The 115343-nt window shown below is 34.8% G+C and carries 98 protein-coding genes and 3 tRNA genes (1 of these 101 running past the window's edge); 52 read left to right on the top strand and 49 right to left on the bottom strand.

What is annotated here, in order from left to right; genetic code table 11:
- Together AC07N0_RS16815 and AC07N0_RS16810 are read left to right on the top strand one after the other, a co-directional pair.
- Nucleotides 1–100 carry the final stretch of a phosphatase PAP2 family protein gene (locus tag AC07N0_RS16815; protein ID WP_494590091.1) on the top strand. It extends 461 nt beyond the left edge of the window, so only the last 100 of its 561 coding nucleotides appear in the window; its start codon lies off the left edge, out of view; the stop codon is at nucleotides 98–100.
- Nucleotides 87–527 carry a DUF2147 domain-containing protein gene (locus AC07N0_RS16810; protein WP_494590090.1) on the top strand — a complete coding sequence of 147 codons (441 nt, stop codon included), beginning with the start codon at nucleotides 87–89 and terminating at the stop codon, nucleotides 525–527. Before AC07N0_RS16815 ends, AC07N0_RS16810 begins: the two co-directional genes overlap by 14 nt.
- A 137-nt stretch (nucleotides 528–664) precedes the next feature.
- On the opposite strand, the gene AC07N0_RS16805 is transcribed toward AC07N0_RS16810, so the two are convergent.
- Complete coding sequence (locus tag AC07N0_RS16805; protein ID WP_494590089.1) at nucleotides 665–1687, bottom strand: aldehyde dehydrogenase family protein; 1023 nt, start codon at nucleotides 1685–1687, stop codon at nucleotides 665–667.
- 189 nt (nucleotides 1688–1876) lie between these two features.
- Here AC07N0_RS16805 and AC07N0_RS16800 point away from each other — a divergent pair, with 189 nt between their 5' ends.
- The 3 genes from AC07N0_RS16800 (at nucleotide 1877) to AC07N0_RS16790 (ending at nucleotide 5104) form a co-directional block, all read left to right on the top strand.
- A complete protein-coding gene (locus tag AC07N0_RS16800; RefSeq protein WP_309916782.1) occupies nucleotides 1877–2224 on the top strand; it encodes a 4Fe-4S dicluster domain-containing protein in 348 nt (115 codons plus the stop codon).
- 329 nt (nucleotides 2225–2553) lie between these two features.
- Nucleotides 2554–3669 carry an outer membrane beta-barrel protein gene (locus AC07N0_RS16795; RefSeq protein WP_494590088.1) on the top strand — a complete coding sequence of 372 codons (1116 nt, stop codon included), beginning with the start codon at nucleotides 2554–2556 and terminating at the stop codon, nucleotides 3667–3669.
- Nucleotides 3670–3766: 97 nt separating this feature from the next.
- Entirely contained in the window at nucleotides 3767–5104 is a 1338-nt protein-coding gene (locus tag AC07N0_RS16790) for an ammonium transporter (protein WP_494590087.1), read from the top strand.
- 167 nt (nucleotides 5105–5271) lie between these two features.
- On the opposite strand, the gene AC07N0_RS16785 is transcribed toward AC07N0_RS16790, so the two are convergent.
- The 10 genes from AC07N0_RS16785 to AC07N0_RS16740 all read right to left on the bottom strand — a co-directional run bounded on the left by AC07N0_RS16785 (nucleotide 5272) and on the right by AC07N0_RS16740 (nucleotide 10953).
- Nucleotides 5272–5718, bottom strand: coding sequence for a hypothetical protein (locus AC07N0_RS16785; protein WP_494590086.1), 447 nt, complete (start codon nucleotides 5716–5718; stop codon nucleotides 5272–5274).
- 125 nt (nucleotides 5719–5843) lie between these two features.
- A complete protein-coding gene (locus AC07N0_RS16780) occupies nucleotides 5844–6884 on the bottom strand; it encodes a DUF4062 domain-containing protein (RefSeq protein WP_494590084.1) in 1041 nt (346 codons plus the stop codon).
- A 21-nt stretch (nucleotides 6885–6905) separates the two neighbouring features.
- Nucleotides 6906–7532, bottom strand: a complete 627-nt coding sequence (locus AC07N0_RS16775; RefSeq protein ID WP_494590083.1) for a GREB1-related protein — start codon at nucleotides 7530–7532, stop codon at nucleotides 6906–6908.
- A gap of 95 nt (nucleotides 7533–7627) precedes the next feature.
- Complete coding sequence (locus AC07N0_RS16770; protein ID WP_494590082.1) at nucleotides 7628–7945, bottom strand: hypothetical protein; 318 nt, start codon at nucleotides 7943–7945, stop codon at nucleotides 7628–7630.
- A 33-nt stretch (nucleotides 7946–7978) separates the two neighbouring features.
- Nucleotides 7979–8242, bottom strand: a complete 264-nt coding sequence (locus AC07N0_RS16765; RefSeq protein WP_494590081.1) for a ParB N-terminal domain-containing protein — start codon at nucleotides 8240–8242, stop codon at nucleotides 7979–7981.
- 35 nt (nucleotides 8243–8277) lie between these two features.
- The gene (locus tag AC07N0_RS16760) at nucleotides 8278–9174 is read right to left on the bottom strand and encodes a hypothetical protein (RefSeq protein ID WP_494590080.1); all 897 of its coding nucleotides are present in this window, start codon (nucleotides 9172–9174) and stop codon (nucleotides 8278–8280) included.
- A 73-nt stretch (nucleotides 9175–9247) separates the two neighbouring features.
- Nucleotides 9248–9673 (bottom strand): hypothetical protein, encoded by a 426-nt coding sequence (locus AC07N0_RS16755; protein WP_494590079.1) that lies wholly within the window; start codon nucleotides 9671–9673, stop codon nucleotides 9248–9250.
- Nucleotides 9674–9889: 216 nt separating this feature from the next.
- On the bottom strand, nucleotides 9890–10204 hold the full coding sequence (locus AC07N0_RS16750) for an FRG domain-containing protein (protein WP_494590078.1): 315 nt from the start codon (nucleotides 10202–10204) through the stop codon (nucleotides 9890–9892).
- Between the two features lie 31 nt (nucleotides 10205–10235).
- Complete coding sequence (locus AC07N0_RS16745; RefSeq protein WP_494590077.1) at nucleotides 10236–10565, bottom strand: hypothetical protein; 330 nt, start codon at nucleotides 10563–10565, stop codon at nucleotides 10236–10238.
- A gap of 199 nt (nucleotides 10566–10764) precedes the next feature.
- A complete protein-coding gene (locus AC07N0_RS16740) occupies nucleotides 10765–10953 on the bottom strand; it encodes a hypothetical protein (protein WP_494590076.1) in 189 nt (62 codons plus the stop codon).
- Nucleotides 10954–11228: 275 nt separating this feature from the next.
- Here AC07N0_RS16740 and AC07N0_RS16735 point away from each other — a divergent pair, with 275 nt between their 5' ends.
- Nucleotides 11229–11861, top strand: a complete 633-nt coding sequence (locus tag AC07N0_RS16735; RefSeq protein WP_494590075.1) for a hypothetical protein — start codon at nucleotides 11229–11231, stop codon at nucleotides 11859–11861.
- Between the two features lie 53 nt (nucleotides 11862–11914).
- Here the strand turns inward: AC07N0_RS16735 and AC07N0_RS16730 are convergent, their stop codons facing one another.
- On the bottom strand, nucleotides 11915–12133 hold the full coding sequence (locus tag AC07N0_RS16730) for a hypothetical protein (RefSeq protein ID WP_494590074.1): 219 nt from the start codon (nucleotides 12131–12133) through the stop codon (nucleotides 11915–11917).
- Between the two features lie 443 nt (nucleotides 12134–12576).
- Nucleotides 12577–12873 (bottom strand): hypothetical protein, encoded by a 297-nt coding sequence (locus AC07N0_RS16725; protein ID WP_494590073.1) that lies wholly within the window; start codon nucleotides 12871–12873, stop codon nucleotides 12577–12579.
- 27 nt (nucleotides 12874–12900) lie between these two features.
- Between AC07N0_RS16725 and AC07N0_RS16720 the strand changes: the two genes are divergently transcribed.
- On the top strand, nucleotides 12901–13071 hold the full coding sequence (locus tag AC07N0_RS16720; protein WP_494590072.1) for a hypothetical protein: 171 nt from the start codon (nucleotides 12901–12903) through the stop codon (nucleotides 13069–13071).
- 92 nt (nucleotides 13072–13163) lie between these two features.
- Nucleotides 13164–14054, top strand: coding sequence for an exonuclease domain-containing protein (locus AC07N0_RS16715; RefSeq protein ID WP_494590071.1), 891 nt, complete (start codon nucleotides 13164–13166; stop codon nucleotides 14052–14054).
- Nucleotides 14055–14149: 95 nt separating this feature from the next.
- Here the strand turns inward: AC07N0_RS16715 and AC07N0_RS16710 are convergent, their stop codons facing one another.
- Nucleotides 14150–16417: an aconitate hydratase gene (locus AC07N0_RS16710; RefSeq protein ID WP_494590070.1), complete on the bottom strand. Its 2268-nt coding sequence runs from the start codon at nucleotides 16415–16417 to the stop codon at nucleotides 14150–14152.
- A 444-nt stretch (nucleotides 16418–16861) separates the two neighbouring features.
- Here AC07N0_RS16710 and AC07N0_RS16705 point away from each other — a divergent pair, with 444 nt between their 5' ends.
- The 6 genes from AC07N0_RS16705 to AC07N0_RS16680 all read left to right on the top strand — a co-directional run bounded on the left by AC07N0_RS16705 (nucleotide 16862) and on the right by AC07N0_RS16680 (nucleotide 26177).
- The gene (locus AC07N0_RS16705) at nucleotides 16862–19633 is read left to right on the top strand and encodes a bifunctional aconitate hydratase 2/2-methylisocitrate dehydratase (RefSeq protein ID WP_494590069.1); all 2772 of its coding nucleotides are present in this window, start codon (nucleotides 16862–16864) and stop codon (nucleotides 19631–19633) included.
- A 359-nt stretch (nucleotides 19634–19992) separates the two neighbouring features.
- Nucleotides 19993–22488 carry a type I DNA topoisomerase gene (gene topA, locus AC07N0_RS16700; RefSeq protein WP_494590068.1) on the top strand — a complete coding sequence of 832 codons (2496 nt, stop codon included), beginning with the start codon at nucleotides 19993–19995 and terminating at the stop codon, nucleotides 22486–22488.
- A 267-nt stretch (nucleotides 22489–22755) separates the two neighbouring features.
- Nucleotides 22756–23454 carry an SIR2 family NAD-dependent protein deacylase gene (locus AC07N0_RS16695; protein WP_494590067.1) on the top strand — a complete coding sequence of 233 codons (699 nt, stop codon included), beginning with the start codon at nucleotides 22756–22758 and terminating at the stop codon, nucleotides 23452–23454.
- A gap of 85 nt (nucleotides 23455–23539) precedes the next feature.
- Complete coding sequence (locus tag AC07N0_RS16690; protein WP_492799289.1) at nucleotides 23540–24421, top strand: bifunctional 5,10-methylenetetrahydrofolate dehydrogenase/5,10-methenyltetrahydrofolate cyclohydrolase; 882 nt, start codon at nucleotides 23540–23542, stop codon at nucleotides 24419–24421.
- 168 nt (nucleotides 24422–24589) lie between these two features.
- Nucleotides 24590–25531: a ribose-phosphate pyrophosphokinase gene (locus AC07N0_RS16685; RefSeq protein WP_492799290.1), complete on the top strand. Its 942-nt coding sequence runs from the start codon at nucleotides 24590–24592 to the stop codon at nucleotides 25529–25531.
- Between the two features lie 79 nt (nucleotides 25532–25610).
- Nucleotides 25611–26177 carry a 50S ribosomal protein L25/general stress protein Ctc gene (locus AC07N0_RS16680; protein WP_492799291.1) on the top strand — a complete coding sequence of 189 codons (567 nt, stop codon included), beginning with the start codon at nucleotides 25611–25613 and terminating at the stop codon, nucleotides 26175–26177.
- Between the two features lie 85 nt (nucleotides 26178–26262).
- Here the strand turns inward: AC07N0_RS16680 and AC07N0_RS16675 are convergent, their stop codons facing one another.
- The 4 genes from AC07N0_RS16675 to AC07N0_RS16660 all read right to left on the bottom strand — a co-directional run bounded on the left by AC07N0_RS16675 (nucleotide 26263) and on the right by AC07N0_RS16660 (nucleotide 31159).
- The gene (locus tag AC07N0_RS16675; protein WP_494590066.1) at nucleotides 26263–27123 is read right to left on the bottom strand and encodes a nucleoside phosphorylase; all 861 of its coding nucleotides are present in this window, start codon (nucleotides 27121–27123) and stop codon (nucleotides 26263–26265) included.
- Nucleotides 27124–27209: 86 nt separating this feature from the next.
- The gene (trhO, locus tag AC07N0_RS16670) at nucleotides 27210–28190 is read right to left on the bottom strand and encodes an oxygen-dependent tRNA uridine(34) hydroxylase TrhO (RefSeq protein WP_494590169.1); all 981 of its coding nucleotides are present in this window, start codon (nucleotides 28188–28190) and stop codon (nucleotides 27210–27212) included.
- A 467-nt stretch (nucleotides 28191–28657) separates the two neighbouring features.
- Nucleotides 28658–29983: a tRNA (N(6)-L-threonylcarbamoyladenosine(37)-C(2))-methylthiotransferase MtaB gene (gene mtaB, locus AC07N0_RS16665; protein WP_494590065.1), complete on the bottom strand. Its 1326-nt coding sequence runs from the start codon at nucleotides 29981–29983 to the stop codon at nucleotides 28658–28660.
- 150 nt (nucleotides 29984–30133) lie between these two features.
- Nucleotides 30134–31159, bottom strand: coding sequence for a glutamine synthetase beta-grasp domain-containing protein (locus tag AC07N0_RS16660; RefSeq protein ID WP_492799294.1), 1026 nt, complete (start codon nucleotides 31157–31159; stop codon nucleotides 30134–30136).
- Nucleotides 31160–31704: 545 nt separating this feature from the next.
- Here AC07N0_RS16660 and AC07N0_RS16655 point away from each other — a divergent pair.
- From AC07N0_RS16655 to AC07N0_RS16625, 7 genes are all read left to right on the top strand, one after another.
- A complete protein-coding gene (locus tag AC07N0_RS16655) occupies nucleotides 31705–33909 on the top strand; it encodes a glutamine synthetase III family protein (protein ID WP_323247474.1) in 2205 nt (734 codons plus the stop codon).
- A gap of 88 nt (nucleotides 33910–33997) precedes the next feature.
- Nucleotides 33998–34561, top strand: coding sequence for a hypothetical protein (locus AC07N0_RS16650; RefSeq protein WP_309916729.1), 564 nt, complete (start codon nucleotides 33998–34000; stop codon nucleotides 34559–34561).
- Between the two features lie 104 nt (nucleotides 34562–34665).
- Nucleotides 34666–35577: a CPBP family intramembrane glutamic endopeptidase gene (locus tag AC07N0_RS16645; RefSeq protein ID WP_494590064.1), complete on the top strand. Its 912-nt coding sequence runs from the start codon at nucleotides 34666–34668 to the stop codon at nucleotides 35575–35577.
- A 4-nt stretch (nucleotides 35578–35581) separates the two neighbouring features.
- The gene (locus tag AC07N0_RS16640; protein ID WP_494590063.1) at nucleotides 35582–36283 is read left to right on the top strand and encodes a 16S rRNA (uracil(1498)-N(3))-methyltransferase; all 702 of its coding nucleotides are present in this window, start codon (nucleotides 35582–35584) and stop codon (nucleotides 36281–36283) included.
- Between the two features lie 18 nt (nucleotides 36284–36301).
- Entirely contained in the window at nucleotides 36302–36979 is a 678-nt protein-coding gene (locus AC07N0_RS16635; RefSeq protein ID WP_309916720.1) for a DUF4159 domain-containing protein, read from the top strand.
- Nucleotides 36980–37136: 157 nt separating this feature from the next.
- A complete protein-coding gene (locus AC07N0_RS16630; protein WP_323247482.1) occupies nucleotides 37137–37901 on the top strand; it encodes an acyl-CoA desaturase in 765 nt (254 codons plus the stop codon).
- A 432-nt stretch (nucleotides 37902–38333) separates the two neighbouring features.
- Nucleotides 38334–38936 (top strand): hypothetical protein, encoded by a 603-nt coding sequence (locus AC07N0_RS16625; RefSeq protein ID WP_494590062.1) that lies wholly within the window; start codon nucleotides 38334–38336, stop codon nucleotides 38934–38936.
- 78 nt (nucleotides 38937–39014) lie between these two features.
- On the opposite strand, the gene AC07N0_RS16620 is transcribed toward AC07N0_RS16625, so the two are convergent.
- Together AC07N0_RS16620 and AC07N0_RS16615 are read right to left on the bottom strand one after the other, a co-directional pair.
- Nucleotides 39015–40316 (bottom strand): dihydrolipoamide acetyltransferase family protein, encoded by a 1302-nt coding sequence (locus AC07N0_RS16620; protein ID WP_494590061.1) that lies wholly within the window; start codon nucleotides 40314–40316, stop codon nucleotides 39015–39017.
- Nucleotides 40307–41545 (bottom strand): competence/damage-inducible protein A, encoded by a 1239-nt coding sequence (locus AC07N0_RS16615; RefSeq protein ID WP_494590060.1) that lies wholly within the window; start codon nucleotides 41543–41545, stop codon nucleotides 40307–40309. Before AC07N0_RS16615 ends, AC07N0_RS16620 begins: the two co-directional genes overlap by 10 nt.
- Nucleotides 41546–41697: 152 nt before the next feature.
- Here AC07N0_RS16615 and AC07N0_RS16610 point away from each other — a divergent pair, with 152 nt between their 5' ends.
- The 3 genes from AC07N0_RS16610 (at nucleotide 41698) to AC07N0_RS16600 (ending at nucleotide 44131) form a co-directional block, all read left to right on the top strand.
- A complete protein-coding gene (locus AC07N0_RS16610; RefSeq protein ID WP_492799302.1) occupies nucleotides 41698–42420 on the top strand; it encodes a DUF4197 domain-containing protein in 723 nt (240 codons plus the stop codon).
- A 91-nt stretch (nucleotides 42421–42511) separates the two neighbouring features.
- On the top strand, nucleotides 42512–42862 hold the full coding sequence (gldC, locus tag AC07N0_RS16605; RefSeq protein ID WP_309916701.1) for a gliding motility protein GldC: 351 nt from the start codon (nucleotides 42512–42514) through the stop codon (nucleotides 42860–42862).
- 240 nt (nucleotides 42863–43102) lie between these two features.
- Nucleotides 43103–44131 carry a DUF255 domain-containing protein gene (locus AC07N0_RS16600; protein ID WP_492799303.1) on the top strand — a complete coding sequence of 343 codons (1029 nt, stop codon included), beginning with the start codon at nucleotides 43103–43105 and terminating at the stop codon, nucleotides 44129–44131.
- A gap of 78 nt (nucleotides 44132–44209) precedes the next feature.
- On the opposite strand, the gene AC07N0_RS16595 is transcribed toward AC07N0_RS16600, so the two are convergent.
- Entirely contained in the window at nucleotides 44210–44920 is a 711-nt protein-coding gene (locus tag AC07N0_RS16595) for a hypothetical protein (protein ID WP_492799304.1), read from the bottom strand.
- A 366-nt stretch (nucleotides 44921–45286) separates the two neighbouring features.
- Between AC07N0_RS16595 and AC07N0_RS16590 the strand changes: the two genes are divergently transcribed.
- Nucleotides 45287–45940, top strand: a complete 654-nt coding sequence (locus tag AC07N0_RS16590) for a PAS domain-containing protein (protein ID WP_494590059.1) — start codon at nucleotides 45287–45289, stop codon at nucleotides 45938–45940.
- Nucleotides 45941–46019: 79 nt separating this feature from the next.
- Here AC07N0_RS16590 and AC07N0_RS16585 read toward each other — a convergent pair whose 3' ends face one another.
- From AC07N0_RS16585 to AC07N0_RS16575, 3 genes are all read right to left on the bottom strand, one after another.
- On the bottom strand, nucleotides 46020–48647 hold the full coding sequence (locus AC07N0_RS16585) for a glycoside hydrolase family 2 protein (RefSeq protein WP_494590058.1): 2628 nt from the start codon (nucleotides 48645–48647) through the stop codon (nucleotides 46020–46022).
- Nucleotides 48648–49028: 381 nt separating this feature from the next.
- Nucleotides 49029–50150: an FAD-dependent oxidoreductase gene (locus AC07N0_RS16580; RefSeq protein ID WP_494590057.1), complete on the bottom strand. Its 1122-nt coding sequence runs from the start codon at nucleotides 50148–50150 to the stop codon at nucleotides 49029–49031.
- A 51-nt stretch (nucleotides 50151–50201) separates the two neighbouring features.
- Nucleotides 50202–51029, bottom strand: coding sequence for a helix-turn-helix domain-containing protein (locus tag AC07N0_RS16575; RefSeq protein WP_494590056.1), 828 nt, complete (start codon nucleotides 51027–51029; stop codon nucleotides 50202–50204).
- A gap of 275 nt (nucleotides 51030–51304) precedes the next feature.
- Here AC07N0_RS16575 and AC07N0_RS16570 point away from each other — a divergent pair, with 275 nt between their 5' ends.
- The gene (locus tag AC07N0_RS16570; RefSeq protein ID WP_494590055.1) at nucleotides 51305–53806 is read left to right on the top strand and encodes a PIG-L family deacetylase; all 2502 of its coding nucleotides are present in this window, start codon (nucleotides 51305–51307) and stop codon (nucleotides 53804–53806) included.
- Nucleotides 53807–53889: 83 nt separating this feature from the next.
- Nucleotides 53890–54321 (top strand): CHRD domain-containing protein, encoded by a 432-nt coding sequence (locus AC07N0_RS16565; protein WP_492799310.1) that lies wholly within the window; start codon nucleotides 53890–53892, stop codon nucleotides 54319–54321.
- Between the two features lie 280 nt (nucleotides 54322–54601).
- On the opposite strand, the gene AC07N0_RS16560 is transcribed toward AC07N0_RS16565, so the two are convergent.
- Complete coding sequence (locus AC07N0_RS16560) at nucleotides 54602–57232, bottom strand: DUF5686 and carboxypeptidase regulatory-like domain-containing protein (protein ID WP_494590054.1); 2631 nt, start codon at nucleotides 57230–57232, stop codon at nucleotides 54602–54604.
- Nucleotides 57233–57406: 174 nt separating this feature from the next.
- Complete coding sequence (locus AC07N0_RS16555) at nucleotides 57407–58213, bottom strand: alpha/beta hydrolase (RefSeq protein ID WP_494590053.1); 807 nt, start codon at nucleotides 58211–58213, stop codon at nucleotides 57407–57409.
- 261 nt (nucleotides 58214–58474) lie between these two features.
- On the opposite strand from AC07N0_RS16555, the gene AC07N0_RS16550 reads away from it, so the two are divergent.
- The 6 genes from AC07N0_RS16550 (at nucleotide 58475) to AC07N0_RS16525 (ending at nucleotide 64928) form a co-directional block, all read left to right on the top strand.
- The gene (locus AC07N0_RS16550; RefSeq protein WP_309916669.1) at nucleotides 58475–59179 is read left to right on the top strand and encodes an esterase family protein; all 705 of its coding nucleotides are present in this window, start codon (nucleotides 58475–58477) and stop codon (nucleotides 59177–59179) included.
- Nucleotides 59180–59242: 63 nt separating this feature from the next.
- Nucleotides 59243–60226, top strand: coding sequence for an ATP-grasp domain-containing protein (locus AC07N0_RS16545; RefSeq protein WP_323247513.1), 984 nt, complete (start codon nucleotides 59243–59245; stop codon nucleotides 60224–60226).
- Nucleotides 60227–60299: 73 nt separating this feature from the next.
- Complete coding sequence (locus tag AC07N0_RS16540; protein WP_492799314.1) at nucleotides 60300–61397, top strand: carboxylate-amine ligase; 1098 nt, start codon at nucleotides 60300–60302, stop codon at nucleotides 61395–61397.
- A 152-nt stretch (nucleotides 61398–61549) separates the two neighbouring features.
- A complete protein-coding gene (locus AC07N0_RS16535) occupies nucleotides 61550–62422 on the top strand; it encodes a type 1 glutamine amidotransferase (RefSeq protein WP_494590052.1) in 873 nt (290 codons plus the stop codon).
- Nucleotides 62423–62445: 23 nt separating this feature from the next.
- The gene (locus AC07N0_RS16530) at nucleotides 62446–63642 is read left to right on the top strand and encodes a hypothetical protein (protein WP_494590051.1); all 1197 of its coding nucleotides are present in this window, start codon (nucleotides 62446–62448) and stop codon (nucleotides 63640–63642) included.
- A 53-nt stretch (nucleotides 63643–63695) separates the two neighbouring features.
- Nucleotides 63696–64928, top strand: a complete 1233-nt coding sequence (locus AC07N0_RS16525) for an exo-beta-N-acetylmuramidase NamZ family protein (protein ID WP_492799317.1) — start codon at nucleotides 63696–63698, stop codon at nucleotides 64926–64928.
- Between the two features lie 68 nt (nucleotides 64929–64996).
- Here AC07N0_RS16525 and AC07N0_RS16520 read toward each other — a convergent pair whose 3' ends face one another.
- From AC07N0_RS16520 to ispG, 4 genes are all read right to left on the bottom strand, one after another.
- Nucleotides 64997–65548: a tetratricopeptide repeat protein gene (locus AC07N0_RS16520; RefSeq protein WP_494590050.1), complete on the bottom strand. Its 552-nt coding sequence runs from the start codon at nucleotides 65546–65548 to the stop codon at nucleotides 64997–64999.
- 4 nt (nucleotides 65549–65552) lie between these two features.
- Entirely contained in the window at nucleotides 65553–65906 is a 354-nt protein-coding gene (locus AC07N0_RS16515) for an MmcQ/YjbR family DNA-binding protein (protein WP_494590049.1), read from the bottom strand.
- A 7-nt stretch (nucleotides 65907–65913) separates the two neighbouring features.
- Nucleotides 65914–66102: a DUF6728 family protein gene (locus AC07N0_RS16510; RefSeq protein ID WP_492799320.1), complete on the bottom strand. Its 189-nt coding sequence runs from the start codon at nucleotides 66100–66102 to the stop codon at nucleotides 65914–65916.
- Between the two features lie 176 nt (nucleotides 66103–66278).
- The gene (gene ispG, locus AC07N0_RS16505) at nucleotides 66279–68324 is read right to left on the bottom strand and encodes a (E)-4-hydroxy-3-methylbut-2-enyl-diphosphate synthase (RefSeq protein WP_494590048.1); all 2046 of its coding nucleotides are present in this window, start codon (nucleotides 68322–68324) and stop codon (nucleotides 66279–66281) included.
- A 260-nt stretch (nucleotides 68325–68584) separates the two neighbouring features.
- Between ispG and AC07N0_RS16500 the strand changes: the two genes are divergently transcribed.
- Nucleotides 68585–71521, top strand: a complete 2937-nt coding sequence (locus AC07N0_RS16500; protein WP_494590047.1) for a hypothetical protein — start codon at nucleotides 68585–68587, stop codon at nucleotides 71519–71521.
- A 64-nt stretch (nucleotides 71522–71585) separates the two neighbouring features.
- Here AC07N0_RS16500 and AC07N0_RS16495 read toward each other — a convergent pair whose 3' ends face one another.
- The 3 genes from AC07N0_RS16495 to AC07N0_RS16485 form a co-directional block, all read right to left on the bottom strand.
- The gene (locus tag AC07N0_RS16495; protein ID WP_494590046.1) at nucleotides 71586–72446 is read right to left on the bottom strand and encodes a sugar phosphate nucleotidyltransferase; all 861 of its coding nucleotides are present in this window, start codon (nucleotides 72444–72446) and stop codon (nucleotides 71586–71588) included.
- A 28-nt stretch (nucleotides 72447–72474) separates the two neighbouring features.
- Entirely contained in the window at nucleotides 72475–73551 is a 1077-nt protein-coding gene (locus AC07N0_RS16490; protein WP_494590045.1) for a GHMP family kinase ATP-binding protein, read from the bottom strand.
- Nucleotides 73552–73743: 192 nt separating this feature from the next.
- Nucleotides 73744–75096: a Gfo/Idh/MocA family protein gene (locus tag AC07N0_RS16485; protein ID WP_494590044.1), complete on the bottom strand. Its 1353-nt coding sequence runs from the start codon at nucleotides 75094–75096 to the stop codon at nucleotides 73744–73746.
- 464 nt (nucleotides 75097–75560) lie between these two features.
- On the opposite strand from AC07N0_RS16485, the gene AC07N0_RS16480 reads away from it, so the two are divergent.
- From AC07N0_RS16480 to AC07N0_RS16460, 5 genes are all read left to right on the top strand, one after another.
- A complete protein-coding gene (locus AC07N0_RS16480; protein ID WP_492799325.1) occupies nucleotides 75561–75980 on the top strand; it encodes a 6-pyruvoyl trahydropterin synthase family protein in 420 nt (139 codons plus the stop codon).
- Complete coding sequence (folE, locus tag AC07N0_RS16475; RefSeq protein ID WP_494590043.1) at nucleotides 75940–76641, top strand: GTP cyclohydrolase I FolE; 702 nt, start codon at nucleotides 75940–75942, stop codon at nucleotides 76639–76641. The genes AC07N0_RS16480 and folE overlap by 41 nt, the downstream gene beginning before the upstream one ends.
- Nucleotides 76642–76918: 277 nt before the next feature.
- A complete protein-coding gene (locus tag AC07N0_RS16470; protein ID WP_494590042.1) occupies nucleotides 76919–79906 on the top strand; it encodes a DEAD/DEAH box helicase in 2988 nt (995 codons plus the stop codon).
- A 128-nt stretch (nucleotides 79907–80034) separates the two neighbouring features.
- Entirely contained in the window at nucleotides 80035–80613 is a 579-nt protein-coding gene (locus AC07N0_RS16465) for a Crp/Fnr family transcriptional regulator (protein WP_494590041.1), read from the top strand.
- A gap of 104 nt (nucleotides 80614–80717) precedes the next feature.
- Nucleotides 80718–81575: an SDR family oxidoreductase gene (locus tag AC07N0_RS16460; protein ID WP_494590040.1), complete on the top strand. Its 858-nt coding sequence runs from the start codon at nucleotides 80718–80720 to the stop codon at nucleotides 81573–81575.
- 68 nt (nucleotides 81576–81643) lie between these two features.
- Here AC07N0_RS16460 and AC07N0_RS16455 read toward each other — a convergent pair whose 3' ends face one another.
- A complete protein-coding gene (locus AC07N0_RS16455; protein ID WP_494590039.1) occupies nucleotides 81644–83167 on the bottom strand; it encodes a S10 family peptidase in 1524 nt (507 codons plus the stop codon).
- Between the two features lie 118 nt (nucleotides 83168–83285).
- Here AC07N0_RS16455 and AC07N0_RS16450 point away from each other — a divergent pair, with 118 nt between their 5' ends.
- Complete coding sequence (locus AC07N0_RS16450; protein ID WP_494590168.1) at nucleotides 83286–84476, top strand: aspartate aminotransferase family protein; 1191 nt, start codon at nucleotides 83286–83288, stop codon at nucleotides 84474–84476.
- Between the two features lie 337 nt (nucleotides 84477–84813).
- Here AC07N0_RS16450 and trxA read toward each other — a convergent pair whose 3' ends face one another.
- From trxA to scpC, 7 genes are all read right to left on the bottom strand, one after another.
- Complete coding sequence (gene trxA / locus AC07N0_RS16445) at nucleotides 84814–85137, bottom strand: thioredoxin (protein WP_309916624.1); 324 nt, start codon at nucleotides 85135–85137, stop codon at nucleotides 84814–84816.
- 135 nt (nucleotides 85138–85272) lie between these two features.
- Nucleotides 85273–86421 (bottom strand): hypothetical protein, encoded by a 1149-nt coding sequence (locus tag AC07N0_RS16440; protein ID WP_494590038.1) that lies wholly within the window; start codon nucleotides 86419–86421, stop codon nucleotides 85273–85275.
- A gap of 91 nt (nucleotides 86422–86512) precedes the next feature.
- Nucleotides 86513–87418, bottom strand: a complete 906-nt coding sequence (locus AC07N0_RS16435) for an IS3 family transposase (protein WP_494590037.1) — start codon at nucleotides 87416–87418, stop codon at nucleotides 86513–86515.
- A gap of 11 nt (nucleotides 87419–87429) precedes the next feature.
- Complete coding sequence (locus tag AC07N0_RS16430) at nucleotides 87430–87822, bottom strand: transposase (RefSeq protein WP_494590036.1); 393 nt, start codon at nucleotides 87820–87822, stop codon at nucleotides 87430–87432.
- A gap of 133 nt (nucleotides 87823–87955) precedes the next feature.
- Nucleotides 87956–91528, bottom strand: coding sequence for a DNA polymerase III subunit alpha (gene dnaE / locus AC07N0_RS16425; protein ID WP_494590035.1), 3573 nt, complete (start codon nucleotides 91526–91528; stop codon nucleotides 87956–87958).
- Nucleotides 91529–91612: 84 nt separating this feature from the next.
- Nucleotides 91613–92569, bottom strand: coding sequence for an SPFH domain-containing protein (locus AC07N0_RS16420; RefSeq protein ID WP_492799332.1), 957 nt, complete (start codon nucleotides 92567–92569; stop codon nucleotides 91613–91615).
- A gap of 399 nt (nucleotides 92570–92968) precedes the next feature.
- Entirely contained in the window at nucleotides 92969–94477 is a 1509-nt protein-coding gene (gene scpC / locus AC07N0_RS16415) for a succinyl-CoA:acetate CoA-transferase ScpC (RefSeq protein WP_494590034.1), read from the bottom strand.
- A 201-nt stretch (nucleotides 94478–94678) separates the two neighbouring features.
- On the opposite strand from scpC, the gene AC07N0_RS16410 reads away from it, so the two are divergent.
- Both AC07N0_RS16410 and AC07N0_RS16405 read left to right on the top strand, forming a co-directional pair.
- A complete protein-coding gene (locus AC07N0_RS16410; RefSeq protein WP_494590033.1) occupies nucleotides 94679–95464 on the top strand; it encodes a LuxR C-terminal-related transcriptional regulator in 786 nt (261 codons plus the stop codon).
- Between the two features lie 90 nt (nucleotides 95465–95554).
- The gene (locus tag AC07N0_RS16405; RefSeq protein WP_494590032.1) at nucleotides 95555–97882 is read left to right on the top strand and encodes a TonB-dependent receptor; all 2328 of its coding nucleotides are present in this window, start codon (nucleotides 95555–95557) and stop codon (nucleotides 97880–97882) included.
- A gap of 144 nt (nucleotides 97883–98026) precedes the next feature.
- Here the strand turns inward: AC07N0_RS16405 and AC07N0_RS16400 are convergent, their stop codons facing one another.
- Nucleotides 98027–98998 carry a glycoside hydrolase family 43 protein gene (locus AC07N0_RS16400; protein WP_494590031.1) on the bottom strand — a complete coding sequence of 324 codons (972 nt, stop codon included), beginning with the start codon at nucleotides 98996–98998 and terminating at the stop codon, nucleotides 98027–98029.
- A gap of 581 nt (nucleotides 98999–99579) precedes the next feature.
- On the opposite strand from AC07N0_RS16400, the gene AC07N0_RS16395 reads away from it, so the two are divergent.
- The 5 genes from AC07N0_RS16395 (at nucleotide 99580) to AC07N0_RS16375 (ending at nucleotide 104631) form a co-directional block, all read left to right on the top strand.
- The gene (locus AC07N0_RS16395) at nucleotides 99580–100515 is read left to right on the top strand and encodes a glycosyltransferase (protein WP_494590030.1); all 936 of its coding nucleotides are present in this window, start codon (nucleotides 99580–99582) and stop codon (nucleotides 100513–100515) included.
- 103 nt (nucleotides 100516–100618) lie between these two features.
- Complete coding sequence (locus tag AC07N0_RS16390; RefSeq protein WP_494590029.1) at nucleotides 100619–101389, top strand: SGNH/GDSL hydrolase family protein; 771 nt, start codon at nucleotides 100619–100621, stop codon at nucleotides 101387–101389.
- Nucleotides 101390–101603: 214 nt separating this feature from the next.
- Entirely contained in the window at nucleotides 101604–102269 is a 666-nt protein-coding gene (locus AC07N0_RS16385; RefSeq protein ID WP_494590028.1) for a deoxynucleoside kinase, read from the top strand.
- Nucleotides 102270–102422: 153 nt separating this feature from the next.
- Nucleotides 102423–102791, top strand: coding sequence for a BlaI/MecI/CopY family transcriptional regulator (locus tag AC07N0_RS16380; RefSeq protein ID WP_309916896.1), 369 nt, complete (start codon nucleotides 102423–102425; stop codon nucleotides 102789–102791).
- Between the two features lie 49 nt (nucleotides 102792–102840).
- Entirely contained in the window at nucleotides 102841–104631 is a 1791-nt protein-coding gene (locus tag AC07N0_RS16375) for a M56 family metallopeptidase (protein WP_494590027.1), read from the top strand.
- A gap of 52 nt (nucleotides 104632–104683) precedes the next feature.
- On the opposite strand, the gene AC07N0_RS16370 is transcribed toward AC07N0_RS16375, so the two are convergent.
- A tRNA-Leu gene (locus tag AC07N0_RS16370) sits at nucleotides 104684–104767 on the bottom strand.
- Between the two features lie 140 nt (nucleotides 104768–104907).
- On the opposite strand from AC07N0_RS16370, the gene AC07N0_RS16365 reads away from it, so the two are divergent.
- On the top strand, nucleotides 104908–105312 hold the full coding sequence (locus tag AC07N0_RS16365; protein WP_492799341.1) for a DUF3127 domain-containing protein: 405 nt from the start codon (nucleotides 104908–104910) through the stop codon (nucleotides 105310–105312).
- 61 nt (nucleotides 105313–105373) lie between these two features.
- Here the strand turns inward: AC07N0_RS16365 and AC07N0_RS16360 are convergent, their stop codons facing one another.
- The 4 genes from AC07N0_RS16360 to AC07N0_RS16345 form a co-directional block, all read right to left on the bottom strand.
- Nucleotides 105374–106702 (bottom strand): ABC1 kinase family protein, encoded by a 1329-nt coding sequence (locus AC07N0_RS16360; RefSeq protein WP_494590026.1) that lies wholly within the window; start codon nucleotides 106700–106702, stop codon nucleotides 105374–105376.
- A 129-nt stretch (nucleotides 106703–106831) separates the two neighbouring features.
- A complete protein-coding gene (locus tag AC07N0_RS16355; protein WP_494590025.1) occupies nucleotides 106832–107464 on the bottom strand; it encodes a TetR family transcriptional regulator C-terminal domain-containing protein in 633 nt (210 codons plus the stop codon).
- 100 nt (nucleotides 107465–107564) lie between these two features.
- Complete coding sequence (locus tag AC07N0_RS16350) at nucleotides 107565–108863, bottom strand: M43 family zinc metalloprotease (protein WP_494590024.1); 1299 nt, start codon at nucleotides 108861–108863, stop codon at nucleotides 107565–107567.
- 114 nt (nucleotides 108864–108977) lie between these two features.
- A complete protein-coding gene (locus AC07N0_RS16345; protein ID WP_492799345.1) occupies nucleotides 108978–109940 on the bottom strand; it encodes a PhoH family protein in 963 nt (320 codons plus the stop codon).
- Nucleotides 109941–110195: 255 nt separating this feature from the next.
- Here AC07N0_RS16345 and dnaB point away from each other — a divergent pair, with 255 nt between their 5' ends.
- The gene (gene dnaB / locus AC07N0_RS16340) at nucleotides 110196–111806 is read left to right on the top strand and encodes a replicative DNA helicase (RefSeq protein WP_492799346.1); all 1611 of its coding nucleotides are present in this window, start codon (nucleotides 110196–110198) and stop codon (nucleotides 111804–111806) included.
- A gap of 53 nt (nucleotides 111807–111859) precedes the next feature.
- Here the strand turns inward: dnaB and rlmD are convergent, their stop codons facing one another.
- Nucleotides 111860–113272, bottom strand: a complete 1413-nt coding sequence (rlmD, locus tag AC07N0_RS16335; RefSeq protein WP_494590023.1) for a 23S rRNA (uracil(1939)-C(5))-methyltransferase RlmD — start codon at nucleotides 113270–113272, stop codon at nucleotides 111860–111862.
- Nucleotides 113273–113426: 154 nt separating this feature from the next.
- On the opposite strand from rlmD, the gene AC07N0_RS16330 reads away from it, so the two are divergent.
- The gene (locus AC07N0_RS16330; RefSeq protein ID WP_494590022.1) at nucleotides 113427–114236 is read left to right on the top strand and encodes an SDR family oxidoreductase; all 810 of its coding nucleotides are present in this window, start codon (nucleotides 113427–113429) and stop codon (nucleotides 114234–114236) included.
- Nucleotides 114237–114292: 56 nt separating this feature from the next.
- On the opposite strand, the gene AC07N0_RS16325 is transcribed toward AC07N0_RS16330, so the two are convergent.
- Nucleotides 114293–115030: a tetratricopeptide repeat protein gene (locus tag AC07N0_RS16325; RefSeq protein ID WP_494590021.1), complete on the bottom strand. Its 738-nt coding sequence runs from the start codon at nucleotides 115028–115030 to the stop codon at nucleotides 114293–114295.
- A gap of 93 nt (nucleotides 115031–115123) precedes the next feature.
- On the opposite strand from AC07N0_RS16325, the gene AC07N0_RS16320 reads away from it, so the two are divergent.
- A tRNA-Lys gene (locus AC07N0_RS16320) sits at nucleotides 115124–115196 on the top strand.
- Nucleotides 115197–115265: 69 nt separating this feature from the next.
- Nucleotides 115266–115338: transfer RNA gene (locus AC07N0_RS16315), tRNA-Lys, on the top strand.
- Nucleotides 115339–115343 lie beyond the last annotated feature (5 nt).

The following is a 115343-nucleotide window of genomic DNA, read 5'->3' as shown; positions in this document are numbered from 1 at the left end:
TGATGTACTGGCAGGTGCTGGAATAGGCGTATTTACTGCCTTTATATCATTCAAACTATATCAATTCTATGTTTCAAAATATGTTCATGAAGTGTCCTAAGTTGTTATCATTGCTTTTTATATGGTGTTTGTTGAGTGCTTTTATCAGTAACGAAGAATCAGATGGAATTGTAGGAGTGTGGTTTACAGAAGATAGAGCATCTAAAATTCAGATTTTCAAACAAGACAATCACTATTTTGGAAAAATAGTTTGGTTAAAGTCTCCAACGGTGAATGGCAAGCCCATTTTAGACGCTAAAAATCCAGAAGAGAAATTGCGAACCAGACACGTCCTTGGACTTGTTTTTCTTAACAGGTTTGTGTTTGAAGGCAATAATAGCTGGGCACAAGGAGAAATTTATGATGCCCGCTCGGGAAGAACTGTATCAGGTAAAATGTCTCTTAAAAATAAAAATACGTTAGATTTGAGAGGGTTTATTGGTAAACCTATTTTTGGCAAAACAGTAACTTTAGTCAGAGCAGAGTAAAAACCTATTACTATCCAAATCCTTAGCGAGGGACTTAAGTCCCTCGCTAAGGATAAAATTGGAATAAGACAAAAAAGCGGTCAGAAAACTAATTTCTGACCGCTTTTTTGTGATTCAACAATTCAGAAATTTTATGTTTAGTCATTTAATGACAATAAAAACAACATCGTATCTACACCATCAGCATAATCCCACAACTTAGGCATTTGTGTTTCTCCGAAAAGAATACTTCCCTCAAACCAAGCATCTTTTGAAACAATACATTGAATTTTATCAGTTTTATCTGCTATTTTTTGTTTTAAATCTTCTTCATTTTGATAGGTTTCATAGAAGATAACAGAAATAGGAGAGACCAACGACTCATTTTTTGTCAGTATCAAAAAGCCATTATCATAATGATGTACTTGATTTACTAAATAAATAGACTTATTATAGTCGTAGTTGTTCTTATATTTATTATGGTAAAAAACATCACCCAGTGGTTCGATAGTATCATAAAAATTTACAAAGTCATAATCCTCAGGAACATAAAACTTTGAGATATTTCTGCACCCTAAGCCGTAATAATCTGTAATATCTTTTCCTAGTGCAAAGAAATCATCTTCTGTTTCACTACCATTTAGAATAGCGACGGAACTTCTATTCTGGCGAATGATATGCGCTTTATTTCTGAAATAATATTCAAAATAACGAGCCGAATTATCAGAACCAGTAGCGATTAAAGCATCCACTTCGTTCATTCTTTCGCTAATTCTAATGCCCAGAGTCGGGCTGATTTCTAACAACTTTTCAATCAAAGCTAACATTAATACCGAATCCTGCGAACTAACCTTTGCTACACATTCATGCCCCGCAATGACAACCGTCAATAAATCATGGAAACCTACAGCAGGAATATTTCCAGCCATTATCACACCAATACTTTTTATAATTGGAGGTCTATCCGGTATTTCATATAAACCTACCCATCTTTCCAAGGTATCTCTATCTAAATAAAAATCAGCGATTGATTTGATAGCATTCTTAGTATTTTGGGGTGTAAACCAGTTGTTTTGATGCGAAGCCCTATCTGCCCATTCCTCAATGATTGATTGATTTTCTTCGTCTCTTAAGAAATTTCCTAAGGTAACGAATGTTTCAATTCTTGCTTGTAAATCCATTTTCTGTACTTTTTTTACAAATTTACACAAATACAACGAAATATTTTTTTCAATAGTCTTCAAACTTTATAGGCTATTCAATGTTTAACTGTTAATTTTGTGAATGATTTAAATAAATAGAATGTTTTAAATTCTGACAGAGGTATTAAATCAATTTAAGAAAGCATATACAATTAAAACGAAGTTTTTATGGCAATTATCATAACCGAAGAATGCATCAACTGCGGTGCTTGCGAGCCAGAATGCCCTAATACAGCAATTTATGAAGGTGGAGTAGAATGGACTTGGTCGGGTGGAACCAAATTAGTAGACGTTGAACTAGAAGACGGTAGTGTTATTGGAGGTAAAGACCCAATGACTCCTATTTCAGATGAATTTTATTACATCGTTTCCGATAAATGTACTGAATGTATGGGTTTCCACGAAGAGCCACAGTGTGCAGCTGTTTGCCCAGTAGACTGTTGTGTTCCTGATCCAGACCACGAAGAAGACGAAGAAACCCTTTATGCTAAAAAGGCATGGTTACACGCTGAATAGTTATTTTTTATTTTAGTTGAAAGCCCTGATTTAGAGATAAATCAGGGCTTTTTTATTTGAATAATTATATTTTTTCTTGATATTTTACTTTAAGAATATTTGGTTTTTTGCCAATATTACAGAATATGTTAAAAATGAACTTGTAGGATAAAAATATTGACTTTTTTCCCCAATATGTGGTTAAAATTATACCTGTTTTGGATTATTTTTTGAAAAAAAGCCTAAAATAGGTTAAAAATTTGCACATAAAATTTGGAATAGTAAATTTTACCTATAATATTTGCACTGTAATCAAGCATTAATATTTAAACATTCAACCAAATATTATTATGAAAAAAACCTTAATCACGTTATTTTCTTTGTTTTTAGCAGTTCCTGCATTTTCTCAAGAAAAAGAGGAAGATAAAGGTAAGTTTACCTTCTCTGGCTACATTGATTCTTACTATTTAGCTAACTTCAATAACCCAAGAGATATGAAGAACACAGGTGCATCTGGAACAGCTAGAGCATTTGATCAAAAAACTGGTTTTTCATTAGGTCTTGTTCAAACTAAAATTGGATATTCTACTAGTAAATCAGATGTAGTTGTTGATTTAGCATTCGGTCCAAACGCAGACTTAGGTAACTATGGTAATGCATTAGGTCCATTAGGAAATGGTTCTTCATTAGTTATCAAACAAGCTTATTTCAACTGGAAGGCTACAGATAAATTTACTTTGACAGCTGGTCAGTTTGGTACGCACATCGGTTATGAAGTAATTGATGCTCCAGTAAATTATCACTACTCGCTTTCTAACTTATTCAACAATGGTCCATTCTACCATGTTGGTGTTAAAGCAGCTTATACATTCTCTGATAAGTTTTCTTTGATGGGTGGTATTGTAAATGGTGTTGACCAACTTTACAGCAACAATGACAAACCAGGTTTAATTGCACAAGTATTCGTACAGCCAGTTAGCGGATGGAACGTTTATATAAACGGAATCACTGCCAACCGTAATAGCAAAGACCCAGCTACAGGAGTTACTGGTTCAGGTACATACAACTTGTTGGATGTAGCAACTACTTACCAAGTAACTGAAAAATTCTTATTAGGCTTAAATGCTGCTACTGGTAAGCAAAATTATGCTACTGGAGATGGTAAGACATGGGGTGGATATGCTGTTTATCCTAAATATGATTTCTCAAGCACATTTAGTTTAGGTGCAAGATATGAGTCTTTCTCTAATACAAATGGTGTAACTGCTCTTGTAGATGCAAATGGTGATGGAGTAACAGTAAACTCATTCACTATCACGCCAACTTTCACAGTAGCTGATGGTCACTTATTGTTGAAGCCTGAATTCAGAGTTGATTCTTATGACAAAAATTTCTTCGTAGATGGTGATGGTAAAGATACAAAATCTCAATCTACTTTTACTTGGGCAATGATTTATAAGTTTTAATGATAAATAATCACATAATCAGCTAGAATATAGCTGGTTATGTGTAATTTAGTTTCTGTAAACAATTCCATAATAAACCCCTAAAACACTAATCACAATGACACAAAAACCAACATTTATTCCAATTCTCATTTTGCTTATTATTGCAATTGCAGCGGCGTTTGTTCCGGCTCCAGGTGCTGCAGTAACAGAAGGCATTGATACAGGTGATACCGCTTGGATGCTAGTCTCTTCTGGTTTAGTATTATTAATGACTCCTGGTTTAGCTTACTTTTATGGTGGTATGGTAAACCACAAAAACGTAATTTCTACAATGTTGCAATCTTTCATTGCAATGGGTGTAATTACAGTTATTTGGGTAGTATTTGGTTTCAGTTTAGCTTTCGGTGAAACAATCGGAGGTTTTGTTGGTAATCCATCTACTTACTTTATGTTCCAAGGAGTATTTGATGGTAAGCCTTGGCCATTAGCAGGTACTATCCCATTTGCTTTGTTTGCATTTTTCCAAATGAAATTCGCGGTAATTACTCCAGCACTTATCTCAGGTGCTTTGGCAGAACGTATTAATTTCCGTGCATTTGTGTTGTTCATGGTTCTTTTCTGTGTAATTGTTTATGCTCCATTAGCACACTGGACATGGCATCCAGAAGGTTGGTTGTTTAAATACGGTGTTCTTGACTTCGCTGGTGGTACTGTTGTACACATGAGTGCAGGTTGGGCTGCTTTAGCAGGTGCATTATATTTAAAACGTCGTAAATCACACGTTGAAGCGAACATTCTTCCTCCAGCAAACATTCCTTACGTATTATTAGGTACTGGTTTACTTTGGTTCGGTTGGTTCGGTTTCAATGCTGGTTCAGCAGTAGGAGCTAGTCCATTAGCAGTATCTGCATTTGCAACTACTCACGTAGCAGCTGCTTCTGCTGGTCTTTCTTGGATTTTATTTGATGTAACACGTGGTCGTAAAGTTTCTGCCTTAGGTTTTTCTATCGGTGCTGTAGTAGGTTTAGTTGCTATTACGCCTGCTTCTGGTTTTGTTTCAGTAACAGCTGCTATCACAATTGGTACAATTGCTGCTATCATTTCAAACATCGCTGCACACTGGAGAGCTAATTCTAAATTAGATGATACTTTAGACGTATTCCCTTGCCATGGTGTAGGTGGTATGGTAGGTATGGTAATGACTGGTTTATTTGCTTCTAAAGCAGTTAACGGTGCAGTTGTTGAAACAGAACAAGGTTTCTTCATCACTGGTGACCCAGCATTATTTATCAAACACTTAGTAGCGCTTGTAGTTGTTTCAGCTTTCGCATTTGGTCTTTCATATTTCTTATTATTCATTACAGATAAAATCATTCCTTTACGTGTAACTGAAGAAGAAGAAAGAGTAGGTTTAGATATCTCTCAACACGATGAGTTCCTTGCAGAAGCATAAAATATTAAAACTTTACCACAAGTAATGGTTCTTGTGGTTTTGTTTCAGAAGGAAAGCCCTCAGACTATGTCAGAGGGCTTTTTATGCTTTTAATATGCCAAATACTAAAAGTGATGGCAGTAAAATGGCACTTTTGAGACAAAAGGATAGTTTTTGCAAATCATCTTTTATTCCGATTTTGAAAACCAACTTTTAGAAACATCGCCCAATACATTTTTATCACCCCAACGTTCAAAGTCAGCCTTGGGAAACGGTTTCAAAAATTCGTCGATAACGCTGTTTTTATCCATCCATGCCAAAGCGTCCAGCTTGGCATCTTTCCACATCTTGCCAATTTCCAGCGGATTAATTGAATTTTCAAACAAATACACATCCACCAAATCAGGGGTCATATATTCATTGATTTCAGTGCTTAGGTAGCTAAGATGAGAAATACTGTAGATATTCATTTTCGCACAAATCAATTTATCTAAGGTATTGATGTGCATTTGTCGGCCTACTTGTGTAGCCCAGGCATTGTAGTCCGCTTCGCTCTTACCCGTTAGTTGGATATAGCGTTCCATGTTCTTACGAACCTTCGATTGTTCCTTTACTGCTGCCGTTTGGATGTTCATTATTGTATTGATTTACAGTTGATTAATTGTTTTATTGTACTGTAAATTTCTCCCAACAGAACGGATAACAGAAAAAAAAATCCTGCTGATATGGCAGGATTAGGCAGTTGTTTTGGCAATGAGTTCTAGATTTCTGATTCGTTCTCTATATCATTAATACCGTCTTCTATTATCGATTTTCTTATTTTTTTGTAAAGTGTTTTCCCTTTCTCAGTTAAGGTCCAGTACTGGTCACTAACACTATTTGAAGTATGATTTCTTTCAGATGGTTTTATTAAATCAAATATTTCTAAATCTGATAAAATTGAACTAAGAATATTTACAGGAATTGCACCACTTTGATGAACCAACCTCCCTTTGTTAGGATTAAAGATTGTGCCTAAATATTTTATTAAATATTTAGAGGAATTCTCTATAAATAATTCCGTAGAAATGTAATGAAATAACTCAATGAAGGTAACTTCAATAGGATTTTCCCAATTTCTCCCTCCTTCGTATAAAAATGAGAGTAAAATTTTATGATTCGATAAAGTTTCAATCATTTTTATTTCCTCTTCTCTAATACCTTCTTCTTTTTGTTTTAATAATTCTTTATTCTTTTCACGAAGAATATCATTTTCTATACTCAATCTCGTTAATTCAGAAAGTACCTTTGGGTCTGCTGTTATTTCATTAGCTTTAATCCAACCGACTCTAGGATTAAAAAGAAATTGTTTCGTTAAAGCAATTATAACTTTTGAAGTTAATTCGTCTTTGTTCTTCCAATAATTAATAATTTTACTTTTTACTTTGGATTTAAAATTTGCTAATTTCTGCCTTCTTATAATGTCATCTTCATATTTTGAAAGATTTAAGTCTAAAGACTCATCAATGATAAAACCTAAAGTTGGAATCCCCAACGTAACAGCATAATCATACTCTTTTTCAGTATAACTAATATCTCCATCCATAGAACCATATTTATTGCCCATAATAATTACATAATAATCACAATCTTCAATAGTTCTTTGTATAAGCTTCCATTGTTCCTCATCACCTGCACTAAACATTTCCATTCCCACAGGTATATGAGCTAGTTCTAAAATAGATTTGATAACAATGTCTCTTTCTTCTTTTAAATCCTGATATGTTGAACTTACAAAAATTTGATATTTGGGATTTTTCATATTTAATATTTTTTGAACTACTTAAAACGGCAATCTCAAGCTTTTTTGAAACTCATGAGCCTTGCCTTGATTTTTTCTCAAGGTAATAATTTCTTTCCCAAAAATTTGCTGTAAATACTCAAAATCTTTTTGCTCAGCTTCAATATTTCTAAACTCAGCCAATCCACCACGATTAACAAACGTATCTTTCTGGGCAAAGTAAAAGCGAGTATCTTTCCAACCACCTCGGTGGTGATGGGCGTTTAAACACGAAATCCAATAATCTTCGTTACAGATAATTTCAGGATTATACCAAAGCTTTGAACCTTTCAGTACCCCATGCGCACACCCAGTGAAGTACCCCGAGAGTTGGATAGGATTAAGAGAGTTAAAGGCAATAGGGTTAGGAGCCGAAGAGAAACCAAACAAAAACAACCCCGAATCCTTACAGGCCTGAGCCGTTATCCTGATAATTTCCGAAGCAGTTTCTGCATCCACTGTCGTTTCTTCGCCTTTTTCGGTATAAACTCGCTTCATAGCGCTGATATCATCATCCAACATAAATACATCCCCAAAATGCTTAATTATCCAGTCACGCTTTAACGCCAAACCTTTAATGCTATCAGGATGAGTAACAATTTCGATATCAGGATTGCACGCACGGTACAATTTAGCCTGAGATTACTCTACACACAAAATAGCACCTGCCACAGCACTGGTGGTAAGTACCCTATCAAACCGCTTATGCGAAGGAATTACAATTTTTAAGTCCATCTTTCTATCACTTGTTTAGCGTTCAATACATGTGTTGAGCCAACTTTGCTACTTTTATAGCACTTCATCGTATCAATCCCTAGCTTTTCAGCCAAATGATTTTCGTCAATCTCGTTCGTACACACTATTACAATAGTGGTGTACTTCTCAGACATTTTCTGAACAATCGGCAATTCTGGTTCATCCTTTACCAAAGCTTCCTTAGTATGAGCTTTGTCCAATTCATCCAGATTCAAACCGTATTCATCCAGCTCCACCACACTAGCAAAGTGTTCAGCCAACAGCTCCCCAACAAAATCACCTTTCAAGGCGTTGGAAATAATGTTGTACTCTTTATACTCCTACTCAGTAAGTTTTCGATTAGGTTTACGGACATCGGCCAGCTCATCGCCACAGCCACTAGCCATTTTAACCGATTGGCGTTGATGGCCAGCGATAATCATATTATCAAAATCCAGTACAGGTATTTCCACATCGCCAAATTTTTGGTAGGACTCACGAAGTTTTTTCTTCGTCTGTGCATTCATCTTTCTAGGATTATGCTCAAAGGGAATCATGTCACGCCAAGCAATCCGCTCAACGTGCCATTCTAGGGGTTGGTTCATAGGGGTAGTTTTAATTATTTATCATTATCAATTTTCTATATATGATTTATTGACACTAAACATTCATTTATTACAACTAACATATTTATAATAGATGTGTTGATACTCAGATGATCCATTATTCTTTTACATACAGCAATTTTTTCTTTTTCACTATTTTGTATTTCTAAAAGAACTTCTTTTGAAAAATTTGCTACTAAATAGTCAGATACATTAGTTCTATTTATCCCGTATACAGGTAGGTCTGTGGAGCTTTCATTTATCATATCGCTCACAGAATATCGCATTTTAAATGATGGTTTTTTTTCGGATATCTCAAGTCTTTGATTTAATTTATTTAATTGTTCAATAATATATTTACTTTCTGGGATTTCTAATTTTTCTATTGTTTTGGCTACAATACGGTTTTTGAAATTTTTCAAATAGGGAGAGGAATCAGGGTCTTCAATAGATTTTTTATGAGTTTCTACTACATATCCACATAAGTCAGATTTAAATTTTTCAATAAGATTATGTCTTAGTGACGATGGATAATTTAAATGCAATATTCCAGCTATATCAAAACAATAATTAGTCTTTTCATCTTTAATTAGAATTGTTGGTTTATCAAAAGCAAGCCTCATTCCTAACTCAAACAGTACGTTTGGATTATTTGCACTTACATCACAGATAACAATTTCATTATCATAAATGTTATTGATGATTTTTTCATGAATTGAGCCAATATCTGCTCTTTCACTTACTAATTTTGCTTCAAACTGTGTATCATTTAAAGCATCTTTTAGTATATTAAGTACATCATTCCAATGTCCATTATCATAACCTAGAGTATCAGCAATAGGCATAATAATCCCACACATTTTTTTTACAGGTACTAAAGCTTTACTTTCTTCATTTTCTTTATTCTGGTCACTTGTAGATTGTTTTGACATAGTTATGTTGTTTAGTTTTCTTAAAGATAAAAATTAATACTTATAATTTTAAATCAACTCTACTTATTAAGTTTCATCTTATTTCAGGATTAAAATGATATTTTCTTAAAATTCCATGTAATTCTGCTGGATTTATGTCAATCTCTAAATCTTCCTTAATAAATCCAATCAGAACGTTTGTTATGCTTCCTCCATACTTTATGGTGTTCATGCTGAACCCTTGGGGAAATTTAAGCTTAATATATTGAGTTAGTATTTTTTCTTGGTTTGAGAGGTCTTTTTCGAGCTGAAGTTTGAGTTTTGTGATTTTCTGAGTTTCGACAGATTTTGGCATGTGTTGCCAATTTAAATGTAGGCAAAGTCCTTCCAAATCCTGATAAATTGTTCTATTATTAATATCCATTGTAGAAAGAGATTGAATTAATAGCTGTTTAATCTTTGATGGAATTGTAATAGTACTAATCAAATTTTTCATCTCTCCACTTTCGTCTAAAGGCACAAATTTCTTGGAAGTTTCAGAATAATTATGAGCGGTAAACCAACCGTTTTGAGCAATTATCCGACTATTATTAAGTGTGGGTCTTAAAATTTTTGTTTTTTCAATTTTAAAAGGTCCGTTTGAAATATCGGTATCATCTAAAAGATAACTTTCGTCTGTATGAAGGAAATATACTATACCATCTTTTTTGACATTATAAGGATTTGAAATGGCGAACTACAATGCAATTAAAGGGTTGCTAGTCCAATCTAAAAGTCTTGTCTTCATTTTGAAATGCTGTGCCATTACTAAAAAATCCCAATCCGACTCAGGACGAGGATTGAGTAATGGATTTCCACTCCTCTTAAAATCCGACAACATTTGCTCTTCAAAACCTGTACTGTCATAGTAATTATTATTATCCCTTGCTATTCCAGGGAATAGAGATAGTTTTTCACCTTGTCCTCTAAATAATCTAATATGATGTTCCGTATTATCTAATAAATTCTCAGTTATTTTTAAATAATCTGAAATAGATTCAACTGTTTCCATAGCTAATAATAAATTTGATTAGTTTTCATTCTTAAATCTGCAATTTCAAATTAATCTCACTAAGCTCCTCCTGATATATCATCAACTGTTTCCGCCACTCATTCACTTTCTCCTCAGCCTTATGAAACTTTACGTGCTTGGTTGGGTCAGCAATCTTTTTATCCAACTTACCAATTTGGTCTTTTATCAGCTTACGTTCCTGCTGTAAACTCATCCGCTTTAAACGGGTTTCTTCGCTCTCGACCTGCTCGCTTTCCTCTGCCGAGCTGGTCTCAATTGGTAATGAGCCGTTCCGTTGTAAATACTTTTTTTTGTCCCAAATCTTTTCAACCTGATTCCTTAAGGTAATGGCCTGTTGCATCAATCCACCAGCCTATTGTACCCCAACAGAACGGATAGAAAAATCCTGCTAATATGGCAGGATTAGGCAGTTATTGTGGCAAAGCCAGCCGTTTCGTTTGGGCTTATAAGCTAAAAAAATAGCAAAGCAAAAAGCCTCTGAGTATTCGGAGGCTTTTTACTTTATTAAGACTATTATATACGACTATTTTTCAATCATATTAATCTGCATTAAGAATAGGAATAAGAAGTGAAGCATCAATCTCAATGCTTTGATATCCATGTTGCTCAGTATATAACAAGCAAATTACATTGTCGTCAGAGGTTGAATATGCAATAACAGTAACGATAAGGTCTTCTGGTTGATTTATAATGTGAGCAGTAGTCCCGAGTTCTAATTTATGTGCCATATAATATAGGGATTAATGGTGATTTTGTTGTACTATTTATTTAAAGATAGTGCAAAATCTTTAAATAATAAAATCAAGGACTGTTTTTTAGTTATTACGATACAAAATGAAGAGCATTTGAAAGAATAAATGCAATTCTTAAAGAAAGGCTAGAAACGCAAATTCTACCAATAATACAGGTGCTGGCAGTTATTTTGGCAAAGTTCTTAATCAATAAATATTAATCTGTAATTTTCTAATGAGGGGTATTATTAACGCTGTTGCTATATTTGCGTATGAATGAAATAAATCCTTGGAATAATATCCCATTGTCCGACTATGAGCTTCATATGCAACATGAAGATGTCAGTCAGGCTCAATTACTCAATTATTTAACTAGTAAATACTTAAAAAGCTACAACCCTAAAAACATCTTGTTTTTAGGCATAAGTGGAGGCAATGGATTAGAGCATATAGATATCGACTATGTAGAAAGAGTATGTGCCATAGATATAAATAGTTCCTATCTTGAAAAAACTCAGCAAAGATTTGGTGATAAAATCAAGCAATTAGACCTTGTGAAGGTAGATATTGGTTCATCAAATGATGCTTACATTAAAGCAAATTTTGTTTGGGCAGCTTTAATTTTCGAATATATTGATATGCATAGAGGCTTTGAATTTATCAAGAACAATACAAATCAGTATTCCAAGATAATTGTTACTATACAATCAAATAATGGCGTTCAGGCTGTCAGTAAAACAGGAGTTGAATCAATAAAATCTGTTGCAAGTATTTTTAAAACTGTTGACAAAGAAGAATTACAACACAAAGCAATGTCGTTTGGATTTGAATGTGTTGGTTCAGAGGAAAATTTTCTACCTAACGGGAAGTCTTTATTAACCTATATATTTTCTAAAATAAGCTAACAGGATTTTACTTATTCACTACATTGAGCTGTGAAACTATCCTCATATCCTGTTTAGATTTCAAATTTGGGCTTGTTTTTTGAAATATAAGTATTTAATCCTCTTGAAGCCTTTGCAAGATTTTTCATCTCTTCTATCGCCTCTATACCAGCACTTTTATATGAATATTGGTATATTGTCCCTTTCTTGAATTTTACCTTGATAAAAGTATCCTCTATTTCATAACCAATTACACCGGATGGTTTAGGACCTGTGGTAATATACTGTTGCATAACCTATAGATTGTTTAATTTTGAATAAATCATATTATCTTATTAACAACGTATATTGCGGTTTAAATTAGATATGAATTATCTATTTTTATTGAAATAAAGATTATTAGAACTTACTTCGAGAAACTGTATTTAATAGACTATTTACCTTCTCTTAAATTTTTTAGAGTAATCATTAACCTCATTATATTTTATAAGGTACTATACTGCTTCTTTTCTCCATAATAATGGAACTAGGTTCTTTATCTCCCTTTTATAAGAAATATTCAATATCTTTGTGGACCACAAGTTTGGTTTCTTGTGGTTTTGTTTTGTTATAAGAAAGCCCTCAGATGTTATTTGGGGGCTTTTTATAGTTTTTTGAGCCATTATCGGCTCAGTCAATGGCAGTAAACAGTGAGTAATATGATTTGCTGATACGCTTGTACTTACAAAAAGGCTTTCTAGCGTAAAAGGTTTTCCTTTATCTGGACTATTTGACTCAATTCATTTACGATATTATACTCATTATTTAACTCCACAATTATTCGCTCAACCAAGCCCGTTAATAGACCCAAATGGTGAGCTTTGTTTTCATCACTTTCAGTTTGGTTTGTAATCAACAATTGCAATTCGTCCAAATAGTCTTCCATATCTTTAATATACAAAGCCAGTACATACAATCTATGGCTAGTCGGAAGGTTCTGACTAGTATAACTATCGTTTGAAATATATTTTCTTAAAAGAACTTCCAACTCCATAATTTTAAATCGTTTAATGGATGATATATGCCTCTACTGCATTCTCAAAAGTCATCCACTTCTATTCCAAGCCGTACTGTGTCATCTTTAGTACTTTTAATAGGTAAATATGTTGCTCAACCTGTGCTAATTGCTTCTCAAAGTGTGGTCTTTCATGAGCATTTGGCAACATATAATATTATGGGTCTTTTTACGTAATGTTAATTCTAATAAATTTGATAAAATATTAAGTGCGTTTGGGTATTGTCAATAATCCAATATATTACCACTCAACCATAAAAATTATCAAGATGAATTTTGTTGCAATTGATTTTGAAACCGCTAATAATTTTAAAGGAAGTGCTTGTGCTTTGGGACTTGTAAGGGTTGAAGATGGAGATATTGTCGAGAGAAAAGAATGGTTGATAAAACCTACTCCATTTGAAATGGGGTTTTATCAAAACCAAGTCCACAAAATTGAATTGAAGGATTTAGTGGATAAGCCGACTTTTAAGGAGATTTGGCATGAACTTAAACCTCTTTTAGATAATCAGATAGTGATAGCCCATAATGCCAGCTTTGACATGGGTGTATTAAATAGCGTTTGTGCACATTATAATCTCCAAACTGCTCAATTTACGCCTATGTGTTCTATTGCGTTATCAAGAATGGCATGGCAAGGAGAAATGGGCTATGGATTAAGCTATTTGGTAGCCTCAAAACTTGAAAATTATACATTCAATCATCACAATGCTTTAGAGGATGCTGAAGCGTGTGCTCATTTAGTGCTTAAAGTGTTGGAGAAGCTATCGTTAGCAAGTATCGAAGAAATACACCAGTATAGGGCTAGTAATCAGCATAGAAAACGTTCTACTGGATTAGTCAAAAAAAAGAAAACCCTTGAAATAACCATCAATGAGAGCCGCAGCAATGCTTTTAATGGCAAAGAAGTAGTATTTACTGGAACATTAGTGTATTTTGTAAGAAAAGATGCCCAAGCGTTGATACGAAAATTAGGAGGGAGCGCCGTAAGTGGTGTAGGTATTAGAACAAATTATCTTGTAATAGGGCAATCTGATGTTTTTAGAGTGAGCCAAGGGTATAAGTCTTCAAAAATTAGCATGGCAGAACAATTAGCTTCTATGGGATATAAAATTAAAATAATCACCGAGAATGAATTTATAGAAATGCTGTCAGTTTAACGAGGAAAGACAAAAGAAAACTTTAGGACAAAAAAAGCCCCTTCTCTGAAGGAGAAGGGGTTGGGGATGAGGTTGATATATCGATAACTAATAAATTACTTAGCTACGTTAGCACGGATGATATTTAATGCACCACCTGCTTTAAACCATTCAATTTGTTGCTCATTATAAGAGTGGTTTACTATAATCGTATCAGTTGAACCGTCACTATGGTTTAAAACTACTTGTAATGGTTTACCCGGAGCAAATGAAGTTAGACCAAGCACATTTACTGTATCATCTTCTTGAATCAAATCGTAGTCAGCTTCATTAGCAAATGTAATTGCCAACATACCTTGTTTCTTCAAGTTAGTTTCGTGAATACGGGCAAAAGATTTTACTAATACCACACGAACACCTAAGTGACGAGGTTCCATTGCAGCGTGTTCACGTGAAGATCCTTCACCATAGTTGGAGTCACCAACGACGATTGTTCCGATACCCGCCGCTTTATAAGCACGTTGTGTAGCAGGAACTGGTCCGTATACGCCTGTTAATTGGTTTTTAACATTATCTGTCTTCTCGTTAGCGAAGTTCAATGCACCAATCAACATATTGTTTGAGATATTATCTAGGTGTCCACGGTATTTCAACCAAGGACCAGCCATAGAAATATGGTCGGTAGTACACTTTCCTTTTGCTTTAATCAATAATTTCAAGCCAAATAAGTCAGTACCTTCCCAAGCTGCAAATGGGTCTAATAATTGAAGACGATCAGATGTTGGAGAAACTTTCACTTGTACAGCAGAACCATCTTCAGCAGGAGCTTGGTAACCTGCATCTTCAACGGCAAATCCTTTTGTTGGTAATTCATCACCTGAAGGTGCATCTAATTTTACTAGCTCTCCAGCTTCGTTTGTTAAAAAATCTGTGAGAGGGTTGAAAGTCAAATCACCAGCAATTGCCAAAGCTGTTACTAATTCAGGAGAACCAACGAAAGCATACGTGTTAGGGTTACCATCAGCACGTTTAGCGAAGTTACGGTTGAACGAGTGAACAATGGTGTTTTTCTCCGCCTTTTCAGCACCTGCACGAGCCCACTGACCAATACATGGTCCACAAGCATTAGAGAACACTTTGCCACCGATTTCATTGAAAGTATCGATGAATCCATCACGTTCGATAGTATAACGTACTAATTCAGAACCTGGTGTAATAGTATATTCAGCTTTCGTTTTTAAGCCTTTAGCTGCTACTTGTTTCGCTAAAGAAGCCGCACGTGAGATATCTTCGTAAGATGAGTTGGTACATGAACCAATCAAACCTACTTCGATTTTAGTTGGCCAGCCGTTTTTCTCTGCTAATTCTTTCATTTTAGAGATAGGCGTTGCTAAATCTGGCGTGAAAGGACCATTCAAGTGGGGTTCTAAAGTATCTAAATCGATTTCGATTAATTGGTCAAAATAAGTAGCTGGGTCAGCATATACTTCTGGGTCAGCTGTCAAATGCTCTTTGATAGTATCAGCCAAAGCAGCTACCTCAGCACGACCCGTAGAAGATAAATAACGAGCCATCGATTCATCATAACCGAAAGTAGAAGTAGTAGCACCAATTTCAGCACCCATATTAGCGATAGTACCTTTTCCTGTACATGACATTGAAGTAACACCTTCGCCAAAATATTCAACGATACAGCCAGTACCACCTTTTACAGTAAGGATACCTGCTACTTTTAAGATAACATCTTTTGGAGCGGTCCAACCGTTTAACTTACCAGTCAATTTAACACCGATAAGTTTAGGGAATTTCAATTCCCAAGCTAAACCAGCCATTACGTCGCAAGCATCAGCACCACCCACACCGATTGCAATCATACCTAACCCACCAGCATTTACTGTGTGAGAGTCAGTACCAATCATCATACCTCCTGGGAAAGCGTAGTTTTCTAATACTACTTGGTGAATAATACCTGCCCCTGGTTTCCAGAAACCTAAACCATATTTATCTGAAACTGATGAAAGGAAATCATAAACCTCTTTGTTTTTATCAACTGCAACCGAAAGGTCAATTTTCGATTCTACTTTAGCTTCAATTAAGTGATCGCAGTGAACAGTAGAAGGAACTGCTACTTTCGGACGACCAGCCTGCATAAATTGTAAAAGAGCCATTTGAGCTGTAGCATCCTGCATCGCTACACGGTCTGGTGCAAAATCAACGTAAGAAGCACCTCTCTCAAACGTGCTCGTTGGAGTACCCTCCCACAAATGAGAATAGAGAATTTTTTCTGTTAAGGTAAGCGGTCTGCCGACAAGTTTACGAGCTGCCTCCACGCGGGCTGGCATACGATCGTAAACTGCTTTAATCATTTCAATGTCAAAAGCCATAATACGTTTTTTAGTTAAGAGTTCACGAAATTTTAAGATTTAAAGAATAAGGATTTATTTATAAATCTAAAATACTATTTTCAAATATGTATATAAAACTAACAAATTTCCAATATTTTAAGTTCTTAGCAGTCTGTGGGCATATTGACAATGGCAAAAATTGTACCTTGATAATATTAACAGGGTTTTATTATTGATTACGATTTAGACAAAATCTCATGCCAACCTTCTCAATGATAGAATAACACAATTAAAAATAACACAAAACAAAGAAAATATATGCTAAAAACGCCTATTCGATAAAAAATTTTTAAATCGAAGTTGCTTTTCATAAATTTGTAAGACAACTAATTCACAGAAAAATTTAATTTTAATTCTAAGAAGAAGTTTGCTGATATAAAAATATACACATAAAAATACCATAATAACTGTAAATAATACAATATGAATTTTTATAACGATTACCTTAAAGAAATCGAAGAAAGAAAAACGCAAGGACTTCATCCAAAGCCAATTGATAGTGCTGAATTGGTAAGCGAAATCATTGAACAAATTAAAGATTTGGGCAACGAACACCGTCCTTATTCACTTCAGTTTTTTATTTATAACACTTTGCCAGGAACTACTCCTGCGGCTGGTGTAAAGGCTAAGTTTTTAAAAGAGATTATACTTGGTGAGTCTGTTGTAAAAGAAATAGCGCCTGAATTTGCTTTCGAATTGTTGTCACACATGAAAGGTGGTACCTCAATTGAAGTATTATTGGATTTGGCTTTAGGAGATGATGTTGCTATTGCAAAACAAGCAGGTGACGTATTGAAAACGCAAGTTTATTTATATGACTTAGACTTGAAACGTTTGAAAAGTGCCTTTCTAAGTGGTAATACAACGGCAAAAGACATCCTTGAGAGTTATGCCAAAGCAGAGTTCTTTACCAAACTTCCAGAAATACCTGAAGAAATTAAAGTAGTTACGTTTATCGCAGGTGAAGGTGATATTTCAACAGATTTACTTTCTCCAGGAAACCAAGCTCACTCACGTTCTGACCGTGAATTGCACGGGAAATGTATGATTTCTCCTGCTGCTCAAGCTGAAATCGAAGCATTGAAAGCGCAACACCCAGATAAATCTGTTATGTTAATTGCAGAGAAGGGTACAATGGGCGTAGGTTCATCAAGAATGTCGGGAGTAAACAACGTGGCACTTTGGACAGGCAAGCAAGCAAGCCCTTACGTTCCTTTCGTAAACTTTGCTCCAATTGTAGGGGGTACGAATGGTATTTCTCCAATTTTCCTTACTACAGTTGATGTAACTGGAGGTATTGGAATCGACCTTAAAAACTGGGTTAAAAAAGTAGATGAAGCTGGTAAAATTGTTCGTGATGAAAATAATGAGCCGATATTAGAGCAGGTATATTCTGTAGAAACAGGTACTGTACTTACGATTAATACAAAAACGAAAAAATTATACAATGGCGATATAGAGTTGATTGATATTTCTAAGGCTTTCACTCCTCAAAAAATAGAATTTATCAAAGCTGGAGGTTCTTATGCCATCGTATTTGGTAAAAAAATCCAAACGTTCGCTTCTGAACTTTTAGGCATTGCTATTGCTCCAGTATTTGCTCCTTCAAAAGAAGTTTCTAATGAAGGACAAGGTCTTACAGCGGTAGAAAAAATCTTTAACAGAAATGCAGTAGGTGCTACGCCAGGCAAAGTTTTACATGCAGGCTCAGATGTTCGTGTGCTAGTAAATATCGTAGGCTCGCAAGATACTACTGGTTTGATGACAGCCCAAGAATTAGAATCAATGGCTGCAACTACTATTTCTACGACAGTTGATGGTGCTTATCAATCAGGTTGTCATACGGCTTCTGTATGGGATAAAAAAGCTCAGGCAAACATTCCAAAATTGATGAGGTTCATGAACGACTTTGGTTTGATTACTGCTCGTGACCCTAAAGGTGTTTATCACTCAATGACCGATGTAATTCACAAAGTATTGAATGACATCACAATAGACGACTGGGCAATCATCATCGGTGGTGACTCGCATACTCGTATGTCTAAAGGGGTAGCTTTTGGTGCTGACTCTGGTACAGTGGCGTTGGCTCTTGCTACGGGTGAGGCTTCTATGCCAATTCCTGATTCTGTAAAAGTTACTTTTAAAGGTGACATGAAGGAATATATGGATTTCCGTGATGTAGTACATGCTACTCAAGCACAAATGCTTCAACAATTTGGTGGAGAAAACGTATTCCAAGGTAGAATTATTGAGGTGCATATTGGTACACTTACTGCTGACCAAGCCTTTACCTTTACAGACTGGTCTGCGGAAATGAAAGCAAAAGCTTCTATCTGTATTTCTGAAGATGCTACTTTAATCGAGTCATTGGAGATTGCAAAAAGCAGAATCCAAATCATGATTGATAAGGGCATGGACAACAAAAGCCAAGTGCTTCAGGGATTGATTGATAAGGCTAATAAGAGAATTGCTGAAATCCAATCGGGCGAAAAACCAGCACTTAGACCTGATGCTAACGCTAAATATTACGCTGAGGTAGTAGTTGATTTAGACTTAATTGCTGAACCAATGATTGCTGACCCAGACGTAAACAATGCCGATGTTTCAAAAAGATATACCCACGATACTATCAGACCATTGTCTTACTATGGTGGAGATAAAAAAGTAGATCTTGGATTTATTGGTTCTTGTATGGTTCACAAAGGTGACATGAAAATTTTAGCACAAATGCTTAAAAATATTGAAGCACAAAATGGTAAAGTTGAATTTAAAGCACCACTTGTAGTAGCACCGCCAACTTATAACATCGTTGATGAATTGAAAGCAGAAGGCGACTGGGAAGTATTACAGAAATACTCTGGTTTTGAGTTTGATGATAATGCACCTAAAGGAGCCGCACGTACAGCATACGAAAAAATGTTATACTTAGAGCGTCCAGGTTGTAACCTTTGTATGGGTAACCAAGAAAAGGCAGCAAAAGGCGATACTGTAATGGCAACTTCTACTCGTTTGTTCCAAGGGCGTGTAGTGGAAGATACAGATGCTAAAAAAGGTGAATCTTTACTTTCATCAACGCCAGTGGTAGTTCTTTCTACCGTTCTTGGTAGAACGCCTACTATCGAAGAATATGTAAAAGCTGTAAAAGGTATCAATTTGACTAAATTTGCTCCATCACACATCAAATTGGTGAAATAAGAGCATAACATATATACAAAAAGCCTGAGTATACGCTCAGGCTTTTTTGTTGTTTATATAAAGGATATAGCATTTTGAAGCTCTCTGAAACTTATTTCATACAATCTTTCAAATTAATGTAGTCTGTTGGCTAATTTCATTTCGAATAAATAATAGAATTACACAAATTTATTATTGTTATCAAGAAAAATGGACTACATTTTGGAATGAAGTTTATATATTTGGCAAAATATAAAATTTAGTGGTGTTTTATCAGGCATTTTATACCTCAAAAGGCATTAAATTAAAGGATTTAGCCCCTAAAGAATAAATATTTTGTAAATAATTTCGATTGTTTACTCCACCAATCAAAATAATTAATGTCGAAAAACTTAGTAATAGTAGAGTCTCCAGCAAAGGCAAAGACCATTGAGGGATATTTAGGAAAAGATTTTACGGTAAAATCCTCGTTCGGTCATGTTAGAGATTTACCGAAAGAAAACGACGCCATCGATATTAAAAATGGTTTCAAGCCTACCTACATAATCTCTCCTGAGAAAATAAAAGTTGTTAACGAACTTAAATCTGCCGCTAAAGCTGCTGATATAGTATGGCTAGCAACTGATGATGACCGCGAGGGAGAATCCATTTCATGGCATTTAAAAGAAGCATTAGGGCTAGCAGATAACACTAATAGAATTGTTTTCAGAGAAATTACGAAAAAGGCTATTCAAAATGCCATTCAGAATCCGAGAACAATTGATGTAGATTTAGTAAATGCTCAGCAAGCACGCCGTGTACTCGACCGTCTGATAGGCTTCGAACTTTCGCCCGTGCTGTGGTCTAAAGTAAAAAAAGGACTTTCCGCAGGTAGAGTGCAATCTGTAGCGGTTAGAATTATTGTAGAGCGTGAAAGAGATATTGAAACTTTTGATTCAAAATCTTCTTATAAAATTATCGCACAGTTTCCATTAACAGGCGGAAGAGTTTTACAAGCAGAACTACCCAAAAATTTTGAAACTGAAGAACAAGCAAGGGCATTTTTAACAAAATGCATAGGAGCAGAGTTCAAGATTAAGAACTTAGAAACAAAACCTGCTAAAAAATCTCCAACGGCACCCTTTACCACTTCTACTTTACAACAGGAGGCTTCTCGTAAATTAGGATATTCTGTAGCATCAACGATGATGTATGCACAGAAGCTGTATGAAGCAGGTAAAATTTCCTATATGAGAACAGACTCAACTAGTCTGTCTGAAGAAGCAATTGGCAAAGCTAAAGAAGCCATTACAAATGCCTATGGTGTAGATTATGTACAAACCAGACAGTATAAAACCAAGGATGAATCTGCTCAGGAAGCTCACGAAGCCATTCGTCCGACAGATTTTGCTGAAGCTACGATTACTGGTGATGCCAAAGAAAGACGCTTATACGAACTTATTTGGAAGCGTGCAATTGCCTCACAAATGTCAGATGCCCAATTAGAAAGAACAACTGCTACCGTTGGAATTTCTACCACATCTGAGGAATTAATAGCACAAGGAGAAGTTATTAAATTTGATGGATTCTTGAAGGTATATTTAGAAGGGAAAGATGATGAGGACGATGAAGAAAACTCAAAAATGTTACCTCCTTTAAATATCGGGCAAATCCTGAATTTAGATACGCTGAAGGCTACTGAGCGTTTTTCACGCCCACCAGCACGTTATACGGAAGCTAGTTTGGTAAAAGCCTTAGAAGATAAAGGTGTGGGGCGTCCTTCTACCTATGCTCCGACGATTTCAACGATTATTAAACGTGAATACGTTGTAAAAGAAGATAGAGAAGGCAAGGAGCGAAACTTTAAAGAGATTATTCTGAAAAATGATAAAATTTCTGAAAAAGTAAGCAAAGAAACTTTTGGAACAGAAAAAGCTAAGCTATTCCCTACCTCGGTAGGTATGGTAGTAAATGACTTTCTAGTCGAAAATTTCAAAGAAGTAGTAGATTTCAAATTTACTGCCGATATGGAAGATGAGTTTGATGAGATTGCCAAAGGAAAAGTAGAGTGGTCGAAAATGATTGATAACTTTTACCAAGGCTTTCACCAAACCATTGAAGATAGTAAAGGTGTTGATAGGAATACAGTAGGGTCAACACGTGATTTAGGTATTGACCCAAAAACTGGAAAACCCGTTTCAGTAAGATTAGGTAAGTTTGGACCTTATGTACAATTGGGCGAAGCTAAAACCAAAGATGACGAAAAGCCTGTTTATTTCAACCTTAAGAAAGACCAATTAGTAACCACTATTACTTTAGAGGAGGCTTTAGCTTTGATGGAATTGCCAAAACTACCAAGAGAGGTAGGTTTCTTTGAAGATAAACCTATGGTAATTGGAGCAGGCAAAATGGGGCCTTATATTCGTCATGATGATAAATATACGAGTCTTCCGCCTACCGAAGACCCATTTACGGTAACAGAAGAAAGAGCCATCGAATTGATTCTGGAAAAGCGTCAAGCAGATGTTGGAAGTGCTATCGGAAGTTTTGAAGGAGAACCTATCACTACAGGCAAAGGTAGATTTGGTCCTTATGTAAAACATAATGGCAAATTCTATTCATTAGGAAGAGGGGAGAGCATCGACACAATTACTGGCGAAAGAGCGATTGAAATTATCATCAAAAAACGTGATAGCGAAGCCAATAAATACTTAAAAGAATTCCCTGAAAATGATTCAATCAAAGTAGTAAATGGTATGTATGGTCCCTATATTCAGATTGGGAAACGAAATATCAAAATTCCAAAAGATACAAAGCCCGAAGATTTAACTTTGGAAGACTGTATCAAACTAGGCGAAGAAGCACCTGCGCCTACGACTAGAGGGAAGAAGAAGTGATGAATTATGAGTTTTGAGCAATGAGTTGTCATTGCGTAAATAGAAGAGTTTAAAACCATGGTCTGTGGCACACAGAACACAATACTTGACTATTTTGGTTTTAAATATAATTCCTTATCCCTAGGGAGGGACTTAAGTCCCTCCCTAGGGATAAGTTGAAAAAACTTTATTATTAGTTTGAATTTTAAAGAAAAGGTTGTCGATTTTTGATTGGCGACCTTTTTTGATTTAAAAAATTTAGAATCAAAATAAATCATTTATATAGAAATGAACCCTACAAAAAAGAAATTAGTAGTCCTTACTGGTGCTGGTGTTTCAGCAGAAAGTGGTATTCCTACTTTTAGAGCATCGGATGGACTGTGGGAAAACCACGCCATTGAAGATGTAGCCACGCCACAAGGCTTTAAAAAAGACCCTGAACTAGTATTACGTTTTTATAATGAACGAAGGACTAAGTTAGACCATGTTGAGCCCAACGAAGGACATAAAATTTTAGCACGACTAGAAAAATATTACGACGTCCAAATCATTACGCAGAATGTTGATAACCTGCATGAACGAGCAGGTTCTACCAATGTACTCCACCTTCATGGCGAGTTAACCAAGGCTCGCTCGACAGTTGATGAACATTTGGTATATGAAATCGGTACAAAGCCCATCAATTTGGGTGATAAATGCGAAAAAGGCTCGCAACTTCGCCCGCATATCGTGTGGTTTCATGAAGATGTTCCTCTCATACACGAAGCCATGGAAATAGCAGAAAGTGCTGATATTTTCGTCGTAGTAGGAACGTCCTTACAGGTATATCCAGCAGCAGGACTAGTTAATTATGTGCTAAGTTTTGTGCCTATTTACGTCATTGACCCTAAAAAGCCAGAATCTGCCACTAGAAAGAATATGTCTTTTATCGAGCATATCGGCAGTGTGGGCTTGGCTAAGTTGTGGGATATTTTAGTAAATGACTAGGATATAGCCAGAGATAACCCAATTTGTTTTGCTTAACAAAAAACTAGCCGTAATTTTGCAACTTCAAATTACAAAAAAACAAACCATGCAAATTATAGACGGGAAAGCAGTTGCTGACGAAATCAAGAAGGAAATCGCATTGGAAGTAGCTGAAATCAAAGCATCTGGTGGTAAAACACCTCATTTAGTAGCCATTTTGGTGGGAAATAATGGAGCTTCTGAAACGTATGTTGCCAACAAAGTAAAATCTTGTGAAGAGTTAGGATTTAATTCAACTTTACTTCGTTTTGACCCAAGTATTACTGAAGCTGAACTGTTAGCGGAGGTTCAAAAAGTAAATGATAATGAAGATATGGATGGATTGATTGTTCAACTACCCCTTCCAAACCATATCAATCCCGATAAAGTAATGGAGACAATTGCACCAAGTAAAGATGTGGATGGTTTTCATCCAATCAATATTGGTAGAATGGCGAAAGGTCTTCCTGCGTATATTTCTGCTACTCCTCAAGGGGTATTAGATTTATTAGAATATTATAACATAGAGACTTCTGGCAAACATTGTGTAGTAGTAGGTCGTAGCCAGATTGTAGGCTTGCCGATGTCTATTTTGATGCAACGTAATCATAAAATTGGTAACTGCACGGTTACGCTTACGCACTCTAAAACGAAAGATTTACCAGCAGTTTGTGCAAGTGCAGATATTTTGATTGCCGCGTTGGGACGTCCAGAGTTTATCACGGCTGAATACGTAAAAGATGGTGCTGTTGTTATTGATGTAGGCTTGACAAGGGTAGAAGATGCTACTAAGAAATCGGGCTTTGCTTTGAAGGGCGATGTTAAGTTTGACGAGGTAGCACCGAAATGTTCTTTCATTACGCCTGTGCCTAAAGGAGTAGGCCCGATGACGATAGTTTCGTTGATGAAAAACACTTTACTTTCAGCTAAAAAGGTGATATACCAATAAATAGTTGTACTATGTAATGCCGTTTTTTGTAAAAAAAACAATTACATGAAAAAACGTTGTTTTGATGCTATTTTACTAAATGATTTTTGTACTTTTGCGGTAAATTTCAGAAAAGGTATTTCCAAGATAATTTTGAATTAAGAGAGATTTACAAAACTCTCCAAAAAAATGGCTGCTATCAATCAAGTTAAGATTTTTACTGGATCATCTTCCGAATATTTAGCAAAAGAAATTGCTCGCTTTTACGGAAAAGATTTAGGATTGTCTTCTGTTCAACGTTTCTCAGATGGTGAGATGTCACCAAGTTTTAATGAGTCTATTAGAGGATGTGATGTTTTCATCATTCAGTCGACTTTCCCACCAGCCGATAATATGCTGGAGCTTTTGTTAATGATTGATGGCGCTCGTCGTGCTTCTGCTCACTATGTTACGGTTGTTATGCCTTATTTTGGCTATTCTCGTCAGGATAGAAAAGACAAACCAAGGGTAGGTATTGGAGCAAAACTGATAGCTAATTTATTAACTGCTGCTGGAGCTGATAGATTAATGACTTTAGATTTACACGCTGGACAAATTCAAGGTTTCTTTGATTTCCCTGTAGATCACTTAGAAGGAACAGCGATTTTCGTTCCTTATTTAAAATCACTAGGATTAGATAATATACTTTTTGCTTCTCCTGACGTTGGTGGTGTGGTTCGTACGCGTAATGTTGCTAAGTTCTTTAATGCTGAAATGGTGATTTGCGATAAGCAACGTAAGCGTGCTAACGAAGTAGCAACTATGCAATTAATTGGTGATGTAACAGGTGCAGACGTAGTATTAGTCGATGACTTAATTGATACAGGGGGAACGATGTGTAAAGCCGCTCAATTAATCATGGATAAAGGGGCTAAGTCGGTAAGAGCTATCGTAACACACCCAGTGCTTTCTGGAAAAGCCTATGATAATATCAATAACTCCGTGCTTACTGAATTGGTTGTTACTGATACTATCCCATTAAAAGAAGCTAGTGATAAAATTAAAGTATTATCAGTAGCAGAATTATTCGCCAAAGCTATTGGCAGAATTCGTGACCATGAGTCTATCAGTTCATTATTTATAAAAAATTAATTTAAACGGTTGATTGAAGATAGTGCTTGAGGAATTATTTCCTTGAAATCGACAGGCTTTCAACACAAATCACTCAAAAATGAGAAAGATTGAAATCGTAGGGTATAACAGAGAAACCCTTGGAACAAAGTCATCTAAAGATCTTCGTAACGAATCTTTAGCTCCATGTGTATTGTATGGTGGTGAAAAACAAATTCACTTTGCTGTACCAATGATTCTTTTCCGTGAATTATTATATACTCCTGAAGTATCAGAAGTAATTTTAAATATCGAAGGTGAAATTCACCACGCTATCGTTCAAGATTCACAATTCCACCCAGTGTCAGAAGTTCTTCTTCATGTCGATTTCTTAGAAATCGTAGAAGGTAAAGAAATCAAAATTGACGTACCTGTGAAAGTTATTGGTGATGCACCAGGCGTTCGTAAGGGGGGTAAAATGGTTCAAAAATTACGTAAAGTATCTTTGAAAGGTTTATCTGATAACATTCCTGACTTTATCGAAGCTGATATTACAGGTTTAGACTTAGGACAAACATTGAAAGTTGCTAAATTGAAAGCTGAAAACGTTGCGATTTTAAATAATCCTTCTGCTCCAGTGGCTACAATTGACATCCCACGTGCTTTAAGAGGAAAAATTAACTCATAATAGTTAATTTCCAATTACACTGATAGATTTTATAAAGGCTGTTTCTTCAATATTTTGATAGAAACAGCCTTTTCTATTATTACTATTATTTGGCTAGCTTTTCTAAGGCTTGCTGAATTAAATTATCAACTGTTTTTTCTGCATTTGGGGCAAATTCGTTCGTCATTCTACTGGCTACAATAGCACTCATTGACAATACCTCATGACCTAATACCTTACCCATCAAATAATAACCCGCTGTTTCCATTTCAAGGTTTGTCAATACAAGATTATCTTGCTTGAAGGAATTGAACTTTGCTAAAAGATTTTCAATCTTAGGATGATACCTCAATACTCTGCCTTGAGGAGCGTAAAAGCCCGGGCAGGTAACAGTGTTACCCTCAACCCAATTATTGGGGCTATTATCCATCAACAAAGTGTATAAAGACTGGCTTCCTGTATTGGCATAAGGCAGAAAATCTAACTCAAAATATTGTTTTATTGATTCCGCAATGGCACTGTCTGGTGAATGATAGAAGAATCCTAGCGAATCAAAACCAATGCCTAATTTAGATACTACGATGCTTTCAAGAGGAATCTCTTTTTGTAAACTTCCAGAAGTGCCTAAGCGTATAATATTCAAAGACTTATGCTTGGCGTATGGCGTTCTGGTAACTAAGTCTATATTGACCAGAGCATCGAGTTCGTTCATTAAAATTTCTATGTTATCAGTCCCGATGCCACTTGAAATTACACTCAGTCTTTTTTTTCCTACATAGCCAGTATGCGTAACGAATTCTCTTTTATTGATTTTAAATTCTATGCTATCAAAATATTTAGATACCTTTTCTACTCTTTCAGGGTCACCTACAGTAATGATGGTATCAGCGATATCGTCTGGACGAAGATTTAAATGATAAATGCTTCCATCAGCATTTGTAATCAAATCAGTTGGTGAAATAGTCATTGTTAAATGAAGTTAAATGAAAAAAACTAGAGGTATTGTAAGTAGCTACAATACCTCTAGTTGAATATAGTCGTCAAATATATTAATTACGCGTTTTGTTCCAAAGGACTTTTGGTTAATTTTCTACTTTTGAAGCCAAACTCTGGAGTATAGTTATCCGATTGCTTCGAATAATATCCTTTAACATTATAAGGACGTTTGCGTGGATGATTTTTACATTCATCAGAACAAGCTCCATCCATTTCTAATAAGCAGGTAGCACAAATTGGCAAATGCTCATTACATTCTGGATTGGCACAGTTCACCATATCTTCTGTATCAGTTTTACAGATATGGCATTTTGAGATAATAACAGGGTTTATTGTATTTACTTCAGTTTTTACTCTGTTATCAAACACATAACATTTCCCTTCAAAATCTTCACCTCCTTCTTCTAAACCATATTTGATGATACCGCCATGTAGCTGATATACATTTTCAAACCCTTGATCAAGCAAATAAGCAGAAGCCTTTTCACATTTGATACCACCAGTACAATAGGTAATGATTTTTTTATCTTTAAGATGTTCTATTTCTTGAACGTGCTCAGGGAGTTCTCTAAGCGTCTCCATGTCGAAAGTAACTGCTCCTTTGAATTTACCAATACTGTGTTCGTAATTAGAACGCATATCTACCAACACAACGTCAGGGTCATTCTTCAACATTGCTTTAAAATCGGCTGGTTCTAAATGCTTTCCTGTTCTTACTCGTGGGTTAACTGGTAAGTCAGAGTTAACGATTTCTTCTTTGACACGTACATGAAGTTTTGCAAAAGCGTGTACCTCGTGTTCTTCAACTTTAAAGTCGAAATCAGAGCATGCAAAAATTGGGTCGTTTTCTAACCAATTCATGTATCGTTCACAGTCTTCGGCTAGGCCTGAAACGGTTCCATTTAAGCCCTCTGGGGCTACAATGATGCGTCCTAACAAACGATTTTCAAGGCAAAATAAGTGATGTTTTTCTCGGTAAGTATCCACATCGGGGATAGGCGTGTAATTATAATAAAGAATTACTCTGTATGGCTTCATCTTCAACATGAGATTACAGGGTGAATGTATTTCTTATCAAAAAGAGCTTATTCGTAACCCATAAAATATTTGATAAGAGATACTAAAACGAATAAGCACTGCAAAGATACGAAAAAGGGGAGTTTAGCCGTATAAATTTGTCATTTACAAAAATGCTTTTTGTCATATTTTATAAAATTACTCATGGCATGACTTTGTTAGTTTTATGACAATTGCCAATTGATTGGAAGTCATGCCATGAGTGAGAAAACAAATGCAATCGCTCGCATCATGCGAGTGATGAAAATTATAATGCTTCCAACCAAACTGTAGTTTATAAACTATATCCGTAGCGACAATCCCTTGCGGTTGCCGTTCTGTATTCCCCGAGCCCATAAACGGTAACCGCAAAGGTTACTGCTACTTTATAAGAAATTAAAAAAGCGGTCGAAAAACTAATTTCGACTGCTTTTTTAATTTCTTTCTTTCTAATGCATTTCATAGACCTCTGCTTCTTCTACTTCCACCACCATGTTATCATTGATAGTAGTGAGCTTTATCTTTTTTGTTTCATTAATCAACAGCGGGTCATATTTAGCCGTTACTCTGATGTAGTTTTCAGTGAAACCCTGCATTTGCCCATTTTCAACATCTTCTTCAAAAAGCACCGTGAAGTCATTTTGCAAATGTTGCTCATAAAAATACCTTCTTTTTTTATCAGATAGAATATGAAGCATTTTTGACCTTTCAGACCTTTTGCTCATAGGTACTACTGGCTTGATGGCCAAAGCAGTCGTATTTTCACGTTCAGAATAGGTAAAAACGTGCAAATAGCTGATAGGTAACCCATTCAAGAAATTATAAGTTTCTAAAAACGCCTCATCAGTTTCACCTGGATATCCTACAATCACATCAACACCAATACAGCAATGAGGCATCAACTCCTTTATCTTGTTCACTCTATCTACATAAAGCTCTCTTTTATAGCGTCTTTTCATCAAGGCTAATACTTTATTTGAGCCTGATTGTAAAGGAATATGGAAATGTGGAACAAAGCGTTTTGAGTTTGCTACAAATGTAATAATTTCATCTGTAAGCAAATTTGGTTCTATCGACGAAATTCTAAAACGGTCAATGCCTTCTACTTCGTCTAATGCTTTGACTAAATCCAGAAAAGTATTTACTCTTTTGCCATTTTGTAAACCGAAGTCACCGATATTTACGCCTGTCAATACAATTTCTTTTACACCACTTTCAGCAATTTCACGAGCTGCCTTTACTACATTTTGAATGGTATCAGAACGGCTAGCTCCTCGGGCAAGGGGAATAGTACAGTAAGCACATGGATAATCACAACCATCTTGTACCTTCAAGAAAGTACGTGTTCTGTCGTTTAATGAATAAGAAGTATGATATTCTACGGCCTCTTCAATATTTTGATTATAGATTTTGGCTTTATTACCACTCGGTTCTTTTACAAAACCATCTAATAAATCAATCAATTGAAATTTTTCGGCTGCTCCTAATACCGCATCTACTCCGTCGATGTCAGCAATTTCTTTTGGCTTTAATTGGGCGTAACATCCAATGATGGTCACATAACCATCAGGATTAATCTTATTTGCTTCTTTTACAATTTTCTTACACTTCTTGTCCGCATTTTCAGTAACTGAACAAGTATTGATGATAAATATGTCTGGCTTTTGATTAAATTCTACCTTTTGATAGCCCTTTTGCTCAAACATTCTTGAGATGGTTGAAGTCTCGGAATAGTTGAGTTTACAGCCTAATGTATAAAATGCTACTTTTTTCATACTGCAAAGATAGTTATCAAGATTGAAATTTATAACTAAAAAATCAAAACTAGCTTTACATTGTATTCATTATTAGTTGATTATCTGGGATATAAACAAAAAAGCTCGACTATTAGCCGAGCTTTTTTGTTTATATATGTTGTATCAAAACTATAGAACAGCAGTTTTTACAGTTTTAATGATACGAGCAGCTACTTTGTATGGATCAGCAGCAGAGTTTGGACGACGGTCTTCTAACCATCCTTTCCATCCTTTTTGAACTGCAGCGATTGGAATACGGATTGATGCGCCACGGTCAGAAACTCCATAAGAGAACTGATCGATAGATTGAGTTTCGTGTTTACCAGTTAAGCGTAAGTGGTTATCAGCACCATATACTTCAATGTGTTCTTTCACGTAAGGAGCAAATGCTTGACAGATAACATCATAAGTTTCTTTCTTACCAGCTGTTCTAAGAGCAGTGTTAGAGAAATTAGCGTGCATACCTGAACCATTCCAGTCAGTATCACCAAGTGGCTTACAGTGGTAGTTAACCCAAACACCGTATTTCTCACAAGTTCTTTCTAACAAATAACGAGCAACCCAGATTTCATCACCAGCTTGTTTTGCACCTTTAGAGAAACATTGGAATTCCCATTGACCAGCAGCAACTTCAGCATTGATACCTTCAACGTTCAAACCAGCTTGAAGACAATATTCTAAGTGTTCTTCAACGATGTTACGTCCGTAAGCATTTTTAGCACCTACTGAACAATAATAAGGTCCTTGTGGACGAGGATAACCGTTTGCAGGGAAACCTAAAGGAAGGTTTGTAGCTAAGTCATACAAGAAATACTCTTGTTCAAAACCAAACCAGAAATCATTGTCATCATCTTCAATTGTAGCACGACCGTTAGACTCATGTGGATTACCTTCTGAATCTAAAACTTCGCACATAACTAAATACGAAGGAGTACCTAATAGAGAACGTTCAGGGTCAGCACAGATAAAAACAGGCTTTAATTGACAGTCAGAAGAACCACCAGGTGCTTGTTCTGTAGATGAACCATCAAATGACCACATGCCACAATCCTCTAATTTACCACTAAAATCACTTTCAATTTTAGTTTTACTACGAAGGCTCTGAGTTGGTTTGTAACCGTCCAACCAAATGTACTCAAGTTTAGCTTTTGCCATGATTTTGTTATTGGATTTTTTAATATTTGGTTAATTTCCTTATTTCTTGGTACAAATTTATACTTCTAAAATTGAATTTCACAAGAAAAAAATGATTTTTATGAAATTTTTAAACCTGCACCTGTTTTTTTGCTTGATTTGAACTATTCTAATGTCTTAAACAATAGTAAACTTTTGTTTAAAGAAATTATATTTTGTTATTATCAAATTTACAATACTTTATTTCGTAAATCAAAATTTTCACAGAATTAAATGTAAAGTTCTTAAAATAGTCAAATTTTTTCTTTGGTTATTTTAATATTGATAAAATTGTGATATTTGAAGGTTTTTAATTTTTGTATTAAAAGCCCAATTTTGGCTATTTTTTTAAATTTTATCTCCGAATAATTAATAAAAAATAAATTTCAATTACATTTATAAGTGAGTTTAAAATTTGGTGGTATTAATGAGGATATGATTGAAGTAAAAGAGAGTTTTTCTGATTTTTAATTAATATCCAAATAGATTATCCAATAACATTCAAAAAATAATCTGAATTAATTTATATGGCAATTGCAAGATTTAAAGCACTTGAGTTAGCTCAATCTCGCCCGACGGTAGCAGTGAAAATACCGACAGAGAAAGTAACAGACTATTATGGAAGCAATACTTTTAATGATGAAGTGATGCGTTCTTTGTTGAGTCCGGAAGCTTATCTGAAAATTACAAACGCGATTGAAGATGGTAAGAAAATTGATAGAGAAGCTGCCGACGAGGTAGCCGCTGCAATGAAATCTTGGGCTTTATCGAAAGGCGTAACACATTATACTCACTGGTTTCAACCGCTGACAGGTACTACTGCTGAAAAGCACGATGCTTTTTTTGATATTACAGGCAAGGGTAAAGCAGTTGAAAAATTCAAGGGGTCGGCATTGGTTCAACAAGAGCCTGATGCATCTTCTTTCCCTAATGGTGGAATTCGCTCTACTTTTGAGGCCCGTGGTTATACCGCTTGGGATCCTTCTTCTCCTGCGTTCATCATGGAAAACGTAGCAGGTACTGCTACTTTATGTATTCCATCTGTATTTGTTTCTTATACGGGCGAAGCACTAGACTATAAAACACCTTTGTTGAAATCAGGTGAATTGATTGATAAGGCAGCTACTAAAGTAATGAATGAATACTTCAATCGTGAGGTTTCAAAAGTAACAGCTTCGGTAGGTGTTGAACAAGAATACTTCTTGGTGGATGAAGCATTGTATAATGCTCGTCCAGATTTAATGATGTCTGGTAGAACTGTTTTCGGACACTCGCCAGCGAAAGGGCAACAGTTGGAAGACCATTACTTTGGCTCTATTCCTTCAAGAGTAAATGCCTTCATGGTAGATTTTGAACTTGAAGCTTTGAAACTAGGTATGCCAGTGCGTACACGTCACAACGAAGTAGCACCTGCACAGTTTGAAGTTGCTCCGACTTTTGAAGAAGCAAACTTAGCCTGCGACCACAACGCCCTTTTGATGGACTTAATGAATAAAGTAGCCGCAAAACATAAAATGCGTGTACTTTTCCATGAAAAACCATTTGCAGGCATCAACGGTTCTGGTAAACACAATAACTGGTCGTTGGCAACTGATACGGGCGTAAACCTTTTAGGCCCATCTACGAAACCAAAAGAAAATCTTCGTTTCCTTACTTTCTTTGTAAATACGATTAAGGCTGTTCACGACTATGCAGATTTGTTGCGTGCCTCTATCGCAACAGCGGGTAACGAACATCGTTTAGGAGCAAACGAAGCACCTCCGGCTATTGTTTCTATTTTTATCGGTACAGAAATGACCCGTGTATTGAATGATTTAGAGAATCTTTCAGAAATGCACGATATTAAATTAGAAAAAGGCGATAACGTTTATCTAAGACTAGGCATTAATAAAATCCCTGCGCTTCTATTAGATAATACTGATAGAAACAGAACTTCTCCTTTTGCTTTTACAGGTAATAAATTTGAATTCAGAGCCGTTGGTTCATCTGCCAATTCGGCTGCCCCAATGACGATTCTAAACACGATTGTTGCCAACCAATTATTCCAATTCAGAGAAGAAGTAGACGTATACCTCGAAAAAGGTATCAAGAAAGAATTAGCGATTGTTGAAGTATTGAAAAAATATGTAAAACAATCAAGAAAGATTCTTTTTGAAGGAAACGGATATTCAGAAGAGTGGACTCAAGAGGCTGAAAAAAGAGGATTGTCTAATCTAAAGACAACGCCCGAAGCATTATTGAAATACTTAGATAAGTCTGCAGCAGACTTGTTTTCTAAGCATGGTATCTTCAATGAAATTGAAATGCATGCTCGCTACGAAATAGAAGTTGAAAATTATATCAAGAAAATCCAGATTGAATCGAGAGTAGTAGGCGATTTAGCCATTAACCACATCGTTTCAACTTCTTTGAAATACCAAACGCAATTGGTTGATAATGTTCGTGGACAAAAAGAAATCGGTATCGACCCACAATATTATGCTCCGACGATTGAAATCATCAAGAAAATATCTATCTATACTTCTAAAATCAACAACTTGGTTGATGAGATGACTGAGGCTAGAAAAGAAGCCAATAATGTAGAAGATACCGCTGAAAGAGCTAGACTTTATAGTACTAAAGTGAAGAATTATTTTGAAGAAATTCGTTACTGCGTAGATAAATTAGAGCTTATCGTTGACGACGACGAATGGCCTTTACCAAAATACAGAGAATTGTTACTTATCAGATAAGTGAATATAAAGCCTGAAAATGCCCACAACACTTTTGTGTTAGTGGGCATTTTTGCTATCTTTGACACATAAATTAATCTATTGTAATATGTCATTAAAATCAAATCCGGGACTTGACCCAAAAGAAATTGAACAGTTAAAAAAGGAATGCAAGGAAGCAGGAAAAAAGTTTGTTTACTTTGAAGACGAACTGAATGACGAACCTGATAACGTTGAAGAATTTGTTCACGTTCAGTTTGTTGGTGAATACAATGGACAAGAAGCAATTTTTGATGCCGTTATTTATTCTTTGCGTTTGCACTATAATAGTATCGTTTACGAAACAGCCGAACGCCAAGCAATGAAATCATTTCCTTTGTATGTGCCTGTTGAAAATCGTGATGAGACGTATACTGCCAATGAAGCAATGGATGAGGAAGTAGAGTTGTTCATCACCGAATTGATTGAAGAAATAGAAGAAAATGAAGAAATAAAGCTTTCTGAACACTTAGAGATTGATGAAGATTTTGAATTCGGAATCGGTCTTGAAGTATGTTTGAATGTAGAAGAAGTAAATGATAGAGTGGTAACTAAATTTGTTGATGATTATTTATCAGGCAACTTCAAATTAGACCCAACTTTATATTCTTTTAAAACAGAAGCAGAAGACTAAGTAAGTGTTGTGAGCGGTCCGACGCCGCAGTGATGGGTAATTTGTTGAATTTTAAAGTATTAATCACTCATTCATTAAATCGCTCAATTACTTAACAAATATACATGTTTAACGCTGTACCCATTTGGTTGAAGGCACTGATTAATGTTGCTGGGTTTCTTTTGTTTTTTATTTTCTTTGCTGGACTTGGTAGAATTTTATTTGCCTACTTATTAGCAAATATTTATGGGATTAGTTTAAATCAACTGTATGAATTGAGTAGTCAGCCTAAGCATCATGATAAACTATTGTTGCAGGAATTAGGCGGAGTAGTCGTTGAAATATTAGCAGTCTGGCTTTTTCCAGTACTCTTAGGAAATAAACTTACCTTTAAGCAGTTCGGTCTCGACTGGAGAGGAAAAACAAAAGATTTTGCCAGTGGATGTTTGTTAGGCATTATTTTAATTACTGCGGGATTTATAATCATGAAAATTATGGGATTTGTTCAAGTAGTTAAGCTTGAGTTTCATCCCATAATCTTCATGTCATACATCATCTTTTTTGTATGTGTTGCCATTTCAGAGGAACTCATGGCTCGTGGGTATGTACTAAGTACCTTAATGAAAGGCATGAATAAATATGTGGCCCTCAGCACGTCTGCATTAATCTTTTCAGGGTTACATCTGATGAACAATCATATTGCCCTCGTTCCGCTATTCAATCTGGTTTTGGCGGGTTATTTACTCGGTATATATTTCATCTTTCACAAAAACTTGATGTTTCCTATCGGGCTACATTTTACTTGGAATTTCTTTCAAGGAGCCGTTTTTGGCTTTGAAGTGTCAGGACATAATATACAAGGCGTTATCACCCAAAATGTAATGGGTAATATCCTATGGACTGGTGGAGAATTTGGCTTTGAAGGCTCAATAATCGCTGTTCCAGTAGTAATGGCTGGTATCTTATTTATTTACTTTTGTTATAGCAAAAAATCTTCTTTGGAAAAAGAATCACTTTCTAAGCTTCAGGAAGACTAATTACATGAATATATTTTACGAACCCAATATCAAGCAAACCCATTTATTGAACGAAGAGGAGTCTCGTCATGCTATCAGAGTTTTACGCCTTACGGTGGGAAGTAAAATCTATGTAGTGGATGGCAACGGAGGATTCTATAGTTGTGATATAAAAGTGGCACATGAAAAAAAATGTGAAGTACGGATTTTGGAAGAGCAACAAAATTACGAGCGTCAGGATTTTTACATTCATTTGATAATTGCCCCTACCAAAAATATGGATAGGATAGAGTGGATGGTAGAAAAATGTGTAGAAATGGGGATTCATGAAATTTCTTTCATTCAAAGTCGTTATTCTGAACGGAAGGAAATTAAGATAGCAAGGGTTGAAAAAATAGCTATTGGAGCAATGAAACAATCGCTCAAAGCATTTCTACCTAAGATTAATGAGATGATTAGCTGGAAAGCGTTTTTACAAAAAGAGATTGCTGAAGACCAAAAAATGATTGCTCACTTAGAAGAAGGGGATAGAAAATTAATTCAGGAGTTAGCAACTAAAAAAGGGAATTATGCCGTAATGATAGGGCCAGAAGGCGACTTTACTCCCGAAGAAATACAACAAGCCTTAGGTAAAGGATTTAAGCCCGTTACGCTAGGTAAGAGCAGGTTAAGAACCGAAACGGCTGGATTGGCAGCCTGTTTTGCTTTAAATTTAATTAATCAATAGTAAACCAAGCAAACAAAAATGAAGAATACCGCTAAAAGCATTGCCTATATTTTGCTGTTGACTTTTTTGTTGGTTGTTAATCATCAAAGCTTTGCTCAGTATTCGTTCAAAATTGCTAAAATGAAATATGGGGGCGGGGGCGACTGGTATTGTAACAAAACGTCTTTGTCAAACCTTATTAAATTTTGCAATAGTAATCTTAGAACCAACATTGCTCCAGAAGAGGATATCGTAGAGCCATCAAGCCCTGAATTGTTTACTTATCCATTTGTGCATTTAACAGGACATGGTAATGTGGTTTTTAGCGAAGCTGATGTAATAAACCTTAGGAAGTATTTAGTAGGCGGAGGTTTTTTACACATTGATGACAACTATGGTTTGGATAAATTCATTAGAAGAGAAATGAAAAAGGTTTTTCCAGAACTAAGTTTTGTTGAATTGCCATTTAACCATCCTATTTATAGCCAGAAATTCAAATTCCCGAATGGTTTACCCAAAATACACGAACATGATAATAAACCTCCACAAGGATTCGGCTTGATTTATGAGGGAAGATTGGTCTGTTATTATACGTACGAGTGCGATTTGGGCAATGGCTGGGAAGACCAAAGTGTGTATAACGACCCCGAAGGTATCAGGATGAAAGCCTTGCAAATGGGGGCAAATCTCCTTTCATACTCGCTAACATCGTTTTAAACCTTGCAAATGTCAGAATATGAAAATATTTAAACCTTTTCACCAAACATTCGGTAACTTTGTTGAAGGTTTAGTGTTATTCTTTTAATGAGAAATAACTAAGGACTTTCTTTTTAATGCTCAATCACAGAACAAATTAAAATAACAAAATATAATCATGCAATTGGTATTGCCCGCTTTCATCTTTCATTGGTATTTATCTTTATTTAGTCAAACGTTTTTCTTACATCGTTATTCAGCACATAAGATGTTTACGATGAATAAATTTTGGGAAAAGTTTTTCTATTTCCTTACTTACGTTTCTCAGGGTTCATCTTATTTAAGTCCACGTGCTTACGCAATTTTACACCGTATGCACCATGCTTTTAGCGATACCGAAAAAGACCCACATTCACCGCATTTTTCAGATAATGTATTTGCTATGATGTGGAAGACAAAAGATATTTACAACGCTTTGTTGAATAATCAATCTAAAATTGAGGAGCGTTTTGACCACAACTATCCATTTTCAAAAACGATTGAAAAAGTGGGAGATCACTGGATGTCAAGGATAGGCTGGGGCGTTGCTTACGTATTGATGTACGTAGTAGCCTTTGTTTATTTTGATATGCACTGGGCATTTTTCTTTTTGTTACCAATCCACTTTTTAATGGGACCTGTCCATGGTGCTATCGTAAACTGGTCTGGTCATAAATATGGCTATCAAAACCATGATAATAAGGACAAATCAAGAAATTCATTAGTATTTGATTTCCTAATGATGGGCGAGTTATTCCAGAATAATCACCATAAATTGCCAAATAGTATGAATTTTGCTTCAAAATGGTATGAATTTGACCCTACTTACCCAATGATTAAACTATTAATCTGGCTAAGAATTATCAAACCAAACTTGAGCAAACCAGCTAATGCTGAGTTTTAGGTGATTCGTATTTGTTATTATCCTGTCCTTACTTTTCTTGTCTTGATACAAGAAAAGTAACAAAAGAAAATCAAGAATTCCTAAACTCGCTTCGCTCAAACAGTAGGAATTCAAGGGTCATTAATCAAAAAAAGCGGTCAAAATTAGTTTTTGACCGCTTTTTTTGATTCTAAAATTTGGAATAACTCATGTTTGAATGATTTGGATTAGTAATTATAGTTCGGCTAGAAACGTAATATTAGTAGAAGTATCCTGTTAAATCCTGTCAGCGCCATCGAGGAAAAATATCTCGACTTAATTATGCTATTATTTAAGGGTATGTTTAACTCACATGGTATTAGATAAATTGGATATTTAGAAATATATGCATAGTTTTAGAAACAGGACTAAAACCACCATACAACAAACAATTAAATAACTAAACTTACAAAAATGAAATTTTCTGAGGGCGTACAAAAAGCAATTCCATTTGGCTATCTGTTCCTGATAGTGTTGGGCATATTTAAAGAAGGGGTAATGTTTTATCAAGTTGGGATAAATATTTTAAAATATTCAACCATTACCGACATACTAATAAGTCCGATAGTCGATTTAGCTTCCTTTCCAATTATATTAATTTTATTATTAATGCTTATAGCCTTTTCATATTATTTCCCAGCTTACCTATCAAAAAAAAGGGATAAAGAGTGGGTGAAAAGATTATCGGGATTAAAAGGTAAGGGCGAATTAGAAAATGAAAGACTTGAGAACCATTTTACCAACCTTTTTGTAAAATTTATGGCCTTAACGCTATTTTCATTCTTCGTTGGGATAGGTTGGGGAAAAGGATTGGGCTTATCAAAAAGAATAAAGGAAGACACTCTTGAATATAAAACTACGCTTAATTTTAGCAGTGGTGAAGCAGAACAGGTTTACCTCATAAACTCAAACAGCTTGTATTACTTTTATATGAAAAAAGGTAATAAAAATATAAAAATAGCTCCTATTGGTGCGATAAAGAGCGTTGAACTACCAACTAGTAAGGAGTTTAAATAAGAAAGGAACGTTATGAAAATATTTATCACTAGGGAGGGACTTAAGTCCCTCCCTAGTGATAAATACACAGCAATCTACCTACAATTTTCTATCAATTTCAAAGGCTTCTAAGTAATCAGATACTCTTTTTACAAATTGTCCACCTAATGAACCATCCACAATTCTATGGTCATAAGAATGAGAAATAAACATCTTTTGACGAATACCTAACAAATCACCTTGTGGCGTTTCAATCACAGCAGGCTTTTTCTGGATAGCTCCAAATGCCATAATGGCTACTTGTGGCTGAACAATAATAGGCGTACCCATGATGTTTCCGAAAGTACCAATGTTTGAGAAAGTATAAGTGCCACCCTCTAAATCTTCAGGTTTAAGCTTATTTTCTCTAGCTCTTTTTGTTAAATCATTAATTTTCTTGGTCAGGCCAATTAGATTATAAGAATCGGCATTATGGATAACAGGCACAATTAAATTACCATTAGGCAACGCAACTGCCATTCCTACATTGATATTCTTTTTATAGATAATTCTGTCACCATCTACCGACGCATTAATTTGAGGAAAATCTTTGATGGCCTTAACGATAGCTTCTAACAAAATAGGCGTATAAGTAATGTTTTCGCCATATTGCTTTTTGAAAGAATCTTTGATATTATTTCTCCAGATGGCTACATTCGTCATATCTGTTTCTACAAAAGATGTAACGTGAGGAGCAACCCTTTTAGAATCCACCATTCTTTCAGCAATCATTTTACGCATCCTGTCCATCTGAATAATCTCATCAGTGCCAGATATGAAAACAGGAGAAGCATTTGAAACCACTTTTTCAGGAGCTTTGGCTTGTGGTGTTGCCTTAGATGTTTTACGTTGTTCTAAATAACTAAGAATATCGTGTTTTGTAACTCTTTGGTCTGCACCCGTCCCCACAATAGCATCAAGCTCAGTCTTAGAAATGTTTTCCTCTTTAGAAATACTCAATACCAATGGAGAATAGAACCTTGAGCCATTATTGGATGAAACGACAGCCTCTTGTGTAATTGGGTCAAGATTAATGCCTGTCAATATTTTTATTTCTTCAATTTCTTGTGCCAGTTGCTCCGAAATTACTTCTGCTTTTGCATTGTCTTTAACCTCTTCCTCTTCGGTGTTGATAATACAAATTGGCTTGCCAATTTCAGCGATTTCACCCTCTTGAACCAAAATCTCCATTAAAACGCCTGATTGAGAGCAAGGTACTTCAGTATCAATTTTATCAGTAGCTACTTCCAACAAATACTCATCAGCATCAATTTTTTCGCCTACACTTTTAAGCCACTTCAAAATAGTAGCCTCCATGATACTTTCGCCCATTTTGGGCATAATTACTTCGATTAAAGCCATGTTGTTCTTAATAAATTCAGAATGTTGATTGCTGTAAGATGAATGTTTTGTTCGCGAAACCCACCCAATTGCAATTTTTTTGTGATTGTTTTACTTTCAGTAGCGATGGCAATCCAGATAGTACCTACGGGTTTGTCGGGTGTTCCGCCGTCTGGTCCAGCAATTCCGCTCGTTGCTAATCCAAAAGTTGTATGGCATAATTTGCGAATATTTTCTGACATTTCGATAACTGTTTCCTCTGAAACTGCCCCGAATTGTGCTAAAGTCTCAGGTTTTACGCCCAACTGATTAATTTTAACACTATTGTCATAAGAGAGTATTCCTCCCATAAAATAGGCTGAAGAGCCAGCCACTTTAGTGAATTGATGCCCCAAATATCCACCCGTACAACTTTCTGCTACTGACACGGTCAAACCTTTTTCTTTCAATAAACGCCCAATTGCCTCTTCTAGTTCTTCGTTGCCATAGCCATATACATAACTTTGAATAGTAGGTAGTACTTTCTCAAATTCCTCTTCTACTTGTTTTTCTAGCAAAGCAATGTCTTCTCCAAAGCCCGTCAGACGGAGCTTTACACTGCCCATTGAAGGCAAATAGGCCAGTCTGATGTGCGGAGGCAAGGCATCTTCCCAAGCGTCAATCATTTCGGCTAACAAAGATTCTCCAATACCTACTGTCCGAATTACTTTATGGAAAATAACAGGCGTTTTAAAGTACGCTTGTATTTTTGGTAACAACGACAATGTCATTAACCCTTTCATTTCATAAGGCACCCCTGGCATAGAGATATATACTACACCGTTTTGTTCAAACCACATACCAGGTGCTGTTCCCATGGTATTTTTGATATAGTTAGCATTGGCAGGTAATTCTGCTTGACCAAGGTTTAAGCCTGTTACTTCTCGTCCTCTTTTTCTGAAAAACTCTTGTAAATCAATTAATGCTTCTGGATGTACTTCAAGGGTTGTGTTAAAATATTTACAAAATGTCTTTTTGGTAATATCATCTTTGGTAGGTCCTAAGCCTCCTGTTACAATTACTAAATCTGCTCGTTGGGTGGCTTCATTAAAGATTTGTAAAATAGCCTCCTCTGTGTCACCTATCGAAGATTTCCTAACGGTACGAATGCCTATTTTATCAAGTTCAGCACTAATCCATTGTGTATTAGTATCAGTAATTTGCCCATACAATATCTCGTCACCAATAGTAATTATCTCTGCTCGAATCATTTTTATTTTTACCTTTTAGCTAAAGGCTTAGTCCTAATTGATTATTTTTGTTCAAAATTACACAAATTCAAGTGTTTTGGCGTTTAAATGACGATGACTTTACATAAAAATTTGTCAGTTTTTAATATTGTTAAATCTTGAAATTAAAAAAAATGAAAAGAATATTCTTAGGCCTATCCTTAATGTTTTCAGTGAGTAGCTGTAATTCACAGAATCTTGGAAATATCCTCAAGCAAGCGAATGATGTTTTGAGCAGTACTTCTGGCCCTTTAACCACGGCTGAAATTGGTAAAGGTTTAAAAGAAGCCTTAACCGTAGGTATCAAAAATAGTTCAGCTCAGGCTTCGGCTACAGATGGTTTTCTTGGAAACCAAGCTATTAAACTTTTGTTCCCACCTGAAGCACAAAATGTAGAACAAAAACTTCGTCAGATTGGCTTGGGTGCTCAATGTGATAAGTTTATTACTGCATTGAACAGAGGAGCAGAAAAAGCAGCAGAAAAAGCAGTGCCTATCTTCGTTGATGCCATCACACAAATGACGATACAAGATGCTGTGAGTATTCTAAAAGGAGACAAAGATGCGGCTACCAATTATTTAAAAAGAACTTCTTCGGTAGCATTAACCAATGCGTTTGCTCCTGTGATGGAAGAATCTATTAACTCGACGGGTGCGACAAAATTATACGGAGAAATTGCTACAACGTACAATAAAATTCCATTTGCGAAAAAAGTTAACCCAGATTTGAAACAATATGCAACTCAAAAAGCAATTGATGGGTTATTCCTTTTAGTTGCTCAAGAAGAACTCAAAATCAGAGAAAATCCTGCTGCTCGTGTAACGGATTTATTGAAAAAAGTCTTTGCAAATCAGTAGTATTAGCTATCAGCGCTGAGTTATGAGCTATTAGTTTTTTGGGCTACTTATTTCAAAAAACCATAATATAAAAAAGTACTAATTATTTATAATGAAACATTCTGAAATTAATTTTAAAGTACAATTAGACGACCAGAGTATTCCTGAACAAATACAATGGTCGGCCACAGACAACCCTAATGAAGGTATTGAAGAAACAAAATCTATTTTTGTAGGTGTTTGGGACCACTACCATAAAGGAACTTTAGCGTTACCACTTTGGACAAAAGACATGGACGTTTTAGAAATGAAACGTTTTTATATTGAAATCATCGGAAGTGTAGGAAATACTTTAGTAGATGCTACAGGTGATGAAAAAATGGCTAGTTTAATTGATAACCTTTGTAGAACACTTACTAAAAATCTGCAAGAAGAAATCAAGGCTGCTGAAAAAGGACAATAATTGATTGTTAATGAGTATTAAGTTCTAATCCTTTCTATTAGCAGGTGACTTAAGTCACCTGCTAATAGAAAGGATTTTGAGAATTATCTTATCAAAAGAATCTTTTTAAAAAGATATTATTTCGTTTTTACATCTTGTTTTATTAAAAATCCAATAACATAAGAACTGAACAATCTTATTCTCTGAAGAGAGTGAGACGTATAATCGGGTCAAAGATTTAGCAATCATCCAATTTTAACCATGAAAAAAATATTAATGCTCGCTGTTTCCATACTGCTAAGCAATTTATCTTTCGCTCAGAAAGGAACAGCTTTTTTACAGGGAGGTAATCTTAAAACAGTTTTTGATTTAGCCAAAGCCCAAAACAAACCTGTACACTTAGAAGTATATGCACCTACCTGTCATGTTTGTAACGCTTTCAAACCTACTTTTGAAAATGCACAAGTAGGGAATATCTTCAACCAAAACTTTGTAAATTATAAGTTGGATATTACTTCGCCAGAAGGAGCGGCATTTTTGAATAAACAAGGCATTTGGATTCCCTCTACGCCCACACTTTTGTTTTTTGATAAAGACGTAAAGCTACAGCACATTACAGTATTAGGCGAGAATTATAATACTCCTCAAGCATTGATTGAAGCTGCTACGAAGGCAATTGACCCTAAGCAACGTACTAGTAATTATAAAACAAGTTACCGTTCAGGCAATCGTGATGCCAATTTCTTGATTGAATATGGATTTATGACCAGAATTATGCGGGATACGGTGGATAACATCAATGCGATGAATAATTATGCGAAAATCATCCCAGCGTCGCAATACAGCAATAATACCAGCTTTTTATTGTTGCAAAAAGTAATCATGGATGACGACAATGATATTTTTGAATACATGATTAACCATTTAGGCGAATTCAATGCCAAATATGATAAAACCCTAGTAAAACAAACTGCTGAAAACATCATTATGTATTCCTTATACAGTAGTCGCGGAATGCGTTATTCTGTTGCCAAAATCAATCAGGTAAGAGCCAACCTTGCTAAATTAGGCGTGGATAAAAAATCAATTAATGGAAGAGTTTGGAGAGAAGAATCAACGGCCTACTTCCGAGAAGGACAAGTGCCTAAAGCCCTTGCCGTATTAGATAGCTTGGTAGATGCAAAGACAGATAAAAAATCATATAAATTCTTAAGCGACTGGATTAAAGCCAGAAGTGCTGACAAAACAGCTTTAGCCAAAGCAGCCATTTGGGATGCTAAAAGCAAATAATTTTAGAGAAAAATCAATAAAAAAAGCGTCTTGAAACTTAATTTCAAGACGCTTTTTTTGTGTAACAATACATTAGTCCTAAAATAACTGATAGGTTAGCCCAAAACGTACAAACCTTGCAACACATTCGGTAGAGCCACCAACGTAACCAGCCTTATAACTTAAAAAACCATAAGAATAACCTGCATAAATACCCATTTTATTATAATTGGCTGAAACTTGAATTCTTGGTCTAACATCTGTACTAATGGTTTTTCTATCAACATCTGTTGTAAATACTGTTCCGTCAACGGCTGTTGCTTTTCCGCTTTCTTGCATCTTTAAATTTGCTCCAATATCAAAACCACCCGTTAAATCAATAGCTACTTTATTGGTATTAAAGCGATGTCCGAGAGAGGGAAAGATATTGATAAAGTCTGAACTTAAAATCGTTTTACCCGTAGCTTCTAGTTGATAAGTTGAATTTCCTGTATAACCATTGACGGTATTGATGATCACTTTACTTCTTAGGCTTTCATAGCCAAGGTCGAGCCCAAGAATAAAATTCCTTTTAGTGATTCTCTTTAAATTCCCTGAAAAACCATAAGAAATAGCTGACTTAGCACCAAATGGATTGTTGGTATGCCCACTTTGATTGTCATCATTGTAACTTATATATGAAACAGCATTGGCAGCTTTGCCAGAGAAAGAAAAAAGACCAGAATTTAATGCAAAATGTAGTTCTGTTTTCTGTGCAAAAGCACTTGTGAAAGCAATACATGTAAAAAAGGAGAGTAGATACTTTTTCATAAGATGGTTTAGTATTTTGAAAGATTAGCAACTGAGCTTTTAACGGCACAAAAGAAATAAAATTGAGAGATTAATCAAAGTTAAATGATTTGTGAAAAGTCAATATTTCGGTTTGAGTAGCTGTAACCCTTGCGGTTACCGTTTTAACTTACTTGACACGAGAATATTCGTTGGGCTTATGATTTATTTTATAGTTATTTCGACTGGAAGTCTTTTAATAGTCATCACTCGCATGGATGCGGGCGATTGTATTTGCGACATCTTGCCATTTTTTCTTGAAAAAGTCTTATGTTAGGTATTTTTTTTACTAAGTTTATGCCATAAAACAATCAAGCATTAAGAATATACGATTTGTTGTAAAATAGAATGGCACAAAATTATACTTTTAAAGATAAGTCGAAGCTTGAATTATTAAGGTTTCTGGAGGCTTATCAGATGGCGATAAATGAAAGTGTTATTTGCTCCGTAACTGATATAAACGGAATAATTATTTATGTTAATAATAAGTTTTGCGAGGCAAGTAAATACTTAGAAGAAGAATTAATAGGACAAAATCACCGCCTTTTAAAGGCTGATTATCATTCTTCTGTTTTTTTTAGAAAGATGTGGGAAACGATTTCGAGTGGTGAAATGTGGCGTAGCGAAGTAAAAAGTAGGGCTAAAGATGGCTCTTATTTTTGGCAAGATAGCATTATCCTTCCCGTATTTGATGAAAATCATGCCATTATTCAATACTTTTCCATTAGGATTCCTATCGATGAACGCAAAAAAGCAGAGGAGGAAAAGGAGCAACGTATTAAAGATTTAGAAGAGGTGCTTTTTAAGATTTCGCACGAGGTACGTCATCCTGTTACGTTGATGTTGGGTATCTGTAATATGTTTGATGAAGCGATGCTGTCACAGGAAGATATAGGCTCTTTTATCAATGCCATTAAACATGCTGCCGAAAAATTAGATGTTTATACCAGAGAAATAACGGAAGTTGTCAGCAAACTGAGAGATAAGGAAGATGGGCTTTAGGGATAGTTTAATGTTTATGAGTTTAAAGTTTAGGGTTTATGAGTTTTAAATCTACTTTAAACTCATAAACCCTAAACTATTATTGGATATTGAAATACTTTAAAGCATAATTCCAGCCTTCAATAGATACTTGTGGTTTTGTTTGAGTGGGAATATTGTCGATAATAATGGTTTTTTCAGCTCCTGGAGCAATAGAAACGTAGTTATCATTATAGAATACAGGTAAAATACGTTCTTTCGTTTTTTCATCTACTACGGAAACCCTATTAAAGAAAGCAACAGGATTATTCGCAGGGTTGGTCAAGGTTACTTGTACTTTACCTGTTCCGATACTCTTTAGAGCTACTTTTAGATTTTCTACCGATTTCATTTTTTGCAAACCCGAATACATACCCTTGCTGTTAGGGTACCAGTACATATTATCGCTTACAATTTGTTTGTTTTCATCTAATAATTGTAATGATAGAAACGAACCTTCTTCCGCACCAATTTCTTCTAAAACCTTTTTGACAGAAAGAATTTTCTTGACAGAACTTGCTTCAATATAAGTAAACACCTGAGTGATTTCTTTTACTTTGCCATTGATGTCGTATGCTTTAGCGACCAACATCAAGTTTCTACGAGGCTTAAAGTCGTTATTAACCATCATTAACATACCATCTACAGGATTTGCCATAATGTGTACCAACTCGCTACCACTTTTTAAGCCATACAAACAAGCATTAGGGTCTAGGTAATAATCATACATTTGTCCACGCATGGCTGTCCACGGATTTTGAGTTTTCCAGATAATCACCCCAGTGTACCATTCCCAAATGTGTGAAGAAAACCCCTCAATCAAACCACGGTATTGGTCATAATTCACTAATTGGGCTTTCAATCCAAAATCTTTGATGTCTTTTGGCTTTCCGTAAGGGTCTATAAATTGATTATAACCTACGCCCGTATAAGTATGGTATGTCCAGACAGAATCAGGCTTTTGGTTGCTATCATGATATGGAACATTTAAGTTCTCTTTCGGAATAAAACGTTTTAATGATTCATAATCTCCCGTACCTACCGAACCAACTTCTGAATTAAAAGGAAAAGTACGTTGATTCCAGAATACATCTAGCGGTTGAATGCCATAAGGTCCATCGCCGTTTCCACCCAATGAATTAAAGGACATTTCGTCAGAGTTTGAATAATCAATAAACCAACGAGTACCGTCTAATTTTGGCAAGATTTCATCTCTTAAAGGGACTAAAATGTCTTCTGGAGGGGTGATTTCGTTACCTCCACACCAGATGGCTAAAGAAGGATGGTTTCTTACCATTTTAATCATATCAGCTGCTGATGATAAAAATAGCTGATGATTATCAGGATAATTTCTTCGTGTCCACTGGTCTTCTTTTTTCATAGGGTCAACCCAACGACCGTTACAATCGCCTGACATCCAGAAATCTTGGAATACTAATAAACCGTAGCGGTCGCAAGCTTCGTAAAATTCTGGACGTTCTACCAATGCTCCTCCCCAAATACGAATAAGGTTCAGGTTCATATCACGGTGAAAACGGATTTCAGCATCATATCGCTCGTCTGAGAAACGCAACATAGCATCCGAAATAATCCAATTACCCCCTTTGATAAATACTTTTTGTCCATTGACATAAATCTGGCGACTTGCTGTTAAGGCATTCCAATCTGTTTGTATTTCGCGTACCCCAACTTTTACAGCCTCTTGGTCAGAAACTTGTCCGTTTACGATAAATTCAAATTTTGTATCATACAATTCTTGCTTACCATAACCCGCTGGCCACCATAAACGAGGATTTTTTAAACTATAATTATCAAGGTTAACAGTGGTAATGCTGTTAGGGGCAAGGCTAACTTTTTTTGAAACTTTATTGCCATCGATGGTATATACCAATGTTCCTTCAACTTTTACAGCAGAAGTGTTCTCTAAGTCAGCAGAAGCTTTGATAATGGCTGGTTTTTGTAGAGCATCGGGCAATCTTTTTTCTGGAACGAGCGTAATTACATGAGGGTCTTTCAAGTTTACTTTACCCGTTTTTTCAATATATACTTTATCCCAAATACCCGTATTTCTATCACGAATCGGACGAATCCAGTCCCACCCAGCCGTATATTGTAGCGAAACGTTTTTGGCAATAGTGCCATCGCCACCTTGTCCGCCATTAGCATTGCCAACAGTATAAGGTGGATATACAATGACGGCTAAACGATTGTTGCCATCTTTAGCCAAAAGCTTAGTGATATTAAAAGATTGACGCAGAAACATTCCCTCAAATACTTTCTCGTTTACTTTTTTGCCATTCAAAAAAACATCACAGGCATAATTGATTCCTCTGAATTTCAACCAAACTTCAGACCCATTAGTTGGCGAAACTTCTTTAAAGTCTTTAGCAAACCAATAAGTATAATAGTCTCTGCCAGTATTATAAATGTCTGGTATTTTCTCATTGTTCAATCCATAAAAAGGATCAGGAATTTCTTTGTTTGCCAACATACTTGTTAGCACTGTTCCCGGAACAACGGCAGGTTTCCAAGCCGAAAGCAAAAAATGAGGAGATGAAATCACCTCCCCATTTTCTTTCACGCTTTTGATGGGTGCACATTTCCAAGCACCGTTCAGCTCATATTGATTTTGAGCTTGTGAGTGAGTGGCCAATAGCAACATCAAAAACACATGAATTTGTTTCAACATTAATTTAAAAAAATTGGACATAGTAGGGATTAAAATTATTAATATTTTTAGAAGTACACAGTAGACTAGCATAAAGCAACGTGCTAATCCTCATTTTAAATGATTGGCTAAATTTAATACATAATTTCTGTCATAATTATACTTATTTGTAAGTTTTAAGTTAAAAATGAGCAATTACACTTAAATAAAAAAGTAAAATCGGAAATATATGTTATTTTTTAATTTATCATATACTGAATTTACAAGTGATATTTCCCTAAAATGGTATTAAATAACCTTTCTGAAAATTGTATATTTTAATGAAAATATTATTTCTTTCTACTAGAATCCCTTTAAGTTGTATTCTTGATAAATGTTCAATCAAGAATACTATTGACTAGCTTAATGGCTAAATCTTTTTTGGAAAGAAAAGTCGGATTGATGCATTGCTATTTCATTATTACTAGTTTCAAGTTGTGCTTCTTGGGCATAAACCAACATTTTTTGCTCATAATCGCTGATAGCCGTTTCGATGGTTTCAAATTTTCCGTTGGTCAGGTTATCAGCTAATATTAATGCATCCATTAGTCCCGTATTCACGCCCTTTCCTGCAAAAGGAGGCATTAAATGGGTGGCATCTCCAATAAGGGTTATAGGCAAAGGACGATTATTAGTCCAAGGTTTATCTAAAGATATTTTTTTGGTTGGTAATCCAACAAAAAATGAAGTTGAGTGGAATAATTTTTTGTAACATTCGTGCCAATCCGAAAACATTATTGAAAGAAACGTAACAATGCTGTCTGTATGTTGAAAGTCTAATCCATTTTCATGAAGCCATTCTTCAGGCTTTCTAAAAGTTACGTTATAGGTCAATGCACCGTTGTTATTAGGGTTGGCAACTAAATTAATGCCTTTGTCTGCAGTCATAAGGATATTATTCTCGCATAATTGGTAAAACTCTGCACATTTTATGGCTGGTTGAATTACTTCGCCTTGTATGATAACAGTACCTGTATATTCAACTTCGGTATCTGTAAGATATTTTCTCACTTTGGACATTCCGCCATTGGCTCCTATAACAACATCTGCGGTGACATTAATATTATTTTCAAAATGTAAAATCCATTTACCATCGTATTCTTCCAGTCTCGTAAATTTCCTATCCCAAACAACGGTATCGCTTGTTAAGCTATTCAATAATATATTTCTTAAATCGTTTCTGTTGATTTCAGGAGTATCATATTGAGGTTTTGCAGTAAACAAGACGTTACCTTGTTCATCCGCTACGGTTCTGCCCATAGGTCTTGCTAGGGCATAATAGCTTTCCAGCAATCCTGCTTTTTGCAAGGCTACTTGCCCCGATTCTTTGTGCAAATCAAGCGTACCGCCCCAAATTCTTGTTTGTGCGTCTTTATCCCTTTCGTAAACAGTTATATCTATTCCTTCTTGTTGGAGTAATTTTGCGATTGTCAGACCAACTGGTCCCGCACCGATAATGGCTACTTTTTTATTTTGTAGTAACATGATTTTGTATTGTTTAAATTAAGCAACGCAAAATTCTACAATACTTTTTCTTTAGGCTTGTACAAAAGCGACAAAATCGTTGCCTAGCAACTGCTGCTCTTTCTTTGCTTTTTTGGCAAATGCTGATGGCGTAGTGCCAGTGTAGCGTTTAAATTCTCTGCTAAGGTGAGATTGGTCGGTATAGCCCAGCTCATAAGCTAAGCCTGCAAGGTTGCAATCTGGATAAAGCCATAGATGATTTCGTACCTGCTCAAAGCGCATCAATCCAGACACATCCTTAACAGTATAGCCAGCAGATTGCTTAAAATTTCTTTCCAAGGTACGAACCGTTGCATGAGCAGCCTCCGCTACTTGGCTTACTGGCATCGTGCCGTTTGTTTCACTCATAGCCAATCCTGCTTTAAACAGCATACTATCAATCGCAATCTGCGACCGAGCATTCAATAAATATTGTTTTATATGAGTAATTGCTTCCTCTATCTTACCATTGTTAATAAACACCTTCAAGGTAGCTTGAAGTTGAGCAATTGGATGTTCAAATATGCGTATTCCGTCTTTACTGGGTGGTAATCCGAGCAAATCGAAAACCGTCCAAGGAAAGCACCTGATGGCAATGATTTCTAAACAATCTTCCGTGTGAAAAACAATAGGTTGATTGAGCAAGCCTATCATAAATGGTGACGGTAAGGGCGGTAAACCTCCATTATGAGCAATGCTACAGGTAGTTCCGAAGTAAAAAATGATTTCAGCGTAGCCATCAGGTACTACCTCAAAACTTGATGGTAGCTCTCCAAATGCTATTTTGTCATACCAAAAGCATTTTATCGTGTCCCGAAGCTCTTCGGGTGGGTCAAATTCTTGATGGTGTGTATTTAGCATATTGGGAAAGTAAGATATACGAAGATGAAGGAAAACAACGATAGATTATTTCAAAAACGTCTTATTTTATGTCTGTAAAAGTAATTTAAATCAGAATTTATACCTAATCCTCAATGGGGGCTGTTATGATATTTTATCTCAATTTTAAAGTTCAATAACGTGTTTGGTGTCATTCAGCGAATTAATTTTATTACTTCTCTGAAATCAATTATTTTCCTGTTTTAGTATTGTTAATGTTTTCAGTTAATTTCACGTAGAACTATAAAATTTCTCAAATGAATATCAAATCGGACAAAACCATTATTCTATTATTAATACTCCTCGGTACCCTGTTCAGCACCCAAGCCCAGCCTATAAAACCCATGCCTGCTGGAGAACTTTTGTTGAATTTGAAAAAACTCAATGTGCTTGGTACAGCGATGTATATTGCAGCTCACCCAGATGATGAAAATACCGTAATGCTTTCGTGGCTAGCCAAAGAACGTAAAGTAAGAACTGCTTATTTATCAATTACACGTGGTGATGGCGGACAAAACTTGATTGGCTCAGAACTTGGCGATTTATTAGGATTGATTCGTACACAAGAACTACTAGCGGCTCGTGCCATTGATGGTCCAGAGCAATATTTTACCCGCGCAAACGATTTTGGGTTTTCTAAAAATACCGAAGAAACCCTACAAATTTGGGGAAAAGATGCTGTATTGGCAGACGTAGTTTGGCGTATTAGAAGCCTTCGTCCGGATGTAATTATTTGCCGTTTTCCGCCTGATGCTCGTGCAGGACATGGCAATCACTCTGCTTCGGCTGCTTTGGCAGAAGAGGCTTTCAAACTGTCGGGCGACCCTACCAAATTTCCTGAACAATTAAAATATGTAAAACCTTGGCAAGCCAAAAGAGTCGTTTGGAATACGTTTAATTTTGGCGCTGTTTCTCAGAAACCATCAGAAGGAACTTTTATACCAGTTGAAATAGGGGGGTATAACCCACTATTAGGAAAAGCATATTCTGAAATTGCAGCAGAAAGTCGTTCTCAACATAAATCACAAGGTTTTGGTGTACCTCGCACACGTGGTTTAAGACCAGAATATTTTGTACATAAGTTTGGAGATTTAGCTCAGAAAGATATTTTTGATGGCGTTGATTTAACGTGGAGCAAAGTAAAAGGAGGAAAAGAAGGAAAAGAAGTAGAAGCTTGGATTAACCTTGCCATCAATAGTTTTAATCCAGAAAATCCTTCTACGATTGTTCCTTCTTTGTTAGAGGCCTACAAAACATTGTTAAAAGTTGACGATGAATATTGGAGGACTCAGAAGAAAAAGGAATTAGAAAACATTATTATTGCTTGTACAGGATTATACTTTGAAGCAAACCCTACTGAATATTCAGCATCGGCAGGTGAAAAAATTAGCGTATGGGCTACTGCTGTAAAGCGTTCAGACTTTGCAGTGACCTTACAGAAAATACGCTTAGTTGGTTTAGGTAAAGACAGCACTTTTAATGTTAGTTTGGGTAATAATGAATTACAACGAATTGCATTCTCGGTAGAAATTCCTAAAAATCAGCCTTTGACACAACCATTTTGGTTAGCAGAAAAGAAAATGGGTAAAGGAATGTATCGTGTAGATGACCAAACACTGATTGGCTTACCCGAAAAGCCAGCAGATTTACAAGCAGAATTTACGTTTTTGATTGATAATCAGCCTTTCACTTTTAGCTCACCTGTTATCTATAAATATACCGACGAGACCCGTGGAGAGTTATATCGTACTTTCGAGATTCGCCCAGAAGTAACGGCTAATATTTCAGATAAAGTATATGTTTTTGCCAATGACCAAGCTAAAGAGGTAGAAGTAACATTGAAATCAGGTAAAAACAAAACCTCAGGAAGCGTTAGTTTAGCATTGCCAACTGGCTGGAAGTCAAGCCCAACAAGTATTGATTTTAGCTTAGATAATAAATATCAAGAAGCAAAACTTGTGTTTAAAGTGACGCCTTCTAGTACTACTCCCGAAGGCACTGTGAAAGCTATTATCAAAACAGCGAATGGTACTTATGACAGAGGAATCATAACGGTAGCTTATGACCATATTCCACCACAAACACTTTTCCCATTGGCAGAAGCTAAAGTGGTAAAATTAGACATCAAAACAAAAGGTAAAAATATTGGCTATATCGTAGGTGCTGGCGACGATGTGCCGATGGCTTTGCGTCAGATTGGATATAATGTAACGATTTTGACTGAGAAAGAATTAAATGAAGATTTATCCAAATTTGATGCTATTGTAGTAGGAGTAAGGGCTTACAATACGGAAGAACGCATTACTTATTATCAGAAAAAACTGATGGAATACGTAGAAAATGGCGGTAACATGGTGGTGCAGTATCAGGTGAATAGCAACTTACAGAAATTAGAAACGGGTATTGGACCTTATCCGTTTAAATTATCAAGAGATAGAGTAACGGTTGAAGAAGCAGAGGTACGTTTCTTGAAACCTGAAAGTATTTTGTTGAATACACCGAATAAGATTACCGCAAAAGATTTTGATGGCTGGATTCAAGAAAGAGGATTGTATTTCTCAAATGATTGGGATGCAAAGTATGATGCGATTTTGTCATCTAATGACCCGAATGAGCCACCTTCCAACGGAGGATTGTTGTATACAAAATATGGTAAAGGGAATTATATCTTTACAGGATATGCCTTCTTCCGCCAATTGCCCGCGGGAGTTTCAGGGGCTTATAGATTATTCGCCAATTTGATTTCGGCAGGAAAATAATTTTTCCGACGCAACTAATGTAGAGAAAGAGCCGTAAGTGTAAATAAGACGCAAGTCTTCGATTCACTTAAACGAAAATTAACATGAAAAAAACACTCTTTGCTTTCTTAATCTCTACGTTGTTGTTTGCCATTTCTTGTAAAAAAGATGATGAAGTTTCACCAGAAGTGAAATTTAATGTTGCACTAAATGGCTCTGTTGAAGTACCCGCCAATACTTCAACTGCTACTGGTTCTTTTGTTGGAACTTATAACAAAACAACAAAAGTAATTTCATATACTATTAGTTATAATGGTGTTACTCCTACGGCTTGGCATATTCATAAAGGAGCTGTGGGCGTAAGTGGTGGTATTATTTTTGGTTTAGGAACCACTTTTAATACTGCTTACTCTAGCACAACGGCTGCTTTGACAACCGAGCAAGAAACGGATTTGATGGCAGGTAATTATTATGTAAACATTCACAGTGCCTCAAAACCGGGAGGAGAAATCCGTGGACAATTGATTTTACAGTAATTTTAGCTGTAAGCTATAAGCTTTGAGCAATGAGATTTTTGCTTCTTTTAGCATTTAAAAAAGCGGTCAGAAAATTAATTTTCTGACCGCTTTTTTGTGACGTTTACTGAGATGGCATGACTTCAAGTCATGTCATCAGTGTTATTTATATAATACAATCCTAAAAATCATTTCCTATTAGCTGGTGACTTAAGTCACCAGCTAATAGGAAGGGCTAGACTTAAAATTTACTAAAAATAAAAAACCTCATGGCTCAAAGCTTATAGCTCACAGCTAAAAACTACCTATTAAACTTAATCCTCAATACAGTAGCATCATATTTGCCATTCACAAAATTGCCTACTACTTCTAAACCGAACAATTTACCGATGCCAGATAAGCCATAACCGACTTCTACATATTCAAATTGTTGATTAGGCACTTTCAAATAATTGGCAAAAATAGATTCTTTCAATCCATAAATTCTAAGCGGAGTAATTTGAGTTAATAGAAAGTGATTAAAATCATGTTGTGCAAATACTTCTAAATAATTACCCGTAGTACTATGTAAATAATAATCTAAGTTTCTAAAAGCATCAAATCTGAAAGAGCGGAGAATAGTCTGATTACCATTGAAATGGCGGTAATCAATAAAGTAATTCGGTTTTTGTATAAATCCACCGTAATTAGTCAAAACGTGCAAATTTCCCAACTTTTCTAAATCAAAGAATTGCTCATAAGAACCTTGTAGGCGCGAAAACTGACTTTCAGCTAATAATCCATTGGTAGATTTAAGTCTAAAAATAGGATTACCCGTATTGATGGTATATTCACGGTCGTTGAATTTGCGTTTTTTGGCAAAAGGTCTCCAAATGATTTCGCCTTCGGTCAAAAACGTTTTATGTTTATCAAAATCAGTATTGGCTAATTCGGTATTTTCTGGCGTATTTGAACTAAAACTTCTGTCTTTTACATCAATCCAAGGCTTAAAAGTCTCCAAATTTTTTAGGGACATTCTTTCAGCATATTCTAGATTCACCCTAATCGTTACTTTCTCTGATAATCGATTTCTATATTCAACATTAGCATAATCTTTCTGGTAAATTTTCAGATAATTGCGTTCAGCCAACATCGTGTAGATGGTGTTAGCTGGCGTAGAAATAGGTCTGTCGTCATTAAATTGCTGAATGTATCGTCCTGTTCTTACTTCAACCGATTGCTGATTCTTTAAATAATAATACCCAAGGTTCCAGTTAAGGGCTTTTCTTCCTAATGCATACCTTAAATCACCATAAATAGATTCCCTTTTAGTGAGTTTCTCACGAATATCATATCTTAAAGAAGCCTTTAAAAAATATCCATCTACAGTATTCACAAAATCTAACGAAGGAATTTGATCTAAAGGAGACGTATAGCTAAGAGATTTATTAAAGAAACCGAACAAATCATCTCTTTTTCCATAGTTATACGTTTTGCCGAAAATCAAATGTGAAAACTTAAAGGCAGGCAAATTCCTGATGGAATCTTTCTGGTATTGCTGTTCATTCGTTTTAGCGATACTATCAGCTTGGGCATAACCTTTTATCTCCAAATCTGTCAATGGCACTTGTCTTTCATCATTCCAGAAATCAGCACTACGTTTACTGTGGAGGCTATCAATTTCAATATTATACGACCGTACCAAATCTACATCTTCCCCTTTTTTCTTTCTCTCTTTCTTGTCTTCTTTTTCAGCTTCTTTCAAAAACTTGTTGAGCTGCTTACGCGTAACCTGTTTCTGATTAAGGGCTATTTTACTATTTACTTTCTCACTTTTCAATTCTTTTGCCTCTGCTTTATCAATTTTCTCATCGATTACCACAGGTCGTTGATGATACTTTTCATTGACAGCAACGGTGTAGTTTCTAACGTTGGTAACATAATTAAAGAACCCTTTGAAACCAAAAGCATCGAAATCAGAACGGAAAGTATAATTGATTGGCAACCAGATTTCTTTGTTAGGAGCAAAAATCATTTTAATCCTGTTTGAAATATTATCACTACTAAAGTGCAAATCCAGACTATGGATATACCAAGTATCTTCTATGATGTTGATAATACCATCAAATACATTATCATTTTTTGATTTAGGTATCACGCGTATTTTGTTTACCGTCTGCCCATTTTCGGTAAAAAAACCTTCATACTTAAATTTATAATAAGCCAAAGCTGTGGGTGACAATGGAGATACCATATCGCCAAACGGCTTAGGATTATAAAAGTTAGTGCGTGACACAGGAATAAAGTTTGTTCCTTGGCTTTGTAATTGTTTGGGCAGGTTGTTGCGTGTTGAAACTACTTTTTCTTTTACGGCAGATGGCTGTTTAAAAACAACATCATTGATAGATTCTAAGACATATACTTGTCCGATTTTTAATCCAGATTCCTTTTCAATTTTTTTACCTGCCAACATCTTTATCAAACCCGAAACCTCGCTTACTTGTCCAGTACCTTTCACATAGGTTCTGGCAGAATATTCATTGAGTTCTAAGATTTTGAAGCGAGCCATCGAAATAGCCTTGCGCATGATAGTATAGGCGGGGTCTTCACTTTTGGCAGAAAACTCTACTTCTTTCAAGCTGATTGCTTGCTCTTCCAATACTATTTGAAGGGGTAAATAATCATTGTTAACGAGAACCTGTTTTTCTAAGGTTTTATGTCCTAAATATTGAAAGATGATGGTATAGCTCCCAGGTTCTAAGGAAAGTTCGTATTTACCATCTTCGTTAGCCATCGTTCCTTTTGGGCTACCTTTTACGATGATAGAGGCAAAAGAAAGGTATTCGCCGTGCGTATTTTTAATAGTTCCTTTTATTCCACCAGCAAATGTTGAAAAGCCAAAACAAATAGTGATAATAGTAGTAATAAGGATTTTGTTGATAAATGAATTCATAATAACTCAGTTTAAAGATTAATAGCTTTAATGTGATTAATAAAATACAGATGCAAGTTAAACGAAAAGGTTGCCTATATTAGACAACCTTTTGTTAAAAAACCCTAAATGTGATAGCTAGTAAAGTTTTGGGATAATTGGTAAACAAGAAAAAGAGTTAGTAAAATAAAAAAATTATTGCCCAAAAGCCCATGTAAGGAACTCGGGCATTACTTTGCTCCAAGTTTGTTGATTATGTTCTCCGCCTTCTACTTGTCTGTAAACGATGTCTTTATTCTTTTGATAACCATGTTTTTCTAATTCCTTCATCAAGTCGAGGGTATCATCAATGGCATCAATAATGCCATTATGGTTTCTATCAGAGGTTTCATCGTTGGTGCCTGCCTCAAACCAGAATTGTTGGTTTTTGTGATATTCCCCTTTTCTGACGATGTTGTGCATTATCCTATCATTTTCATCCGTATAGCCGTCTTCTTCAGCTTTTTGTCGCCACCATAATGCCCCAGAGAAAACACCCACTTTAGCAAATACCTTAGGATGATTCCAAGCAATGTCCATTGCGGATAATCCTCCTAAAGAAAAACCTGCCATTACTCTATTTTTTGATGATAATGAATAAGAATTTTCTAAAAATGGTAACAATTCTTTCAAAACAAAGTTAGCATGATGATGAGCCTTGTTTCCTCTGTTTTTATAGTCAGCTTGCGATGCCGTTCCGTATTCTTGTAAGCGTTCGTTATTGGCGTGAATACCTACGCACAAAATAGGAGATATTTTGTTGTCATCCATCAAGGACGAAATCCATTGTTTGATTTTCAAAGACTCAAAGTCTTGACCATCATTAAAAATAATCAAGTTGAGTGAATTATTTTTTTTTGGATATATTAAAGTGATATGAACAGTTCTATTTAGGTAGGCTGAATAAATATTATCCTCAATTTGAAGGATTTCTGAGGAAGAATTTTGTGAATATATAGTCATACGTGAATTAGCAATTTTTGGATTATTCCCGAAAATAAACAAATTGTTAAATATTTCACAGATAAATTATTCCAATGTTTTGTTTTGAAAGTTAAAAACAGTTTCTATTTTAGAGTAAAGATTCTATGTAAAACAGAAATCTGAGTAAAACACCTACTTTTATCCGAAAGTATTGTCAAGTGGTAATTTTATCGTAATTTAAATAGTCTAAATCTAGCTGTGAATAAATTTTTGAAATAATGTAAAACCCTCACCAACAAAATGCAAGAACGTTATATCAAGTATTATTCTCATCATCTCGGAGCAGATAATGAATTGTTGATTTTTGGAAATTGGGGCTATCCAGTCATTGTTTTTCCTACTACAATGGGGAGATATTACGAGGCAAAGGATTTTAAGCTAATTGAATCAGCAAAAAAGCAAATTGAAAGCAGCAAAATAAAAATTTATTGCCCCGATAGTATCGATAAATATTCTTGGTATGGCAAACACTTGCATCCCTCAGAGCGTATACAGAACCATATTTATTATGACCAATATTTAAATGAAGAATTGATTCCCGCCATCATGCGTGAATGCAATACCTCTAAAGTAGCTGTAGCAGGTTGTAGCTTTGGCGGTTTTCATGCCGCAAACTTTGCTTTTCGTCATCCTGATAAAGTATCACATTTGTTTACAATGGGTGCTGCTTTTGATATCCGCTCATTTTTGAATGGGTACTATAGCGAGAGCGTTTATTTCAACAATCCTCCTGATTATCTCCCTAATGCCATGCATCCAGATTTATGGCAAATGAATATCGTATTAGGTACGTGTAATGCTGATTTTTGTAAACCCGAAACGGAACGGTTATCTAAAATTTTGGCTAATAAAAAAATTAATCATTGGCTTGATGTCCGTTGGCATGGCACGCACGACTGGGATATTTGGCGAGAAATGTTCCCTGAATATTTAAATAGAATTTAATCGAAAAATACTTCAAGAATGAATTAATCATTCATTAAACCTGTAAAATTGAATTTGAGCATTATGAAAAAAATAGGTATCCTTCACGGAATGGAATCCTCTTTTCCAGAGGCATTTGTAGAAAGAGTAAATCAAATAGCACCATCGGGCATCGTAGCCGAGCGAATGATTGTTGAGAAAGTAATACAAGGGGAATCTAGCGGTTATGATGTCATTATCGATCGCATTTCTCAGGATGTACCATTCTATAGAGCAATGCTCAAAAATACTGCAATGGCTGGTACGGCCGTTATCAACAACCCTTTTTGGTGGTCGGCAGATGAGAAATTTTTTAATAATGCCTTAGCGTTAAATGTGGGCGTACCCGTACCCAAAACTGTATTGTTGCCCTCAAAAGAACGCCCGACAGATACGTCTGAGACTTCATTCAGAAACCTGAAATTCCCATTACCTTGGGGAGATATTTTTGATTACATCGGTTTTCCTGCCTATATGAAACCTCACGCGGGTGGTGGCTGGAAAAGTGTTTATAAAGTAAGAAACCCCGACGAATTGTTCTCTGCTTATGATGAAACTGACCAATTGGTGATGCTTTTGCAGGAGGAAATTACGTTTACAGATTACTTCCGTTGCTATTGTATCGGAGGCAAAGAAGTAAGGATAATGCCTTATGAACCAAGAAATCCACATCATTTACGCTATGTAGCCGAGATGCCTACAGGGCCAGCAGCCAAGAAACTATTAGCAACGGTGAAAGACTATGTGCTTAGGCTGAATAAAGCGTTAGGCTATGATTTCAACACTGTTGAGTTCGCTATAAAAGACGGAATTCCTTATGCGATAGATTTTTGTAACCCTGCACCAGATGCAGATATTAATTCTGTTGGTCAGGAAAACTTTGAATGGGTAGTAGAAACTGCTGCTAAAGTGGCGATTGACCGTGCTAAAAAACATAAACCTGGTAAAGACAACCTCACTTGGGGTACTTTCCTTACATCGTCGGTAGCAGGGAATGCAAGAGATACCATTTTTGAAAGTAAAAAATAATGATGTTGTAAAAGGGAATCAGTATCGGACATTGATACTGATTTCTTTTTCAGCCCTTAAACCTTCCAAACTTATGCCTTTATTTACCATTGGAATTGAAGAAGAGTTTCAGACTATCGACCCCGTAACGCGGGAGTTACGCTCGCACATGAGTAAAATTGTTGAAGGCGGGCAGATTATTTTACAAGAACGAGTAAAAGCCGAAATGCACCAAGCTGTTGTGGAGGTTGGGACGAATATCTGTTATAATATTCAAGAAGCAAGAGAGGAGGTAACCGACCTTAGACGAAATATTATCCAACTTGCCGAACAAAATAACCTTCTTTTAGCAGCAGCAGGTACCCATCCGTTCTCAGATTGGCAAGACCAACTGATAACGCCGAGTCCGCATTATGATTCTTTGATTGATGAAATGCGTGATGTTGCCAGAGGTAACTTGATTTTTGGGTTACACGTGCATGTGGGCATCCAAAGTAGAAATGAAGGCATACAAATATTGAATGCTGTTCGTTATTTCTTACCCCATATTTATGCGCTTTCTACCAATTCACCTTTTTGGTGTGGAAGAAACACAGGTTTTAAATCATATCGTTCAAAAGTATTCGATAAATTTCCACGTACTGGTATTCCCGAATTTTTTGCTTCTGCTAGTGAATATGACGAATACATCAATTTGCTTGTAAAAACAAAATGTATCGATAGTGGAAAGAAAATCTGGTGGGATATTCGCTTGCATCCTTATTATGACACCATTGAATTTAGAATTTGTGATATTCCGATGCGAGTTGACGAAACCATTTGTTTAGCAGCATTAATGCAGGCTTTGGTGGCGAAAATCCATAAGTTGTTAAAACAAAATCTGAATTTTAGGTCGTACAGAAAAGTATTAATCAATGAAAATAAGTGGCGAGCAGCCAGATATGGTATTCAAGCAAAATTGATTGATTTTGGGAAACAAGAAGAAGTACCTTATAGTGATTTATGTGACGAACTACTAGATTTTGTAGATGATGTATTGGATGAATTAGGAAGTCGTAATGAAGTAGCTTATATCAAAGAAATCCTTAAAAATGGTACTGGCGCAGACCGTCAGTTAGCAGTATTTGAAGAAACTAACGATTTGAAAAGTGTAGTAGATTATATCGTTCAAGAAACAAGATTTGGTATTTAAAAGGGTGATAAAGCTATGTTAAATTTTATTTTGTATTCCGTAACAAATTGATTTTAAGGCTATTTTTAGTAAATTGCGTCGATTTAATAAGTTAAGTAGAGATTAAATATTTGATAAAATATTTGATAAAAATTCATATCAACAAATTTACGATGCAAAATATTTCGACAGAAAAACCACTAAAAATAGCAGTTTTAGATATGTATGACAACGTAGCTGGTGAAGGCATGCGTTGCATTATTAATTTGGTTAACGAATTCAGAATACAAAAAAATATTGAAGTAAATACACAGGTTTTCAACGTTCGAGCGAATACTGAGCTTCCTGATTTGGCATACGATATTTACATTTCTTCAGGTGGACCTGGAAGTCCATTACCTTCTGATGAAGCTTGGGAAAAGCCATATTTCGCCTTAATTGATTCAATATTGGCACATAATAAATCTGAGGAAGTATTAAATGGAGAAATCGCTCCCAAATTCTTATTTTTGATTTGTCATTCTTTTCAGTTGGTAGCACGTCACTTAGAAATTGGAAAAGTGACCAAAAGAAAAAGTACATCCTTTGGTGTATTTCCTGTGAACCCAATTGACAAAACAATTAAAGAAGCATTATTTGAAGGTTTGCCCGAACCGTTTTTTGTGGTAGACTCTCGTGATTATCAATTAGTAAGTCCCAACTTGAAGATTATCAAAGAATTAGGTGTTCAGATTTTACGCATGGAAAAAGAACGACCTCATGTAAATCTAGAGCGTGCTATTATGGCTATCAGGTTTTCTAACGAAGTATTTGGTACACAGTTTCACCCCGAGGCTGATGCACAAGGTATGCTAAAATTACTGATGTCGGATGAAAAAAAGAAAGCTGTGATAAAAACGCATGGAGTTGAAAAGTACAACGATATGATTGCGAAGCTGGACGACCCTGATAAAATCATGCTGACAGAATCCATCATTATTCCAAAATTTCTTGAAAAAGCCTATTCAACCATCAGTCAAAAAGAACTTTTTGGAGAAATGGCATAATTTGTTTTGAAAATATCCTTGTTATGCAAAAAGAAATCAGAGCTTCATTTAATCAATCCTTTTCTGAAGTAAAGTATCAAGAATTTTTGGCAGATTTAAACAATGCTACGCAAGACTCTCTTGAGTTTAGAGTAGCAGAAACACCTGTTTTTGTCCCCAAATCTTTGAAAGATAAACTCATAAGTACTTGTGAAAGTATTATTGATGTAATAGCAGGGGATGATTTTAAGGCGAAGACTGATAACGCTATACCAGCGGAACAAAATGTGCCTAATGAAAATGTACATACATCTTTCTTAGCCATTGATTTTGCAGTTTGTCAGGATAATCAAGGAGAGTTTGTGCCACAGTTGATAGAACTACAAGGTTTTCCTTCATTGTTTGGGTTTCAGTATTTATTGTCTGAAACTTTTCAAAAGCATTATAATATTCCTGACGATTATGATTTTTTGTTTAATGATTTTGATAGAAAATCATACGTTGAGGCTTTTAAAAAACTAGTAGTTGGCAATGAACAACTTGAAAATGTTATCCTTTTAGAGATTTATCCTGAGAAACAAAAAACAAGGGTTGATTTTGAAGTAACTGAAAAATTGATTGGTGTTAAAGCTGTGTGTCTTACCAAAATCATTAAAGAAGGACGTAAACTATTTTATATTAACGATGGTGTAAAAACACCTATTCATAGAATATACAATCGTTTGATTTTTGATGATTTAACAAACTTTCCTGATTTACAAACAGCATTTAGTTTAACAGATGATGTTGATGTTGAATGGATTGGACATCCAAACTGGTTTTTCAGAATCAGTAAATACACCATGCCATTTTTAAATAATCCTTATATTCCTGAATGTAGATTTTTGAGTGATTATGGAGGCAAGTTTCCTGAAAATTTATCAAACTACGTATTAAAGCCACTTTTCTCTTTTGCAGGAACAGGGGTGAAAATCAATATTACTGAAAGTGATTTAACTGCCATTACCGACCCTGAAAATTATATTTTACAAAGGAAAGTAAAATATGAACCTGTCATACAAACTACTGATGGCAGTGCAGTGAAATGCGAAATCAGGATGCTTTATATTTGGCAAAAAGATGAAGCAAGACCAATACTATTAAGCAATTTAGCCCGACTTTCAAGAGGAGAAATGATTGGAGTACGCTTCAATAAAGATTTTGATTGGGTAGGGGGTAGTGTTTGTTTTATGGAAAGGTGATACTTACCTAAGTTTATTACCTTTAACTTCGCTTCAAAACTTCATCAAAAAATATGAAAATTTTTTATTCGATATTCGTTATTTCAACATTATGTCTTTTTTCAAACTTAAAGATTAACTCAATTGAAAAAGATAACTTCTCGTTTGTAGCTAAACTCAAACCAATCCTAACAGCCGCTGAGCAAACAGATAAGTATTTGCCCTATTTAAAAGGTAAGCGTATCGGTATACTAGCTAATCCAACCAGTATTATTGGTAAAAAGCATTTGGTTGATAGCTTAGTAGCGTTAGGCATTAATGTAGTAAAGGTTTTTGGACCTGAACATGGCTTTAGAGGAAATGCTAGTGCTGGGGTAATCATCAGTGATGAAAAAGACCCAAGTACAGGGATTAAAATAATTTCATTGTATGGTTCAAAAAGAAAGCCATCTGTTGAAGACCTCAAAGATGTTGATTTAATGATTTTTGACATTCAAGATGTGGGCTGTCGTTTTTATACTTACATCAACGTATTGCGTGATGTAATGGAAGCTTGTGCAGAGAATAACAAAGAATTGTTGATTCTGGATAGACCGAACCCGAATGGATATTTAGTAGATGGCCCTATCTTAGATATGACTTTAAGGTCTGGTGTGGGTAGATTTCCAATTCCCATTGCCCACGGAATGACGATTGGAGAATTTGCGCAGATGATAAATGGTCAGGGTTGGTTAGCGAATAAAATGATTTGTAAATTAAAAATCATTCCAGTAAAAAACTATACGCATGACGATGCTTATACCTTGCCTGTAAAACCATCGCCGAATCTTAATACTCAACAAAGTGTAATGCTTTATCCAATTATGTGTTTGTTTGAAGGCACTATTATTAGTCAGGGGAGGGGTACGTATTTCCCTTTTACAGTGTTAGGAAGTCCAGCTTTGAAAGGTACTTATAGTTTTTCTTTTAAGCCCGTGAGTATTAAAGGCATGAGCGAAAAACCTTTGCACATGGATAATGAATGCTACGGGATAGACTTTAGAAACTATGATATTGAGCTACTCAGAAAAAGTAAAAGAATCAATATTCAATGGATGATAGATTTTTATCAGGCGTATCCATTCAAAGATAAGTTTTTTGATAGGTCTCAGAGTGACCAAATGCTGAATGTTGATGTATTGGTAGGTAATTATGAATTCAGAAAACAGATTATTGAAGGAAAAAGCGTTAAAGAAATTCAAGATTCTTGGGAACCTCAATTATCGGAATATAAAACGATGAGAAAGAAGTATTTGATTTACAAATAATGAGTGAGTTAGCGAATGAGTGATTTAGTGAGTATCTTTTTTTAACTACTTGACTCATTTTAATACTTTTATCCTCTTTTTTTGATATACTCAAACTTGGTTCTTAGGATATAGGCGGCATCTTCGTCGCCTAATAGTACTGCTTTGTTGAAATCATTAATGGCATTTTCTACTTGACCAATACAATACCTAGCCATACCTCGCCAACGTAAGGTTTCGGGATTTTCGCTTCTAAAGAACCAATCGGCTTTATCAAATTCTAGAAATGCTCTATCGTATTCTTTTAATTTATAAAGCACTTTGCCTTTAATGATATAAGCTTCACCTACAGTGTTATCAAAAGAAATGGATTGTTCAATATCATATAATGCCGAAAAGTAATTTTTAAGCATTAGGTTTGCTTTGCTTCTGTAAAAATAGGCTCTAGAAGATTTTGGAAAATGATTTAATTTTTCAGTAAAAAATAACTGAGCTTCTATAAATTTGTTCTCATGCAAAAGCTTTTCGCCTTCACCTAGCTTTTCACGGTCACGAAAGTTAAACAGTTTTTCTTCTAACCAATTGAAAAACATCATGGTCAACACAAATGGCAGGAAGAAAAACAATAATAACCACTCCATACTCTTATAAATTTTGAAATTCTACTTGTACTTTTTTAGGTAAGCTTGAAACAACCAACTGATACGAATGTTCAGTAAGTTCTTTTAATTGTGTTGTAGACGCGCTATCTCCGTTTACAGTATTCCAATGTTTTTTGTTCATGTGATACCCTGGCGTGATATAATGAAACTCTTCTCGTAATTGAATAGCTCTATCAGGGTCACATTTTAAGTTTACGGTAAAAATCTCAGTATCTAGACCCGTCAAGGCAAACATTTTACCCATTACTTTATACACCAAAGTGTCTGGTCCAAAAGGCAATTCTTCTGTTACCCCTTTCATCGACAGGCAAAAATCTCGAAACTCTTCAATATTCATTGCTTAATTATCTAAAGAATGCTCTATAAATCATTACGATTACACACATCAAAAACATCACAATTGATATTTTGTTGATGACGTGCATGGTTTTGATGTTAAAATTAGTGGGCTTTTTAGGATCAGGTTTGCTGAAAATTCTAAAGAAGTATCCTAACGCTTCCCCTAAATTAAACTGGTCTTTTAATTTTGACATTGTCTTGTGTTTATAATGCTGAAATAGCGTACTGATACTATCATTGAAAATAATCAATACAATTTAAGTAATGTTTTTATTTGTTGTAAACAGCTGATAATTACGAATTTGAAATGCTACCGCGAAGGCGAACCGTTTACCAATCACTATTAACCAATCACTACTTACATAATTTATTAGAAAACCGCCTCTAAAGATTCTGCTGGTTCAAACCATACGCCATCCTCTTTGATAATATCAATCAATTCATCTACCGCATTATCTGCATGAACCGATTTTTTTACCACGTTTTGTCCGCGATATAGTGCGATTTTATCTTTTCCAACGCCCACATATCCATAATCGGCATCTGCCATTTCACCTGGGCCATTAACGATACAACCCATAATGCCAATTTTCACCCCTTTTAAATGCTCTGTACGTTTGCGAATCAAGGCAGTAGTTTCTTGTAAATCAAAAAGGGTTCTGCCACAAGAAGGACAAGAAATGTATTCCGTCTTGCTCATCCTAGTACGCGCTGCTTGCAAAATACCAAAGGCTGTTGAATTGTAACTTTTTGATTTTATTAATAGTTCAGCTTTTTCTGATAAATCAGGTAATTTTAATAATATTCCATCACCGAAACCATCAATCAACAATCCCCCGCAATCAGTAGCTGAAAATAATTGAAAATCACTTTCTGGAAGATTGTCATATTTTCTTACCAACACAGCAGGAGTACTTATATTTTGTGCTATCAATTCAAAAAATAAACGACGTAATGCTGGCATAGCGTGTTCGTTATCCGTTTCTACTGCCAAAACAAGGGTTTTATCAGCTTTGATTTGCCCAATCACTGATGCGTCTAAATTGGATAAATTGATACTCAAAAAATTCAAAAAATCATGCCTATAAGCTTGCGTTTGATATTGTTCTAAAGTAAACAAAGGGAATTTATTGACCTTATCAGTTTGTTTATGCCACGTAGGAGCGTCCAAAATTTCTTTTAGTCCCATTGGCAACATATATTTTGCAGGGTTATTAGCCGTATAAATATAGTCAGCTCCCAAATCGTTCATTGTCCATTTGTCTGGTAATGGCAAATAATAATGTCCGATTGGTTTTAAATCATCATGCTCTGAAACTTCTATCTGAGAAAAATCTGCAATTACTCTAGGTACATTATGTCCACCAAAATTGGCTACTTCATGGGTATGTCTTCTAAAGTATTGAAATGGATTAATAGGAGAATCGAATGAATGTTGAGTATTGAGTGTTGAGTTGGGAGTGTAAGCTGAAATTATTGTTGATTTTTCTTTTCTTTGCGTATATCTATCAATCAGAGCTTTGGCTACTGGTGCTTCAAATTCAGGGTCTTCGGTTAATGAAACCCTTACGGTATCGCCTAAGCCATCTTCTAAAAGAGTACCAATACCTACAGCCGATTTAATTCTTCCGTCTTCACCTTCGCCTGCTTCTGTTACGCCTAAATGCAGTGGATAAGATTTTAGACCTTCTTCTGCTAGCTTTTTGCACAACAATCTGTAAGCTTCCACCATTACTTGGGTATTTGAGGCCTTCATTGAAAGTACGATGTTGAAATAATTTTCATCTTCGCAAATTCTTAAGAACTCCAAGGCCGATTCTACCATCCCAAGCGGTGTGTCGCCATAGCGACTTAAAATTCTATCACTTAATGAACCATGGTTGGTACCAATACGCATTGCTGTACCATATTCTTTACAAATATTTACTAATGGCAAAAACTTATCTCTGATTCTATCTAATTCTACTTGATAACCAATCTCGGTATAATCTATCGTTTCAAAACGTTTTTTATCAGCATAGTTCCCTGGATTGATTCTTACTTTTTCTACCAACCTTGCTGCCAATTCAGCGGCATTTGGTGTAAAATGAATATCGGCAACTAATGGTACGCTATAACCTCTTACTCTCAACTCTTTGCGAATATTATCCAAATTCTGTGCTTCCTTCACTGATGGTGCCGTAATACGCACATATTCACAACCAGATTCAACCATTCTGATGGTTTGCTCCACTGACCCAAGTGTATCTAACGTATCAATGGTAGTCATAGATTGTACTCTGATAGGATAATCAGAACCCATAGGCACATCGCCGACGTTTACAGTAATCGTTTTTCTACGAGAATATTCAGTTAATGAATTGGCATAGCGGTTGCCATTTTCAATTAGGCTATTGATAGTTTGAGTAGTTGACATGGATTATTGAATTGTTCTATGCAAAGATACAAGATTCTGTAATTCACTTTTGAGTTTATATAAAAAACCCCGATAAACTTAAAACGTTTGTCGGGGCTGAATGGTTATATTAAATTTTTAATTTATTTTTTGGTATTAATTTGATATTTTTTTATATTTAAAAATTAAGTCTTGTTTAAAAATTACATTTAGTCAAGATTAAATGTCGCTAAAAATAGCGTCTTCATTAATCTTTCTCATTTATTTAACTGTTAATTAAAATGCCTAGAAAACCAAAAACCATCACTTCTTCTTTATACAATTTAAACGAACTCCCTTCTGATAGAAAATTTGAGGAGCTACTATATCGAATTTTTGAAAAACGTATTGAAACTGATTTAAAAAGTAAGTTCGATTTAGCAACATTAATGCCTGGTGTTGGTGAAAAAGGGAGAGATGTTTTATTAAATACAAAAGGTAAAAATACAGGACTTGTTCAATGTAAAAAGAGTAAAAATAATTTTGGAAAACCAGAAACTGCTAAGGAAATAATAAAATTTGTACTTTACTATATTCAGGATAAAAGTTTAGTTAATGATATCAATACTTTTAACTATTACTTAGCTGTTTCTAGTCAATTTTCTGGGCCAGCTATTGAACTATTGAGTAATTTTAATCAATTGATATTGATAGATTCTGAATTAGAAAAGTGGACTAATGAAATTATTAGTAAACATGAAAAGCTAAGTGGAATAACTTTCTTATCTATAAGAGATGAAATGCTTGATATTTTATCTAAAATTATAATCAAACCCATTATATATTCAGATATAAATAAATTTTTAACTCTTCACGAATCCATTGTGTGTGAGTTTTTTGAAATAAAGAAAGTAATTGATAATGAAGGAATCAAAGATATTGTTTCAATACTTAGTCCTGATTTGGAAAAACAAATTCCTGATTTTATTACAAGTTATTACAGCTCCGCTAAAAGTATTTTAGATATAGTAAAATTTATTGGGTATGATGTAACTGTAAACAGACCCCAAAATATTAAAGTTAAGGATTTATATGTTGAACCTTTATTTGCACAACATAAGGTAGCAAAAAAAATAGACTTTTTGGAAGGTGAATATCAATTTAAAACCATAGATGAAATTTTTCAATTATCTAATCATTATATTTTTCTCGGAGATGCAGGAGCTGGCAAATCTCTTACTATTAAAAATCTTATTTTACGTTTTATTAATAAAGAAACAGGGGATTTAAATGAGGCTTATTACAATTATATTCCATTTAGAATAGAATTAAGGAAATATAATGAAAGCAGAAAAAAACAATCATGTAATTTTATTGAGTACATTACCCAACTACTAAAAAGTGAATATCAATTACATGAAATAAATGATACTTTGCTTAATTATATTTTCAAAAACTATCATTCAATCTTGTTTTTTGATGGCTTAGATGAAGTTTTTGATGTGAGTGACAAAACAAATATTATTGATTCAATAATAGCTTTCTTAAATAATCATCCGAAAATGAAAGGAATAATTACTTCTCGCTTTTTAGGATATGATAAAAGTACATTTTCTGATGAATTATTTACTGAGTTTTCTATTCGCAATTTTAATCATCAACAAATAAATGATTTTGTTGATAAATTTTATAAAGTTCAAATTGTAAACAAATCCGATAGAGAAACTGGTAGTAAAGACTGCAAGTTACAATTAAGAACAATGGATGAAGAATTGAAAAGTAATCCATTAATTTTGTCTCTCATGGTACTTTTGGCTATTAATCATACTATTATTCCTGACTCTAAACTCAAAGTATATCAAGCTTGTACAAATACACTAGTAGAAAAAAGAGATAAAGAAGAAAAACAACTTAATATACCTCTGAAAATAAAAAATACACAAGGCACTTTTGGTAGTTTGGCATTTTGGAGATATTGTCAATTGACTAATGGGGGCAAATCCAATCAATTTTTTGCAATAAACGCTATAGCTGAATATTTAATTGAAAGAAAAGAATTTCATGATATTGACGATGCAAAAGAAGCAGCAACACACTTCTTAGATTATGCAGAAAAGCGTTCAATTTATTTTGATGATAATTTTACACACAAAACCTTTTTAGAATATTTCACTGCCGATTTTATTTTTAAAAAATATCATAATACGAATAAATATAGTAAAAGAGATGAAATAATTAAAAATCATATCGAAAATACTGCATGGCATATTGTATTTGAGCTTTTAGTTGCTAAAATTGATGAAGGAGTAATTGATGAAGAAGTATTAGATGATTTTGTTTTTACTCATTTAAATAATGAAAGTCCTGAAATAAATTATTTCTTTTTAGGACTTTTAAACAAAATAGAAAATTTAAGTGATAGTACAAGGAAAAAAATTATTAAAAATAGTATTTTATTGATTTTAGCTCAAAAAGATATCAAACAGGCTGATGAATTAGAGAAGGGGTTATTTTTTTTATTTTTAAAAATAATATCATCTAATAAAGTAAATGATTTAATACAATTAGTTATTAATGAAATTGAAGAAATGTTGCAAACTGAAGAACAAATAATAATGTTTTACATATTTTTTTATGAAATAAATCAAAGAAGTATTTGGAGAAACATTGAAGCCATTAATATTACTTCAAAGCTTCTTTCTAGAAAAATTGAATATTTAAAGCAAAAAAACATTAATTTATTTGTATATTATCCTGAAGACATACCTGTCCTTGAAATAATAAACAAGCAAATAAAATATTTTGGTTTACATAGTCCCTTTCAAGAAACTAGATTTATTTATCAAAAAAATACAAGTAGAATAAGTAATTTTAATATTTATATTATATATAATGATTTTTCTTCATTTGAACAGTTAAAAAGCGATATTTTTAAGCTAGAAAAACTTGGAATATCATTAGAACTAATAAAAGAAAAAATACAGATTAATGATTTTATGTTAGATTTTCACTCTTTCGTTAAAAACGATGAAAGTAAAAATAAGCTTGAAAAATTAGGAAATATCTACGTTAATAATGAAGATAAAAAAGTAAATAAATTTATAGAAATTTTAATTGAAAACTTTGAAAGAGATTCAAATATTTTTTTAAGAAATCACTTTTCAAATTATCCTAAAATGATAAACTTGTTGGATAAAATTACATTTATTGATGAAGAATTTGGCAACAATTTTATTTAATATATTTTAAACATGAATAAGCCAAAACATAATTTTTTTAATTTAAATTATGTTTTGGCTATATTTAAAACTCACCAAACTCATCTACCAAATATTTCTGTACGATAGAAATATCTCCTTTTGAAGTAAGGTCGGGTACGTTTTCTTCTACAGGTACCGTAATTACTTTCTTCACGTTTTCTTTAGCCATTTTCATTACGGCACTTGGCAATTCACGCTCGTTACGAACAGGATTGAATGGTTCTTTGCTTACATATTCCAAAATATCATCATAATAAAAATGGAATACATTCATGTTTACGCCAATCTTACCATTTTTATCTCTAGCAGATTCTATTTGTTCATCATTTGGTTTCTCGATGATTTCAATCAAATAATCTTCTTCATCGGCTTTGATTACGGCAAAAGCCTTTACTCTTTCTGGAGCAACACCCAAAGCAATACTTTCATAAGAAACCACAGCATTGGGTACAGGACAATCTTTCAATAAAGTAAGTACCTTAACCGAATACAAATTATCAGAATTACACACAGTGAATCGTTCGCCTTTCCATTCAGGGGTTTGTTCTAAAGCCTGTTGGATGGCATCGGCTGTACCAGCAGGTTTTTCGCGGTCTGGGGCAATTTGTTGTGTGGCGTATTTAAAAGTAATTCCCCAAGCTTTATTGTCGGCTACCAATTGGTCATAATAAGGTTTGGTAACGTTATCTTTTGGGTTTTTTAAAATCAATACTTCTGTATAACCAGCACGATGTGCATTGTAAATTAAATAATCCATAAATGGGCGACCATCTTTTCCTACACCAATCATTCCTTTCGGAAGTGTGTTTGCTTGTTCAATTAATGTAGAATCTAACGTTTCTGTGCCTTCTGCTTTTTTCATTCTTGACGACATTCCGCCCGCCATGATTAGTAATTTTGCCATTTAAAGATTTTTTATTTTGCTAGTTGGGTTAATTTTCTAAGCTTGTACCTTCGTCAATCTGAATGATATAAGCTTTACCTCCTTCATTTTCAATACTTTTAGCGACAGCTTCAGGGTTTTCTGGGGCGTACACAAACATACATCCACCACCACCCGAACCGTTTATTTTGCCTCCTAATGCTCCAGAGGCTTTGGCTGCGGCTAACATTCTATCAATTTTAGGAGTTGATATTTTTAATAATGCTTGTAAATTTAATTGATGTTGATTTAATAATTCGCCAAATTTTTCATGGTTTAATGTTTCTGCCTTCAATAACGCGAGGGCTTCAATCAAAATTTCACGATTATCGATATTGGCTTTTATCAAATCTAGTTCTTCGGTATTCAACAATTTCACGAATGCCTTGACGTCTTCTTGTGTAACGCTAAACAATGAAAAATCCGGATACTCCTTTTTGATTTTTTCTACTGCCTCCAATACGCCATATTTTACTCTTTTCAGAATACCGACCGTATCTTTAGGTTCCAATGAATCTCCGAGTACAAAACTACCAAATTTTGGTTTGAGCGTTTCTACATAAATCTTAGGCGTCGATTCCAAATAGATTACATTGCCAACGGCCGTTGAATAATGATCCATCATTCCTCCAGCTTCCTTAAATTCTACTACTTCTGCTCGATAAGCTATTTCTGCTATTTCACTGGCGGATAATGGTTTAGGCTCATCTGCTATTCTGGATAAAAAATGAATCCAGTTAGCTAATAATGCTGATGAACTTGATGTCCCTGAATTAATCGGAATATTGCCTTCTACAGTACACTCTAATCCTTTTTTAAAAGAATATCCTTGTCGCTGTAATATATTTAAAGCTGACCTAAAATAATCTCTTTTATGCAAATAAGGTAATTCTGGATAGATATCGAAACTAATTTCTGAATCTATATCGGGTAAATGTAAAATTGCCTTTCCATCGTTCCTATTTTCACCAGTAATATTTACTCTCTTAGAAATTGCGGCTGCTATTACTGGCAGTCCTAGGTAATCTTGATGCTCACCAAAAAGACAAATTCTGCCTGGCGTTGATACTTTAATCTTATTACTCATCGATGGTCGGTAATTAATTGCTGCAAAAATAGTGTTTTAATTTGAAAGTTTGAAAATTTGGAGATTTGAAAATGTATTTTGATGTATTCAAATTGTCAAAAAGTTGATAATCAATGTTTTATTGTATACTAATGTTCTTGAATTAAAACATCATTTTCAAATCTTCAAATCACCAAATTTTCAAATCCTCATTTAATATTCATCCGTTAATCCAAAGATACGTTTGTTGGTTTTCCACTTTCCTCTGGTAAAGTCTGGAATTTCAACCGAAGCCGAATTTTTAGCAATTGAAAGCTCTGATAATGGACTAATAGCCGACCAAACTGCTGCATCATACACATCAATTGGGGGAGCTACTTTTCTTTTAATAGACTCCACAAAGGCTCTTAATACAAAGTAATCAATCCCGCCATGCCCAGCGTTTTCAGCATCCTTGGCATGGGTTTTCCAAAGTGGATGGTCATATTTATCTTGATATTCTTTGAAAGGATCCCAGCGATCGTGATTTTTAGCTAGGCTTTCTAAGTAAATAGATTTATTGTCTTCTGTCCAAATGCCTTCTGTGCCTTGCACTCTGAAACCTAACGAATATGGACGAGGTAAATTAGTATCATGCGTAATCAAAATAGTTTCTCCATTGGCACATTTAATGACAGTAGTTACTACATCCCCCAATTTGAATTTTACTTTAGCATTTGGATGGTCTGCTCCGCCTTTTTTTACAATATAATCATGCAAACCTCTTGATTTGGTAGCAGTAGAGGTCAAGGAAAGGAATCTATTACCACGATTAATGTCTATCATTTCGGCTACTGGTCCTAAACCATGCGTAGGATATACATCACCATTTCTATCAATTGAATGTTGTGTACGCCATTTAGCTTCAGAAAAACCCTTTTCGCCAAATTCTACGCCACCACCATAAGCTTGTTTACCATCGTTGAACTTTACACCCCGTAAATCATGCTGATAACCGCATTGCAGATGCACTAATTCTCCAAAAAGATTCTGACGAACCATGTTTAACACAGCCATCACATCTCGGCGATAACATACATTTTCAAGAATCATACAGTGCGAGCCTGTTTTCTCGAATGTATTTACCAAATCCCAAGATTCTTGTAAAGTAACCGTAGCAGATACTTCAACGCCTGCATATTTGCCTGCTTTCATGGTGGCAACAGACATCGGAACATGCCATTCCCAAGGAGTAGCGATGATGATTCCATCTAAATCATCACGTTTTACCATGTTTTCGAAATCACGGTCGTTTTTTTGATATACAGCAGGCTCTTTTCGACCTTTATCTTTCAACATTTTCAAAGAAATAGCAATCGCATTAGGGTCGATATCGCAGATAGCATTGATTTCTACATCATCGCGATACATTGCCATCTCTAAATGATTCCTTCCTCTGAGGCCCACACCGATAAACCCAAGGCGAACCTTTTTTTCTTCTTGTTTAGCACCAAATACAAAATTGGGGATAGTCAGTGCGGCGGTACTTGCCAGAGCTGTTGATTGGATAAACTTGCGTCTTTGCATTTTTTTAGTTTGAAGATAATGTTTTAGTAAGCATTGTAGAGTTCGTTTAAATTTTTTGAACTCAAAACCTAAAAAGGATGTTCTAACCTAAGAAATAATTTCGAGAAAAGTAATCATAATTTGTGGCTTCAAAAGAAAGATTGACAAATAATTTATCGAAAGCCTTGAAATCAGTAATTGATTGCTGATAATTTTAAGATATTTGTAGTAAGAAAGAATTTTCTAAATAAACATGATAAATATTTGTTTAATCTTTTTTGTGATTAATTAAACAAAGTTAAAGTTTCTCATGTTATTAATTACGAATACCATTACGCTGATTTAGTTTAAGAGTGTTGCTGACAACCTTTCAGACGGCTTTTAAACTTTGAGACTAAATTCCGCATGATTGTCTCCAACTTTTAGTGATTAGTTGAAAAAGTATGACTAATTGAAAGTTGAATTTTTAAAAAATCAAAGATAATATGATGCCAAAAAGAGTGTCGGTGTTTAGAAAGGAGCATTTCAATGCCGCACATCGACTCAATAATCCGAATTGGTCGGATGAGAAAAATGAACGTGTTTATGGAAAATGTAATAATTTCAATTATCACGGGCATAATTATGATTTAATCGTACAGGTAACTGGTGAAATAGACATTGAAACTGGTTACGTGATGGATATGAAAATATTAAGTGAACTTATCAAAGTTGAAATTTTAGATAGATTTGATCATAAAAATTTGAATTTAGATACCGAAGAATTCAAAGACATCAATCCTTCTGCGGAAAATATTGCTATCGTCATTTATGACAAACTAAAGCCAAAAATCAACTCAAACTTTGATCTTAAAATTAGATTATATGAAACCGAACGAAACTTTGTTGAATACCCTGTTAGTTGATAATAATAAAATTAGGTTTACGGATGAAGAAATCGGGGATGAGCATATCATGACATCGGTAGATACTCCTATGCGCGAAGATGCTTTTGATATGAGCGATGAAGAAAAGATGGCTCAGATTGAGTACCACTTCAAGCAAATTATGGAGACTTTGGGGCTGGATTTGACAGATGATTCATTAAAAGGTACGCCTAAAAGAGTAGCTAAAATGTATGTAAAGGAAATTTTTAGCGGTCTCGACCCTAAAAATATGCCTGCTGTGGCTCTTTTTGAAAATAAATATCAATACAATGAAATGTTGGTTGAAAAAAACATTTCATTCTATTCAAATTGCGAACATCACTTTGTACCTATTTTTGGTAAAGCTCATGTGGCTTATATCGCCAATGGACAAGTGATAGGTTTGTCTAAATTAAACCGTATCGTTCAGCATTTTGCCAAGCGTCCACAAGTACAAGAGCGTTTAACAATGCAAATTGCCAAAGAATTACAGAAACTTTTAGGTACAGAAGACGTAGCCATCATGATTGATGCCAAACACCTTTGTGTAGCGTCAAGAGGAGTGAAGGATGATACATCAACTACTATTACAAGCTTTTATGGTGGTAAATTTGCAGAAGAAGCTACTAAAGCTGAATTCTTGAAATATATAGCTGTATAAAATTTTAGATAGGTTTCAATTACCACAAAAATCCGCTCAGGTTCTGGTCGGATTTTTTGTTGTTTTGAAAAGCAGATTACCTTTATCACTAGCTAGAGAGTTTAAGTTTCTAGCTAATAATAAGGCGTTAGTAGAATCATCCTTTGATTCTATTATAAGTTACTTTGTTTTATATTTATAATTAGTTTTTATATTTAACTACTAAAAAAGTATTTAGCTGAAGTAATGAAGACTTTTATACATAAAAATTTATTAAATAACCCTTTTGACGATAAGAATGGAATATAAAAAATGGTTAACCTATTGGAAAAAAAGTTTGTCTGATTCTATTAAAGCAGATATTGATATTGAAAAACTTGAATATTTTGAAATAGAAGATTTTAATATTGACACTCGAAATTTATCTAATGAACTTATTAATGTAAATAAACTAATTGACGTTGAAGAAGTTCGTTTTAATAAAAAGAAGGGTATTTCCAATAAAGAAAATTGGATTAAGATAAATAAAGTTCAAGTACTGATTTCACCTATAAAAATTAAAAGTAAGGCAAATAATCAAGTATTTTTAAAAGATAAAGCACCTAAACTTCCTTTCTGGTTTTGTGTTCAATTAGATAGAGAAGGAAATATAGAGGTTCCTGAAGAAACTTTCCCAATTGTTCAAAGACAATATTTGGAACCTTTAGCAGAAGAAAAAACAGAGTATATTTTTAGTTCAATAGAAAGAGTAGACGATGCTAGTACTATAGGTAAAGAAGAAATTAAAGATTATTTAGATTATATCAATTATGTTAAAAAAGTCTTTAGCTATATTGTTAACCAAGAAATAGATAATTATCATATTGTGGGGTATGATATTATTAAAAATGGAATAATCTTACTCCCAGATGAAGAAATAAATGCTGCTATTGGCATTATCCAACTTTATGAAAAAATCTTGCAGGAAGATGAAAAACCTGCTTTATTAAAAGAATTTATTGAATTAAATAATAGTAGCCCTACAATTCCGCCTCTTGCTATTTCAGATTTCGTTAATACCAATTCATTACATTTAGGACAAATGGGTTTTGAATTTCCGATTTCAATTTCTCAGAGAAGAAGTCTTAATACATTTTTACAATCGAAAGACAAGGTTTTTGCAGTAAATGGCCCCCCAGGGACTGGAAAAACTACTTTGTTACAAAGTATTGTTGCCAATAAATTTGTTGAGAGTGCTATTATTGGCACTGATGCTCCAATAATTCTTGCTTGTTCAACTAATAATCAGGCAGTTACTAATATTATAGACAGTTTTGGAAAGTCTAGTACAAGGTCAGGAAAACTAGAAGGAAGATGGTTACCCGATATAGATGGCTATGCAACATTTTTACCATCTAATGGTAAAAATGAGTCTGATTTAAAAGGAATTAATTATAAAAAACAAAATGGTCAAGGATTATTTGATAGGATAGAAAATAATTATTATTTACAAAAAGCTAAGTCGTTTTTTACTGAAAAAAGCTTGCAGTATTTTGATTCTCCTCTTTTAAATATCAAAGAAGTAACAAAAAAACTTCAACATGAAATAATTCAAATTCAGTCCTCTCTTAATAGTGCTTCTTTAAAATGGAAGGAATATTTATCCATTGAACAGTTTTTTTTAAATACCTATTTAATGAATAAAGCTGATAGTATAAAATACTATGATAATGATATTTTATACGAAGCTATTTTTCAAAATGATATAAAGATTCTAAATGAAGTAGAGGCGAAAATTATATATTACTTTAATAATGAGCCCTTTTTCAGGACATTTTTTTGTTTTTTGGGTTTTCGCTTTGCATGGGATAGTAGATCTTCTGAAATTAAAATAATTTTAAGATATTCTTTCATAAAAATTCCCAATGAGTTTATCTATAGTAAAAGTAATATTCTTCAACAAATAGATAGTAAGATAAAAGATGCTAATAAAATAATAGGAGTTATTCAAAATTGGAAACAATGGAAGATAGAAAACTCCATAGTTGGAAACCCTCCTAAAACTGAGGAGGAATATTTAAGCTTTGAACTATTAAAGATTAAGAACAATTTAAGCCCCAACTGTTTTTATGATGAATTAGACGTTTCCCATAGGCACAAAGCCTTTCAATTAGCTTTGCATTATTGGGAAGGAGAATATTTATTAAAACTTGAAAAAGATTTATCAAGTGATAGTTTTGATAAAAAAGGATTAGTACCTTCTAAAAATAGATGGCGACGGCAAGCAATGCTAACTCCTTGCTTCGTTAGCACTTTTTATATGGCTCCAAAGTTTTTTAATTCTTATAAATTTTTTAAAAAAGACGAAAACGGAAAAAATATATTTGATACACCTCCTCTATATAGTTTTATTGATTTACTTATTGTAGATGAAGCTGGTCAGGTTTCTCCTGAGGTAGGCATTGCTACTTTTTCATTAGCTAAACAGGCTATTGTAGTAGGAGATATAAAACAAATAGAACCTGTATGGAATATTACTAACAAAATAGATATAGGTAATCTTAAAAAATATGGATTAATAAATAGTTATGACGATTTAATTTACGAAAATGAGTTTGATACAAAAGGTTTTCTTTCTTCTAGAGGAAGTTTAATGAAAATGGCTCAAAATGCCTGTAACTTTAAGGAAAATAATGCTGATGAAAAAGGAGTTCTTTTAATTGAGCATCGACGATGCTATGATGAAATAATTGATTACTGCAACGTATTGGCATATAATGGTAAATTAATGCCTCTTAAAGGAAAAGCGATGAATAATTTACTTTTCCCACCAATGTATTGTATTCATATTGAAGGAAAATCTATAACATCTAATATGAGTAGACAAAATCTGGAAGAAGTGGATGCGATAGTAACTTGGCTTTTAAATAACAGAGCAATAATAGAGAAAAAATATGGAGAAATAGAAAATAGTGTTGGTATTATTACACCATTTGTTGGTCAAAAAAATAGTTTAATTTATGCATTAAAAAATGCAGGTTTTAATGTTAATCTTATGAAAATAGGAACTGTTCATGCGTTGCAAGGCTCCGAAAGACACATCATTTTATTTTCAATGGTTTATGGAAAAGGAGACACCAACATAATGTTTTTTGATCGTGATAATAAGCCCAATATGTTAAATGTAGCTGTTTCGAGAGCTAAAGATAATTTCATTGTTTTTGCTAATACTGCAATATTTAATAAAAAATCTAAAAGCCCTTCAGGTATTTTATCCAATTATTTAACATTTGAAAAGGATGGATAAGTCAATTTTAAAAGTTAACTATTCTTTGCAAATTTTACTCAATAAGTTAATTTTGATAAACATCATTAATGGTTATACCTCAATAGCGAAAGCGAACGCTCGAAACTCAAAACTCATAACTCTCAAACATGTTTGCCTATTTTAAGAAATACTTAGCAGAAAGAATTACATTAAACGAACAAGATTATAGCTTGATAGAATCGGTGAGTGTAGTTAAAAAATTAAGACGACGACAATATTTACTTCAAGAAGGGGATGTCTGGCGATTTAATGCGTTTGTTTGTGAAGGCTTTTTGCGTACTTATTTTGTAGATGACAAAGGAGTAGAACATATCATGAATTTTGCCATTGAAAATCATTGGTCAGGAGACAGAGAAAGCCTGACTTCTGAAAAGCCATCAAAATATAATATTGATGCCCTAGAAGATTCTGTAATAATCTTAATCAAGAAAAATGATTTTGATATGCTTTGCAAAACTATTCCTGTCTTTAATGACTTTGTAAATAATATTTTGCAAAAGCGTTTTGTAGTAATGCAAGAACGAATACATGCTAATATTACCTTTTCTGCCGAAGAAAAATACCATAATTTTATCTCCAAATTTTCTTCTATTTCCAACCGTGTTCCACAACATATGATTGCTTCTTATCTTGGTATTTCTGCTGAAACAATCAGTAGAATCAGAAAACAGGCACTTCAAAAATAAATTCTCTTGACATTTATCAAGATTTTTTTCCTTTAATTATCAATGGAAATAGGCACTGCCTTGGTGCAATTTTGTATCATAAATTAACATAAAAAATTAAGACAATGAGCAAAATAATTTTCATTACAGGAACAAGTACAGGCTTTGGAAAGCTTATGACTATCACTTTATCTAAAGCAGGTTATACCGTAATAGCAGGAATGCGAGGAACAAAAACTAAGAATGCCATAATTGCTGAAGAACTTTCTGCTTTGCCAAATGTAGAGGTGGTAGAAATAGATATTACAAATGACACATCTGTAAAAGATGCGTTTGAGCAAGTATTGACCAAATATGGCAAAATAGATGTAGTAGTAAACAATGCGGGAGTATCAGGATTTGGGTTATTAGAAGGTTATTCGATAGACCAAATTAGGGCGATGTTTGAAGTTAACTTTTATGGTGTTTTGCGGACTTATCAAGCTGTATTGCCAAGTATGCGTAAAGCCAAAAGTGGATTGATTATCAATATTACCTCAGGTGCTAGTGGGCATACATTGCCATTTATGATTCCTTATTTAGCGTCAAAATTTGGCGTAGAAAGCATCACCGAAGGGTTACAGGATGAACTAAGACAATTTAATATTGAAAATGTAAGCATTCAACCTGGCGTATATCCTACAGAAATGACCAATGGAAGTAAAGCTGGCTTACCAGCTGATAAAACTGACATTTTAGCGGAATATGGTGAAAAAGCTAATGAAGATTTTAATGCTTTAGGAGCAACGTTTTATGGAAAATTAGCTGAATTCAAGATGAATCCTCAAACAATTGCTGATGGCGTATTGGCTTTAGTTGAAATGGAAGAAGGTACTCGTCCATTACGTTTTCCATTAGATGCCATTGCACAGGGAACCGATAAAGAATTTGTTGAAGCCAGAGCAACATTAAAAGCAAAATGGCTAGGGAAGTATAATAATTAAGTTTGTCTCTTTTTGAGTAGCTCTTTTAGATTGGTCAACTTTGTAAAAGTTGACCAATCTTCTGCTTTTCATTTCAAAGCCTCATCATAAAACTCATCAGCTTCTTTTTTCAGTTTAATCAATGATGCTTTGTGGATGTACATCATGTGTCCAGCTTCGAAGTAGGTGAATTTTACATTTTTACGTTGTTCTGGTCGCAAACCCATGTGTGATACCACATATTCAGCCGCAAAATATGGCGTGGCTAAATCATAATAAGCCGAGGGTATCCAAACTTTTAAATATGGGTTTTTTGCCATTGCTTGTCGCAACGTTTCAGCTACATTCAAATATTTGTTTTGCACATTATTATAATTCCACGGCTGTACTCTGCCCGTCAGCATCAAATACGGCAAATCGTTTTCATATTTTAAATCCTGACGTAAATAGTTGTTTACTGTAGTAGAATATGGCCCTGAAATAGTAGCATCCAAACTTGGGTCAAATTCGTATCTTTCGCCTGCATCATCATAATCAATTCCTGTAAAACGTCCATCCAAGCGTCCAGCAGTTTTGCCTTCATCACGCAATAACTCTTTGGTAAAGCGACTGATTTCTATGCGTAAATTAACATTTTGGATAAATGTTTCTGATACACCCGTCAACTTACTGAGTTTTTGAACAATTTGTTTTTTCTCTTCTTCTGGTAATAAATCACCTTTCATCAATGCCGTAGCATATTCGTTTAAAGCAAAACGTTCGGCTTCACGTAGGGCTTTCTGTAAATCTCCTTGATATTCTTTGGCGATTTTCTTATGATACCATGCCATGGCTGTATACGTAGGTATGTATAGAATATTAGGCAATTCATTTCCCTTGTCGAATAGAATAGTTTGAAAATTTAATACCGAAGAAATCAAAGAAATACCATTGATATACATATTAAACTTATCTTGCAAATAACCCGAAAGTCCAGCAGAACGGGTAGTGCCATAACTTTCTCCAGCCAAGAACTTAGGAGAAGACCATCTGCCATATTTTACAGTGTACAATCTGATAAATTCGCCTACCGACTCAATATCCTCTACATACCCCAAAAACTGTTTAGGGTCTTCACCATTTACGGCACGACTGTAACCTGTATTAATAGGGTCAATAAATACCAAATCAGTTTTATCTAACCAAGAATATTCGTTGTTAACATATTTATAAGGAGGAGCCAAGGCATCACCTTTATCCGACATCAAAATTCTTTTAGGACCAATAGCACCCATGTGAAGCCAAACAGATGCAGACCCTGGACCACCATTAAAAGTATAAGTCATCGGGCGTTTAGTAATGTCTGTTACGCCGTCTTTCGTATAGGCGATAAAGAAAATGTTGCCTTTAGGTTTACCCGATTCGTCTTTCAACGTCATATAGCCCGTAGTTGCGGTATATGAAATAGGCTGACCGTTAATGATAGTTTGATGTTTGGTAACGACTGGAGCAGGAGCAGAGGATGAGGAGGGAACTATGGCATTGGCTTGTTGAATAGTTTTCAAATCTGTCTTTTCTTGGGCAAGAGAACAGAATGATAGTAGTACTAATAATAGTAAAAAGTGTTTTTTCATTTGGTAATTAGTTAAATGATGAATGAATTGTAATTTTGTGTTTACTGAAATCTCACAGCTCAAAGCTTATTGCTTAAAGCTATTAGAAATACTTATCAACTAAAAATACAAAATCTTGATTACACATAGAGAACTATTCTTAAAAAATGTTGCCCAAACGTCTGATTTCCCTTTAGCCTTAGAAATCGAGCAAGCAGAAGGAGTGTATATGTATGGAAAAAAAGGACAACAATACATGGATTTAATTTCAGGTATTGGGGTGTCAAATGTGGGACATCGTCATCCTAAAGTGGTTGAAGCCATTAAGAACCAAGTAGATAAATATTTGCACTTAATGGTATATGGCGAATATGTACAAACGCCCCAAGTAGAATTGGCTGAGGCTTTGGTAAAAACATTGACGCCAACCGAAGGAAATGTAAAACCATTAGATAATGTTTATTTTACAAACTCAGGCACTGAAGCAGTTGAGGGTGCCATGAAATTGGCAAAACGTTTTACGGGGCGACAAGAAATTATTTCTTGTTTTAATGCCTATCATGGTGCTACCCAAGGGGCATTGTCGCTATCAGGTAGTGAGAATTTCAAGAGAAATTTTCGTCCACTTTTACCAAGCATTAGAAATATCCGACATGGGGTAATAGAGGATATTGCTTTAATTACGGAAAAGACAGCTGCCGTAATTATTGAGATTATTGGCGGAGAAGCAGGAGTACGTATTCCAACAAAAGAATATTTTTTAGCCTTAAAAAAACGCTGTGAGGAAACTAAAACACTGTTGATTTTAGATGAAATACAAACGGGCTTTGGTAGAACAGGTACTTTTTGGGCATTTCAACAATTTGGCATTTATCCAGATATTTTACTTTGTGCCAAAGGAATGGGAGGAGGAATGCCGATAGGTGCATTTATTGCTAATCACGAAGTAATGGGTGTATTTAAAAACAATCCTATTCTGGGACATATTACTACTTTTGGTGGACATCCCGTAAGTTGTGCCTCGTCATTAGCTACGCTGAAAGTGATTCTGGAAGAAAACCTTTTGACATCAGTGCAAATTAAAGCTACTTTATTCAAATCCTTATTGGTGCATGAAAAAATTAAAGAAGTAAGAAATCAAGGTTTGATGATGGCGGTTGAGTTTGAAGATTTTGATACATTGAAGCCTATTATCGACCGAGCCATCGAAAAAGGAATAGTAACAGATTGGTTTTTGTTCTGTGATAACTCAATGAGAATCGCACCGCCTTTAATTATTACCGAAGAACAAATTAGAAAAGCTTGTGCAGTGATTTTGGAAAGCATTTAGGAGTCTATGAGTTTAAAGTTTAAAGTCTATGAGTTTAGGGTTTATGAGTATGTGTATGATAGATTTATGAGTTTACGAATAAAAACAAAAAGAGGTCAAATCGCTAAATCAATTTGACCTCTTTTTGCATAAGTAATTTAATGCACTTTAGACACTCATAAGCTTTAAACTTATGAACGCTAACCTCACTTTAGACACTCATAAGCTTTAAACTTATAAACGCTAAACTCACTTTAAATACTCATAAGCTTTAAACTTATAAACGCTAAACTCACTTTAGCTACTCATAAATATTAGACTTATGAACTTTAAACTCATAAACCCTAAACTCAAAAAATTAAGCGTGTTTCAACAAAGTTTGTGATAACACAGCTTTTGGAATATTTCCACCTACTAATCTTTCTTTCAATTCACCATTTTTGAAAATCAACAATGTTGGAATAGAACGAATTCCTAAAGTTGAAGGAACTGTTGAGTTTGCATCAACGTCCATTTTAGCTACAATTGCTTGTCCTTCTACATCACCAGCTAGTTCTTCAACGATTGGTCCAATCATTTTACAAGGTCCACACCATTCTGCCCAAAAATCTACTAATACTGGTTTATCTGAATTGATTAATTCTTGAAAATTATCATCGGTTGCTACTACGTATTTTCCCATTTTATTTTTTAATTAAGTTAATTTCTTTTCTCAAAGTTAAAACAAAATGTTTTAACATCTTAGTTCCTATGTTTTGGTAAAACAAAAAGGTTTTAGGCTTTTATCTTGATATTCAAATGATTAATGCTATTATTTTTAATAATTTTCATAATATTTTTTTATTTTTCGGGTAATTTGGTCATAAATGGGCTTAGTAAATTCAGTAAATAATTGCTGAGGAGGGGGCGGTAAGAGTTCTTTATTTCTAGTAAGGCTAAGTTGCTGTTTGGTTAAAGCTCTTTCGTCGCCATTAAAATTTGCCCATTCATTTACCCAAACAAATTCTCCTGCTATTTTATCTTGATAAACTTTTTGTTTAGTTTTAAAATCAATCACCTGAAAATCTAGTATTCCTTTTGAAGTAATCGCTTTTCTAGATTGCGTCAATTTAGCCGTTACTTTATTATAAACAGCTATTTTTTTCCCATTTACGGTCGTTTCTCCCACTTTCACACTGTCTTTACTTGTTACAGTGTTGGTGTTAGTCTCTACATATGTTTGTCCTACAATAAAGTCATCAAATTGTAAATGAATGATTTGGTCTGGCTTTAATTTATTTTGTTCTGCCTCCTCTGGTGCATGAAAGCGTACAAATTGATTTAATTTAGGATTAGTACGCAAAAATTCGTTAATTTTTCCCTGAAAATACTCATTGCTTAAAGCATAAGTAGGAGAATTAACGCTTACTTGTTCTACTACAACATCAATACTGGCTAGTTCATAAGATTCATCTAATTTGGCTTTGATATTAGGATAAGTAGGGACTAATTCTTGAACTACCGAAAAATTATTGAAAGCATCTTTGGCTGCATTACGATTGTTATTGGCTTGACTTAATGCAGATTGCGCCTCAGCGAATCGTTCATCTGCTGCTAAAATTTTAGCAGTTTGTAATGCATCATAAAACCTTTTGGGTGTACCTGCTACTTTTAAACAAGCTTGACAAGCTACTAAATCATCAGCTAAATGGTGAATCTGTTGATACTCAGCCACCACACGTTCCCAACGAAAATTTTCTTGTGAGTGTTTCCAATTCTCAATTTTGGATAAATGAAAATTTAATGCAGCAGGAAAAGCTTCTTTTAATACTTGTTGAGCTTTTGTATTAGTAGGACTTTTTTGTAATCTATTAATAGCAGTTTCTACGGCTTCGTCATAATTGCCTTGTTCAAGGGCTTTTTTTCCAGAGCTACAATTCCAAGTGCAATAGGCTAGTAAAGCAAAAATGAATAATTTTTTAAGCATGAGATTTTTTTAGTAATTAGTGATTGGTGAATAGTGATTAGATGTGCTTGCCTAAAATAGGTTGACGGTTTTATTATCCTGTTTAATGTACTTAAAATTGTAATATAGTTTGATTTGGGTCTGTTTTTTTTGTTCCATCTGATGTCCAAATGTTTAATTTAGGTCTTTTATCGACCTCAAGTTCTTTGATGTATTGTTCAAACGAGTCTGGCGTTCTTTTATCTAAAGAGCTATGTGGTCGTTTATTATTATAAGTGTTTATTGCTTTTCTGACGTTGGTTTTTAACTCTTCAAATGTTGTAATATTCCAATATCTAAGGTATTGATTTTTAATAGTACCATTCACTCTTTCAATATGAGCATTTTCATAAACCTCATTACACATACTAATTCCTATATTAGCATTCTTGAGCAAGGTGACATAGTCATCACTAATGTATTGTCCACCTCTGTCTGAATGGTGAATAAGGTCTGTGTACTTTTTCTTTTTGCGAGTATGGAAAGCCATTTTAAGAGCGTGACAATTGTTTTCAGCTCTCATGTTGTCAGCAGTGGCATAACCTATTATTTTTCGAGAATAAGTATCTATAATCATGACAATATAGTAAAACTTATCTGCGATGCTATAATAAGTAATATCACTTGTCCACAACTGGTCAATATTGTCTATTTGCTTATCCACTAACAGATTTTTATAACGACTAAATGGGCTTGAAAAAGTTGTTCTGATTTGGTTCTTATAAGTAATTAATCTAAATCCATAAGTAAGTCCAATACTGATAAAGGCATCACGACCCAATCCATTAGGTTTAAGAATGTCGTAAATCACTCTTAAACCCATACCAGGATGTATTTCCCTTATTTGCATGATTAACCCAACAACCAAATACTCTAATGAAGCCCAGTTCTTTTCTCTGATAAGTCGCTGATGATGAGCCTGTCTTGAAATATCACAAAGCTTGAATAAATCATTCATTGGATAATGACGAGCATGCAACCGAAAATATTCTAAAGTTTGACATTGAAGTTTTTTTTTAAATCAATATCATATTCTTTGGATGCAAGCTCTACTAATTTTTCAAGATAGTCTATTTGCATTTGTTTTTGACCTAAACGACGTTCAAGTTCAGCAACCTGAGTTAATAAATCAGCAGTTTTCTGGGCTTCACTTTCTTGTTGTACAACCATAGTTATGCCTTGTTTATGTTGTGGAGAATATTTGTAAATCCAACGATAAACCGTATAAGGAGCTACTCCCCACAATTTACTAAAAGAATACACAGTATAAAGTCCAGCAGTTAATTCTTGAACTTTTTCTCGTTTGAACGATTCACTAAAAATCCGTCTCTGACGAATTTTTAAACTTGTACTTTTTTTAGAATCTAATTTCGATTTGCTCATAAATAAATTGAAATTTTTGTCAACCTATTTTAGGCAAGCACAAGATAAATGATATTTAGTTTCTTAAATTCATAATTATGCCTTATAATAAATAAGATAGCCTAGTTTGCTACTATTTCCAATTACTAATCACTTAGTTAAGTTTATACGTTACTCCCTGAATTAATTGTAATTCATTGAGGAATTCATTGCTTGGTGAAATTTTATTTTTTCTTGAAAGCATCGTTACTTCCACTTTATCTTCTGGGTCATAAACCGTTAGCGTTAAGTTACAAGTACCTTGATTCTGTGAAACCAGTTTATTTAATTGCTCAATAAAAATAGCATTGACCAATTGCACACCAACACTTATTTTTAACTCTTTAGAGAACAGATTCCTAATTTCAGATAATAATCGAATAGAAACAGGTTTAAACTCCCATTCATCTTGACGACCCCAACGGTTTTTAATTTGTCCCTTTACATACAAGAACCTATCAGGAGCAATGTATTTGGAAAGATTGACAAAATCTTCACCAAATAAAGCAAACTCATAACTTCCATTATAATCTTCCAATGTAAATAGCATGAATGGATTTCCATTCTTTGAGTACCTTTCGACAACTTTAGTGACAATTCCCCCTACAGAAACTTCTTTTCCTTTGAAAATAGGCTCCATTACTCTATCTAGCGTACAACTACAGAAACTTTCTAATTCTAAACGATATTCATCCAGAGGGTGACCCGAAATATAAATTCCGACCACTTCTTTCTCAAATTTAAGTTTTTCCATTTGTCCCCATTTCTCAATATAGGGAATTTTTGGCGTTGCGATGTCTCCACCGCCACCGTCGCCCAGCATTCCAAATAGCGAGCCTTGGGCAGAAGCAGCTACTTCAACAGCTTTGTTGGCATAACGAATAATTTTTTCAATGAAATTACTTCCTTCAACATCAGCGAAATAAACAGCTCTGTGAATATTGTCGAAGCAATCAAAACCTCCTCCATAAGCCAGACTTTCTAAGGTCTTTTTGTTAACCGTTCTAAGGTTTACTCTTTTTACAAAATCAAAAATATCTTTATATGCACCATTTTTGTCCCTTTCTTCAATGATACTTTCCACGGCGGCATCACCAGTTCCTTTGATGGCTCCTAAACCAAAACGGATTTCTCCTTTTTTGTTAACAGCAAAAGAACGATACGATTCATTGATGTCTGGTCCTAATACTGGTAAGCCCATTCGTCTACATTCTTCCATAAAGAATGTAATTTTATCAATGTTCCCCAGTGAGTTAGACATTACCGCAGCCATGTATTCTGATGGGTAATGTGCTTTTAAGTACCCAGTTTGATATGCCACAAAAGCATAGCAAGTAGAGTGAGATTTGTTAAAAGCATATTGTGCAAATGCTTCCCAGTCGGTCCAGATTTTATTAAGTTTATCTTCACGGTGTCCTTTTTCTTTGGCGCCATCCACAAACTTACTTTTCATTTTATCAAGCGTATAGCGGTCTTTCTTACCCATCGCCTTTCTTAGCACGTCGGCATCACCTTTCGAAAAGCCCGCTAATTTCTGCGACAGCAACATCACCTGTTCTTGATAGACAGTAATACCATAAGTATCTGCCAAGTATTCCTCCATATCGGGTAAATCATAAGCGATTTCTTCTCGACCATGTTTACGGGCAATAAAGTTGGGAATATAAGCAATAGGACCAGGGCGATACAAGGCATTCATGGCAATTAAATCCGAAAACTGATCGGGCTTTAAATCCAACAGGTGTTTTTGCATCCCAGCAGATTCAAACTGGAAAGTAGCATTGGTTTCACCCCTTTGATATAATTCATACGTCTTGACGTCATCAAGAGGAATATTATCCAAATCAATATCTATTCCGTGGTTTTGTTTAATCAATCGCAAAGCTTCCTTTAAAATAGACAGGGTTTTTAAACCCAAAAAGTCCATTTTAATTACACCCGCATCTTCAATGATTTTTCCTTCAAACTGTGTAATTAATAAGTTTACCTCTTTAGAAGAATAAACAGGTAGAATTTCAGTTAAATCCTTTGGAGCGATAATAATACCAGCCGCATGAATACCCGTACCACGTACTGAACCCTCTAAAACCAGCGCTTCTTCTAATACTTTAGAACGCAATGACCCTTCACGCCTGATTTCACGAAGTTTTTTTACATTCTCAATATCTTCTGGCTGAAATTGTTCTTTTTCGGCCAATGACTTGTCACCAATTAACGGAGCATTCATTACTCTGTTAAGGTTTGTTCCTGGCTTATCTGGCACTAATTTGGCTAATTCATTGGATTCATTCAAGGGTAAATCCATCACACGGGCAACGTCTTTGATGGACATTTTTGCCGCCATCGTACCATAGGTAACGATATGGGCTACTTGTTGTTTACCGTATTTTTCAACCACATAATCAATTACCTTTTGGCGACCTTCATCATCAAAGTCCGTATCAATATCGGGCATTGATTTACGGTCAGGATTCAAGAAACGCTCGAAAAGTAGGTTATACTTAATAGGGTCGATATTGGTAATGCCGATACAGTAAGCAACTACTGAACCAGCAGCAGAACCACGACCAGGCCCTACAAAAACACCTAGTTCTCTACCAGCCCTGATAAAGTCTGATACAATCAAGAAGTATCCTGCAAAGCCCATCGTACGAATGGTATGTAATTCAAAGCTCAGTCTGTCTTTTACTTCAATACTTTCCCAAGCTTCACCATATCGTTTTCTAGCACCTTCCCAAGTGAGGTGTTCTAAGTAATCATCCTGATTGACAAAACCCTGTGGGATTTCGTAATTAGGTAACATGATATCTTGTTTCAGACGAAGCGTATCTATTTTACCAACGATTTCATTGGTATTATCAATCGCCTCAGGAATATGAGACCATAGCTTGGTCATTTCCTGTGTATTCTTGAAATAAAATTCGTCATTATAAAATGCAAAACGCTTTCCTTTTACCGATTCGCCATCATCAACATCTTTGTAAGTAGGCGTAGCCTGCTTTTCGCCTGTGTTGATACATAACAAAATATCGTGAGCGTTGGCATCTTTTTGGTCTAAGTAATGAGAATCGTTTGACGCTATTACCTTAACATTATATTTCTTTGCAAATTTCAGTAATACCTCATTACATTTTAATTGGTCAGGTATTTGGTGATTTTGTACTTCTACATAATAGTCTTCTCCAAAAATATCCAACCACCATTTAAACTCTTTTTCAGCGTCCTCCTCGCTGCCTCTTAAAATTGCCTGAGGCACCGATGCTCCGATACAACAAGTGGTAGCAATTAAGCCTTTGTGATATTGCAGGATAAGAGATTTATCAATACGCGGATATTTACCATAAAGCCCTTCAATAAAACCTAAAGAACACAACTTTACCAAGTTGGCATAGCCCTCAGCATTTTTGGCTAACATCAATTGATGATAGCGTTTGTCTTTTTGTTCTTTAGAAAATTGTTTTTTGAAACGGTCTTCAACTACATAAAACTCACAGCCCACAATGGGTTTTACCCCTTCGTGTCTACCTGCCTCTGCCACAAACTGAAAGGCACCAAACATATTACCATGGTCAGTTATGGCAACAGCAGGCATATTATCAGCTTTTGCTTTGGCAAAAAGCCCAGAAATTTTAGAAGCTCCATCTAAGAGAGAGTATTGCGTATGACAGTGTAAATGAGAGAATTGCATCAAATTGGGTTTTTACTTATACAAAATAAACAAAAAAGCGACAATTTTAGTGTCGCTTTTCATTAAAAATATAATGTTGCTTGGTTATTTCTTCGCATTAGGCAATTTAGGAGCAACATAATCGCCACCTTCTTTTAATTGCTGAATACCCATGATTTGTTTCATTGTTTTGTCCATTCCTTCTGTAGAACCATCCAAGAAGATAACATTACCCTGACCTTGTTCCGCAAAATGCTTAACCGCCTCTGTCCACATTGAGAAAAGTATCAACGAAGCATCCAGATTAGCCTCATTCATTACTTTAGCTGATTCAGCCATACCTCTAGCTACTTCTTCACGGAAGAGCGCCACACCTTGTCCACGTAACTGCGCAGCAATTTTCTCTGCCTCTGCCGATATTCTAATGGCATTACCTTCTGCCTCAGCAGCTTTTGTTTTAGTAATTAATAATGCCTGACCTTCGTTTTCAGCAGCAGCCTTTAGGTTATTCGATGCTACTACCTGTGCCATCGAACGCATAATGGCTTCGTCAAAAGCAATATCATTCAATTGTAGATCTATCAAATGATATCCCCATTGTTCTAAGGTTTCGTCTAATTCATTCTTAACGTTCAATACAATCTCGCCACGTAATAACAATACCTCTGCTTGTTTTTTAGTAGCTACAAAAGCACGGATAGTACCTTCTACAGTACGAATAAGAGCTTGCATAAACGAGCGCTCATCCATGTATTTAAACGCTACATTTTTGATAGTTTGTTCTTCCTGATTCAATACGGCATACACTAGCATGGCTTTGAAATTCACATTTGCCTGATCGGAAGTGATTGCCTGAAATTCTAGTTCCATTGAACGGTTTTGAATCGAGATTCTCTTAAAAATAAATTCGATAAACGGAATTTTAAAGTTTAAGCCGGGCGTCATTACTCTATGGTATTTACCAAAAACTGTTATTACAGCAACCGTACCTTGGTTGACAATAACAATAGAAAGGAAAACCACAATGAAAGCAAAAGCAACTAAAAAAAGTAAAGCACTCATAGTTTTGGGTTTTAAGTATGTATTTTATTAATTAAATAGAAACAGCACCAAAGTACGGAAAACTTTGATGCTGTCACACATAATAGTAAGAGAATATATATTTATCTTTTGAGTGGTAAATATCTGATGATTTTATTGATGAAATGCTATTTTCAGGAGTTCGTTTAATTATCATGATTCTTCCTTATCAATGCAAATAAATTTATCTCTATTCTGTGTTAGTTAGTGACAAAATAAGTAATTATAAGGTTAGTATTAACAAAATGAATAATCATTCATTTTGTTAATACATTGAAAATCAATATATTGTAAGATGGTTATTCGATTTCCAAAAAAACAGAGTCAATGATTTTTCGATACAAATTTAGGGAGTGTTGAAATCATTGACTCTTAATTAATCTAACTCAATGCATATTCATCCACTTTCATGCTCCCTGTTTCTATTAATCTAGCCTGCCATTCAAGTGCTTCGTTGAGTAGGTGAGGAGTATGTCCGCCTTCCTGACAAGCTCTTTGATAATAGTCTAATAGCAAAGGTCTGTAGTCTGGATGAGAACAGTTGTTAATAATTTTAATCGCTCTTTCGCGAGGTGCTAATCCTCTTAAATCCGCTAACCCATAATCGGTTACAATAATATCTACGTCATGTTCGGTATGGTCTACGTGTGAAACCATCGGAACGATGTGTGATATATTATTTTCTTTAGAGGCCGCTTGCGTGACAAAAATGCACAAGTAAGCATTTCTGGCAAAGTCACCTGAGCCACCTATTCCATTCATCATTTTTGTGCCATACACGTGTGTTGAATTTACGTTTCCATAAATATCACATTCTATGGCTGTGTTAATGGCAATAATGCCTAGTCTACGGATTACCTCGGCAGCATTACTGATATTCTGCGGACGCAACAGTATCTTATCTTTGTACTTATCAAAATTCATGAATATCTTTTCATAACATGCTGAAGAGACAGTGATTGACGATGCCGAAGCAAACGTTAGCTTACCAGCATCTATCAAATCGAAAGTACTATCCTGCAATACCTCTGAATACATTGTAAGGTCGTGAAATTCACTATCAACAAAACCTTCAAAGATGGCATTCGCTACTTTACCTATGCCTGCTTGTAAAGGTAAAAGTGAATTAGTGAGTCTACCAGCCTTTATTTCGTTTCTTAAAAAGTTTAATAAATAACCAGCAATGGCGATAGTCTTTTCGTCAGGTTCTGCTATAGAAGCAGGGCTATCAGCGATATTAGTAAAAACAATACCAATAACTTTCGACACATCTAAAGGAATGCTATTTTGCCCGATTAATGTATTGGCTTGAGTAATTGGGATAATTTTACGATTAGGATATTCCCCAGGATAAAACACATCGTGAATTCCTTCTATGCTTGTCGGAATCGATAGGTTTATTTCAAGGATAATTACTTTTGCTTTTTCTATAAAAGTGGCAGAGTTGCCAATAGATGTTGTAGGAATAACACTACCATCGGCTTTTATCATAGCAACCTCAATTACGGCTATGTCGATTTCAGGCAAGTGTTTATTATTAATCAATTCGGCAGTTTCTCCTAGGTGTTGGTCTACAAATAAAACCTCGCCACTATTAATATATTTTCTAAGGATGGTATCAGTCTGAAACGGGATTCTTTTAGCAAGGACATTGTTTTCTGCCAATTGGCCATCTATATCATGCCCTAATGAAGCACCCGTAATCAAAGTTATTTTTAACTCATCTGCATGTTTTCTTGCTGCCAATGCTTTTAAGACTGCCTTGCTATCGCCCGCACGGGTAAAACCGCTTGAGCCAACAGTCATGCCATTTTTAAAAAACTGGGCAGCCTCTTGGGCTGTTATTACTTTATCAAGTAAACTAGTATGTTGAATTCTTTTTTGATTCATATTATGAAGTAGCTTTTATAAAGCACGAAATTCGGAGGAAACTATTTTTTAGACTATGACGATTAATTTTTTAAATCATGACTATTATTAGTTTATGCTAAAAATATGTGCCATCTACTTTGATATAATACCAATAAATTAATAGTTTGATGAATGAAATAAGCTGATTGAAAGATACATTTGCATAATAAATGACCCTCTATGACTGAAGAACAACAACACATTACCACTACCTACATAACATTACTAAACCAACAGCAATTTGTTGAAGAGGAATTAGATTATGCTATTCTCGAAAAACATAAGCCTCTTTTGCATACTTTGGCTCGTTTGGGGAATAGTGGTGTAAGTGTTTTTGATTCTTTTAGAAAAGAACACGTATTTTATTCCCCTAATTTTAGTAGTCTGCTGGGCTATGATTTAGCACAGATTGAAGTAAAAGACCATATTTTCCTAGATACCAAAATTCATCCTAAAGATTTAATGGAGCTTACCAGAAACGGAATATCACTCTTGAAGCTATTTTTTGCCTTTTCAAGAGAACAAAAAACCGATTATAAGTTGATTAATGAGTACAGGATATTAAATGCGGAGGATAAATACATTAGGGTAGTAGAACAGCATCAGATATTGGAATTAGATACTTATGGCAATATGTGGTTGTCGCTGAGTATCATAGACGTGTCCCCTAATCAGGAAATAAATGAGGGCTTAAAAAGCCAATTGTTGAATTTTAGAACGGGGAAAATAATTCCTTTTCTAGATGATGAGCTTAAAAGAGTTGAAGAACCAAGTGTGGCTTTATCGCAACGAGAAATTCAGATTCTTCATTTGGTCAAAGATGGTTTTTTAAGTAAAGAGATTTCAGATAAATTAGCTATCAGTGTGCATACTGTGAATACCCACCGACAACGGGTTTTAGAAAAACTAGGCGCTAATAATTCATTGGAAGCGATTGTTTTTGCTTCTAAGCTTGGCTTGATATAATGAGTTGAGTACTGAAAAATCAGTATTGTATGAAAATAGGTTATGAAAGACCTTTGTGCTTTCACATTAAACCGATTTACTCATACAATTATGCTAAAAATTAACCTACTATTACTGCTTCTTGGAATATTGTTATTCCCGTCAAAAGCACAACAGCCAACTCAGACTTTGAGGGGTGTAGTAATCGACAATGCTTCTAATGCCGCCCTTCCTTCTGCCAATGTTTTAATCCTCAATACCAAATTTGGCACGCAAACAGATGCCTCGGGAAACTTTACCATCAAGAATATAAGTGTAGGCAGATATAATATTCAAGTAAGCATGGTTGGCTATGAGCCTATTTTGATGAAAGAGATTGTATTGTCGTCATCAAAAGAAGTTTTTCTGACTGTCTCCATGAAAGAAAGTACCACTACGCTGGCTGAAGTTACGGTAAAACCCCATGTGAATAAAGAACAACCGCTCAATAATACCGCTACACTCAGTGCAAGAATGCTTAGTGTAGAAGAAGCTAAACGGTATGCTGGTGGGTTTGATGACCCAGCCAGACTGGTTTCATCCTTTGCAGGAGTGACTAGCAATGTAGGAAATAATGCAATCGTGGTACGAGGCAATAACCCTCAAGCTTTACAATGGAAGTTAGAAGGTGTAGAAATTCCAAATCCTAATCACTTTGCAGATTTGAGTAGTTTTGGAGGAGGAGGATTAACAGCTCTTAGTAGCCAACTATTAGCCAATTCAGATTTCTTTTCTGGAGCGTTCCCTGCTGAATATAGTAATGCACTTTCGGGAGTATTCGATATTTTTATGCGGAAAGGTAATAACAACAAAGCCGAGCATACTTTTCAAGTGGGACTTACAGGGATTGATGTTTCGTCAGAAGGACCATTTAAGTCGGGGGGTAAATCATCTTATCTTTTTAATTATCGCTATTCAACCATGGCATTATTAGAGCCACTTTTGCCAGATAATGCAGGGGGAGTGAAGTACCAAGACTTTTCCTTCAAGCTTAATTTTCCTACTAAAAAGGCGGGTACATTTTCATTCTGGGGCATTGGTTTGCTAGATAATTCTAGCGCTAAGATAAAAGAGGATAAGGCGGAATGGAAATACGATACCGATAAAGAAAATCAGTCTGTTAAACAGTTTATGGCGGTGAGTGGTATCAGTCATAAAATATTCTTAAACGATACGCAGTATTTAAAAACAACTTTTGCTTCTACTATCAATGGTATTGATTTAACAACTGATAGAATCAATGATATATCACAGATTTTGCCTAAAAATAGGATTAATAATCAAAATATCAGTCTTGTTTTTAATTCATATTTGAACACGAAGTTTAGTTCGAAACATACCAACAAAACAGGAATAGTGGCGACGAGTATGCATTATGATATTTCCCTACAAAATGCCCCAACGCTTGGTAAACCTTTGGAAAAAGTGGTAGAAGAAAAAGTCAAAAGCTTTTTGCTTTCGGCTTATACCAATTCAACGATTAATTTTTCGGAGAAAGTAACGATGAATGTAGGAGCGAATGGTCAGTTATTTACATTGAATAATCATTATACTATTGAACCACGCTTACGTATCAAATATCGCTTTGCTGAAACTCAGACTTTCAGTATTGGGTATGGTTTGCATAGCCGTTTAGAACGCTTGAACTATTACTTTGTAAAAAATGGACAAGAGAATCTCAATAAAAACCTTGACTTTACAAAAGTACACCATTTTGTATTGGGTTATGACCTGAATTTATCTGAGTTTCATCATTTAAAAATTGAAGGATATTATCAAAAACTGTTTAATGTACCTGTGATAAAAGATAGTTCGTTTTCAACCATTAACTTAACCAACGATTGGTTCTTTAAAGACGCCTTACAAAATACAGGGGAAGGACGGAACTATGGGATAGACATCACTTTTGAAAAATATCTGTCAAGTGGATTTTACTATATGGTTACAGCGTCTGTTTTTAGCTCAACGTATAGAGGAGGAGACGGAGTGTGGCGGAATACGAGATATAATAGAAACTATGCCTTTAATTTTTTAACAGGAAAAGAATGGCAAATGGGCAAAAATCAGCAAAATGTATTTGGGATTAATATCCGATTGAGTTATCAAGGAGGTGACCATTATTCACCATTAGATGAAAAAGCTTCACAAAAAGCTCAAGAAGTAAAATTTGATGAAACGCTGGCTTTTTCGAAGCAATTGCCTTCAGCTTTTACGTCACACCTTACGGCAAGCTTCAAGATTAACAAGAAGAAAACTAGTAGAGAAATTGCTTTAAAAATCATCAATGCTACGATGTATAAAGAGTTTATGGGTTTTCAATACAATTATATCACTAAGATGGTAGATGAATACAGAGAAGGACTTTTTATTCCAAATCTAAGTTATCGGGTTGAATTTTAAGGGAAGGTACTGAGGATGTTTTTACCATTCTACCGAGGTAGTGTTCCCAACGGAACTATCATCTATATCCATAAAACAAAAAAGAGTGGTCAAAAAAACTAATTTCTGACCACTCTTTTTGATTTCAATAATCAATTTATCTTTTTACTTAATTGTATTCTTCTCAACACCTTCATTTGTAATAATTACAGGTTTGATAAGTCCGTTTTCATCAAAAAACATTTTATCGATACAAGTAACACGGGCATTTCCATCAGTCTCTGTCAACGGTCTTCTATGGTACACAATGTACCAATCGTCTGTCTTAGGATTTTTAATCACTGAGTGATGCCCCGCACCCCTAGCAATTTTAGGGTCTTGCTGTAAAATTTTACCAATACGTTTAAAAGGTCCAAATGGCGAATCGGCAATGGCATAAGCTACACAATAGTCAGGGCCAGTCCAGCCACCTTCAGACCACATAAAGTAATACTTACCATTCTTTTTAAACATAAAAGGTCCTTCAACGTAGTTTTCAGGAGTAATTTCCTTGAAAATACTTCCATCAGCATAAGGAATAAATCCCGTAAAGTCTTTTTTCAAATGAGCAATATTACAATGTTTCCAGCCACCATAAATTAAATAATATTCGTCATTATCTTTAAAAACGAACTGGTCGATAGGCTGAGCGCCATTATAAAATTTGTCGATTAAAGGTTTTTTAAGATAATCCTTAAAAGGCCCCGAAGGTTTGTCAGCCACGGCAACCCCAATACCACCATACTCTTGGTCGTTCTGGATATCATTTGCTCCAAAAAATAAATAGTATTTTCCTCCTTTTTTAATAATTGAAGGAGCCCAAACGGCTCTTTTAGCCCATTTCACATTAGCAGTATCCAATATCTTTGAATGCTTCGTCCAAGTCACTAAATCTTTGGAAGAAAAGGCATCAAAGAATACTTGTTTACTATAAGGGGCTGAGTAAGTCGGATAAATCCAATAGGTTTTATCAAATATTATTCCCTCGGGGTCAGCATACCAACCTTTAAAAACAGGATTGCCAGCGGTAATGGATTGAGAAAAAAGCGTTTGTTGAGCAAACGTAAAAAGGATAATTAATAAAATTAGTTTTCGCATAAATAATTGGCTCAATATTTGTTGTAGTTTACTGTGATATTTGATTTTTAATTTGTGTTGTACTCAAATAAGAAATATCTTTTCCTAACTGCTTATTTTCTTGTATTAAACTAAGAGAATTACTTGGAAAGTAGGCTCTAAAAGAAGCCTAGAATATCAAATTATAATAAAATCTCACCTCAATTCCCTCAAAAAGCGGAATTTTAGAAAAATCTTATACCATTTTACTTTAAAGTTTCAATGTTTAAATCTCTTAGAGGTTTAAACATATTTTTATGTCATCTAAAAGTGAATCCTAAGTTATATTAAATTATTTTATTGGGTGTGCTTATTAATCCTTACTATCAGCAAAACATTCAATGATTAACATTTTAGTGGTGTTTTTTTCTTATTACATTATTACCATTTGATAACATCAAATAAAAATATAGGCTTTTGATGAGGGTTATTATTCGTCTATATAAAACACCATTTAAGATGATTAAAATTTCATTCAAATGAATAACATTTGTATAGATTATCGAAAGAATTAATCATTATTAGCCATACTAAATTTATTTTTAAATCCTTATTTTAAAATCATGTCATTAGAGACTACTCAGAATCCTGTAAGTATTAGTGTTGTAATGTGTACTTATAATGGGGTCAATTTTATTGAAGAACAATTAGATTGTATTATTAAACAAACATATCCACTAACAGAGATTCTTATTTTTGATGATGCATCAACGGATGGAACGTGGGATAAGTTACAAGAACTAAAGGTAAAATATCCTATTTTATCGATTCAGCGCAATGAAAAGAATTTAGGTTTTAATGTCAACTTTCAGCAAGCATTAATGGCTGCTAATGGTGATATTATTGCGATTGCTGACCAAGATGATATTTGGGCATTAAATAAAATCCAAAGACTAATGGAGGCGTGGACAGAAGATACGCCTATTATTCATTGTGATTCAATTAGATTTAATGGAGAAGTTCCTGTAAATCCGCAACCGACGCCTAACTACCTAAGATTTTCTGGTAATGACCCACGTAAGTTGTTTTTCTATAACACCGTTAGTGGTCATGCAATGTTGGTGAAGAAAAGCTTTTTAAAAGAGGTAATTCCTTTTCCTAGTGCCGAAGGCTTTTTCTATGATTGGTGGATGACCGTCGTCGCAGCTTGTAATGGCGGAGTAAGTTATCTGAATGAAGTATTGGTCTTTCAAAGAGTGCATGGTAAAAATGCTTCCATTGACTTTTCAACGAATGGCAATCAAAGTTTTATCAAGCACCGTAAAGATGCATTCAACCACATGAGCCAATTCTTGAAATATAATAAAATACCAGCCGAGCAATTGAAGTTTACAAGTAGGCTAAACAAATTGTTTGAAAAGAAATCTGATAATATTATTTATAAGTTCTTTTTCATGATGCTTATCTGGAAAAACAGGAATTTACTTTTTAGCTGTATGGTTAGAAAACCTTCATTAGTGCCCTATACTAAATATTCAATTCAGTGGGCCATCAAATAGTCGACAACTCAATTGAAGAAAAACTAAAAATAAGTAGTATTTTGTTGGCTAAGAGTCTTTTGATAACGAGAAAAGATTTTTAGCTAACAAATCGCTGTTTAACATGAAAAACTTATTTACAAGACGCATATTTCTTCAATCGAGTTTTGTTACTGGCTTGGTATCTATCATAAAACCTTTGGATATAAAGGCTGAGAAAATAGAAATACCCGCAAAACTTACCTTTCTTTTTCAAGGAGATTCAATTACTGACGGCAATAGGGGAAGAAATACAGACCCCAATCATATCATGGGGCATGGTTATGCCTATGGTGTAGCAAGTAGGATAGGAGCAGATTTTCCTGAAGCAGGCTTTGCTTTTTATAATAGAGGAATTAGTGGAAACAGAATCCCAGACTTGCAGAAAAGATGGAAACAAGATACGCTTGATTTAAAACCAGATGTATTGAGTCTTCTGATTGGTATTAATGATGTAAATGCTGTTTTTGCCAAGCCTAATGAATCACCTGATGTAGCACAATTTGAGATAGGTTACAGAGATTTGCTAGACCAATGTAAAGCGAATAATCCAACTATAATTTTTGTATTGGGTATTCCTTTTGTCTATCCCATCAGAGCGAAGAAAGATAATTATGAGGCTTGGCAGAAAGAAACTAAGGAAAGAGCGGAGGTTGTGAAAAAACTCGCTAAAGAATATGATGCTGTATTGATTGATTATCCAGCGATGTTCGACAAAGCTTTTAAAAAGGCTGAAGGCGAGTACTGGATTTGGGATGGTGTTCATCCAACCGTTTTTGGGCATGAATTGATGGCTCGTGAATGGATTAAAGAAGTCAGTAGCAAAATGAAATTTTTGAAAAAGTATAAATATTAGCATTAGCTAGACCTTCGTAAGGAAGGTCTTTTTGTTTTATTATCGTTCATAAGCAATAAACGTATTTTGATTTTAAACCTAAAAAGACCGAAATTTGTATGTTGGCAGTTAATTAAACTGTCAGCCGTTTGTTTTAAAAGAAAGAGTTAACCCTAAATGGGTTGTTTACAGAACATTTCCACTTTTTAATTCATCAATTTTAATAAAATATACAATGCACATTGCCGTAACTGGAAACATCGGAGCTGGGAAAACATCGCTAGCTAAAAAATTAGCAGATCATTTTGGATGGGAAGTATTATTTGAAGCTGTAGAGGGAAATCCATACTTAGCTGATTTTTATGAAGATATGTCTCGATGGGCCTTTCATTTGCAATTGTATTTTTTGAAAAGCAGGTACGAACAAGTACTACAAATCCAGCAGTCTAATAAACGAATCATTCAGGACAGAACGATTTATGAAGATGCTTACATTTTTGCTCAGAATCTTTATCAAGGCGGAATTATGTCTGAAAATGACTACCTAACTTATAAAGGCATTTTTGACTTAATGATGACTTCGGTAAAAGCACCCGACCTCACGATTTATTTGAAAGCTGATATGCCCAAGTTGGTTGCTCAAATCAAAAAAAGAGGAAGAGATTTTGAAGCAAATATTTCGGTAGAATACCTACAAGATTTGAATAACCATTATGATGCCTTCACCGAAAACTATACTTATGGGAAATTGTTGATTTTAGATGTAAATAATCTGGACTACCTCAACAATCCTGAAGATTTAGCTTTTGTGATTAATCAAGTCGATAAAGCCTTGTTATATGAAACGCCGCCACGCCCTAAGCCACTGAGCGTCCCATCTTTATTTGATAAATCTGAATAATTTTCACCCACAATATTGACCGTTTGAGGTGAAATAATAACCTTATAAATTTATTTACGAAAATATTCGTAGATAAATTTGTTTATACGAATTGTTTCGTAGTATATTTGTTACGAAATAATTCGTAACAAATATTGAATGCAAATGGAACCTATCAAACCTACAGAATCTGAACTACAAATTCTTCAAGTACTTTGGTCTCTGGGTAAAGCTAGTGTAAGACAAGTAAATGATGAATTGTCGAAAGTGAGAGATATCGGCTATACTACTACGTTGAAACTTCTTCAAATTATGTTTGAAAAAAAGATAGTATCACGTATAGAAGAAGGCCGTTATCATTTATACGAAGCAGCCATTAGTGAAGAAGCCACACAGCAATTTTTAGTAGACAAATTTGTGGATACTGCTTTTAGAGGTTCGGCGATGAAACTAGTCATGCAAACATTGGGAAATCATCAAGCTTCTAAAGAAGAGTTAGATGAAATTAAAAAATTGATTGCACAAATTGAAGACAACTCCTAAACCTTTTTAAAATATCAAAATTTAACCCCTTTCTAAATCAATGAAATTAATGTTGAATTTTTTTCCAGAAAATGTAATGACAGCCATAGGCTGGACTTTACTTCACTCAGTTTGGCAATTAATCATAGTTGCTATTGTCTTAAAGGGTGCTTTCTTTTTATCCAAGAAATCGGCTACTAAAAGGTACTGGTTGGGTTTTTCGGGTTTGTTTGGTCAATTATTAGCAACTGTTGTTACATTTTTAATGGTTTTTGAAGAAAACTCCGTTTCCTTAAGCACTAAAAGTAATTTTACTTTTGACAAGCTTACGAAAACTAACTTATCAGATGCCTCTACGCTTTCTTCAAGCACTAATCTTTGGAATGATTTCCAACTATTGCTTTCAAACAACCTGAATTTATTGGTATCAGCTTGGTTAATAGGTACTGTATTTTTGTCGGTTCGATTAATGGGAGGGTATATTTATACGGAACAACTGCGTTGGAAACACACAAAGTCTGTACATGGCGACACGTTGGATATCTTCAACGAATTATTGAGAAAAGTAAATATTGGCAAAGGCATTAATTTATTGGAATCATCCCTAGCTACTACGCCGATGACAATTGGTTTTTTACAACCTGTCATATTATTACCCATTGGTTTACTGACGGGCTTATCCAACAAAGAGATTGAAGCCATCTTAGCCCATGAACTAGCACATATCAAACGACATGATTATTTGATTAATATCGTGCAATCAATCGTAGAGATACTTTTCTTTTTTCACCCAGCTACTTGGTGGATTTCAGCAAAAATTCGTGAAGAACGAGAAAACTGCTGTGATGATTTAGCCATTGAATTATGCGGTAACAACATTCATTTAGTAAAAGCACTTACAAAAGTCGAAATTTTTCAACAACAAACAAACCTTACATTAGCCATGGGATTTGCAGGAAAAAAACAAACTCTACTAGGTAGAGTACAAAGAATTTTAGGAGTAAAGAAAGTGAAATCAGTCAATTATGCAGGGATTATCGTCATGTCATTATTTGTGCTTACAACACTAGTTTTTGTTAATTTGCCAAACAATGCTGAAGCACAAACGATTCCTGAGCCTCCGAAAGCTCCGAAAAGCCCTAAGGTACCTAAACCTCCTAAAAAAGCCCCTAAGATTGTTAGACATGACTTCAATAATAATTTCAATATTTCTGATGGAAATTTATATTTCAATGGTGAAAAGATTATTCTATCAGGTCCAGATAGTATTAAAGTAGCCCAAGAATTACAAGTGATTAATAAATTGGAAAAGCAAATGGAACCTCACTCTCAAAAGATAGAGGCACTTTCAAAAGAAATTTCAGTCTATAGTCAAAAAATCAATGATCAGAGCAAGCCAATGAATGAATTTTCAGCAAAGGTTTCAGGACTAGGGACTCAGCTAGGAAAACTAGGCGAAAAGCAAGGTAAGCTTGCTACTCAGATGATTAATCTAAAAGATGGTTCACAAGCTAAGAAAAATGTTGAAGCTGAGATGGACCAAATTGAAAAGCAAATGAAAGTATTGGGAGATCAAATGGATAAGTATGGCGCTGAAATGGAAAAGATAGGAGAGAAGATGAATATTCATAGTGCTCCGATGGATAGTTTAAGTAAACTAATTGAATTTCAAGCAAAACCCATAGAAGCATTAGGAAAGGAAATCGAATTGCATGCCAAAGAAATTCAAAAGTATTTGCCAGCTTCGATAAGAACTAAAATGAACGGTTCAATAAACGTTTCGACGCCTGATGCACCAGAACCACCATCGCCACCGGCACCCCCAGTGGCACCGCCTGCACCCCCAGTGAAAAAACAATAATAGACAGAAAAACAAAAACATCTTTGGAATTTTCCAAAGATGTTTTTTTATGTGACAATGAGGAGACTCGAACTCCTACAGGATAACTCCCACTACCACCTCAAAGTAGCGTGTCTACCAATTCCACCACATTGCCTTTTTTGATGGTGCGAAATTAAAGAAAATTTACTTAATTGCAAAGATTTTCAGAGGCGAGGCAACCATGTTTGAAGTTGGTTTAATTAAACCGTTGAGAATCAAGGATACAATTAAGGAAAAAATAAAAAAAATATCACAATGGCATTAGAATTTGAAGGTAGTTTGATAAAAGTGCTCCCAGAAGTGAGTGGTCAAGGAAAAAATGGTGCTTGGGTTAAACAAGATTTTGTCCTTGAAACGGAAGAGCAATATCCTAAAAAAGCTTGTTTTACTGCATGGGGTGACAAATCTGCGGATTTAAAAACGTTCTCTTTGGGCGATAAGCTGAAAGTGACGTTTAGCGTAGAATCACGCGAGTATAATGAAAGATGGTATACCGATTTAAGAGCTTATAGAATTGATTTAGCGAGTGATGCTCCAAGCCCATCAGCGGGTTCGTCGTCTCCTGCGGCTTCATCAAGACCTTCAGCTCCTTCTAAGCCTGCTGCTCCTGCTGCAGACTTGCCTTCGTTCAGCGAAGATGATCAGGATTTACCTTTCTAAAGGAAAGATTTTTTTTAGGCGTTAACAGTTCTTTAATCGAGGATGTTAACGCCTAAAAAAATTAGCAAAGGCTCAATGCTTGCGATCTGAGCCATTCTGGGCGCGTTGTAGTCACTTTTGCTTTCAGTTCGTTCAAGATTGAATACAAGCCAAAATAAGTACGATTGATGTATAGTCCGTGCTGTGAACCACGTGCCACCTTAGAGTTTTTTAGCTCATCAAGGTTTTGTAGTTTCTCCGCATATAAATAAATGCTTTCAAAATAATCGTCGTCGGCAAAATCAAATTCTTCTACTGCAAAAGGTTTGCCTAGTAAGAAAATCATTTCTTTAAACAAATCCCTAAAGAATACAGCTTCTTTCGCTGAATCGACCTTTGTGATAAAGTCCAACGTTTTGAAAATCTCCTCCGTTTTCTCATTATCTTCTAAGTTATCAAAATTGAGCAGAGCAAAGTAATTATCATAGAACTCATCATTAATTACTTTTATACAGCCAAAATCAATCACGCCCATTGTTCCGTCTTTTCTCATCAAGAAATTCCCTGGGTGAGGGTCAGCATGTACTTGTCTGAGCGTATGTATCTGAAAATCATAGAAATCCCACAGCGCTTGCCCTATCTGGTTCCTAATTTCTTGAGATGGATTCGTTTTCAAAAACTCGTTTAAATGAAGACCATCTAGCCAGTCCATTGTCAAGATTTTTTCACATGATAAATCAGCGTAATATTTCGGGAAAAATAAACCATTTAAATGCGCACAGGCTTCTGAGATTTCCACCGAGCGTTTTAATTCTAATAAGTAATCGGTTTCTTCAATGAGCTTTTCGGCTACTTCCCCCATATACCTATCAACATCATTTTCATTCAAACCAAACATGGCAATGGCAATCGGACGAATCATTTTCAAGTCACTACCAATACTTTCTGAAACACCCGGATATTGTATTTTAACTGCTAACGATTTGCCATTTTTTGTAGCCTTGTGTACTTGCCCGATAGAGGCTGCATTACTAGCATTTATCTCGAAAGTATCATAAAGCTCAAGGGGTGATTTGCCAAAATATTTCCTAAAAGTTTTCATTACTAAAGGACCAGAAAGGGGCGGCGCAGAGTACTGAGACATCGCAAATTTTTCTCTGTAAGCTCTTGGCAACATTCCTTTGTCCATGCTTAACATTTGCGTAACTTTGAGGGCAGAACCTTTCATCTCACTCAAAGAAGCGTAGATGTCTGTAGCATTATCTTGGTGTAATTCATCACGACTTATAGTGGGGTCAATTATTTTTTTGACATTGTGTTTTAAATAATTACCACCAATTTTTACGCCTGTTTTTACAAATTTTGTAGCACGTGCAACTTTAGAAGTTGGTATTGAATTTTGTTCTTTCATTATCATAGAGAAAATCTATATCCATGTTTTATTAGCCAATTAATCAATATGTTAAAATATTAAGTTGTTGGCTATCAAATATGTTATGGTTATAATTCTAAATTAAACATTGAGAATATATTTTTTCTATTATCTATTTTGAAACATGAATTTTGCAAAGTCGATGACAGAGTCTAGCGCCGATGAAGCCATCAAATCAAATGATGTATTGACCGACTTTTCAATCATCGCATCTGTTTGTTGAAAATCTTTTGTCTTATCTTTTACCCAAAAATTAAGTACCATCAAGAACTGTAACCAGAAGGCATCAGGGTATCTTTCATCAATAAATTTTCTTGGTTGAACCTCATTACTTTCTTTTCCTTCAAAGATTAAATCACGGGCAAAATCTTTAAATGCTACTTTTAAGTCAACCATAAAAGCAGGTGTTTTTAGTCTACGTTTATCAATCTGTCGCCACGTCTCAGTAGTATAACTTCTGTGTTGTTTTAGTACTTCAATCCACGTATAGTAAAATGCTAAAAGCTTTTCACGTACACTATACGTTGCGTAGATTTCTTCAGCTTCAATTTTAGCCTTTGTTTCATTAAAAAAACCTAACCAAATGTCACTTTCCAATAGCTCGAATGAATTATAATATTCATAAAAATCACTCTCTTTCATTTTGAGCTTTTTGGTAAAAGCAAATACAGTAGGAGGTTGATTTCCATTTTCAAGAAAATACTCAATATAGGCTTGCTTGATTTTTTGTATTTTATCCATGATTTTTAATTTATGTAGTTAGTCAACAAAGGTTTTAACACTAGCTTATTGATTTAACAACATATAGTTGAAGAACTTTGTTCTTATTTTCTGCAATAAATTACCGTGTAATTAAAACCTTTTTTGATGCAATCTCTCCAGAGGCGTTTACATTAACAATGTAGTAGCCCGTAGCAAGCGATTCTGAATCAAAATAATAATAACCACTTCTTTGTTGCGTCAAGACTTTCTCATCCACTAAAATACCTCTTAAATCATGCAGTTGAATTAATAAATCCTTTTCATCTTTAAAGGTCACTTTCAATTTAATACTACCATTAACCGCAGGATTAATAGGATTAGGCGTCACAATCACTTGCAATCGTTCTGAGTCCGTGAGGGGCTCTGCATTATCTAATAACAGCTTTCTTTTCGTACTTAAACTTAGCGCTGCTCTGGTTCTATTCTTTTGGTCAACTGTAAATACATTCATACACCTGTCAGGCGAATAGTCCATATAGTTTTCAATCATATTCGCAATACTGGTACTAGTACAATTGGATGTCAGTTTATCACAGGTTGTATTTAGATTCAAGCTTTCTATTTGGGGTGTATCATTACAATAGTCGGTACCACAATACTCATCGCCATTAGGATGTAGTAAACCCAGCCAATGGCCTACTTCATGCGTGGTGGTTCTACCCAAGTTGTAAGATTGGCTTAATGTTCCACAACAATTCCCAAAGTTTCTATAATCAATAATCACGCCATCAAATAATTCTTGCTCACTAATATTTTGCGAATTAGCTCCCAAGCCTTCCAATTTACTATCATAAGGGAAACTTGCATAGCCTATTATGCCATTATTCCCACGTGTTACCCAAATATTCAAGTACTTTGTATTGTCCCATTGAATAATAGTCGCAATTTTTGTTTTTTCCTCCACAAAATTAAATCCACTTTGTCTGAAATAAGTACGAGTAATACCAGTGGTAGCATTTCCGTTTGGGTCTCTGTCAGCTAATTTGAAATTTATTTCCATATCAGTCCCTACAGGATTAGTGTTATAACCATTTGTTCCAAGCTTTTTTCGGTAATCTTCATTCAATATCTGAATCTGTGACATTATTTGGGCGTCAGAAATATTAATGTTGTTTGCACCTCCGATAACATTATTTGTATTATTATGAACAATATGTACAACTACAGGAATGGTATATATTTTATCTTCTATTCTGGCAAGGCTATTTTTACGTTGATTTTGTATGACTTGAATTTGACTTTCAAACAAAGATTTTCGTTGATTCCAATCGTTATATTTTTCTTGCATTTTTTTATTATCTAATGCAACACCACATTTATCTTGTGCCAATAGGGTAGAAGGCAGTAAAATGATTAATATGTATAGTAGTTTTCTCATTTTGGGTAATAGTTTATTGAAAGCTGAACATAAAAAATGGCTTTAACCTGCATTTTTTTATAAAAAATACAAATTAAAGCCGTTTTAGTGAGAGTCGTGTAATTTATTGGAAGGTTATTTCTGTGCTTCTGATTTTTCGTAAGCCATGATAATGTCACGAACTAAGCGGTGACGAACCACATCTTTGCCATCTAATTCTACAAAAGCAATGCCTTTGATGTTGTCTAGAATCCTACTAGCTTCTGCCAGACCCGATTTTACTTTAGTTGGTAAGTCAATTTGAGTTTTATCACCAGTGATAATTACTTTAGATTGTATCCCCATCCTTGTCAAGAACATTTTCATTTGCATTGGCGTAGTATTTTGTGCTTCATCCAATAAAATAAAAGCATTATTGAGCGTTCTACCACGCATATACGCTAACGGAGCAATTTCAATGACCCTGTTTTCGATAAAATATTTCAGCTTTTCGGGCTGAATCATATCATCTAAAGCATCATAAATAGGACGAAGATATGGATCTATTTTCTCTTTTAAGTCACCCGGCAAAAAACCTAGATTCTCACCAGCCTCCACAGCAGGACGAGTAATAATTATTTTTTTTACTTCTTTATTTTTTAATGCTTTTACTGCAATCGCAACAGCAGTATACGTTTTTCCAGTTCCAGCAGGGCCAACGGCGAAAACAATGTCATTTTTTGAAGCAGCCTCAACCATTTTTTGTTGGTTGGGTGTTTTTACTTTAATAACTACTCCTTTGGTGCCATACAATAATACATCGTCTTCCTCTTTCAGATGTACATTGGGTTCAGTAGCGGGATTTTTCTCTAGCGTAAGGTAAGATTGAACTTGCTCTTTAGAAATCTTCCCATATTTTTGGTAGTGTTGGATGAGCGAATCCAATATTTCATTTATTCTTACAATCTCTGGCAGTGAGCCTCGGATGGTAATTTCATTTCCACGAGAAATAATTTTACTTTGAGGAAACGCCGCAGCAACTTGTTTGATATTGCTGTTTTCAACACCAAGAAAACCAACCAACTCAAGGTCTTCTAAGGTAATTATTTTTTCTGTCAAATCTGAAATATGTTAAAGTTTGAATAATATTCTACTTAAACTTAATAAAAAAAAGCATCAATTGGTGCATAATTTTAGATTAAATATCATTCAATGATTTTAAACTTTGATTATCAATAAATTATGAAATCTCTGGTTTTATATTTTTCGGTTTTCTAAGAATTTCTTTGTAAAATTGTGTTGCGTAAAGAAAATCTCCTTTTTGAAATATTTTAAAATTTGTAAAATCTAGACGAAAAGGCTTGAATACTGAGAATGGAACAAACAAATCAAAATAACGGAAATTATAAAAAAAACGGTAATTATGCCGGTGGACGAATCTCTGCTCAAAACAGATGGTTGGATACTGGATTGGGTAAAATTCCGCCCCAAGCAACAGATTTAGAAGAAGCTGTTCTAGGAGCTTTGATGTTAGAGCGTGATGCCCTAACAGATGTAATTGATATTTTAAAAGTCGAATCGTTTTATAAAGAAGCCCATCAAAGAATTTATGGGGCTATTACGCAATTATTTGCCAATTCAGAACCTATTGACTTATTAACGGTTAAAAACCAATTAGTTACAACGGGGGAATTAGAAATAGCAGGAGGAGTACAATATTTAGCTGAATTGACACAAAGGGTAAATTCAGCAGCCAATATAGAGTTTCATGCCAGAATTGTAGTAGAACACTCGCTAAAAAGACAATTGATTACGGTATCATCTGAGATTCAGAAAATGGCTTATGAAGATACAACCGACGTATTCATGTTGTTGGACAAAATTGAGCAAGAACTTTTTAGGATTTCAGAGGCCAATATCAGGAAGAATTATTCTGATATGGGGCAGATTATGCGTTCGGCCTTATTAGAACTTGAATTAAAGAAAAATCAAAAAGAAGGCTTAACGGGCGTACCAACAGGTTTTACGGCCTTAGATAGGGTTACTTCTGGCTTTCAGAAAACAGAATTAATTATTATTGCTGCCCGCCCAGGTATGGGTAAAACAGCCTTGATTCTATCAGCTTGTAGAAATGCTGCCGTTGACCACGGGCAAGCAGTAGCTTTTTTTTCATTAGAGATGTCGTCTGTTCAGTTGGTCAATCGTTTGATTTCAGCAGAAGCAGAACTAGAATCAGATAAATTAAGAAAAGGAAATCTTGCTCCACACGAATGGGCACAGTTGCATGCAAAGATTGGCAAATTGACCAATGCACCGATTTTTATTGATGATACGCCAGCATTGTCTATTTTGGAATTAAGGGCTAAGGCTCGCCGTTTGAAAGCTCAGCATGATATTCAGATGATTGTGATTGACTACCTTCAACTAATGTCTGGTGATTCTGGTGGAAAAGGGACAGGAAACCGTGAACAAGAGATTGCGAATATTTCTCGTTCATTGAAACAGCTTGCCAAGGAATTGAATGTACCTGTGATTGCACTATCGCAATTGAGCCGTGCCGTTGAAACCAGAGGGGGAGATAAAAAGCCTCAACTATCAGATTTGCGTGAATCAGGGTCGATTGAGCAAGATGCCGATATGGTAATGTTTATCTATCGTCCAGATTATTATGGTATTACCCAAGATGAATCAGGCAATTCGGTAGCTGGAATAGGAGAGTTGATAATCGCTAAAAACCGTGCGGGTTCATTAGATACTGTTCAATTAAGATTTATAGGAAAATATACAAAATACTGCGATTTAGATGCTGGTGATTATATGGGCTATGCAGGTGATAGCCTTCAATCTTTCCAACAGATAGATAATCCTGCGGCCGCTTTTGAAAGTGGTGGTAAAATGTTGGGTAGCAAAATCAATAATTTGCCGTCTCAAAATACAGGTTCAGCTTTCGGCAGTACTTCTCCGAACCAAGATGTTCCTTTTTAAAAATATTAATGCATAAAAAAAGCTACCAATTTTAATTGGTAGCTTTTTTTATGTTAACGCAAATCTAATCTAACAACATTCTCCACGTGATGTGTCTGTGGAAACATATCTACAGGTTGTACAGCCGTTACTTGATACTTTTCATCTAACAGGGCTAAATCTCTTGCCTGCGTAGCTGGATTACAACTTACATAAACAATTCGTTTAGGGGAAGCCTCTAGGAGTGTCCTAACCACAGGCTCGTCCATTCCTGCACGTGGTGGGTCAGTAATAACAATGTCTGGTCTTCCGTGTTTGTTTACAAATTCACTACTCAATAATTTTCTCATATCACCTGCATAAAATTCAGTGTTAGTCACATTATTAATCTGCGAATTTACTCTAGCATCCTCTACCGCCATTTCTACATATTCTAAGCCTATTACTTTTTTGGCCTGACGCGCTACGAAATTAGCAATTGTTCCAGTACCCGTATAAAGGTCGTATACAAAATCATTTTCTGTGATATCAGCGTATTCACGTGTTATCCTGTATAATTCGTATGCCTGTTTTGAATTGGTCTGAAAGAAAGATTTAGGGCCTACTCTAAATTTCAAATCTTCCATTTCCTCGATGATGTATGGTAAACCTTTGAAGTTGACAATCTCTAAATCAAAGAAAGTATCATTGCCTTTGGTATTGATAACATAATTCAAAGAAGTAATTTCAGGGAAAGTCTCCGCAAGAAAATTCATTACTAAGTCAATATCCTCTGGTTGGCAGTATGCAAATTGAACCACTACCATCAAATCGCCAGAACTAGCAGTCCTGATAATGAGGTTTCTTAAAGCACCTTTTTCTTGGCGAACTTGCTCATAATAGTCTAAATTATGTTTAGCCGTAAAATCCCTCAAAGCCAATCGGATGGCATTCGAAGGGTCGGGTTGTAAATAGCAATGGTCAATATCCAAGATTTTATCATAACGTTTAGGAATATGGAAGCCTAAAGCATTTCTTGAGAAAGACTCTCCAGAATTAATTTGTTCTTGGGTTAACCAACGATTTTGAGAGAAGGTATATTCAAGTTTATTACGATAATAGAATGTTTCAGCAGAGGGGAAAATAGGCTTGATTTCAGGTAACTCTACTTTCGCAATTCTTTCTAAGGCATCTACTACTTGTTTGTATTTGAAGTCTAATTGTGTTTGATAATCAATGTGTTGCCATTTACAACCGCCACAAGTACCAAAATGAGAACAAATCGTTTGGGTACGGTACTGAGAGTTGGGACGAATATTATAAGCCACCGCCTCCATGAAACTTTTCTTCGATTTTAATACTCTTAAATCAGCATAATCTCCTGGTGCTACTGGCCCTTCAATAAAAATTACTTTATCTTCAATTCGACTGATACACTTTGCTTCAGAAGCAAAATTTTCAATTAATACATTTTCAAAAATGATATTTTCTTTATTTTTCTTTTTCATACTTTGCAAAAATACGAAGTATTGAAATTATTATTGACAATCAGCAAGGAGTTTTCAGAAACTTAGTTGAATTTTGTAGTATTAAGGAGAAGTATTATAAATGTTTATCAATGACATTTATACCATTTTAAGAAACGTCGCAACAGATTTTATTATGAAAGGTAAGGTTGTTATTATTACAGGGGCATCATCGGGTATCGGACAAGCAATGGCATTTGCTTTTGGTCGTGAAGGTGCAAAAATTGTTATTACAGGTAGAAAACAAGAGGCACTTTTAGCAACAAGCCAAGCGCTTACAGCAAGTGGAATCGAAAATTTACCCATTGTTTCTGATGTAAGTATTGAAAGCGACAATCAGGATGTTGTTCAGAAAACAATCGCTGCTTATGGTAAAATTGATATTTTAATCAACAATGCAGGCGTATCTATGAGAGCCATGTTTGAAGACTGTGATACAGAGGTTATCAGAAAAGTAATGGATATTAACTTTTTTGGAACAGTGTTTATCACTAAATATGCTTTGCCTTATATCAAAGCAACGAAAGGCTCAATTGTAGGCATTTCATCAATAGCAGGTTATAGAGGTTTGCCAGTAAGGGTTGGTTACTCAGCGTCTAAATTTGCATTGAATGGTTTTTTAGAAGGACTTCGTACAGAGCTTTTACATTCAGGCGTACACGTATTAACAGCTTGCCCAGGTTTTACGGCTTCTAATATCAGAGTGGCTTCCTTAGGAGCGGATGGAAATTCAAAAGGAGAATCTATGCGTGATGAAGGAAACATGATGAGTTCGGAAGAAGTAGCAGATAGCATTTTATATGCTGTAAAACATCGCAAAAGAGATTTGGTATTAACCTTGCAAGGGAAATTTACAGTATTTATCAATAAATGGTTGCCATCATTAGCTGATAACCTAGTGTTTAATACGTTGGCGAAAGAAAAAGACTCACCTTTGAAGAAATAACACTAAAAAGGCTAATTCTAGGTCAGAATTAGCTTTTTTGGAAATTAACCGAACATTCATTCTACTAGCCAAATGTCACTTTCTTTCAAATAAAGGAATTTATCGTTCCAATAAACACGCTTCCAAATATCATTTCCACCGATTAAATTCAAGCGATGACCCCTATCTATGACAGACACCACAGGGGCTACTGCCGAAGGTTCTGCTCTCAATAAAACCCCATCTCTATTAATAATACCTTGGTGATATTTATCAGGCAGATTTAATAATGTACCAATACCGATGATGTAAATCAGTAAAAATATTTTTTGACCTAAAGGAATATTATTGTTTTTATATCGCTTGGTGAACAGCACAAAGAAAATATAAATACTTAGCACGAGCATGGTGCCAATCAAGAAACCAGAATACTGTTTATAGAATAGGATGAGGAAATTAAAGTCGTTCAATTCATATCCTTTTAATTCATGAAGCTGGGCTATCTCGTTAAGTTTTGATAAAATCTTCTCGTTGGGGTCTTGTTGATAAGCCTTGTTTAGGTAATACAATGTTTTTAAAAAATCTCCTTTTTTTTCTTTCAAAAAGGCCAATTTTAAAAATAATGCTGTTGAAGGTTTTTCGATAGAAGGCAAAAGTTGTTCATAAATTCGCTCAGACTGAGTAAAATTATCAGCTTTGTACAGTGAGTCTGCTTTTTTCAGTGTTACTACATTGCTTTGAGAATAAGCTAGTTGTAGAAAAGCTAAAGAAAAACATAAAAAAAATATGACTTTTTTTAGATAGTATGCTTGCATTGTATTCTTAATAATCGTAGTTTTGCACCGCAATTAAGGGAAACAATATGACAAAAACAAAAGATGTTCAGTCAGTTTCTTAAAATAGCAAATGATTCCGTAGCTCAGTTGGTAGAGCAATACACTTTTAATGTATGGGTCCTGGGTTCGAGTCCCAGCGGGATCACAAAGGAAAAAGCCATCGCTTTTGCTAAAGCGATGGCTTTTTTTACCCAAAAAAATAATTATAATTACCGATTCCGTAGCTCAGTTGGTAGAGCAATACACTTTTAATGTATGGGTCCTGGGTTCGAGTCCCAGCGGGATCACAAGG

It is taken from the genome of Arcicella sp. GW821-FHT09D11, from assembly GCF_059416265.1.
Note: the sequence above shows the minus strand (reverse complement) of the source record. Positions and strands in the feature narration are given on the sequence as shown.

Bases quoted from the DNA above. Each gene is read 5' to 3' on its own strand.
- AC07N0_RS16810 (WP_494590090.1), top strand. From the start codon at position 87: ATGAAGTGTCCTAAGTTGTTATCATTGCTTTTTATATGGTGTTTGTTG.
- AC07N0_RS16805 (WP_494590089.1), bottom strand. From the start codon at position 1,687: ATGGATTTACAAGCAAGAATTGAAACATTCGTTACCTTAGGAAATTTC.
- AC07N0_RS16800 (WP_309916782.1), top strand. From the start codon at position 1,877: ATGGCAATTATCATAACCGAAGAATGCATCAACTGCGGTGCTTGCGAG.
- AC07N0_RS16795 (WP_494590088.1), top strand. From the start codon at position 2,554: ATGAAAAAAACCTTAATCACGTTATTTTCTTTGTTTTTAGCAGTTCCT.
- AC07N0_RS16790 (WP_494590087.1), top strand. From the start codon at position 3,767: ATGACACAAAAACCAACATTTATTCCAATTCTCATTTTGCTTATTATT.
- AC07N0_RS16785 (WP_494590086.1), bottom strand. From the start codon at position 5,718: ATGAACATCCAAACGGCAGCAGTAAAGGAACAATCGAAGGTTCGTAAG.
- AC07N0_RS16780 (WP_494590084.1), bottom strand. From the start codon at position 6,884: ATGAAAAATCCCAAATATCAAATTTTTGTAAGTTCAACATATCAGGAT.
- AC07N0_RS16765 (WP_494590081.1), bottom strand. From the start codon at position 8,242: ATGAACCAACCCCTAGAATGGCACGTTGAGCGGATTGCTTGGCGTGAC.
- AC07N0_RS16760 (WP_494590080.1), bottom strand. From the start codon at position 9,174: ATGTCAAAACAATCTACAAGTGACCAGAATAAAGAAAATGAAGAAAGT.
- AC07N0_RS16750 (WP_494590078.1), bottom strand. From the start codon at position 10,204: ATGGAAACAGTTGAATCTATTTCAGATTATTTAAAAATAACTGAGAAT.
- AC07N0_RS16745 (WP_494590077.1), bottom strand. From the start codon at position 10,565: ATGCAACAGGCCATTACCTTAAGGAATCAGGTTGAAAAGATTTGGGAC.
- AC07N0_RS16740 (WP_494590076.1), bottom strand. From the start codon at position 10,953: ATGGCACATAAATTAGAACTCGGGACTACTGCTCACATTATAAATCAA.
- AC07N0_RS16735 (WP_494590075.1), top strand. From the start codon at position 11,229: ATGAATGAAATAAATCCTTGGAATAATATCCCATTGTCCGACTATGAG.
- AC07N0_RS16730 (WP_494590074.1), bottom strand. From the start codon at position 12,133: ATGCAACAGTATATTACCACAGGTCCTAAACCATCCGGTGTAATTGGT.
- AC07N0_RS16725 (WP_494590073.1), bottom strand. From the start codon at position 12,873: ATGGAGTTGGAAGTTCTTTTAAGAAAATATATTTCAAACGATAGTTAT.
- AC07N0_RS16720 (WP_494590072.1), top strand. From the start codon at position 12,901: ATGCCTCTACTGCATTCTCAAAAGTCATCCACTTCTATTCCAAGCCGT.
- AC07N0_RS16715 (WP_494590071.1), top strand. From the start codon at position 13,164: ATGAATTTTGTTGCAATTGATTTTGAAACCGCTAATAATTTTAAAGGA.
- AC07N0_RS16710 (WP_494590070.1), bottom strand. From the start codon at position 16,417: ATGGCTTTTGACATTGAAATGATTAAAGCAGTTTACGATCGTATGCCA.
- AC07N0_RS16705 (WP_494590069.1), top strand. From the start codon at position 16,862: ATGAATTTTTATAACGATTACCTTAAAGAAATCGAAGAAAGAAAAACG.
- topA (WP_494590068.1), top strand. From the start codon at position 19,993: ATGTCGAAAAACTTAGTAATAGTAGAGTCTCCAGCAAAGGCAAAGACC.
- AC07N0_RS16695 (WP_494590067.1), top strand. From the start codon at position 22,756: ATGAACCCTACAAAAAAGAAATTAGTAGTCCTTACTGGTGCTGGTGTT.
- AC07N0_RS16690 (WP_492799289.1), top strand. From the start codon at position 23,540: ATGCAAATTATAGACGGGAAAGCAGTTGCTGACGAAATCAAGAAGGAA.
- AC07N0_RS16685 (WP_492799290.1), top strand. From the start codon at position 24,590: ATGGCTGCTATCAATCAAGTTAAGATTTTTACTGGATCATCTTCCGAA.
- AC07N0_RS16680 (WP_492799291.1), top strand. From the start codon at position 25,611: ATGAGAAAGATTGAAATCGTAGGGTATAACAGAGAAACCCTTGGAACA.
- AC07N0_RS16675 (WP_494590066.1), bottom strand. From the start codon at position 27,123: ATGACTATTTCACCAACTGATTTGATTACAAATGCTGATGGAAGCATT.
- trhO (WP_494590169.1), bottom strand. From the start codon at position 28,190: ATGAAGCCATACAGAGTAATTCTTTATTATAATTACACGCCTATCCCC.
- mtaB (WP_494590065.1), bottom strand. From the start codon at position 29,983: ATGAAAAAAGTAGCATTTTATACATTAGGCTGTAAACTCAACTATTCC.
- AC07N0_RS16660 (WP_492799294.1), bottom strand. From the start codon at position 31,159: ATGGCAAAAGCTAAACTTGAGTACATTTGGTTGGACGGTTACAAACCA.
- AC07N0_RS16655 (WP_323247474.1), top strand. From the start codon at position 31,705: ATGGCAATTGCAAGATTTAAAGCACTTGAGTTAGCTCAATCTCGCCCG.
- AC07N0_RS16650 (WP_309916729.1), top strand. From the start codon at position 33,998: ATGTCATTAAAATCAAATCCGGGACTTGACCCAAAAGAAATTGAACAG.
- AC07N0_RS16645 (WP_494590064.1), top strand. From the start codon at position 34,666: ATGTTTAACGCTGTACCCATTTGGTTGAAGGCACTGATTAATGTTGCT.
- AC07N0_RS16640 (WP_494590063.1), top strand. From the start codon at position 35,582: ATGAATATATTTTACGAACCCAATATCAAGCAAACCCATTTATTGAAC.
- AC07N0_RS16635 (WP_309916720.1), top strand. From the start codon at position 36,302: ATGAAGAATACCGCTAAAAGCATTGCCTATATTTTGCTGTTGACTTTT.
- AC07N0_RS16630 (WP_323247482.1), top strand. From the start codon at position 37,137: ATGCAATTGGTATTGCCCGCTTTCATCTTTCATTGGTATTTATCTTTA.
- AC07N0_RS16625 (WP_494590062.1), top strand. From the start codon at position 38,334: ATGAAATTTTCTGAGGGCGTACAAAAAGCAATTCCATTTGGCTATCTG.
- AC07N0_RS16620 (WP_494590061.1), bottom strand. From the start codon at position 40,316: ATGGCTTTAATCGAAGTAATTATGCCCAAAATGGGCGAAAGTATCATG.
- AC07N0_RS16615 (WP_494590060.1), bottom strand. From the start codon at position 41,545: ATGATTCGAGCAGAGATAATTACTATTGGTGACGAGATATTGTATGGG.
- AC07N0_RS16610 (WP_492799302.1), top strand. From the start codon at position 41,698: ATGAAAAGAATATTCTTAGGCCTATCCTTAATGTTTTCAGTGAGTAGC.
- gldC (WP_309916701.1), top strand. From the start codon at position 42,512: ATGAAACATTCTGAAATTAATTTTAAAGTACAATTAGACGACCAGAGT.
- AC07N0_RS16600 (WP_492799303.1), top strand. From the start codon at position 43,103: ATGAAAAAAATATTAATGCTCGCTGTTTCCATACTGCTAAGCAATTTA.
- AC07N0_RS16595 (WP_492799304.1), bottom strand. From the start codon at position 44,920: ATGAAAAAGTATCTACTCTCCTTTTTTACATGTATTGCTTTCACAAGT.
- AC07N0_RS16590 (WP_494590059.1), top strand. From the start codon at position 45,287: ATGGCACAAAATTATACTTTTAAAGATAAGTCGAAGCTTGAATTATTA.
- AC07N0_RS16585 (WP_494590058.1), bottom strand. From the start codon at position 48,647: ATGTTGAAACAAATTCATGTGTTTTTGATGTTGCTATTGGCCACTCAC.
- AC07N0_RS16580 (WP_494590057.1), bottom strand. From the start codon at position 50,150: ATGTTACTACAAAATAAAAAAGTAGCCATTATCGGTGCGGGACCAGTT.
- AC07N0_RS16575 (WP_494590056.1), bottom strand. From the start codon at position 51,029: ATGCTAAATACACACCATCAAGAATTTGACCCACCCGAAGAGCTTCGG.
- AC07N0_RS16570 (WP_494590055.1), top strand. From the start codon at position 51,305: ATGAATATCAAATCGGACAAAACCATTATTCTATTATTAATACTCCTC.
- AC07N0_RS16565 (WP_492799310.1), top strand. From the start codon at position 53,890: ATGAAAAAAACACTCTTTGCTTTCTTAATCTCTACGTTGTTGTTTGCC.
- AC07N0_RS16560 (WP_494590054.1), bottom strand. From the start codon at position 57,232: ATGAATTCATTTATCAACAAAATCCTTATTACTACTATTATCACTATT.
- AC07N0_RS16555 (WP_494590053.1), bottom strand. From the start codon at position 58,213: ATGACTATATATTCACAAAATTCTTCCTCAGAAATCCTTCAAATTGAG.
- AC07N0_RS16550 (WP_309916669.1), top strand. From the start codon at position 58,475: ATGCAAGAACGTTATATCAAGTATTATTCTCATCATCTCGGAGCAGAT.
- AC07N0_RS16545 (WP_323247513.1), top strand. From the start codon at position 59,243: ATGAAAAAAATAGGTATCCTTCACGGAATGGAATCCTCTTTTCCAGAG.
- AC07N0_RS16540 (WP_492799314.1), top strand. From the start codon at position 60,300: ATGCCTTTATTTACCATTGGAATTGAAGAAGAGTTTCAGACTATCGAC.
- AC07N0_RS16535 (WP_494590052.1), top strand. From the start codon at position 61,550: ATGCAAAATATTTCGACAGAAAAACCACTAAAAATAGCAGTTTTAGAT.
- AC07N0_RS16530 (WP_494590051.1), top strand. From the start codon at position 62,446: ATGCAAAAAGAAATCAGAGCTTCATTTAATCAATCCTTTTCTGAAGTA.
- AC07N0_RS16525 (WP_492799317.1), top strand. From the start codon at position 63,696: ATGAAAATTTTTTATTCGATATTCGTTATTTCAACATTATGTCTTTTT.
- AC07N0_RS16520 (WP_494590050.1), bottom strand. From the start codon at position 65,548: ATGGAGTGGTTATTATTGTTTTTCTTCCTGCCATTTGTGTTGACCATG.
- AC07N0_RS16515 (WP_494590049.1), bottom strand. From the start codon at position 65,906: ATGAATATTGAAGAGTTTCGAGATTTTTGCCTGTCGATGAAAGGGGTA.
- AC07N0_RS16510 (WP_492799320.1), bottom strand. From the start codon at position 66,102: ATGTCAAAATTAAAAGACCAGTTTAATTTAGGGGAAGCGTTAGGATAC.
- ispG (WP_494590048.1), bottom strand. From the start codon at position 68,324: ATGTCAACTACTCAAACTATCAATAGCCTAATTGAAAATGGCAACCGC.
- AC07N0_RS16500 (WP_494590047.1), top strand. From the start codon at position 68,585: ATGCCTAGAAAACCAAAAACCATCACTTCTTCTTTATACAATTTAAAC.
- AC07N0_RS16495 (WP_494590046.1), bottom strand. From the start codon at position 72,446: ATGGCAAAATTACTAATCATGGCGGGCGGAATGTCGTCAAGAATGAAA.
- AC07N0_RS16490 (WP_494590045.1), bottom strand. From the start codon at position 73,551: ATGAGTAATAAGATTAAAGTATCAACGCCAGGCAGAATTTGTCTTTTT.
- AC07N0_RS16485 (WP_494590044.1), bottom strand. From the start codon at position 75,096: ATGCAAAGACGCAAGTTTATCCAATCAACAGCTCTGGCAAGTACCGCC.
- AC07N0_RS16480 (WP_492799325.1), top strand. From the start codon at position 75,561: ATGATGCCAAAAAGAGTGTCGGTGTTTAGAAAGGAGCATTTCAATGCC.
- folE (WP_494590043.1), top strand. From the start codon at position 75,940: ATGAAACCGAACGAAACTTTGTTGAATACCCTGTTAGTTGATAATAAT.
- AC07N0_RS16470 (WP_494590042.1), top strand. From the start codon at position 76,919: ATGGAATATAAAAAATGGTTAACCTATTGGAAAAAAAGTTTGTCTGAT.
- AC07N0_RS16465 (WP_494590041.1), top strand. From the start codon at position 80,035: ATGTTTGCCTATTTTAAGAAATACTTAGCAGAAAGAATTACATTAAAC.
- AC07N0_RS16460 (WP_494590040.1), top strand. From the start codon at position 80,718: ATGAGCAAAATAATTTTCATTACAGGAACAAGTACAGGCTTTGGAAAG.
- AC07N0_RS16455 (WP_494590039.1), bottom strand. From the start codon at position 83,167: ATGAAAAAACACTTTTTACTATTATTAGTACTACTATCATTCTGTTCT.
- trxA (WP_309916624.1), bottom strand. From the start codon at position 85,137: ATGGGAAAATACGTAGTAGCAACCGATGATAATTTTCAAGAATTAATC.
- AC07N0_RS16440 (WP_494590038.1), bottom strand. From the start codon at position 86,421: ATGCTTAAAAAATTATTCATTTTTGCTTTACTAGCCTATTGCACTTGG.
- AC07N0_RS16430 (WP_494590036.1), bottom strand. From the start codon at position 87,822: ATGAGCAAATCGAAATTAGATTCTAAAAAAAGTACAAGTTTAAAAATT.
- dnaE (WP_494590035.1), bottom strand. From the start codon at position 91,528: ATGCAATTCTCTCATTTACACTGTCATACGCAATACTCTCTCTTAGAT.
- AC07N0_RS16420 (WP_492799332.1), bottom strand. From the start codon at position 92,569: ATGAGTGCTTTACTTTTTTTAGTTGCTTTTGCTTTCATTGTGGTTTTC.
- scpC (WP_494590034.1), bottom strand. From the start codon at position 94,477: ATGAATCAAAAAAGAATTCAACATACTAGTTTACTTGATAAAGTAATA.
- AC07N0_RS16410 (WP_494590033.1), top strand. From the start codon at position 94,679: ATGACTGAAGAACAACAACACATTACCACTACCTACATAACATTACTA.
- AC07N0_RS16405 (WP_494590032.1), top strand. From the start codon at position 95,555: ATGCTAAAAATTAACCTACTATTACTGCTTCTTGGAATATTGTTATTC.
- AC07N0_RS16400 (WP_494590031.1), bottom strand. From the start codon at position 98,998: ATGCGAAAACTAATTTTATTAATTATCCTTTTTACGTTTGCTCAACAA.
- AC07N0_RS16395 (WP_494590030.1), top strand. From the start codon at position 99,580: ATGTCATTAGAGACTACTCAGAATCCTGTAAGTATTAGTGTTGTAATG.
- AC07N0_RS16390 (WP_494590029.1), top strand. From the start codon at position 100,619: ATGAAAAACTTATTTACAAGACGCATATTTCTTCAATCGAGTTTTGTT.
- AC07N0_RS16385 (WP_494590028.1), top strand. From the start codon at position 101,604: ATGCACATTGCCGTAACTGGAAACATCGGAGCTGGGAAAACATCGCTA.
- AC07N0_RS16375 (WP_494590027.1), top strand. From the start codon at position 102,841: ATGTTGAATTTTTTTCCAGAAAATGTAATGACAGCCATAGGCTGGACT.
- AC07N0_RS16365 (WP_492799341.1), top strand. From the start codon at position 104,908: ATGGCATTAGAATTTGAAGGTAGTTTGATAAAAGTGCTCCCAGAAGTG.
- AC07N0_RS16360 (WP_494590026.1), bottom strand. From the start codon at position 106,702: ATGAAAGAACAAAATTCAATACCAACTTCTAAAGTTGCACGTGCTACA.
- AC07N0_RS16355 (WP_494590025.1), bottom strand. From the start codon at position 107,464: ATGGATAAAATACAAAAAATCAAGCAAGCCTATATTGAGTATTTTCTT.
- AC07N0_RS16350 (WP_494590024.1), bottom strand. From the start codon at position 108,863: ATGAGAAAACTACTATACATATTAATCATTTTACTGCCTTCTACCCTA.
- dnaB (WP_492799346.1), top strand. From the start codon at position 110,196: ATGGAACAAACAAATCAAAATAACGGAAATTATAAAAAAAACGGTAAT.
- rlmD (WP_494590023.1), bottom strand. From the start codon at position 113,272: ATGAAAAAGAAAAATAAAGAAAATATCATTTTTGAAAATGTATTAATT.
- AC07N0_RS16330 (WP_494590022.1), top strand. From the start codon at position 113,427: ATGAAAGGTAAGGTTGTTATTATTACAGGGGCATCATCGGGTATCGGA.
- AC07N0_RS16325 (WP_494590021.1), bottom strand. From the start codon at position 115,030: ATGCAAGCATACTATCTAAAAAAAGTCATATTTTTTTTATGTTTTTCT.